Annotated in this window: 85 protein-coding genes, 5 tRNA genes, 1 other RNA gene and 1 other annotated feature; of the genes, 33 read left to right on the forward strand and 58 right to left on the reverse strand. The window is 39.1% G+C overall.

All coding sequences use genetic code 11. The annotated features are described in order from the left end of the window. Positions 1 to 392 (reverse strand): hypothetical protein (locus BUB87_RS14340; RefSeq protein WP_159432366.1); only part of this gene is annotated, 392 nt, incomplete at its 3' end. Between the two features lie 130 nt (positions 393 to 522). Beyond that, the gene (prfA, locus tag BUB87_RS04490) at positions 523 to 1,614 is read right to left on the reverse strand and encodes a peptide chain release factor 1 (RefSeq protein ID WP_073342131.1); all 1,092 of its coding nucleotides are present in this window, start codon (positions 1,612 to 1,614) and stop codon (positions 523 to 525) included. A gap of 263 nt (positions 1,615 to 1,877) precedes the next feature. Between prfA and BUB87_RS04495 the strand changes: the two genes are divergently transcribed. Then, positions 1,878 to 2,678: a sugar phosphate isomerase/epimerase family protein gene (locus BUB87_RS04495; protein WP_073342132.1), complete on the forward strand. Its 801-nt coding sequence runs from the start codon at positions 1,878 to 1,880 to the stop codon at positions 2,676 to 2,678. Positions 2,679 to 2,772: 94 nt separating this feature from the next. Here BUB87_RS04495 and BUB87_RS04500 read toward each other — a convergent pair whose 3' ends face one another. Beyond that, on the reverse strand, positions 2,773 to 3,534 hold the full coding sequence (locus tag BUB87_RS04500) for a TatD family hydrolase (protein ID WP_073342134.1): 762 nt from the start codon (positions 3,532 to 3,534) through the stop codon (positions 2,773 to 2,775). Then, positions 3,535 to 5,493, reverse strand: coding sequence for a methionine--tRNA ligase (metG, locus tag BUB87_RS04505; protein WP_073342135.1), 1,959 nt, complete (start codon positions 5,491 to 5,493; stop codon positions 3,535 to 3,537). 52 nt (positions 5,494 to 5,545) lie between these two features. Further along, positions 5,546 to 5,785 (reverse strand) — a binding site (T-box leader). Between the two features lie 395 nt (positions 5,786 to 6,180). Between metG and BUB87_RS04510 the strand changes: the two genes are divergently transcribed. Genes BUB87_RS04510 through rsmI form a run of 3 tightly spaced genes read left to right on the forward strand, consistent with a single transcriptional unit; the run spans position 6,181 to position 9,135 of the window. Further along, positions 6,181 to 7,545, forward strand: a complete 1,365-nt coding sequence (locus BUB87_RS04510; RefSeq protein ID WP_073342137.1) for a transporter permease — start codon at positions 6,181 to 6,183, stop codon at positions 7,543 to 7,545. Between the two features lie 16 nt (positions 7,546 to 7,561). Continuing rightward, positions 7,562 to 8,287, forward strand: coding sequence for a tRNA1(Val) (adenine(37)-N6)-methyltransferase (locus BUB87_RS04515; protein ID WP_073342138.1), 726 nt, complete (start codon positions 7,562 to 7,564; stop codon positions 8,285 to 8,287). A 17-nt stretch (positions 8,288 to 8,304) separates the two neighbouring features. Further along, the gene (gene rsmI, locus BUB87_RS04520; RefSeq protein WP_073342140.1) at positions 8,305 to 9,135 is read left to right on the forward strand and encodes a 16S rRNA (cytidine(1402)-2'-O)-methyltransferase; all 831 of its coding nucleotides are present in this window, start codon (positions 8,305 to 8,307) and stop codon (positions 9,133 to 9,135) included. Positions 9,136 to 9,137: 2 nt separating this feature from the next. Here rsmI and BUB87_RS04525 read toward each other — a convergent pair whose 3' ends face one another. Continuing rightward, positions 9,138 to 9,389, reverse strand: coding sequence for an AbrB/MazE/SpoVT family DNA-binding domain-containing protein (locus BUB87_RS04525; protein WP_073342141.1), 252 nt, complete (start codon positions 9,387 to 9,389; stop codon positions 9,138 to 9,140). A 217-nt stretch (positions 9,390 to 9,606) separates the two neighbouring features. Between BUB87_RS04525 and BUB87_RS04530 the strand changes: the two genes are divergently transcribed. The 4 genes from BUB87_RS04530 to argF all read left to right on the forward strand — a co-directional run bounded on the left by BUB87_RS04530 (position 9,607) and on the right by argF (position 12,413). Then, positions 9,607 to 10,131: a nucleoside recognition domain-containing protein gene (locus tag BUB87_RS04530; RefSeq protein WP_234945954.1), complete on the forward strand. Its 525-nt coding sequence runs from the start codon at positions 9,607 to 9,609 to the stop codon at positions 10,129 to 10,131. 3 nt (positions 10,132 to 10,134) lie between these two features. After that, entirely contained in the window at positions 10,135 to 10,665 is a 531-nt protein-coding gene (locus tag BUB87_RS04535) for a spore maturation protein (RefSeq protein WP_073342144.1), read from the forward strand. A gap of 59 nt (positions 10,666 to 10,724) precedes the next feature. Next, complete coding sequence (locus BUB87_RS04540; RefSeq protein ID WP_073342146.1) at positions 10,725 to 11,378, forward strand: MtnX-like HAD-IB family phosphatase; 654 nt, start codon at positions 10,725 to 10,727, stop codon at positions 11,376 to 11,378. Positions 11,379 to 11,471: 93 nt separating this feature from the next. Continuing rightward, entirely contained in the window at positions 11,472 to 12,413 is a 942-nt protein-coding gene (gene argF, locus BUB87_RS04545) for an ornithine carbamoyltransferase (RefSeq protein ID WP_456059093.1), read from the forward strand. A 24-nt stretch (positions 12,414 to 12,437) separates the two neighbouring features. Here the strand turns inward: argF and BUB87_RS04550 are convergent, their stop codons facing one another. The 7 genes from BUB87_RS04550 to BUB87_RS04580 form a co-directional block, all read right to left on the reverse strand. Continuing rightward, positions 12,438 to 13,307, reverse strand: a complete 870-nt coding sequence (locus tag BUB87_RS04550; protein ID WP_073342147.1) for a PSP1 domain-containing protein — start codon at positions 13,305 to 13,307, stop codon at positions 12,438 to 12,440. Between the two features lie 3 nt (positions 13,308 to 13,310). Beyond that, on the reverse strand, positions 13,311 to 14,225 hold the full coding sequence (locus tag BUB87_RS04555) for a DNA polymerase III subunit (RefSeq protein ID WP_073342149.1): 915 nt from the start codon (positions 14,223 to 14,225) through the stop codon (positions 13,311 to 13,313). An 11-nt stretch (positions 14,226 to 14,236) separates the two neighbouring features. Then, complete coding sequence (locus BUB87_RS04560; protein WP_073342150.1) at positions 14,237 to 14,674, reverse strand: YaaR family protein; 438 nt, start codon at positions 14,672 to 14,674, stop codon at positions 14,237 to 14,239. 2 nt (positions 14,675 to 14,676) lie between these two features. Further along, positions 14,677 to 15,006, reverse strand: a complete 330-nt coding sequence (locus BUB87_RS04565; protein WP_073342152.1) for a cyclic-di-AMP receptor — start codon at positions 15,004 to 15,006, stop codon at positions 14,677 to 14,679. Beyond that, on the reverse strand, positions 15,003 to 15,614 hold the full coding sequence (gene tmk, locus BUB87_RS04570) for a dTMP kinase (protein WP_073342153.1): 612 nt from the start codon (positions 15,612 to 15,614) through the stop codon (positions 15,003 to 15,005). The genes BUB87_RS04565 and tmk overlap by 4 nt, the downstream gene beginning before the upstream one ends. Before the next feature lie 125 nt (positions 15,615 to 15,739). Then, a complete protein-coding gene (locus BUB87_RS14950; RefSeq protein ID WP_073342155.1) occupies positions 15,740 to 16,780 on the reverse strand; it encodes an ABC transporter transmembrane domain-containing protein in 1,041 nt (346 codons plus the stop codon). 155 nt (positions 16,781 to 16,935) lie between these two features. Next, positions 16,936 to 17,406: a hypothetical protein gene (locus BUB87_RS04580; protein ID WP_073342156.1), complete on the reverse strand. Its 471-nt coding sequence runs from the start codon at positions 17,404 to 17,406 to the stop codon at positions 16,936 to 16,938. A 216-nt stretch (positions 17,407 to 17,622) separates the two neighbouring features. Between BUB87_RS04580 and thrC the strand changes: the two genes are divergently transcribed. Beyond that, positions 17,623 to 19,125 (forward strand): threonine synthase, encoded by a 1,503-nt coding sequence (gene thrC, locus BUB87_RS04585; RefSeq protein ID WP_073342158.1) that lies wholly within the window; start codon positions 17,623 to 17,625, stop codon positions 19,123 to 19,125. Between the two features lie 60 nt (positions 19,126 to 19,185). Here thrC and BUB87_RS04590 read toward each other — a convergent pair whose 3' ends face one another. From BUB87_RS04590 to BUB87_RS04610, 5 genes are all read right to left on the reverse strand, one after another. Further along, complete coding sequence (locus tag BUB87_RS04590) at positions 19,186 to 19,977, reverse strand: class I SAM-dependent methyltransferase (RefSeq protein WP_084110894.1); 792 nt, start codon at positions 19,975 to 19,977, stop codon at positions 19,186 to 19,188. Continuing rightward, the gene (locus BUB87_RS04595; RefSeq protein ID WP_073342159.1) at positions 19,922 to 21,397 is read right to left on the reverse strand and encodes an aminotransferase class I/II-fold pyridoxal phosphate-dependent enzyme; all 1,476 of its coding nucleotides are present in this window, start codon (positions 21,395 to 21,397) and stop codon (positions 19,922 to 19,924) included. Before BUB87_RS04595 ends, BUB87_RS04590 begins: the two co-directional genes overlap by 56 nt. Before the next feature lie 18 nt (positions 21,398 to 21,415). After that, positions 21,416 to 22,486 (reverse strand): undecaprenyldiphospho-muramoylpentapeptide beta-N-acetylglucosaminyltransferase, encoded by a 1,071-nt coding sequence (locus BUB87_RS04600; RefSeq protein WP_073342161.1) that lies wholly within the window; start codon positions 22,484 to 22,486, stop codon positions 21,416 to 21,418. 18 nt (positions 22,487 to 22,504) lie between these two features. After that, complete coding sequence (gene yicI, locus BUB87_RS04605; protein ID WP_073342162.1) at positions 22,505 to 24,826, reverse strand: alpha-xylosidase; 2,322 nt, start codon at positions 24,824 to 24,826, stop codon at positions 22,505 to 22,507. 164 nt (positions 24,827 to 24,990) lie between these two features. Further along, positions 24,991 to 25,191, reverse strand: a complete 201-nt coding sequence (locus tag BUB87_RS04610) for a sigma factor G inhibitor Gin (RefSeq protein ID WP_073342164.1) — start codon at positions 25,189 to 25,191, stop codon at positions 24,991 to 24,993. A gap of 118 nt (positions 25,192 to 25,309) precedes the next feature. Between BUB87_RS04610 and BUB87_RS04615 the strand changes: the two genes are divergently transcribed. Next, complete coding sequence (locus BUB87_RS04615; protein WP_073342166.1) at positions 25,310 to 26,473, forward strand: M20 family metallopeptidase; 1,164 nt, start codon at positions 25,310 to 25,312, stop codon at positions 26,471 to 26,473. 18 nt (positions 26,474 to 26,491) lie between these two features. On the opposite strand, the gene BUB87_RS04620 is transcribed toward BUB87_RS04615, so the two are convergent. The 8 genes from BUB87_RS04620 to BUB87_RS04655 form a co-directional block, all read right to left on the reverse strand. Further along, positions 26,492 to 26,848 (reverse strand): nucleoside triphosphate pyrophosphohydrolase family protein, encoded by a 357-nt coding sequence (locus BUB87_RS04620; RefSeq protein ID WP_073342168.1) that lies wholly within the window; start codon positions 26,846 to 26,848, stop codon positions 26,492 to 26,494. Beyond that, positions 26,845 to 27,423: a uracil-DNA glycosylase gene (locus BUB87_RS04625; RefSeq protein WP_073342170.1), complete on the reverse strand. Its 579-nt coding sequence runs from the start codon at positions 27,421 to 27,423 to the stop codon at positions 26,845 to 26,847. Before BUB87_RS04625 ends, BUB87_RS04620 begins: the two co-directional genes overlap by 4 nt. A gap of 10 nt (positions 27,424 to 27,433) precedes the next feature. Next, positions 27,434 to 28,612: an NAD(P)-dependent malic enzyme gene (locus tag BUB87_RS04630; protein WP_073342172.1), complete on the reverse strand. Its 1,179-nt coding sequence runs from the start codon at positions 28,610 to 28,612 to the stop codon at positions 27,434 to 27,436. An 88-nt stretch (positions 28,613 to 28,700) separates the two neighbouring features. After that, positions 28,701 to 29,234, reverse strand: coding sequence for a Fe-S-containing hydro-lyase (locus tag BUB87_RS04635; RefSeq protein WP_073342174.1), 534 nt, complete (start codon positions 29,232 to 29,234; stop codon positions 28,701 to 28,703). After that, a complete protein-coding gene (locus BUB87_RS04640; RefSeq protein ID WP_073342175.1) occupies positions 29,228 to 30,067 on the reverse strand; it encodes a fumarate hydratase in 840 nt (279 codons plus the stop codon). The genes BUB87_RS04635 and BUB87_RS04640 overlap by 7 nt, the downstream gene beginning before the upstream one ends. Positions 30,068 to 30,169: 102 nt before the next feature. Next, positions 30,170 to 30,928, reverse strand: a complete 759-nt coding sequence (gene nagB / locus BUB87_RS04645) for a glucosamine-6-phosphate deaminase (protein WP_073342177.1) — start codon at positions 30,926 to 30,928, stop codon at positions 30,170 to 30,172. Beyond that, complete coding sequence (locus tag BUB87_RS04650) at positions 30,925 to 32,121, reverse strand: ROK family transcriptional regulator (RefSeq protein ID WP_073342179.1); 1,197 nt, start codon at positions 32,119 to 32,121, stop codon at positions 30,925 to 30,927. Before BUB87_RS04650 ends, nagB begins: the two co-directional genes overlap by 4 nt. Before the next feature lie 212 nt (positions 32,122 to 32,333). After that, positions 32,334 to 33,188: a copper amine oxidase N-terminal domain-containing protein gene (locus BUB87_RS04655; protein WP_073342181.1), complete on the reverse strand. Its 855-nt coding sequence runs from the start codon at positions 33,186 to 33,188 to the stop codon at positions 32,334 to 32,336. A 278-nt stretch (positions 33,189 to 33,466) separates the two neighbouring features. Between BUB87_RS04655 and BUB87_RS04660 the strand changes: the two genes are divergently transcribed. The 7 genes from BUB87_RS04660 to BUB87_RS04685 all read left to right on the forward strand — a co-directional run bounded on the left by BUB87_RS04660 (position 33,467) and on the right by BUB87_RS04685 (position 41,322). After that, positions 33,467 to 34,393 (forward strand): phosphate ABC transporter substrate-binding protein, encoded by a 927-nt coding sequence (locus BUB87_RS04660; RefSeq protein WP_073342183.1) that lies wholly within the window; start codon positions 33,467 to 33,469, stop codon positions 34,391 to 34,393. A gap of 64 nt (positions 34,394 to 34,457) precedes the next feature. Then, positions 34,458 to 36,146, forward strand: a complete 1,689-nt coding sequence (locus BUB87_RS04665) for a methyl-accepting chemotaxis protein (RefSeq protein ID WP_073342185.1) — start codon at positions 34,458 to 34,460, stop codon at positions 36,144 to 36,146. A gap of 118 nt (positions 36,147 to 36,264) precedes the next feature. Further along, positions 36,265 to 36,441 carry a hypothetical protein gene (locus BUB87_RS14345; protein ID WP_159432367.1) on the forward strand — a complete coding sequence of 59 codons (177 nt, stop codon included), beginning with the start codon at positions 36,265 to 36,267 and terminating at the stop codon, positions 36,439 to 36,441. Positions 36,442 to 36,567: 126 nt separating this feature from the next. Beyond that, the gene (locus BUB87_RS04670; protein ID WP_234945955.1) at positions 36,568 to 38,034 is read left to right on the forward strand and encodes a rhamnulokinase; all 1,467 of its coding nucleotides are present in this window, start codon (positions 36,568 to 36,570) and stop codon (positions 38,032 to 38,034) included. Between the two features lie 51 nt (positions 38,035 to 38,085). Further along, positions 38,086 to 39,300, forward strand: coding sequence for an L-rhamnose isomerase (rhaI, locus tag BUB87_RS04675; RefSeq protein WP_073342189.1), 1,215 nt, complete (start codon positions 38,086 to 38,088; stop codon positions 39,298 to 39,300). Between the two features lie 128 nt (positions 39,301 to 39,428). Then, the gene (locus BUB87_RS04680; protein ID WP_073342191.1) at positions 39,429 to 40,157 is read left to right on the forward strand and encodes an ABC transporter ATP-binding protein; all 729 of its coding nucleotides are present in this window, start codon (positions 39,429 to 39,431) and stop codon (positions 40,155 to 40,157) included. Continuing rightward, positions 40,150 to 41,322 carry an ABC transporter permease gene (locus BUB87_RS04685; RefSeq protein WP_073342194.1) on the forward strand — a complete coding sequence of 391 codons (1,173 nt, stop codon included), beginning with the start codon at positions 40,150 to 40,152 and terminating at the stop codon, positions 41,320 to 41,322. The genes BUB87_RS04680 and BUB87_RS04685 overlap by 8 nt, the downstream gene beginning before the upstream one ends. 25 nt (positions 41,323 to 41,347) lie before the next feature. Here BUB87_RS04685 and BUB87_RS04690 read toward each other — a convergent pair whose 3' ends face one another. The 15 genes from BUB87_RS04690 to tadA form a co-directional block, all read right to left on the reverse strand. Beyond that, positions 41,348 to 41,620 (reverse strand): DUF1657 domain-containing protein, encoded by a 273-nt coding sequence (locus BUB87_RS04690; RefSeq protein WP_073342196.1) that lies wholly within the window; start codon positions 41,618 to 41,620, stop codon positions 41,348 to 41,350. 82 nt (positions 41,621 to 41,702) lie between these two features. After that, entirely contained in the window at positions 41,703 to 41,978 is a 276-nt protein-coding gene (locus BUB87_RS04695) for a pro-sigmaK processing inhibitor BofA family protein (protein WP_073342198.1), read from the reverse strand. Continuing rightward, the gene (locus BUB87_RS04700; RefSeq protein ID WP_084110896.1) at positions 41,975 to 42,283 is read right to left on the reverse strand and encodes a YaaL family protein; all 309 of its coding nucleotides are present in this window, start codon (positions 42,281 to 42,283) and stop codon (positions 41,975 to 41,977) included. The genes BUB87_RS04695 and BUB87_RS04700 overlap by 4 nt, the downstream gene beginning before the upstream one ends. Before the next feature lie 168 nt (positions 42,284 to 42,451). After that, positions 42,452 to 43,624, reverse strand: a complete 1,173-nt coding sequence (locus BUB87_RS04705; RefSeq protein WP_073342200.1) for an HD-GYP domain-containing protein — start codon at positions 43,622 to 43,624, stop codon at positions 42,452 to 42,454. 50 nt (positions 43,625 to 43,674) lie between these two features. Beyond that, a complete protein-coding gene (locus BUB87_RS04710; protein ID WP_159432368.1) occupies positions 43,675 to 45,708 on the reverse strand; it encodes a beta-galactosidase in 2,034 nt (677 codons plus the stop codon). After that, on the reverse strand, positions 45,698 to 47,653 hold the full coding sequence (locus BUB87_RS04715; protein ID WP_073342204.1) for a hypothetical protein: 1,956 nt from the start codon (positions 47,651 to 47,653) through the stop codon (positions 45,698 to 45,700). The genes BUB87_RS04710 and BUB87_RS04715 overlap by 11 nt, the downstream gene beginning before the upstream one ends. After that, positions 47,653 to 48,444, reverse strand: coding sequence for a PrsW family glutamic-type intramembrane protease (locus tag BUB87_RS04720; protein ID WP_073342206.1), 792 nt, complete (start codon positions 48,442 to 48,444; stop codon positions 47,653 to 47,655). The genes BUB87_RS04715 and BUB87_RS04720 overlap by 1 nt, the downstream gene beginning before the upstream one ends. An 840-nt stretch (positions 48,445 to 49,284) precedes the next feature. Then, the gene (gene recR, locus BUB87_RS04725; RefSeq protein WP_073342208.1) at positions 49,285 to 49,884 is read right to left on the reverse strand and encodes a recombination mediator RecR; all 600 of its coding nucleotides are present in this window, start codon (positions 49,882 to 49,884) and stop codon (positions 49,285 to 49,287) included. 6 nt (positions 49,885 to 49,890) lie between these two features. Beyond that, positions 49,891 to 50,226: a YbaB/EbfC family nucleoid-associated protein gene (locus BUB87_RS04730; RefSeq protein WP_073342210.1), complete on the reverse strand. Its 336-nt coding sequence runs from the start codon at positions 50,224 to 50,226 to the stop codon at positions 49,891 to 49,893. Between the two features lie 78 nt (positions 50,227 to 50,304). Beyond that, entirely contained in the window at positions 50,305 to 51,957 is a 1,653-nt protein-coding gene (dnaX, locus tag BUB87_RS04735; protein WP_084110899.1) for a DNA polymerase III subunit gamma/tau, read from the reverse strand. After that, entirely contained in the window at positions 51,947 to 53,104 is a 1,158-nt protein-coding gene (locus BUB87_RS04740; protein WP_073342212.1) for an NAD(P)/FAD-dependent oxidoreductase, read from the reverse strand. The genes dnaX and BUB87_RS04740 overlap by 11 nt, the downstream gene beginning before the upstream one ends. A gap of 194 nt (positions 53,105 to 53,298) precedes the next feature. Further along, an RNA gene (gene ffs / locus BUB87_RS04745) (signal recognition particle sRNA large type) lies at positions 53,299 to 53,563 on the reverse strand. Between the two features lie 8 nt (positions 53,564 to 53,571). After that, positions 53,572 to 53,665 (reverse strand) — tRNA-Ser (locus tag BUB87_RS04750). A 19-nt stretch (positions 53,666 to 53,684) separates the two neighbouring features. Then, positions 53,685 to 53,776 (reverse strand) — tRNA-Ser (locus BUB87_RS04755). 17 nt (positions 53,777 to 53,793) lie between these two features. Continuing rightward, positions 53,794 to 54,255 (reverse strand): tRNA adenosine(34) deaminase TadA, encoded by a 462-nt coding sequence (tadA, locus tag BUB87_RS04760; protein ID WP_268761583.1) that lies wholly within the window; start codon positions 54,253 to 54,255, stop codon positions 53,794 to 53,796. A 353-nt stretch (positions 54,256 to 54,608) separates the two neighbouring features. Here tadA and BUB87_RS04765 point away from each other — a divergent pair, with 353 nt between their 5' ends. Next, entirely contained in the window at positions 54,609 to 55,352 is a 744-nt protein-coding gene (locus BUB87_RS04765) for a stalk domain-containing protein (protein ID WP_084110902.1), read from the forward strand. A 40-nt stretch (positions 55,353 to 55,392) separates the two neighbouring features. On the opposite strand, the gene BUB87_RS04770 is transcribed toward BUB87_RS04765, so the two are convergent. Then, a tRNA-Arg gene (locus BUB87_RS04770) sits at positions 55,393 to 55,465 on the reverse strand. A 245-nt stretch (positions 55,466 to 55,710) separates the two neighbouring features. Between BUB87_RS04770 and BUB87_RS04775 the strand changes: the two genes are divergently transcribed. From BUB87_RS04775 to BUB87_RS04790, 4 genes are all read left to right on the forward strand, one after another. Continuing rightward, positions 55,711 to 56,544: an amino acid ABC transporter substrate-binding protein gene (locus tag BUB87_RS04775; RefSeq protein ID WP_073342214.1), complete on the forward strand. Its 834-nt coding sequence runs from the start codon at positions 55,711 to 55,713 to the stop codon at positions 56,542 to 56,544. Between the two features lie 59 nt (positions 56,545 to 56,603). Next, positions 56,604 to 57,254 (forward strand): amino acid ABC transporter permease, encoded by a 651-nt coding sequence (locus tag BUB87_RS04780; protein ID WP_234945956.1) that lies wholly within the window; start codon positions 56,604 to 56,606, stop codon positions 57,252 to 57,254. Positions 57,255 to 57,264: 10 nt separating this feature from the next. Beyond that, the gene (locus BUB87_RS04785; protein WP_073342271.1) at positions 57,265 to 57,993 is read left to right on the forward strand and encodes an amino acid ABC transporter ATP-binding protein; all 729 of its coding nucleotides are present in this window, start codon (positions 57,265 to 57,267) and stop codon (positions 57,991 to 57,993) included. A gap of 61 nt (positions 57,994 to 58,054) precedes the next feature. Next, positions 58,055 to 59,284, forward strand: a complete 1,230-nt coding sequence (locus tag BUB87_RS04790; RefSeq protein ID WP_143156612.1) for an NAD(P)/FAD-dependent oxidoreductase — start codon at positions 58,055 to 58,057, stop codon at positions 59,282 to 59,284. 36 nt (positions 59,285 to 59,320) lie between these two features. Here BUB87_RS04790 and BUB87_RS04795 read toward each other — a convergent pair whose 3' ends face one another. Next, positions 59,321 to 60,415, reverse strand: coding sequence for a DUF362 domain-containing protein (locus tag BUB87_RS04795; RefSeq protein WP_073342220.1), 1,095 nt, complete (start codon positions 60,413 to 60,415; stop codon positions 59,321 to 59,323). 176 nt (positions 60,416 to 60,591) lie between these two features. On the opposite strand from BUB87_RS04795, the gene BUB87_RS04800 reads away from it, so the two are divergent. Both BUB87_RS04800 and BUB87_RS04805 read left to right on the forward strand, forming a co-directional pair. After that, a complete protein-coding gene (locus BUB87_RS04800; protein ID WP_073342221.1) occupies positions 60,592 to 61,662 on the forward strand; it encodes a Gfo/Idh/MocA family protein in 1,071 nt (356 codons plus the stop codon). Positions 61,663 to 61,752: 90 nt separating this feature from the next. Beyond that, positions 61,753 to 62,562 (forward strand): sugar phosphate isomerase/epimerase family protein, encoded by an 810-nt coding sequence (locus BUB87_RS04805; protein WP_073342223.1) that lies wholly within the window; start codon positions 61,753 to 61,755, stop codon positions 62,560 to 62,562. A 59-nt stretch (positions 62,563 to 62,621) separates the two neighbouring features. Here the strand turns inward: BUB87_RS04805 and BUB87_RS04810 are convergent, their stop codons facing one another. From BUB87_RS04810 to BUB87_RS04865, 12 genes are all read right to left on the reverse strand, one after another. After that, on the reverse strand, positions 62,622 to 63,257 hold the full coding sequence (locus BUB87_RS04810; protein ID WP_407641823.1) for a VTT domain-containing protein: 636 nt from the start codon (positions 63,255 to 63,257) through the stop codon (positions 62,622 to 62,624). 156 nt (positions 63,258 to 63,413) lie between these two features. Beyond that, positions 63,414 to 63,593: a MarR family transcriptional regulator gene (locus tag BUB87_RS04815; protein ID WP_073342226.1), complete on the reverse strand. Its 180-nt coding sequence runs from the start codon at positions 63,591 to 63,593 to the stop codon at positions 63,414 to 63,416. A gap of 348 nt (positions 63,594 to 63,941) precedes the next feature. Then, the gene (rlmH, locus tag BUB87_RS04820) at positions 63,942 to 64,421 is read right to left on the reverse strand and encodes a 23S rRNA (pseudouridine(1915)-N(3))-methyltransferase RlmH (RefSeq protein WP_073342227.1); all 480 of its coding nucleotides are present in this window, start codon (positions 64,419 to 64,421) and stop codon (positions 63,942 to 63,944) included. A 45-nt stretch (positions 64,422 to 64,466) separates the two neighbouring features. Beyond that, a complete protein-coding gene (locus tag BUB87_RS04825) occupies positions 64,467 to 65,579 on the reverse strand; it encodes a S1C family serine protease (protein ID WP_234945957.1) in 1,113 nt (370 codons plus the stop codon). A 13-nt stretch (positions 65,580 to 65,592) separates the two neighbouring features. Continuing rightward, positions 65,593 to 66,378 (reverse strand): MBL fold metallo-hydrolase, encoded by a 786-nt coding sequence (locus BUB87_RS04830; RefSeq protein WP_268761584.1) that lies wholly within the window; start codon positions 66,376 to 66,378, stop codon positions 65,593 to 65,595. Beyond that, complete coding sequence (locus BUB87_RS04835) at positions 66,378 to 67,631, reverse strand: UDP-N-acetylglucosamine 1-carboxyvinyltransferase (RefSeq protein ID WP_073342229.1); 1,254 nt, start codon at positions 67,629 to 67,631, stop codon at positions 66,378 to 66,380. Before BUB87_RS04835 ends, BUB87_RS04830 begins: the two co-directional genes overlap by 1 nt. Before the next feature lie 70 nt (positions 67,632 to 67,701). Further along, a complete protein-coding gene (gene yycI, locus BUB87_RS04840) occupies positions 67,702 to 68,394 on the reverse strand; it encodes a two-component system regulatory protein YycI (RefSeq protein ID WP_073342231.1) in 693 nt (230 codons plus the stop codon). 2 nt (positions 68,395 to 68,396) lie between these two features. Then, complete coding sequence (gene yycH, locus BUB87_RS04845) at positions 68,397 to 69,689, reverse strand: two-component system activity regulator YycH (protein WP_073342233.1); 1,293 nt, start codon at positions 69,687 to 69,689, stop codon at positions 68,397 to 68,399. A gap of 10 nt (positions 69,690 to 69,699) precedes the next feature. After that, on the reverse strand, positions 69,700 to 70,101 hold the full coding sequence (locus BUB87_RS04850) for a hypothetical protein (protein ID WP_073342235.1): 402 nt from the start codon (positions 70,099 to 70,101) through the stop codon (positions 69,700 to 69,702). 84 nt (positions 70,102 to 70,185) lie between these two features. After that, positions 70,186 to 71,937 carry an ATP-binding protein gene (locus BUB87_RS04855; protein ID WP_159432369.1) on the reverse strand — a complete coding sequence of 584 codons (1,752 nt, stop codon included), beginning with the start codon at positions 71,935 to 71,937 and terminating at the stop codon, positions 70,186 to 70,188. Further along, the gene (yycF, locus tag BUB87_RS04860) at positions 71,921 to 72,616 is read right to left on the reverse strand and encodes a response regulator YycF (protein WP_073342237.1); all 696 of its coding nucleotides are present in this window, start codon (positions 72,614 to 72,616) and stop codon (positions 71,921 to 71,923) included. The genes BUB87_RS04855 and yycF overlap by 17 nt, the downstream gene beginning before the upstream one ends. An 11-nt stretch (positions 72,617 to 72,627) precedes the next feature. Further along, positions 72,628 to 73,455 carry a peptidase MA family metallohydrolase gene (locus tag BUB87_RS04865; RefSeq protein WP_073342239.1) on the reverse strand — a complete coding sequence of 276 codons (828 nt, stop codon included), beginning with the start codon at positions 73,453 to 73,455 and terminating at the stop codon, positions 72,628 to 72,630. A 204-nt stretch (positions 73,456 to 73,659) separates the two neighbouring features. On the opposite strand from BUB87_RS04865, the gene BUB87_RS04870 reads away from it, so the two are divergent. The 5 genes from BUB87_RS04870 (at position 73,660) to BUB87_RS04890 (ending at position 80,243) form a co-directional block, all read left to right on the forward strand. Further along, positions 73,660 to 75,357, forward strand: coding sequence for a sensor histidine kinase (locus BUB87_RS04870; protein WP_073342241.1), 1,698 nt, complete (start codon positions 73,660 to 73,662; stop codon positions 75,355 to 75,357). Positions 75,358 to 75,361: 4 nt separating this feature from the next. Next, positions 75,362 to 76,960, forward strand: coding sequence for a response regulator (locus BUB87_RS04875; RefSeq protein WP_073342243.1), 1,599 nt, complete (start codon positions 75,362 to 75,364; stop codon positions 76,958 to 76,960). Positions 76,961 to 77,081: 121 nt separating this feature from the next. After that, on the forward strand, positions 77,082 to 78,386 hold the full coding sequence (locus tag BUB87_RS04880) for an ABC transporter substrate-binding protein (RefSeq protein ID WP_073342245.1): 1,305 nt from the start codon (positions 77,082 to 77,084) through the stop codon (positions 78,384 to 78,386). A 64-nt stretch (positions 78,387 to 78,450) separates the two neighbouring features. Continuing rightward, positions 78,451 to 79,395, forward strand: coding sequence for a carbohydrate ABC transporter permease (locus BUB87_RS04885; RefSeq protein WP_073342247.1), 945 nt, complete (start codon positions 78,451 to 78,453; stop codon positions 79,393 to 79,395). Positions 79,396 to 79,409: 14 nt separating this feature from the next. After that, a complete protein-coding gene (locus BUB87_RS04890; protein WP_073342249.1) occupies positions 79,410 to 80,243 on the forward strand; it encodes a carbohydrate ABC transporter permease in 834 nt (277 codons plus the stop codon). A gap of 53 nt (positions 80,244 to 80,296) precedes the next feature. Here the strand turns inward: BUB87_RS04890 and BUB87_RS04895 are convergent, their stop codons facing one another. Continuing rightward, a complete protein-coding gene (locus tag BUB87_RS04895) occupies positions 80,297 to 81,613 on the reverse strand; it encodes a peptidoglycan DD-metalloendopeptidase family protein (RefSeq protein WP_073342251.1) in 1,317 nt (438 codons plus the stop codon). 187 nt (positions 81,614 to 81,800) lie between these two features. On the opposite strand from BUB87_RS04895, the gene BUB87_RS04900 reads away from it, so the two are divergent. Further along, on the forward strand, positions 81,801 to 82,814 hold the full coding sequence (locus tag BUB87_RS04900; RefSeq protein ID WP_073342253.1) for a DnaD domain protein: 1,014 nt from the start codon (positions 81,801 to 81,803) through the stop codon (positions 82,812 to 82,814). Further along, positions 82,811 to 83,794, forward strand: a complete 984-nt coding sequence (locus BUB87_RS04905; RefSeq protein WP_073342255.1) for an ATP-binding protein — start codon at positions 82,811 to 82,813, stop codon at positions 83,792 to 83,794. The genes BUB87_RS04900 and BUB87_RS04905 overlap by 4 nt, the downstream gene beginning before the upstream one ends. 7 nt (positions 83,795 to 83,801) lie before the next feature. Here BUB87_RS04905 and BUB87_RS04910 read toward each other — a convergent pair whose 3' ends face one another. Beyond that, a complete protein-coding gene (locus tag BUB87_RS04910; protein ID WP_234945958.1) occupies positions 83,802 to 85,247 on the reverse strand; it encodes a M1 family metallopeptidase in 1,446 nt (481 codons plus the stop codon). Positions 85,248 to 85,374: 127 nt separating this feature from the next. On the opposite strand from BUB87_RS04910, the gene BUB87_RS04915 reads away from it, so the two are divergent. Beyond that, positions 85,375 to 85,450: transfer RNA gene (locus BUB87_RS04915), tRNA-Lys, on the forward strand. A gap of 8 nt (positions 85,451 to 85,458) precedes the next feature. Then, positions 85,459 to 85,532: transfer RNA gene (locus BUB87_RS04920), tRNA-Asp, on the forward strand. Between the two features lie 95 nt (positions 85,533 to 85,627). On the opposite strand, the gene BUB87_RS04925 is transcribed toward BUB87_RS04920, so the two are convergent. Continuing rightward, positions 85,628 to 86,764 carry an aldo/keto reductase gene (locus tag BUB87_RS04925; protein WP_073342259.1) on the reverse strand — a complete coding sequence of 379 codons (1,137 nt, stop codon included), beginning with the start codon at positions 86,762 to 86,764 and terminating at the stop codon, positions 85,628 to 85,630. A 111-nt stretch (positions 86,765 to 86,875) separates the two neighbouring features. Then, complete coding sequence (locus tag BUB87_RS04930; protein WP_073342261.1) at positions 86,876 to 87,379, reverse strand: ECF transporter S component; 504 nt, start codon at positions 87,377 to 87,379, stop codon at positions 86,876 to 86,878. Positions 87,380 to 87,701: the final 322 nt, after the last annotated feature.

Below are 87,701 nucleotides of genomic sequence, written 5' to 3' on the forward strand. Positions count from 1 at the left end.
TCAAGTTCGCATATTGCCGCGTTTAACAGCGTTATTGATGATACAAAATTGAGTATATCGCCTTCATCAATATATAACCCATACATATAGTCCCTTATTCTGGTAAAATGATTGTATAACTCTTTAAATGCATGATCGAATGCATTTTGTCCTAATGCTGATCCAAGATAGTTTAATCCATTATTATTTCGCTGATTTTTCTCGAATTGACGCACTACACTATCTTTTTTATCATTAAGGAAGATTGATAAATACAAATTTCTGTTGTTCAACAGTAATTCGATATAAGTATTAATAAGTTGGGTATATAGTTTTTGAATTTTTAGAAGCTCGTCCAATTTAATTCTTGTAGGTTTTCCATACAAAAATACACTTCTTGTATGTTCGCTCACATGATCACCTCCTTCCTGCTTATATTTTAGCACATATTCCCTTTGCCCGCTGAATTCCGGCTTTCATCTCTCTAATGAATTGGAGAGGATTCCCGCCGGTTTCTCCTAAAAAGAGGCTTTAAAGCCTCTTTTAACTTCTATTTGTTTTTTTAGCATCTTCTTCTGCTGCGACCATCCTCTTCTGATCTTCGGCTATAAGGGCATCGATTATTTCATCCAGATCTCCATCCAGCACGCTTTGAAGCCGGTATAAAGTGAGGTTTATCCTGTGGTCTGTTACCCTCCCTTGCGGGAAATTATATGTTCGTATACGCTCGCTCCTGTCCCCGGTGCCCACCATAGACCGCCTCTCCGATGCCAGTTGCTCCTCTTTTTCCCTTCTGGCCATTTCATAAAGCCTTGCTCTTAGCACCTTTAGAGCCTTTTCTTTATTTTTTAGCTGAGATTTTTCATCCTGGCAGGTAACTACCATACCTGTAGGCAAATGAGTAATTCTTACTGCCGAGTCTGTAGTATTAACGCTCTGACCCCCATGTCCCGAGGATCTAAAGACATCAATCCTGATATCATTTGGATTTATCTCTACTTCAACTTCTTCAGCTTCAGGCAAAACCGCCACAGTAGCCGTGGATGTGTGTATTCTGCCTCCAGCCTCTGTAGTAGGCACCCTCTGTACCCTGTGCACACCGCTTTCATACTTCAACCTGGAATAGGCGCCTTTGCCTACAACCATAAACGAAATCTCTTTATATCCTCCGATATCTGTCTCATTAGAATTCATCACATCTATTTTCCAACCCTTGGATTCAGCGTACATGACATACATCCTGTAGAGATCTGCTGCAAACAAAGCAGCTTCTTCGCCACCAGCCCCAGCCCTTATCTCCACGATGACGTTTTTCTCATCATTAGGATCTTTTGGCAGCAACAAAAGCTTTAATTCGCTTTCTAACCGTTCTTTGTCGGATTCAAGCTGCTCTATTTCTGATTTTAGCATATTTTTGTAATCAATATCATCCGTCTCTTCCAGTAGCTCGTTAGCCGCATTTATATCGTCAACTACCTTTTTATATTCTTCATATTTTAAGGCAATACCTTCTAAATCTGAGCGCTCTTTTAGAAGCTTTTTATATTTATCCATATCCTGCATGATGTCAGGATCACTTATCATTTTTGTAAGCTCATCGTACCTTTTTTTAATCAATTCCAATCTATCTAACATAGCCTCTTTATACTCCTTATTTATTATATATTTGCACAGGTATTTATTATAACTTATATAATGTCAATATGCAATCCCATTGCCAAAACCGCAAATCACGATGATCTGAAGAAAATAATAAAAAACGTTTTAGTACATACTTGTGCTCAAAAGATACGAGTAGTATAATAACATGTGATATGGTTTTCCTGCTGTGATCTTTCTACATGACAGGTAGATTCACCGTAGGAACACATAATCTTTATCATTAAGGGAGGGGTATTATGCCTATGATACCGGTAGCTGTTCAACTATATTCAGTGAGAGATAAAACAGCCAATGATTTTTTGGGAACTCTTAAAAAAGTAGCAGAAATAGGTTACGCTGGTGTAGAGTTTGCAGGTTTTGGCGATATAAAAGCCGAGGAATTAAAGGCAGAGCTGGACAAACTGGGCTTAAAAGCCGTCAGCAGCCACGTAGCCATTGAAATGTTAGAAAAGGATTTAGATAGCATCATTCAATACCATAAGACCATCGGATGTTCTTACATAGTATGTCCTTTTTCTGCCCCAGATAGGCGAAACACAAAAGAAAAATGTGTAGAATTCGCAAAAAAGCTGGACGAAATAGGAGCAAAATTGAAAGAGCACGGAATATCATTTGGATATCATAACCACAACTTTGAATTTGAGAAATTTGACGATGAATACATCCTGGACATATTCTTTGCTAATAGTTCACCCGAAAACGTGCTCGTCGAACTAGACACCTTCTGGGTAACCGCCGCAGGAGTAGACCCTATAGCCTACATTAAAAAATATGGAAAGCGCTGTCGCCTTGTGCACTTAAAAGACATGGCCCCCAATGCCCATGAGATTTTCGAACAGTTCAAAAAAGGCGAAAAGCCCTCTAATAGCCCCTTTGCTGAAGTTGGCTATGGAACTATGGACATAAAAGCCATCATACAGGCCAGCGAAGAAGTTGGCGCTGATTGGTTCATAGTAGAACAAGATATGAGCAACAGGGATACTTTAGAGAGTATAACCATGAGCTATAATTATCTAAAAAGCATAGGTAAAGCATGATAATTGCTGCTTTCAAACAAAAAGGCTGTTGAGTGAAAAATCAACAGCCTTTTTTATAAGTTTATAGATCGTCTTTCTTAGATTGCAAAAAATCTTATCTTATCTTTGCAAAAACCCTCTTTACGTTTTCGTAGACAATTCGCATCACTTCGTCGTATTCCATTCCCTTTATATCTGCAATTTTCTGCACCACATATCTCGTGTAGACAGGTTCATTGCGAGTGCCCCTGAAGGGCTCTGGCGTCAGATAAGGACAGTCCGTCTCAGTAAGAACGCGCTCTAAAGGTATCTTTTCAATCACTTCCACCGTCTTTTTAGCGTTTTTAAAAGTCAGCACTCCTCCAATGGATATATACATACCCATATCGATGCATTGTTTTGCCATCTCATAACTTCCTGAAAAGCAATGCATGATACCTGTTACTTTCATATGGCTTTTCAATATATCCAGGGTGTCTTTATGGGCATCCCTATCGTGGATGACCACAGGCATTCCGTGCTTATTGGCCAGCTCCAGCTGATCTATGAAGGCCTTTTGCTGCAATTTTTTGTCCAGCTCTTCCATATGATAATCAAGGCCTATTTCTCCCACCCCAACAACCCTTGGATGTGAGAGCAATTGATCCATTCTTTCCAGCTCTTTCTCGTTCACCTGTGCAGCTTCATAAGGATGCACACCCAATGTGGCATATATAAAATCGTACTTTTCTGCCAGCTCCAGTGTGGTCGCGATAGAGGGAACATCTGATGCAGAATTAATCACGATCATGTCGTTTTCTCTTATCCTCTCTATCACCTGCTCCCTATCCTGATCATATGCTGAGTCATCAACATGGGCATGAATATCTACGAGCATTTACCTCACCCTGCTCCCCGTGGGAATATCGCCGTCTACCGTCACAAGCACCAGCCTGTCTTTGTCGTCAGTGGAAGCGGCTAATATCATGCCATAAGAATCAACGCCCTTCAATCTTACAGGTTTTAAATTGGCCACAAGTATCAGATTCTTTCCGATCAACTCTTCCGGCGTATAATATTGAGCAATACCAGATACCACCTGTCTTACCTCGTCGCCTACCTGCAGCTCCAGCTTGAGCAGTTTATCTGCTCCCTGTATGCGCTCAGCTTTTAACACCCTGGCAACCCTCAAATCTAACTTTGCAAAATCATCGATGGTTATATAATCGATCTTATCGGATTTTGCTTCTGCCTCATTTTTCTTTTCATCCTCAACTATCACCTTTTTACCCTCTTTACTTGACGCCTCCTGTTGTTTCTCTTCGGCCTTTTCTTCTATCCTAGGGAATAAGATTTCACCCCTGTGGACAACGGTGCCCTGTGGCAACGCTCCCCATGTCTTCAGGCTATCCCATGTAGTCAATTCAGGACTTACACCCAGCTGAGCATATATCTTGGGTGATGTATCAGGCATATACGGTGTCAACAACACGCCTATATATCTGATGGACTCAGCTAGATTATAAAGCACTGTAGCAAGCCTTCCCTTTTGAGCCGGATCTTTGGCGAGCACCCACGGCATAGTCTCATCGATGTACTTATTGCACCTGTCTACCAGCTTAAATATCTCTATAAGGGCATTGCTTATCTGCAGTGAATCCATGTACTTTTCTACCAGTGCAGGCAGGTTAACAGCCATCTCCTTTAGTTCATTATCGATATCTTCCTCCTGCGCCGGCGCCGGCACCCTGCCATCGAAATACTTCTCTATCATCGTAACCGTTCTGCTGACCAGATTGCCCAGATCGTTGGCCAGGTCAGAGTTTATTCTTTTTACCAAAGCCTCATTGGTGTAGGTTCCATCAGAGCCAAAAGGTATCTCTCTTAAAAGGTAATACCTTACTGCGTCCACACCGTATTTCTCTACCAGTACCCATGGATCTACCACATTACCTTTAGATTTGGACATCTTGCCACCTTCTAACACCAGCCATCCGTGGCCAAAAACCTTCTTAGGCAGTGGCTCTCCTAAAGCCATGAGCATGGCAGGCCATATAATAGTATGAAACCTCACGATCTCCTTTCCTACCAGATGCACATCGGCAGGCCAAAACTTCCTGTAAGCATCATCGTGATCCGTAGAGTAGCCTAATGCGGTAATATAATTGCTCAAAGCATCAATCCATACGTAAATCACATGCTTTGGATCAAAAGGCACAGGAATGCCCCAATCAAATGAAGTTCTAGAAACACATAGATCCTCAAGCCCCGACTTTATAAAACTCACCATCTCATTTAGCCTGGATTCTGGCTGTATAAAGTCAGGGTGCTCCCTGTAATACTCTAGCAGTTTATCACCGTATTTGGACAACCTGAAAAAGTAGCTTTCTTCTTTTACCAGCTCCACCTCTCTGCCGCAATCAGGACACTTGCCATCCACCAGCTGCCTCTCCGTCCAGAAAGATTCGCATGGGGTACAATACCAGCCGGTGTATTCGCTCTTGTATATATCCCCTTTTTCATACAGGCGCGTAAATATATTCTGGACAATGGAGATATGTTGAGGATCTGTCGTCCTTATAAACTGATCGTAGCTGACATTGAGCAGCTTCCACAGATCCTTTATCCATGTCACTATGCCGTCCACATATTCTTTTGGTGAAACGCCTTTTTCTCTGGCTATCCTCTGAATCTTCTGGCCGTGTTCGTCAGTTCCCGTTAAAAACCAGACATCATAACCTGTCAACCTCTTAAACCTGGCCAGCGCATCTGCTGCCACCGTCGTATAGGAATGTCCTATATGCAGCTTATCGCTGGGATAGTATATAGGCGTAGTGATGTAATACGTCTTTGCCATTTTTATACCTCCTATAGCAATAATTTGGTAAATAAAAAGGCCCCCACCCCATCACAGGGGCGAGAGCTCTCGCGGTACCACCCTATTTCGCCTTACGGCCTCATTACAGACGACATGATAATCGCCCTGCACTATAACGCGTGCTCGCGTCTGCGCCTAAATACCTCCATAATCGGTAATTCGGCACAGCAACTCAGGGACCATCTTCAGGTGTTATTATCCGCACCGGCTTTCACCCGCCCCGGCTCTCTTAAGCGGTTTTAGACCCTACTCTTCCCATCATCGCCACTTTATAAATATAATTTTCCACTGTATCATCAATAATATACTATAATATGGATTTTGTCAATAGAGGTATTCTTTTAATTGCAATTCGTAATTTGCAATATTTACAAATAGGTTGCTTCCAAAAAAATTCAATAGCATCGGCAAGTGACTTTAAGGGGATGAGCTACGTAAGTCTTTCACAAAGTCACTTGCCTTAGAGGCATTCCTTTAGAGTCAGTGAATTTTTTCTCCAGCAACCTATTTTGTATCTAAATAATTTTGTGACATTCAAATTACAAACTGCAGTCCCTTAAGTTGAAGTCAATATAAAATGGCATTTCTGTCATACCTCTGTGATTGGCTAATTTATGACTCTTTTACACATAATAAACACAAATGCGGTTAAAAGGAGATGTTATAATGATTCCACTTACACCGAGTCACTATATATTCATTTTAACAATAATAGCCATATTAATAGCCATGTTGTTCAGAAAAGACATATTGATCCCTTGCCTTATAGGCATTTTTCTCATAGGTCTTGCTGCTACCGGAAATGTGGTAAAGGCCGTGCAAACCATATACAGAAGCCTTATCATATCCGGCGAACAACTCTGGAGCATAATCCTCATCATAGCATTGGTCATATCCATGGCTGAAGCCATAAGGGATATAGGTGCTGACTACATCATGATAAAGCCTATACTGAAATACTTTAAAAAGCCCCTGGTTTCCTATTTGCTGCTTGGTCTCTTTACCATGGTCGTTTCACTATTTTTATGGGCATCTCCTGCCCTCGGTTTACTTTCAGCGATGGTCGTACCTGTAGCTCTAAAAACAGGTCTATCCAGAATGAGCACAGCTATGGCTATAAATATCTTTGGCTTTGGCATTGCCATGTCAGGAGACTTCTTCATCCAGGGAGCGCCTTCCATAACAGCCACTTCAGCAGGATTGCCAGTCACGACCTTTATAAAAAATAGTTTCTTGTTGTGGCTTACCATGTCTACTGTCACAGCTCTATCATCTTTTGTATACATCTGGATTCTGTGGAAAAAAGGTAAAACCCACGAAGCCCACGATGAAAGCCTGGATGAAAATGACGCCAGAATAGGAAAAGGAAGTCGATTTATAGCTATATTTACTCCTATAGCGTTTTTTATTGATATAGCACTTATGGTATTGCTAAATCTTAAAGGTCAGGCTTCTGAATTACTGATAGGCGGCACAACAGTTATAATTATGATTCTGGCTCTTATCATCAGGTACGAGTGGCAGGCCTTCTCAAAAATAACAGATTACATAAAAGAGGGGTTTACATCAAGTATAAAGATATTTGCACCTGTGATAGTCATAACGGGTTTTTTTCTGCTCGGCAATCAGGATACGTCCAGGGAAATACTGGGTAAAAATGCTCATGGTTTCCTGATGGATCTGAGCAAAAATCTCTCTTACATAATACCATTAAACAAATACACTGCTGCCCTGATACAAATCATCATAGGCGCCTTTACAGGATTGTCAGGTTCAGGTTTTGCCGGCCTTCCACTGGTAGGAGCCCTGGCCCGGACATTCCACGATATATCCCATGCCAATATCAGTATACTGGCTTTTATAGGCCAGCTGTCCTCTATATGGGTAGGTACCGGTACTTTGGTACCTTGGAGTGTTATTCCTGTTTCAGGGTTGTTAAAGGTAGATCCCTTTGAACTGGTAAAAAACAACCTGATACCTGTCCTGATCGGGTTTATAGCTACTTTTCTCGTGGCTTTACTGCTGGTATAATATTTAGGGTGATTATATGAGCGAATGTGAAATAATTGATGATATAGGTTATGGACTGAAAATAATACAGCGACAAAAAGGATTCAAATTTGGCATAGATGCTGTCCTGCTATCACATTTTACTACAGTAAAAAAGCAAGATAAAATCGTAGATTTAGGTACAGGATCGGGAATTATACCACTATTGTTGTACGGCATACACCATGGTGACATAACCATAACAGGGATAGAAATCCAGAAAGTTTATGCCGAGATGGCTCAAAGGAGTGTAAAACTCAATGGGCTGGAAGGACACATCAGGATTATAAACGCTGATTTAAAAGAAGCTCCCGATATGCTGGGCTGTGAAAACTTCGATGTGGTGGTCACAAATCCACCCTACAGAAAAGCCAGCGTAGGCAAAGTAAGCCCCTCAGATGAGCGTGCTATTGCAAGACACGAATTATTATGCTCCCTGGAGGATGTCATAAAAGCCTCAGCCAGACTTTTAAAATACAGTGGCAGATTTGCCATGGTCCACCTCCCGGAGCGGCTACCAGAAATAATATTCTTACTAAAAAAGTACAGGCTGGAACCCAAGCGGTTAAGGCTCGTCTATCCTTATAGCCAATCGCCCCCAAATCTTCTGCTCATAGAATGTGTAAAAGGCGGTAAACCCCAGTTGAATATATTGCCCCCATTGATAGTATATCGCGATGACGGCCATTATACCGATGAAATCTTGAATATATATAAAGAATAGAAAGAGGAGATGATACAATGTCAGATTATGGCATACTTTATCTTTGCCCAACGCCCATAGGAAACCTTGAGGATATAACAATAAGGGCGCTAAACATCCTGAAAAACGTCGACATAATTGCAGCAGAGGATACCAGGCACACCATCAAACTTCTCAATCACTACAACATATCAAAACCCCTTATAAGCTATCATGAGCACAATGAAAAGACTAGAACAGATGATATCATTCAAGCCCTCAAAAGTAAAAAATCTGTAGCCCTGGTATCAGATGCCGGTATGCCCCTGATATCAGATCCAGGTCAGGAATTGGTAAACCGTGCAATTAATGAAGGTATCAAAGTAGTTCCTCTTCCTGGCCCTTCAGCCGCTTTCACTGCTCTCATAGCCTCAGGAATGTCTACAGAACGCTTCTGCTTTGAAGGTTTTTTACCTGAAAATAAAAAAGAGCGCAGAAAAAAACTGGATGAAATAAAATCAGAAAAGCGTACGATAATACTATACGAATCCCCCCATCACCTCGTAAAAACCCTGCAGGACCTTTTAAACTCCCTTGGTAACAGAAAAATTACCATAGCCCGGGAACTGACTAAGGTCCACGAAGAGTTTTTCCGTTCTACATTAGAAGATGCCATACAGCACTTCAGCGGCGAGGTGAAAGGAGAATTCGTCTTGATTCTTGATGGAAATCATGAATCAGCTGAAGAAAAATGGAATAATTTATCCATCAAAGATCATATAAATTTCTATGTGTCATCCGGTATGTCTAAAATGGATGCGATAAAAAATGTCGCCAGAGACAGAAATATGCCCAAAAGTGAAGTCTACAGATACGCTATCGACAAATAATACTATTTCGTAAAGTTATTTTTTAACTCTTCGATGCAGTTAGGGCATATATTCTTCCCTTTATAATTTATAACGCCTTTGGCATCGCCACAAAAGATACAAGCTGGTTCGTATTTCTTTAAAATGATACTGTCGCCATCAACATAAATCTCAAGAGCATCTTTTTCATTTATATTCATCGTTCTCCTGAGCTCTATAGGCAATACCACCCTGCCCAGCTCGTCTACTCTTCTTACAACACCTGTCGATTTCATTTTCTCCTCTCCTTTCATTTTTGTATAATATAATACATTATTCGACATGCTTTCCAATATATAATACCAGAATTTACAATAAGCGTCAATACCTTTTTTGGATATTTTAATAAAAAGTTCATAAAAATTTTTTATAGGTCATATTTATTACCAGGTGATTGCAGTGATAAATATCATCTGGTTTTTAATTATATTTATAAGCTTAATTATTGGAGGAATGAACGGAAAAATCGACCAGGTCGTAAACGCGGCTATTACATCCTCTAAAGATGCTGTCGAAGTGGCTTTAGGGTTAATCGGCATCATGTCCTTATGGCTGGGAATTATGAAAATAGCTGAAAAAGAAGGGCTTATTCACGTTTTGTCCCGGCTTATAATGCCATTAATAAAGCGTCTTTTTTCGGATATACCACCAGGCCATCCTGCTATCGGCGCCATGGTCATGAATATATCCGCTAACATCCTGGGCCTTGGCAATGCCGCTACCCCCTTTGGCATCAAAGCCATGAAACTGCTTCAGGAATTAAATCCTCGCAAGGATACAGCTACCAACGCTATGTGCACATTCCTCATCATAAATACAGGCTGTATACAGCTTTTGCCTACCACTATCATAGCTATCAGGACTGCCGCCGGTTCAAAAAACCCCATGGAGATTATAAGTGGGGTCATCTTAACCTCCACACTCTCGCTTATAAGCGGCATCATCTTAGTAAAATTTTTTGAAAGAAATGGGGATTAAAATATGTATGTCTTTCAAATTCTATCCCGATGGGCCGTTCCGTTTATACTATCTATCATATTTTTTATCGGCTTTATAAAAAAAATGCCCCTTTACGAAATATTTATTGACGGCGCAAGAGAAGGTTTTGATACTGTAATAAAAATAATACCACCCTTGGTAGCCATGTTTGTAGCCATAGGGATGTTCAGGGCCTCAGGGGCTATGGACATGATTGTAAAGGCACTGTCACCTATTACCTCCATAATTGGTATGCCTGCAGAACTGCTCCCATTAGCCCTCATGAGGCCACTTTCAGGTGGGGCCTCACTGGGAATCGTGTCAGACTTACTAAAAAATTATGGTCCGGATACCATTATTGGCAAAATGGCGTCCATCATGTACGGCTCTACAGAAACCACCATCTATGTGCTTACGGTTTATTTTGGCTCAATAGGAATAAAAAATGTACGCCACGCTCTCATCGCAGGTCTACTTACAGATCTTTGCAGTATGGTTTTTGCTGTACTCATCACCCATTTGATATCTAATTGACATATTCATCTACTTTTTATATCATATTATTTAGAAATGCTTTAAAAAGGAGAGTAGCAATGAGAGCATATCTTTTGGATTTTGATGGCACAACGACTGTAGAAGACGTGGGCGATGGGATAATAAAAAATTTCGCCAAAGATGGATGGCAAGAGTATGTAGAACAATGGATACAGCGTAAAATAACCACAGAACAATGTGCCAGAGGCCAATGGGGATTGATAGATGGCCCATCTGATGAATTATATAAATATATTGATTCGCGGGAAATTGATCCTTATCTTATGGATTTTCTCCAATATTGTAAGCGAAATGGATATGTTGTACGTATAAACAGCGATGGTTATGACTTTTATATCGAGCGAATACTAAAAAGATACAATTTAGATTTAAAAGGCTATTATAATCACATATCCTGGGACGGTACTCAATGGCGTTTTAACTTTCCATATGCTGATGGCCAGTGTAAATTATGTGGCAACTGTAAAGCCAACAATGTAAAGAAATTTAAAGATGATGGTTATGAAGTAGTATATGTAGGCGACGGTTACTCAGACAGATGCGCCTCTGAATACGCTGATGTGGTCTATGCTAAGGACCATCTCTTAGAACATTGCATCAATAACAGCATCCCCCATATACCTTTTAAAAATTTTAAAGATATACTTGAAAATGAAATAAAACGAGATAATAGATTACATTCCGCCGAATAGGAGCGAAATAAATCGCTCTTTTTTTGTTAGATAATATTGCATATTCATAAATTTTATTGTATAATTATGCATAAGTATATGGGAGGAGATAACGTGAATCTTTTAAATCGTTCATTACTAACCCTTAAAGAATTCTCCAGCGACGAAATTGCATATCTTCTAGACCTGTCTGAGATGGTAAAAGCGGAAAAGCGAAAAAAAATCGTAAAGCAAAGATTTTTGGGCATGACCCTTGCCATGATATTTGAAAAGCGCTCTACCAGAACGCGATGTGCTTTTGAAACGGCATTTGGGGAAGAAGGAGGCCACCCTGTATTTTTATCCACAGACGATATACAGCTGGGTGCAAAAGAATCTATCGAAGACACGGCCAGGGTGCTGGGAAGAATGTTTGACGCCATTGAATTTAGAGGTTATAAACAAGAAACCGTTGAGATCCTGGCAAAATACGCAGGGGTACCTGTATACAACGGTTTAACAGATATGTATCATCCAACACAGGTACTGGCAGATCTCATGACCCTGAAAGAGGAGTTTGGTTATCTAAAAGGTCTGAAGCTAGTATATATGGGTGATGGCAGAAATAATATGGCCAATTCCCTCGCCATCGGATGTGCAAAAATGGGTATTGATTACGTGATTATAAGCCCTGAAGAACTATTTCCAGATGAACAATATATAAACGAAATCAAAGAGATAGCTAAAAAAAGCGGTTCGAGCATCACTGTAACATCTAAAATAGAAGACAATATCGTTGGCGCAGACGCCATTTATACTGACGTCTGGGCGTCAATGGGCGAAGAAGCAAAAGCCCTAGAGCGCATAAGGTTGCTTACACCATATCAAGTCAACCAAGACATAATGGATATGACCAAAAATAAAAAATGCATATTCATGCATTGCCTTCCCGCTGTAAAAGGCCAGGAAGTAAGCTTTGATGTAATAGAAGGACCTTCTTCAAGGGTCTGGGATGAAGCAGAAAATCGTAAGCATACGATAAAAGCCCTTATGCTGGCTACATTAGGAAAAGCCTGACGTTATCTGTCAGGCTTTAAAAGTCTAAAAATCCAGGGACTCCAAATCGCTAATATCTTCATGGCAAATTTCTTCTTCTCTATTAATTATAGCCAGTTCATCAGCGTCAAAATACTTATATATCTCCATACCATCTTCTTTTATAAGTCTTACCTTTACCTTGCGGCTTATAGCGTTTATTTCGCATACCGTACCTGTCTCATCCTCGGGCGTCATCACCACATCGTTAACGCGAGGTAGAGTCTCCAGTATTTGTTCATAACAAGGCTGCTCAAAATTGAGGCAGCACATAAGCCTTCCACATAATCCGGAAATCTTAGATGGATTGATAGTAAGCCCTTGATCTTTCGCCATTTTTATAGAAACAGGTTCAAACTCACCCAAAAACACCTTGCAGCACAAAGGTCTGCCACAGGGTCCCATGCCTCCTATTATCTTAGCTTCATCCCTGACACCTATTTGCCTTAGCTCTATTCGTGTCTTAAATATCGATGCCAGATCTTTCACCAGCTCTCTAAAGTCCACCCTGCCTTCTGCTGTAAAATAAAAAATTATCTTATTGTTATCAAAAGTGTATTCCACGTCCACAAGTTTCATTTGCATACCATGTTCTTTAATCTTTTTTAGACATATATTAAATGCATCTTTTTCTTTCTCTTTATTTTCGGCATAATGCATTTTATCCTCATCTGTAGCAATTCTTATGACCTTTTTCAGAGGCATTACAATGTCCTCATCGGGTATATCTGTCTCATCCATAATTACTTCTCCAAACTCAATACCCCTTATAGTCTCGACTATGACGCAATCCCCTTTTTTTATATTTAACTCATTGGGGTCGAAATAATAGGTTTTACCTGCTTTTTTAAACCTTACGCCTACAACTTTAGCCATATACTATCTCAACTCCTGTAAACCGATCACCATATCCTCAATGGCAGATAGAAAATTTATATATCTATTTACTCGCTCTCTTGTCGCTTCTATCAATTTTATAGACTTAACTAAAGAACTCATCTGCAGTTCCCGTGAAAGGCTTTTTATTCTATCTAATTCATCTACATGGCTTATTATATCATACATCTCCAACTTTGCATATATCAAATCCATATACCATAATTGCAACAACGTCAATATATCATCGATGAAATCCTGCTTATCCTGTAATTGTTCCACATCTTCTACGCTTTTTAAAAGCTCTTTATCCGCAATATGTGAAATTATTTTATTCACAATTTCTTTGATACTGTCAAATTCTTCTGATGTGGCTATCATCAGAGCCCTTGAAGCCGAGCCTCCTGATAAAGCGGCAGCATAGGCAGCTTTTGAAGGACTTATGCCATGACCTATTAATATGTCTTTTACGTCCTTTTTATTCAAGGAGCCAAAATGATATACAATACACCTGGAGCGAATGGTAGGCAAAAGAGAATTTATACTATTGCACGTAAGTATTATTACACCATAATAAGGAGGCTCCTCAAGGACCTTTAAAAAAGCATTTTGAGCATCTGCAGTCATTTTCTCCGCATCTCTTATAATATATACCTTGCGCTCAGATTGATAAGGCATTATGTTGATATCCATTCGAAGCTTCCTTATCTCTTCGACCTTTATAGTCTTATCATCGGTTTGAAACACCTTGATATCAGCGGCATAAGCAATAGCATTGGCCGTCGCCAATGCCACCATAAACTTACCCACACCTTCTGGACCTTCAAATATATATGAATTGCTAACCTTGTTGGATTCAATGGCCCTTGTCAAGGCTTTTATTACAACATTATGTCCTAATATTTTTTCAAACCCCATAAACACACCTCTTAAGTATACAGATCCACCAGCAATCCCCTTATATCATCTACCAGTTTAATCAATTCCAGATTATCCTTCTGATCGCGGAAAAATTGCTGCGCCATTAATTCTAACTTTTCTTCCACCTTTTTTACTATGCTATAAACCTTTCTACGTCCGCTATAATCCGTCGAGTACCTCTGTGATAGCTCAAAACCATTTAATACCTCCGCCAAAAATTCTCTTACCAGCCGCTTATATCGAACCAGTGTATTGATATCTGGATTTTCTTTTAATGTTTTAGACACGTCATCAATCCGCTGCAACAGCTCTCTTAGCTTTTCAGCGTGAATTTTTTGCCCGGCGTTATAAAATTCTATTTCAAAACCACCTGATGTATTAACTTTTGTTACTTCCGATCCCCCGGATGTACCAACTGTATTGACCGTCAGCGGATTTACCTTCATCGTCACACCTTCTTAAACTTATCCACATCTACTACAAATATAGTAGCCCCTCCAATGGTCACTTCCACAGGCTGGGAATAAAACATCCCTGTAGTGCCTCCTGTAGGCGGCACCGATGTGATATATTGATCCCTGGTCTTGCAAACCTTTTCAATTATATCTATAACAGTATCCACCTTATCCTCTTCAGTTCCAATCAGCAGCGTAGTATTGCCTGACCTCAAAAAACTTCCAGTAGTGGCAAGCTTGGTAAAGCTAAAACCCTCCTCTGTCAATTTATTCATCAATTTGTGAGAATCTTCGTCCTGCACAATAGCGATGATAAGTTTCATAACAATTCCCTCCCTATACTCTTTTTTATTATAGATAAAACATCTTCAAAAACCTCTTTGACGCCCCGTCCACCATCAACGACCTTGATTCTCTCCGGTTCTCTACGGGCTAAATAAAGGTATCCCTCCCTGACTTTGTTGTAAAAATCTAATTGTTCATTCTCCAGCCTATCCCGTCCCTTCAACCTTGACCTGGCCACAATCGGATCTATATCCAGAAGTACGGTTAAATCGGGCTTTAATTCACCCACTGCCATAGCGTTGAGCTCATATACCGCTTGCAGTCCAAGGCCTCTCCCTATCCCCTGGTATACAAGACTGGAATCTAAAAACCTATCGCATATGACAATATTGCCTTCCTTCAGGGCGGGTCTTATTACCTTTTTAACCAGCTCTGCACGGGACGCCGCATACAAGTATGCTTCCGCCTCTGGCGACATCACATTGTCTTTCTCTAATAAAAGTTGTCGTATCTTTTCAGAAATAGGTGTGCTACCGGGTTCCCTTACCAGAATTATACCATATTTTAAATTTTTTATAAAGTCTGAAATTAATCTTATTTGCGTAGTCTTGCCGCATCCATCTATACCCTCAAATGTGATAAACATCTATGCCAGCACCTCTCAATACTATATTATGCCAATGATCACAAATACGTTTGCAGTGAAGCAAATGTTTTAATAATAGGATAGCAGAAAACTTAACAATTTACCAGTACACTGTACCTTCTTTTTTAAACTGCTAAAACGGATTCGTAATCCTTTTTTATCTGAACAAAATCACCCTGGGCTACCACCCTGCCCTGGTTGAGTACCACGACCTGATCGCACCACTCCATGGCCGATGGGCGATGGGTAACCAAAATGATGGTCTTTTGTTGCCGATATTGCCTTAAAAACTCCATAAGCGCCCTTTCAGTGCCCATGTCCAGTGCAGATGTCGGCTCGTCCAAAAGCAAAATGGGAGCGTCCCTGAGCAGCGCCTGTGCAATGCAAACCCGTTGCCGCTCTCCTCCTGATAGCTGCTCACCCTGCTTACCTGCAAAAGACATATCCAGTGAAAAACCTGTCCGTGCAAGCGCTTTACATTTTTCAAAAAACGACATATGGGCCCAATCTTGTAAGTTCAACGTTTTAATGGCCAATATGCCAGCTAAACTTTGTTGTAGTTCCCCATTGGTTTCGCCCATTTCCTTCTGATACCATCTGTTGTATTTTTCTACCCGGTAAAATATTCTTTTATCGACGATTAAAAAAAGCGGTATCAACATAAGCGCCATGAATGTCAGCCTATAATCTACATAAAACATCCAGCTATACAGTAAAATCAAAGTAAATACCGAAATTATAAAATTGGTAACACCTTCAAAAATGCTATATCCCACCCGGTTGACATCGTCCATTAAACGGGAGAATATTTCTCCAGGCTTGTTCACTTCAAAGAAATGATTAGGCAAGCGAAGAATATGGGCAAAAAAACGCTGTCGAAGGCTTAACCTCTCTGCGTTTCCTGCTATGGAAAAAAGGTAAGCAGCCATCATATTAAGTAAAAATCCTGCAAATACCGAACTGATAAAGGTCAGCTGCACCGGCCAGAGCAATTTCCTGTTTCCACCCATCAGCACCTTATCCACCAATAGAGCAAATATAGACGTACCTACAATCCCCAGCACAGAAGAAACTGCCGAGCACAACATACCAGGTAATTGTAGCTCCCACTGTTTTTTCACACATGAGAACATGAATGAAATTATTTTCTTGTTTTCACTACTCATAGAGCATCTCTCCTACTCTTTTTTTGCTATACTTTAAAAGCTATAACTGCCCATATATTACCATCCAATATACTTAGATAGCACAAAACTCCTCTCCTTCATCTATTCCCGAACTTGTAAAGCAAAAAAGTTCTTGACAACGTGAAGCATTACAGTCAGTCTACATTAACAGAGAATGCGTAGCAAGCATCGCCTTCATTCCATGTTGCTTGAACTTCATAAACTACCAATCCTTTTTGCCGAGGCGCAATAATTATTCCATTATTAACTTGCTGAATAATTGGTTTATTACCTTCCCATATATTAACTTTATAATCATTAGGTTTAATTCTAAAGTCCAAGACTATCGAAGATTCTGGTTTTACATTCAGAGGCTCTTTCTGAAACTTTATCAATTTAGATGGTGGTCCTGAATCTGCATGAATATTCGTTCTGGTCCCATTTCCGCTATATATAACCCAATTATATGTCCCGCGAACAGCGGCAATACTTTTATTACCAGCTATTACAGTTAATTCTGGAGGTTCTTTGAGGAATATTCCGTTATTGGATACCGGTGGTTTGCTCTGCGCACATGCAACTAGGAAGATTGTCAATAATAGTAGCACACCAAATATTTTTCTCATTTTATCACCTCCCGTTCGTTCCCTAATATATTTAACTAAGTCCATTTTAATTGTAATTTATACCATACATCCTATCAAGCAAATTTTTTAAAACTTTTCCTTTTTGCATATATATCACCAATTAATTAATGATTCTCCAGGTAAAAATCAAGTTTTCGTTGTATAGCTATAACTTTTGATGATATAATAAAGTAAATTGTATACAGGAGGAATCTTATGCAGTACACGAGCACCCGAGACACAAAAAAGTCCTTTAAGTCAGCAGATGTGATAAAAGCAGGTATCTCGTCAGACGGGGGACTGTTTTTACCTGAATACATCCCGAAAATAGATTTTGATAAATTAACTGAAATGATAAATAAAAACTATATACAAAGAGCTATTGATATACTGGAATTATTTCTCACAGATTTCACGGTCGATGAAATAGAGCAGGTGGTATCATCGGCGTATAATCATGAAAAATTTGACGATGATCGCATTGCACCCCTTCACAAGTTAAATAAAAACACCCATATCCTGGAACTGTGGCACGGGCCCACCTATGCTTTTAAAGACATGGCGCTACAGATACTTCCCCATCTTCTCGTAAAATCAGCGCAAAAGACAGGTGACATGAGCAAATTTGCCATACTGGTGGCCACATCGGGGGATACGGGCAAAGCAGCACTGGAGGGATTTGCCGATGTAGAAGGAACTTATATAATCGTATTTTACCCTGAACAGGGCGTAAGCCACATGCAAAAGCTGCAGATGATCACCCAGGAAGGAAATAATGTCGCTGCAATAGGAGTTATCGGTAACTTTGACGATGCTCAGACGGGGGTTAAAGCGATATTTAACGATAGAGAGTTTAATGAAAAACTAAATGCCAGCAGCATAAAATTATCTTCAGCTAATTCTATTAACTGGGGAAGATTGCTGCCCCAAATCGTGTATTATATCTCCGCCTATGTGGATCTGGTAAAATCAGAGAATATTAAAATGGGCGATAAAGTAAATGTAGTGGTCCCAACGGGCAACTTTGGAAATATATTGGCAGCTTATTACGCCAGGGAGATGGGTATCCCTATCGGCAAACTCATATGCGCATCCAACGCCAACAAAGTGCTTACAGACTTTATAAGAACGGGAATATACGACAGAAGAAGGGAGCTCAAAAAGACCATTTCACCCTCTATGGATATCCTGGTATCCAGCAATCTTGAAAGGCTTTTATTCGAACTCTATGACAGAGACGACCACAAAATCAAGCAGATGATGGACCTTTTGATGAAAAAAGGCGTATACGAGATAGACGCCTATGTGCTTGAAAAGCTGCAGTCGACATTCTACGCCAGTTACGCCGATGACACAGAGACCATGAAAAGCATAAAAGCCGTTTACGATGAATACCATTATGTCGTTGACACCCATACAGCTGTGGGCTTAAAGGTCCTTGAAGACTACAGGAGAGAAACTGGTGATAATACCATGACAGTAGTGGCATCAACCGCCAGTCCATATAAATTCCCTGAAAGCGTGCTCTCAGCACTCAATGTGCCTATTGAGCCCGGTCAGGATGAGTTCTCACTTTTGGATGTCCTATCAGACATCAGTGGATTGGCCATACCTGAAAACCTGAAAAAGCTCAAAGGAACAGAAATCCGCCATAAAATGGTATGCAAAAAAGATGAGATGAAAAAAATGGTGGAGGATATATTAATTTATCGCAATTAAGCAAAGTTTAAATAAGACCGGCATCTGCCGGTCAATATTGATTTTTGGGCAAGTATTGGATTATATTACTGCTTCGGCAATAAGCACAAATGACTTATCGATATCAAAAGGCTGTTTGTCAAATCCACCGTAGAATATAATATTTTTGAAATCAGCTTGTGCTAACAACTGTTTTAATGTGTAACTTTTAAGTGGTAACAATTTAACTGTGTTTTGGAACTTCTGATCGTCAACAGATAATTGTGTTATAAAATCAATGCGTCCCTTTTCATCTATATGATATTTTCGCTCAAACACGAGATTTTTTTCTGTATTAATGACAGTAGGCAAGTTTTCGATGTTATAATTAAGGATTCTGTCAAAGTTGATGATCTGCAGAAGCAGTTTACCTTGATCCTTTAAAATCCTGTGAAATTCGCACAAAGCTTTTAAAACGGCATTCTCATCGCTTAAATGAACCAGCGAATTTCCCATACACATTACAGCATCAAAGCTTTTTGTATTTATAATTGAAAGATCTGTCATGTCTCCAACGTAAAAATCGATAGATAGATTTTGCTCAAGGGCTTTTTTTGAAGCAATATCTATCATGTCACGGCTTAAATCAATGCCAGTCATATTGTATCCTACTTTTGCCAGCTCAATGGTATAATTACCCGAACCGCAGGCCACATCCAGCACTTTGGAACCAGCATCAAAAATACTTTTAACCAGGTTTATCTGGCTTTCTTCCACCGGGAAAATATCGTCATAGTATTTGCTAATCTCTTCATAAAAACCCATATTGATCACCTTTCTAGTATTTATATAAAACTTTAATTTTCCCCTTATCCACGCCCTGTACCCTTTCATACCTCCCTATCAATTTAATGACCTCTTTTGTGATGATCTCTCCGGGGCAGAGCACAGGTATCCCCGGAGGATACGGTACTATAAAACCACCGCAGATCATGCCTTCCGCTTCATTTAATGGCACTTCTGCCTTTGGCGAATAATAGGCCTGCCGTGGAGTAAGCGCCATCGGCGGCAAAGAGATATCCACATCTTCCACAGATAAACGCCCTCTTTTATGGAGCTTTTTGGCCATATCCATAAGGGCCTTTTCAAGCACACCCACGGTGGATTGGTCATCAGCCAGCGTTATCATTGCCAGTCCGTTATAAGGGTCGGACATCTCCAGCTGAACCTTATATTCCTGCCTTAAAATCCTCTCAATATCATATCCACTGTATCCCCAATGGGACATGTTTATTATAAGCTTTGTGGCATCAAAGCCTGCTATTCCATATCGCCCTATCATCTCATCCCCAGGGCATACTACACCCGCATCCCTCAACTGCCGCCGCAGTTTTATGGACATATCAATAGCCCTTTCCAGCATACTCTTGCCCTGTCCCTCCATCAATGCCCTGGCATAATCCAATGATGCCATGAGCATATAAGAAGGGCTAGTGGACTGTACCAGCCTCAACGCCTCTCTTACCCGCTCTATGTTTACATTATCGGACTTCACATGGAGATAAGCTGTTTGCGTAAAAGCACACAACGTCTTATGGGCGCTCTGTACGACCATATCAGCACCCTGGGCAAGGGCATCAGCCGGTAATCTTTTACTGAAATGAAGATGGGCGCCATGAGCTTCATCCACCAGTAGCAATTTACCCCTCTTGTGTACTTCCTCGGCAATAGACTTGATATCAAGACAATAACCGTAATAATTTGGGCTTGTAATAACCACAGCCCTGGCTTCAGGGCACCTGTCCATAGCATATATCACATCCTGGGCAGTTACCCCCATGGCTACTCCATATTCCTTGCAATAGGACGGAAGCAAATAATAGGGTCTTATACCACCCAGTATCATGGCGTTATAAACCGACCTGTGGCTATTCCTCATAACAATAACCCTATCGTCGGGATCTAAAACGCCCAGCATCATGGCGTACACGCCGGCAGTAGAGCCATTTACTATAAAAAAAGTACGATCAGCTCCAAAGGCTTGAGCCGCCAATTCTTCCGCCTTTTTTATAGGGCCTTCAGGGTAATGAAGATTATCAAGGCCCGGAATTTCCGTAAGGTCCATTTCTATTATATGTTCAAAGCTACTGCTTCCGGGCCTTCCACCACCATTAACATCAAGTTTAATGAAACCTCTCCCCTGCTTATGACCTGGCATGTGCATGGGAACAACCCCTTCGGCTATATAGCCCTCCAGCGCTTCTAAAAGCGGCACTTGTATATTAAAATCGCGGAGCTCTTCTTGCTTTTTCATGTCACCTACCTCTTTTTCTTATTTCTTTTTAGCAGTGTGCTCAATCAAGTCCAGTATAAGCCTTGTGGCATCATTGAGCTGGCTTTTTTCCATGGCTTTAATGTACTGACTGCGCTTTTCATACAGCTGGTTTATCTTTTCCAATAGGATTTTTTCACTGGCCTCCTCTTCCTGGAGCACCATACTGTAACCCTGCTTTTCAAAAGAGCGGGCATTGAGTATCTGGTCACCCCTGCTGGCTTGCTTTGATAGAGGTATTAAAAGGGCAGGCTTTTTAAGCGCAAGTAGCTCAAATATAGCATTGGCTCCCGCTCTGGATATACATATATCTGCCGCTGCCATAATTGAAGGCAACTCATCGGATACGAATTCAAATTGCTTATATCCACTAAGTTTTTCAAGTCCAGGGTCTATATTGCCTTTACCGCATATATGTACAACTTGAAATCTGCGGAGCAACTCTGGAAGTATGGCTCTCACAAGGTTATTTATTTTTACAGAGCCCAGGCTTCCTCCCATGACAAGCAATACAGGCTTTCTGGACGTAAAATTGCAAAGGGCGAGCCCTTCTTCCCTGGACCCGGTAAACAATTGGCTTCGCACAGGATTCCCTGTCAAAACCCCTTTTCCTTCTGGCAGATGTTCCAGGGTCTCAGGAAATGTAGCGCAAATTTTTGTAGCAAACGGCAGTGAAATTTTATTGGCAAGACCTGGGGTCATATCTGATTCATGGAGTATAACAGGAATTCTATTGATCCAGGCACCTATAACCACAGGGACGGATACAAATCCCCCCTTAGAGAAGACAATATCCGGCTTTAACCTTCTCAAAAGCAATGTAGCCTGAAACAAACCCTGTATCACCAGCAGGGGGTCAGTCAAATTTTTCATAGAAAAATATCTACGCAATTTTCCTGTTGAAACTTTATAATATGGTATATTGGTCTTCTCCACCAATTCTCTTTCAATACCATTATAGCTGCCTATATATGCAATATCCCAATTCCGTCGCCTGAGTTCAGGCACCAGAGCCAGATTGGGCATCACATGGCCGGCACTGCCTCCCCCAGTTAAAACAATCTTCTTCACGGTTCAAGCCCCTTTCCATCACATTTTGATGCTCAACGAAGAAACATTGTTATTAGGTATTATCTTCACCCCCAACTCTTCAACCTTATATGACGCACCGTCCACTGATTTTATCTCTTTTATTCCCCTTAGCACCACACTCCACGGCTTTGTAGCCCCCTCAATTTTTACCTCAATAACATCCCTGATCCGTTTCGCAGTAAATTTAACTTCAGGTTTGCCGCTCAAATCATACACCGTAGTAGATGCACAGGCACCGTCTTCTAATCCAAAGATCTGGAACACTACACCATCTGCATAATCGTAGTCCGGTCTGGTGTCTTCACGTCCTGTAGCGATGACGCTATTAGGTCGCACCATAAGCGGTATACTCATGTAGCCATGTTTTTCTGTTCTCCAGCTGCCACCTTCCACCACTTCACCGGTAAAATAGTTGGTCCAGTGGCCTTTTGGAAGATAGTAAGTCGCGATTCCGTTCTCATTAAATATAGGAGCTACGAGTAGAGAATCACCCAGCATATACTGCTTATCTAAATAATAACAGGTAGGATCATCTGTAAACTCTAGCACCATCGCCCTCATCACAGGAATACCCTTATATGCTGCCTCACACGCTGCACTGAACAGATACGGCATAAGGCTGCACTTTAATTTTGTAAAGAAGCGTAAAACATCCACCGCTTCTTCATCGTACAGCCACGGCACCTTATACGCCTTACTGCCATGAAGCCGGCTGTGAGATGACAACAAACCAAAGGCTACCCATCTTTTGTATATATCAGGTGTAGCGGTGCTCTCAAAACCTCCTATATCATGGCTCCAGAATCCAAACCCCGACAGACACAGGGATAGCCCTCCCCGTAAGCTTTCAGCCATAGATTCATATGTGGCGTAACAATCTCCTCCCCAGTGCACAGGAAATTGTTGACTGCCAGCTGTAGCCGACCTGGCAAACAATACGGCATTTTCCTTGCTAAACTTTTCGCAGAGAACATTATAGACCACTTTATTATAGAGATATGTATAATAATTATGCATTTTTTCAGGATCTGAACCGTCGTAATATACCACGTCCGTGGGTATTCTCTCTCCAAAATCCGTCTTGAAACAGTCTACGCCCATATCCAGCAGTCTTCTCAATTTATCGGCGTACCATTGGCAGGCCTCAGGGTTAGTAAAGTCCACTATACCCATACCAGGCTGCCACAAATCCCACTGCCATACGTCTCCATTGGGCTTTTTCAACAGATACCCTTTTTCCATAGCCTCATCAAATAGCCTGGATTTCTGAGCGATATAGGGATTTATCCATACACATATCTTCAGGCCTTTTTCCTTCAGGCGTTTTAACATGTTTTCCGGCTCTGGAAAGCACCTTTCGTCCCATTCAAAATCGCACCACTGAAATTCCTTCATCCAGAAACAATCAAAATGAAAAACGTGGAGGGGTATATCTCTTTCTGCCATGCCATCGATAAAACGGGTAACGGTTTTTTCATCGTAATCCGTCAGGAAAGACGTGGTCAACCACAGGCCAAAAGACCATGCTGGCGGCAATGCCGGCCTGCCGGTAAGAGCTGTATAATTCTCTAACACTTCTTTCATGGAAGGACCATTGATTATATAGTATTCAAGGTATTCTCCTGGAACGCTGAATTGAACCTTGGACACCCTTTCAGATGCTATTTCATAAGATACACAACCAGGATCATTGACAAAAACGCCGTACCCTTTGTTGGTTATATAAAATGGTATGTTTTTGTACGCCTGTTCACTGCTGGTTCCCCCGTCTCTATTCCATATATCCACCACCTGACCGTTTTTAACAAACGGGGTAAAGCGCTCGCCCAGACCGTAGACGCACTCATCCACACCTAAATCCAGCTGTTCGCGCATAAATGTACTGCCATCTTCTGTGGTAATGTACGCCATACTCTTATAGCCACTGCCAGTTATGCGCCTATCGCCGCTATAAAAATCTATTGACCAGCCGCCAGTCTTTTTAATTTTCACGGTCAAAGTTCCGCTGGTAAGGCTGACGAAGCCATCTTCATCTTTGATGTCAACTTTTAAATTATCCTGTTTATTGATAGTAAACTCTGGCCCCTTTTTGCGTTTCCCTTTAAAATGAAATGCCTGTATGCATATAACATTTTCTCTCGGAGAAGAAAATCTGACGGTCAATAAAGGACCACTCAATGTATCTCCTCTATCCCTCAAATGAAAATATGGCGCGTATACTGTTACAGAGTTTTCATCAAATTCAACGCTATTAACCTCTGCTGCGCCATATATATTTACACCTTTTCTCACCAACCAATTGCCGTCTGTAAACTTCACAAAAACATCCCCTCTCTCTTTCTTCCTTATTACATTTTTTCTAAACTATCGCAAAAATCTTCACCTTATAGACGACTAAGCTTATATTTAATTTATTTTCATTATATCACGAATTATGCCATAACAAAAAATACAGGGGCTATTTTATTAACCATCCTGTATTTTCACACATTGACGTTATCCTCTTCTTTTATATGGTCATCCCATATGGCTTTCATGCATTCTTTATAATATTCGTATTTTTCATCTTCAGGGGATGTGTTTATTATGTCATACTGGCAATCAGTACATATGTATTTATCAAAAACATATATGCCATCAAGTTTTTCCTGACCGCACACAAAGCATATCTTATTTTCATCCATAATACACCAGCCCTTTCCCTTTTTATTACTATTATCACCTCACAATAAGCATTTTATTCAAAATTTTATTTATACAGCCAGTTTATGATATAATTAATATGAAAGGAAGGGATATTCATTGAAAGACCTTTTAATAAAAAAAATCGAAGAACTTCGAGGAACGGTGTTTGAGCTCAACGAATTTTTATATAGAAATCCTGAACCAGGAAACCAGGAGTTCGCCGCCTGCGAAAAAATATGTTCCATTTTAATCCAACATGGCTTTGACATTCAAAAAAATTATCTTGGCATCCCAACGGCATTTAGGGCTACATACGGAAATGGAAAGCCTTCTATAGCCTATCTCTGCGAATACGACGCATTGCCTGAAATAGGTCACGGCTGCGGGCACAATATGATAAGTGCCATGAGCATCGCAGCAGCTATCGCGTTAAGAGAAGCTGTAAACAGCATAGGTGGTCAAATTGTGGTACTGGGTTGTCCTGCCGAAGAAACCAATGGCGCCAAAGTAGCTATGGCAGAAAGAGGTACTTTTAATGATATAGACGTGGCATTGATGGTACACCCTTCTGACGTAACAAGAGAAAGCGGGACATCTCTGGCCATGGAAGCCCTCCAGTTCGAATACATAGGCAAATCAGCCCATGCTGCTGCTAACCCTGAGGACGGTATAAATGCCCTAGATGGCGTTATTCTTCTATTTAACTCCATAAACGCCTTGAGGCAACACGTAAAATCAGACGTAAGGATACACGGCATAATAAAAGAAGGTGGTGTAGCCGCTAACATCATACCCGATAGGGCCGTAGCACAATTTTACGTAAGGTCTGAGAGTTCGGCGTACCTGAAAGAAGTAGTAAAAAAAGTAAAGGATTGTGCCCATGGTGCAGCATTGGCCACAGGGTGCACTTTAAATATATCCAATTATGAACTATCTTACGATAATATGATCCCAAACAGCACTCTTCAACAGGCTTTCAGTAAAAACCTCAAAGACCTCGGAGTAGAGCACATAGAACCTCCCAAAAAAACATCGGGTTCATCGGACATAGGTAATGTCAGTCACGTTGTCCCGGCTATCCAGCCATATATAGGTATAACCCAAAAGCATATACCATCGCACACAAGGGAATTTGCTGATGCTACGCAAACAGAATATGCCAGAGAAATGCTCATTAAAGCTGCAACAGCATTGGCCCTTACGGGTTATGACATAATAACAGATGAGACCCTTTTGTACCGTATCAAAAAAGAGTTTCTGGATTCACAAAAGGCCGAATAGGCCTTCTGTTATTTTGCCTTATCTCTTTCCCTCTTGTGGAGTACCATACATGTACGGCCTCTTTTCGTTTTTATCCATTTTACCTTCTACAGCCTTTTGAGCATCAAACCTGTCCAGTATGGGAATATTCATAAGCCTTATAAATATGTCAGCCCATTCTTCTTGTTCTTCCTGGGCCCCTAATCCTTTTTTGACAGCATTTATGTACTCACCTATTTCCGACGTTATAAGGGCCATAAGGTAAAACTTCAAAACTTTCATTGCAAACTGTTCTCCCCAATCTCTGGAAAGAGATGTATATATCATGTCCCATTCCTTTTTAAAGCCTTTATCTATCAGCAATCTATCAATTCGCTCTTCCATTTCTTTTATCATACTGCTCTCTCCTCTCCTCTTAGCCTGTGGTATAGTTCAACTATCTTTTTAAAATCCTGCCTTGTAAGCTCTATCTTTGATGTATCTCTGAGAATGGCTGCCGGATGAAACGTCGGGATAAGGTAGACGCCCTTTCGCTCAATGATATTACCCCTTATCTGAGTTATCTTTGCTTTTCGGTCTATAATATATTTCATCGCCGTAGCACCAAGGCATACGATTATCTTTGGCGCTATAATCGCGACCTGATTTCTCAAATAAGGCAAACACGCTTCCGCTTCCTCATCCGTAGGCACCCTATTGCCCGGCGGTCTACATTTGACAATATTGGCGATATATACCTCTTCTCTTTTCAAGCCAACCTCAGCCATCAATTTGTCCAATAACTGACCTGCTCTACCCACAAAAGGTCTTCCTTGAAGATCTTCGTCTTTCCCCGGCCCTTCTCCCACAAACATGATATCCGCCCTTAGGTTACCTTCACCAAATACAACGCTGTTTCTGCCCTCATGAAGCGGGCACTTAGTACATTCCATGCACTCACTGTAAAGATCTCTTAAATTTTTCAGCGCCATCCAACATCACTCACCATCTTATTCTGGCTGCTCCAGTTTTGATCGCAGATGCACTTACTGCCTCTGCCACAGCCGCAACAACCCTCTCGTCGAATACCGATGGAATTATATAATCAGGCCTCAATTCGTTATCAGAAATCAGAGACGATATAGCATCAGCAGCAGCAAGTTTCATATCTTCATTTATGTCTTTTGCCCTGACCTTCAGTGCCCCCTTAAACACGCCGGGAAATGCCAGTACATTATTTATTTGATTTGGAAAATCAGACCTACCCGTGCCCACGATATATGCTCCAGCACTGTAAGCTTCATCAGGCATTATCTCTGGAATCGGATTGGCCATAGCAAAAACTATCGGGCGATCTGCCATGGATTTCACCATCTCTCCTTTTAAAACACCTCCCGCCGATACCCCTATAAACACATCGGCCCCGCGAATTGCATCGGCCAGATTGCCGCGTATCCTGAAGGGATTGGTTAAAACCGCCATTTCCCTGTGAACCCCTTCCAAAGTATCATCATCGCTGGAAAGTATCCCTTTTTTGTCACACATCACAATATTTTTCGCGCCCGCTTTCAATAACAGCTTCGCAATAGCAATACCTGCTGCACCAGCACCATTTATGACTATCTTTACCTCAGCTATAGTTTTGTCCACAAGTTTCAGAGCATTTTTTAGAGCCGCCAATACCACAATGGCAGTTCCGTGTTGGTCATCGTGGAAAACAGGGATGTCTAAAATTGCCTTCAACCTGCTTTCGATTTCAAAGCATTTGGGCGCTTTGATATCCTCTAGATTTATTCCGCCAAAAGAAGGCGCTATGTATCTCACCGCCTGTACTATTTCATTCACATCGGTGGTGTCAAGACATATAGGAACAGCATCAATACCTGCAAACTCCTTAAAAAGTATAGCTTTCCCCTCCATAACCGGAAGTGCCGCTCTAGGCCCTATGTCTCCTAACCCCAATACCGCTGTTCCATCGCTTACAACGGCTACCATATTACCCTTTGACGTATATCTATAAACACTATCCGGATCATCATGTATCCTCTTGCATGGCTCGGCCACACCAGGGGTATATGCCAGCGACAGATCCCTAGCATTTTTAACTTTCACTTTGCTTTTTATTTCTATCTTTCCCCTATTCTTTTCGTGCAGAGCCAGTGCTTCTTCAACCAGCGACATGTTATCAACTCCTCATAAGACGTAAATCATACTCTTATTTTATTATAAAACAGTATTATAGGCAATAAAAAAAGGACTTTGTCCAAATTTACTCAACAAAAGTCCTGAAAAGGCTATTCCCATGACAATCTATTGCTACAATAGCCGGAAAATCTTCCACATAAAGTTCATATATTGCTTCAGGCCCCAGCTCGGGATATGCTGCTACCTTTGCTGATTTCACCCGCTGTGAGAGCAGCGCACCTGCACCCCCCACCGCTGCAAAATAAACAGCGCCGTATCGTATCATGGCATCAACGACCTCGCGGGATCTTTCTCCTTTTCCTATCATCCCCTTGAGACCCATAGACAGCAATTGTGGTGTATAAACATCCACCCTTCCGCTGGTAGTCGGCCCGCAACTACCTATAACATGACCCGGTTTTGCTGGGCACGGCCCGACATAATAGAGCACCTGATCTTTTATGTTAATCGGTAATGGTTTGCCATCTTTAATTGCCTCAATCATCCTCTTATGGGCAGCATCCCTGGCCGTATAAATGGTACCTGTTATATACACCTTTTGACCTGCCCTCAGATCTTTAACCGTCTCAAGTGTTAAAGGGGTGGCTAACCTCACAATACCACCTCCCTATGCCTGGTGACATGACAGCTTATATTTACCGCTACAGGCAATTGAGCGATATGAGTCGGATACACCTCTATATTGACAGCCAATGCCGTCGTACTCCCTCCAAGGCCCTGAGGCCCAATCCCCAATTTGTTTATCTCTCTCAACAATTGTTCTTCAAGCCAGCCGTACACCGGATGCCTTATATCAATAGGCCGCGTCAGCGCCTTCTTGGCCAGGTATGGAGCGTATTCGAAATTTCCTCCTATACCGACGCCTACTATTATTGGTGGGCAGGGATTAGCTCCGGCCTTCTTCACCGTATCAAGCACAAACCTTTTTACCCCCTCTACGCCGTCAGCAGGCTTCAGCATGGCTAAAGAACTCATATTCTCGCTGCCAGCCCCCTTCGGACACACAACGATCCTTATCTTATCCCCTTCTACCACTTCTACGTGTATGATAGCAGGCGTATTGTCTCCGGTATTTACCCTGTCCATAAGTGGATCTGCAACCACTGATTTCCTCAGGTATCCCTCTTTATAACCTATTCTTACGCCTTCATTTATCGCGTCTTTGAGGTTACCTCCTATTATATGCACATCCTGCCCCAATTCCACAAAGACAACAGCAATGCCTGTATCCTGGCAAATAGGCAACTGGCTTTGTCTTGCTATTTCCTGATTTTCAATTATCATCTGCAATATTTCTTTAGCATGAGATATTTCTTCTGTGTCCAGAGCCTCATTTATTTTGTCGAGCACATCTTTATTTAAATTACAATTGGATGAAATGCAAAGATCCCTTACCGCAGCAGTTATATCTGCTGCCTTAATTTCCTTCAAAATCAACCCCGTCCTTTTCTATCCTTTTTATCTATCCGCTTAACTTCACTTTTATATTGTATCACAAACCAGCATATATATCTATGTGGGCAAAAAACAAGTTTATAGGCGAAGGCTATAGTTTCTTTCTTCTTCCTCAATGAGGCTCGCAGCTTTTCTATCAATTACAAGAGTAACATCGGGATGAAGGGCAAGGACTGTTGAAGGCACATTTGTAGTAAGGTATCCTTTTATGGTTTCCCGTATAGCCTTCGCCTTGTTTTCGCCGGATGCCAGCAGGATAATCTTTTTAGCCTTCATAATCGTGCCTATACCCATGGTTATAGCCCTTCTTGGCACCTCATCAGCACTGTGAAAAAATCTCTTATTAGCCTCTATTGTCTCTTTAGCCAGCTGTACCACATGGGTTTTCGTATCTATGTTGGTATCAGGTTCATTAAAACCTATATGGCCGTTTACTCCCAATCCTAATATCTGAAGGTCAATTCCCCCTGCTTCCCTTATAGCTTCTTCGTATTTTTCACATTCCTCCTCCAAATCCTCAGCGCATCCATCAGGTATGTGAATGTTTTCCGGCTTTATGTTTATGTGGTCAAAAAAATTTTTGTGCATATAATAATGATAGCTTTGCTCATGGTCCGCAGGTAAACCGATGTACTCATCAAGATTAAAAGATACCACATTAGAAAAATCGATAATACCTTTCTTATACATTTCAACAAGTTCACCATACATACCTAATGGTGTACTGCCTGTAGCCAGTCCCAGTACCAGATTGGGCTTGTTTTTTATCTCCCACGCCACCATTTCTGCTGCTTTTCTGCTCATATCCTTGTAATCTTCGGTTATAAATATCCTCATATCAATACCCCTTTCAATATATCAATAGATTCCAATACCCGTGCTACTCCGCCTATACACCCAGCATTGTTACCTAGCAAGGATTTTTCGATGGTCACATCAAAGGGTGCCAACCTATTCACAGACGCCCTGATCTTATCCATTGCTTTGTCTCCGGCATAGTATAGATCGCCGCCTAATATCACTTTTCTAGGATTTATAACAGCGATCAAATTTGCGATCCCCATAACCAGCAGTTCAATATATTCATCAATTACCCTTTGGCACAATTTATCGCCAAGTTCATATCCCGCGAAAACCATATGCGGTTTGATCGCCGAATCAGATTCTCTAATCGCTTTATGGAGATACGAATCACTATAGCTGTTCATCAACTTCAAGGCATTTCGCACCATGGCGTGATCGGCCGCCTGCAACTCAAAAGCGCCAAAATCATTAAGGGTAAAGCTCTCCTTGACCCTTTGTCCAAGTACCATATAGCCGATCTCTCCAGCCGTATAGCTGCTGCCTCTATATAGTTTTCCATCAATTATTATTCCACAACCTATGCCTCTGGCCACAGATAGGTATATGAAGTTATCAATCCCTACGCCAGCACCCTTCCACTTTTCTCCAAGTGCTGACAGTTTTACATCATTTTCAGGATAAACAGGTAGTCCTATTTTTCCCTCTAATTCTCTTGATATCTTTACATTTTGCCATTTTAAAGCTGGTGAATATACGACAGAGGCTTCTTCAATATTCACTATCCCTGGAATTCCTATCCCTACTCCTAGTACCTCCTTTTGATCTCTTAATTTATTTACGATGTCAACCACATCCCTTATGACATCTTCATCACTATTCAATCTGTATATAGTGCTATTTAAAATATTGCCACCTAAATCAGACAGCACCGCCCTTATGCTATAACCGCTGATATTTATACCTATAACCCTGGCTACATCAGGGTTAAAAACCAGATTTATTGGCTTTCTGCCACCATTAGATGAAGCCTCGCCTTTACCCTCTTCTTTTACATAGCCCATTTTAATAAGTTCATCTATAATTGATGAAACAGCAGATTTGCTCATGTTAAGTTCTTTAGCTATATCAGCCCTGGAAACAGGTCCTTTATGAACTATTAAGCTGATAACATTAGCCATGTTTATATTCTTCATCATCTGCGTAGATGCCTTTTTATAATCTCCCACTTTATTGCCTCCATAGTTCGTTCTCTTGACTAACTAATTTGATTCTACCATACATAGCTTAATTTTGCAATACTGGCTACTCATTTATACACCTATTGATGTTTTAGCACCGTTAATTATAATTTGTGAATATAAAAAGACCGTAAAGAGTTTCACTAATCCACATAAACCCTTTTACGGTCCCGTATCTCTACTATTTTATATGCAGCATATTATTTTACCTCAAAATTAATAATGTTATTTACATTTCCGTAAACATCTCCATAAACACTTCCATAAACGCTCTCTGACACAGTATCATTATTCTCCTCGTTATCATTTTCCTCTTCTATGTCTATGTCTCCAGTTTTTCCGTCATATTTTACCTTCGCACCAAAAATCTCACTTATCAACCTTAAAGGTACAAAAGTACGATCCTTAATTATCTGCATAGAAACATCGCTCTCGAGTTTTTTATCGTTTACATATACCTCATTATTGGCAAGATCTAATTTAATCGTTATATCACCCTTTGTTATTATCACCGTGGAAGTTGTAGAATCATATTCTACATCGGCTTTAAATCCATTTGCTATAGCTCGAATAGGAACTAATGTTCTTCCATCTTTTATAACCGGTGGAACATCAAAACTAATCACAACATTATTTACTCTTATAACACCTTTCTTTTTTTCCTCATACCTGTTTTCATTTCTTAATTCATTTCTGTTGCCCTCTTTATTATTCTCATCTTTATTTTTTTCAAGCCTATTTTCATACCTTAATTCCTCTCTATTGACTTTTTGGTTATCCTCAAGTTTGTTTTTTCCAGCACTTAGTTCATCTTTTGTAGCTTTTTTATCTTGTTCATCCTTGTTTTCGTCTCCATAAGACTCTTCATCTTTTTGCTCTCCATAAGACTCTTCATTCTTTTGTTCCCCGTAAGACTCTTCATTTTTTTGTTCAACTATTTGTTTGCCTGCCTTTAGTAATTTGCTTTCTCCAACCTTTACTTGATATGCGTAAACCGGCAACATAATACTCATCAAAAAAAACACTGTCAACAACACTGCAATCTTTTTACCCATAAAATTTTCCCTCCATATTAGATTTTACCTCAGGAATATTATAGCAATTCAATCTTCCCATTGTCAAATTAACCCCCTTGACATGATACAAAGTGTACCAATAAAAACAGCTAGTTTTAGACAGAATATAACCTTGGAATCTAATTATACTGACATTAATGATATATTTAACAAAAACTTAATATAAAATTTACCTTAATTTTATATTTACATAACATTGAGTAAACAATGGACATGTATCATCTAACTTGTAACAAAATTTTATGGAGGTGCTTTGCATGAAAGCAAGCAAAAAAATATTTGCTGTTATAGCTATCTTATTGATAGGACTCCTGGTACTTGCAGGATGTAGAAGCCAGAACAATTCGTCAGGTTCGTCCGGTAATAGCAACCAAAAGCAATCTCAAGAACAGTCTAATTCTAAATCAAACAGCAATGTTTCAGGTACTTTGACGATAGCAGGCTCTACGGCATTACAACCTTTGGTTGAGCAGGCCGCCAATCAGTTTATGAGCAAGAACCCCAGTGCCCAGATCACCGTACAGGGTGGTGGAAGCGGCAAAGGCCTTTCTATGGTAGCAGACGGTAGTGTTAATATTGGAGATTCTGATATTTTTGCAGAAGAAAAATTAGACGCAAATACAGCAAAGCAGCTGGTTGATCATAAAGTGGCTGTCGTCGGTTTTGCTACCGTAGTAAATCCCAAGATCACTGTTGACAACCTTACAAAACAACAGCTGATCGATATATTCACAGGTAAAATAAAGAACTGGAAAGAAGTTGGAGGACCCGATCAGAAAGTTGTTGTTATAAACAGACCTACCAGCTCGGGAACCAGAGCCACGTTTAAGAAATACGCATTAGACGGTAAAGAAGAAGCACAGGGCCTTGCTTTGACAGAGGATTCTTCAGGTGCAGTGAGAAAGGCTGTAGCAGATACTCCCGGTGCTATAAGTTATCTGGCACTTTCCTATGTAGATAATTCTGTAAAGGCCCTAAAACTCGATGGTGTTGAGCCTACTGTTGAAAATATAACATCAGGTAAATATCCAATCTGGTCATATGAGCACATGTATACAAAAGGCGAACCAACAGGTCTTGCAAAGGCATTTTTGGATTACATGATGAGCAGCGAGGTCACTCCGCTGGTAAAACAGATGGGGTACATTCCTATTTCTGATATGAAGGTATCAAGAGATAAATAATCCCAAAAGCCCTCGATAGAGGGCTTTTATTTATATAATGTAATGACGAAAAGGAGGAATCTCGGTGAGCATCTTTCGCTCTTTTAACAAAAGGGTAAATATACAGTGGAAGCTAGTAGTTATGTTTTCGGCACTTATAATAATTGTACTAACATTGACCAGTGGTATCTCATATTATATCAGCAGCAATACCATAAAAACCCTTATAAAGGGGCGGTTATTGAACTCGGAAAAAACTATAATCGAAAAAATTGCTCTTCTGGAAGCTACCAGTACCTCAAAAGACCTGCAACGCAAGTTGGATTATTCCCTTATAAGTGAAAAAGTCAGTTACAACCAACAGGGATTGCATCCTTACATATTTATCATGGATAGAAATGGCGATACCGTTAAGATGTTTTCAAGTAATAAGGATAATAATACTGATAATAATACTGTTCAAAATGAAATAAAAAAAAGACTTCAGGATATGTTTAAAAAGAAAGCAGGTATCACTAACATAGGCGAAGGCCGTCAAAAACTTACAGCAGCATTTGGATATATTGTCGAAAAGGATCAGCTGTATATAATAGCGCTAAAGGATAGCGAATATCTGGCGCCTGTAAATAAAATAAGGAATATTACACTTTTGCTCATATTCTTCTCTATAACACTGGTAATAGCAATTGCGTGGATTGGATCGCTGATAGGTGTAACCCGTCCTATAAATAAATTGTTGACTTTTTTATCCCGGATAGATAAAGATAACCTCAATGAGAGAATTGATTTAAGCGATGCAGGACCTGAGTTTGCTCTTTTAGGTAATGGTATAAATAAGATGATTGGGAATATAGAGAGTTTAATTGATGAAATAGGTAAAACATCCGATTTGTTGGTAAATGAAGGCAGAGAACTCCAGGTTATATCAAAAAGAGCCAGGCAAGAAGATGGAATGATAATTGATATTATAAAAGAATTAAGAGATCATTCAGAAAATCAAAATCATATTGTAAATGATACTGTATCAATGTCAAACAATATGATGTCATATATAATGGAAATAATCACTCAGATTCATTATACGGCTAAGATCAGTGCAGATCTTGTAGAACAGTCAAAAAATGGTTTGCATGCGCTAGGTAGCATGGAAAAGAATATAGGAGTAGTTTTCGACTTTGTAAATAGGGTGGTTAAGTTATCTAAGAACTTCGAACAGAGCATAAAAAGGATTAATGATATCGCAACAATTATAAGGAATATATCTAATCAGATACATATGATATCACTTAATGCATCTATACAAGCCGCCAAGGCCAGCAATTATGGTTATGGTTTTTCAGTGGTAGCCCAAGAAATAAGAGAATTATCTCAAAAGACCACCAGCAGCGTCGAGGATGTCAATAGCATCGTGAACAGCGTGATAGAAGATATGATGGCCTTGAATAAGTCGGCTTTAAAAGGAGCAGAGGCCGTTAAATTAAGTGATAAGACCATAGAGGATGTAAATAAAATATTTCAAAATATAAATAGCTATATTGAAAATACCGAAAATTATATTGCCAGCATGGAAAGCAGAGCCAAATTACTTATAGATTTATTAAAACAACTTGAAAATATGATGAAAAGTATCCAAATAAACACGGGCGATGCATTATCCAGGGTATCTGAAGTTGCTGTAACCCTTGAAACCCATGGCGAAATAACCAACAAATTGGAAAGTAAGGCATCTGCATTGTTGATAATGGCTCAGAAATTAAATCAGACCATGAATTAATCATAAATTTACAGATTATAAATAAATTTTTAATATATTTAAAGACAATATAATACACCTTTAACATAAATACGCTACAATTTTATCGTTAAGAAAAGATGAGAGAGGAGGGTTACGTTTGGGAGTTTTGTGGGATTTTAATGCACTGGCATATAAAAATGATGAAGAGCGCTCAAAGATAATATATAAATATATGACTCATGGGAAAAAACTCGCACTGCTCATAGAAAAACTCAATAAAAAAAGCATAGAGAACAAAAAAGGTGTACTCATTGAAAAGCTCTCATCCTTATAAGGATGGAGTTTTTTTATTATTGCATTAAAACGTATGAAATGGTATAATTTGATACACATAAAATAGGTGGCGTCAGCGATTAAGGTGTGAGAGAGAGGGGGAATTAAAATTAACGCTCATCTTAAATTGTTAGCTATAGATTTCGGCGCCAATAGCGGGCGCGGCATCCTGGGTAAATTTGACGGTCAAAAACTCGAAATGCAAGAAATACATCGATTCTCTAACGATCCTGTCCGCATCCCTGATGGACTTCATTGGGATATCCTGCGTCTATTCCACGAGATCAAGCAAAGCATTTTAAAATGCTCATCTACAGGTAATAGCGATATAAAAGGTATAGGTGTAGATACATGGGGGGTGGATTTCGGCCTTTTAGGCAAATCCGGTGAACTTCTCGGAAATCCATATCATTATCGCGATGATAGGACCCATGGGATGATAGATGAAGCGTGCAAGAGAATAAACAAGATGACGCTGTATTCCATCACAGGTAGTCAATTTCAGCCGTTTAACACCATTTATCAGCTTTTATCCATGGTAATAAATCGTTCTCCTATTCTGGAAAACGCAAAAACCATGTTACTTTTGCCAGACCTGTTTAACTACTTTATGACAGGAGAAAAAGCCAGCGAATTTACAATAGTATCTACCACACAATTATACGACGTACATACTGGCGACTGGGCCTGGAATATTATAGATGCCATGGGAATTCCACAACATATCTTTACAAAAATTGTCCCTGCAGGCTCTATAAGGGGTAAAATAATGCCATCATTGGCTTCAGAACTCTTTATAAATGAGATTCCGGTAATCTCAGTAGCTTCCCACGATACCGGTTCAGCTGTGGCAGCAGTACCTTTTGTAGAAAAAGATGCTGCTTTTCTCAGCAGCGGCACATGGTCTTTAATAGGAGTCGAGGTAGAAAAACCCGTCATAAACTCCAAAGCATTGGAATACAATCTCACCAATGAGGGCTGCGTGGGTGGTACATTCAGGTTGCTGAAAAATATAGCAGGATTATGGATTTTTCAAGAATGCAAACGCTTCTGGGATAAACAGGGAACCGAAGAAAATTATGACCAGCTGGAGGAAAAAGCAAAATCTGCACAACCTTTTAAAACGTTTATCGATCCCGACGATGACCTCTTTTACAGTCCTGGCAACATGCCTGGTAAAATCGTTGAATACTGCAGAAAAACAGGACAATACGTGCCTCAGAACAAAGGCGAAATCGTACGATGCGTATTGGAAAGCCTGGCCCTAAAATACAGGCTGGCTATAGAACAGCTGGAAGAGGTAACAGGCCAAAAGCTAAATACCATTCACATTGTAGGAGGCGGCACAAAAGACAAAATGTTGTGTCAGTTTACAGCTAACGCCACAAAACGCCGCGTCATCGCCGGACCAGTTGAAGCTACAGCTATAGGTAACTTGTTGGTTCAGATCATGGCTCTAGGAGAGATAAAGGATATAAAGCAGGCAAGGGATGTCGTAAAGCGTTCTTTTGCTACACAGGAATACCTGCCCCAGGATAGTCAGCAATGGGATGATGCATATAACAGGTATGTTCGATTGTTAAAGAGAGATTGAATTGAGTATATAAAGTAAATAAAACAAGATGTTTAAAAAGGGGTGTTGACAATGAGAGACGAGTACAGGATATGGGAACAGCGACAAATAGACCGTGGAATAGACGTCGAATGGGTCAAAGAGCGCATCAAAGAATTCAAGGTAGAGACTCCATCATGGGGATACGGAGATTCAGGTACCCGATTCAAAACGTTTAAGCAGGCAGGTGTCCCCAGAAACCTCTTTGAAAAGTTAGAAGACGCTGCACAGGTAAATAAATATACGGGGATATGCCCGACAGTAGCCATACACATACCCTGGGATAAAGAAGACGATTATTCTAAAGTAGTAGAATATGCTGCCCAGCTGGGCTTAAAGATAGGCGCTGTAAACCCCAATCTCTTTCAAGACGACGATTATAAATTCGGCAGTATCACCAATGTGCGCCCGGAAGTACGGCGAAAGGCTATCGACCATATGCTGGAGTGTATTGATATCGCAAAACAGGTGGGTTCAAAGATAATAAGCCTGTGGCTGGCCGACGGCACCAATTATCCTGGTCAAGGAGATTTTCGAGCCAGAAAGCATTGGATTGAAGAATCGTTGCAGGAAGTATATGCTGCACTTGAGGATGACATGCGTTTATTGATCGAATACAAATGTTTTGAACCTGGTTTTTACCACACGGATATAGCTGACTGGGGAATGTCATATACCTTCGCATCAAAATTGGGACCAAAAGCTCAGGTACTGGTGGACCTGGGACATCACCTGCAAGGAACCAATGTAGAACACATTGTGGCATTCCTTCTCGATGAGGGAAAGATCGGCGGTTTCCACTTCAATAACAGAAAATACGCCGACGACGACCTGATAGTAGGCTCTATAAATCCCTATGAACTCTTCCTCATTTTCAATGAGTTGGTAGCTGCAAGCCTTGATAGCAAAACGGCATCCACTGCCGCAAACATAGCCTATATGATTGACCAGAGCCATTGCATTGAGCCCAAGATCCCCGCTATGATACGATCGGTCCTTAACATACAGACAGCCTATGCTAAGGCCTTGCTGGTAAACCGTGAACAGTTAAAAGCGGCACAAGAAGCCAATGATGTCATGGCAGCAGAAGCAGCCGTTAGAGAAGCCTTTGAAACAGATGTAAGACCGCTTCTTGAAATGGTAAGAGAAGAAATGGGCCTAAATCCTGATCCATTGAAGGCATATCTCGAAAGTGGTTATGGCGAAAAAATTCTCTCAAGAGGCATTGGCGGCAAAGGCTGGGAATAGCTCTTCCAGCCCTTGAAATCGAAAGCCTTCCATGAATATAGACGGAAGGCTTTTCTTTTGACACAGTCTGTTGACATGTATATCCACTACTGGTAATATAAAATTAACAAACATAAAGGGGTGATTTTTTGATAAAAATAAGCAATCTCACCAAGCGGTTTGGCAACACCATCGCCGTAAATGATATATCCTTTGAAATCAACGACGGCGAAATTTTTGGCCTGCTAGGCGAAAATGGCGCAGGCAAGACCACCACCATGAGAATGCTTGCAACTATGCTTAAACCCACATCAGGCACCGCTACAATCAACGGCTACGACATCGTAGAACAACCCTCCGAAGTGAGAAAGCACGTTGGTATACTATTTGGTGGCGAAGCAGGACTTTATGACAGGCTGACAGCAAGAGAGAATATCGCTTATTTTGCTGAACTGAGCGGCATGGAAGCTGATAAAATCAATAAAAGAATAGATGAACTGGCAGAAATACTGGACATGAGGGATTTCATCGACAAAAGAGTGGGTAGATTCTCCAAAGGTATGAAGCAAAAGGTAACAATAGCCAGATCCATCGTGCACAATCCCGATGTCATGCTTTTAGATGAACCCAGTATCGGCCTTGATGTCACTACAACGCGGTTGCTCCACGATTTTATCAAAAGTTGCAAAGAGCAGGGAAAATCAGTATTGTATTCTAGCCACATAATGAGCGAAATTGAAAAGCTGTGCGACAGGTTGGCGATAATTCACAAAGGCGTATTAATTACCGTGTGTAGCATCGAAGATTTAAAAGCAAAATATCAGGATCAAAGCCTGGAAGAAATATTTATAAAACTTGTGGGGGGCTATCATGAATAAGGTGTTGACAGTTTTTAAAAAAGAAATAAAAGATGCTTTTAGGGACAGGCGTACATTAATATCAAGCATACTGATACCTGCACTGCTGATACCTGTACTCTTTTTGCTCATGGGTAACAGCATATCAGGAGTTCAAAAGTCAGTAAAACAGGAAGGCTTTAAGGTTTCTTTTCAGGGGAAAAATACGTACCTAGAGCAATTCCTTTCACGCCAACCATATATTAAAATTGTACAATCCGATAATCCACAGAAAATGCTTCAAGACGGCAAAATTCAGGCAATAATTGTTGTACCTGACGACTTTAACAGCGCTATCGAAGAAGGCAAGCAAGTCGATCTCTCCATTCTATACGATCAAAGCAGTTCCAAATCATCTATGGGATTAGCTTCTCTAACAGGCGCCATTGACGCTTTTTCTAAAAGTATAGCCAATGAGCGTTTAAAATCTAAAGGCATAGATCCTCAACTTATATACCCTGTTGTAACCAAAGTCACTGATATAGCTGCGAAAAAAAATGGTGAAGGGGCTTTTGTACTCTCATTTATCATACCATTATTTTTAATGATGTGGCCTGCTATCGGTGCTATGATATCGGCAGCTGACAGCGGCGCCGGTGAAAAAGAAAGAGGTACTCTGGAACCTCTGCTAGCCACTCAGGCAAGCAGAACCGCAATCGCTGTTGGTAAATGGCTGGCAATATCCATCGCATCATTGACAGGAGCTGTAGCATTTACCATTGGTCTAATTATAAGTTTGCAGATAAATCCCATGGCTTTTGGAGGCAAGATTTACATATCAATCCTGCCCATTACCATAATGACTATATTAGGTGTGCTTGTATCGTTGATGTATAGTGCTTTTATGCTAGCCCTTAGCATTTTTGCGCGCAATACCAAAGAAGCAAATACGTATATGAGCCCCATAAATATAATAGCAATGGTACCCGCATACCTGACATTTTATACTGATATAAAGTCAATACCTCTCTGGCAGTACGTTATTCCCTTTTATAATATCGTACTGGTATTAAAAGAATCTCTGTCTGGGACCGTCAATATAATTCATCTGGGTCTCGCAATATTAGGGGCATGTATTCTCATTTTGCTAGCATTGATAGTTGCTATCAAGATGTTTAACGATGAAAAGGTAATATTTAGAAATTAAAAGAGGTGGCAATAACCACCTCTCATCAGTCCTTTAACACATTGTTTTTTATCTGAGCCTTTGCCTGTTGTTGTTGCTGCTGTTGTTGAGCTGCCTGCATCTGATTTAATTCATTTTTTTGGTTCAGATAATTGAGCCTATTATTAAGCATATCAATATGCCTTTGCATATCCTGTTCCATCTGTTTAAACATCTGTTTAGCCATCTGATCCTCGGTCTTGTTACCAAAATCAGCATAGTTCGCCAAAGCCGATTGCGCAGCAATTTTTGCCTTTTCCAAATCACTTTTTACTGTCATGTGGCATACCTCCATTGTTCTTTTTGTTTACCACATTAATTATTGTGTACAATCAAACAATAAATAATCCTGTTAATACATTCTATAATAGTATGTGCTTTAACAATAACATCAGAATGATGCCAGGTATGCCAAGCAATCCTGCTACAATTGCTGTTACAGGGTTTAAAGCTATTCCTATACCTACAAAAGAGCCAAAGACATTTAATATGTAAAGCAATATTCCACCAATAATAGTATTAAATAGAAATTTTAAAAAAATTTTTATCGGAATAAATAAAATCCAGCCCAACAAAAATAAAAGCCCAAGAGCCATAATGTACGCAAAAACTACGCTATATTCTATGCCCAGGCTCACATAACCATCCCCTTATCCGTCTCATCCAGCACATCCTTTGATGAGAGATTGATCCCCTGCGATTGTGCACATTTCAAAAGATAAATATATTTCTTTCTAGCCGCCTCTAGTTGGAAAATGGCATGATCTACCAGATCCGGATCGGATACAGTCTCAAAATATCTCTCAGCTATCTGCATCTCCTCTCTGGCTTTTTCTATTATATCGATATACGCTTGTTTTTCGTCCACTATCTTATTTTGACTTTGGCTACCAATCATTGAAACAAATGCCGCTGCCACACTCCGAACAAACTTACTATACATAAATAAGGTCCTCCCTAAAATATATTATATGTCAATTATTAACCATGGGAGCCTTATTTATACTTATGCGAATATTTATACTTTTATACATTTCATATTTCTCTTATGTATTTACGAAATTTTTAATATCATCGCTATTAAGAAGTCACGATTTATGACAGTTACTCATCAGGCCAAATCAGCTATGAGGCTTAACACCTCCGAATCAATCTTTCCATCTTTTGCACTTTTACCCAGCATCTCGATAGCTTCCTTGTGGCTTAAACCTTTTCTATATGGTCTATCCTCCGTAAGAGCCGTATACATATCGCATATACCTATAAGTTGATCATAAAATGTCAACTGTTCTTTGCACAAGCGTTCAGGATAGCCACTGCAATCAAGTTTTTCGTGATGATTTCCCGCCCATTGAGCTATGTCCTCAAACCCTTCAATTTGTCTTAAGATCACTTTAGTATAATAAGGGTGTGACTTTATCACGTTAAATTCATAGTCGTCAAGTTTACCTTGTTTTTCCAGTATCTCGTTGGGTACCACCAGTTTGCCTAAGTCGTGAAGTAGTGCTGCTATGTAGATCTTACCGTTAGTTAAGTCATCATTATGGCATTTTCTGCAGACATTCAACGCCGTTTTAGCCAGCCTTTTTGAATGGTTATACGTAAACCGGCTTCTGATATCTATTATATCGGCAAATACCTCCGCAATGCCAATCAATTTATCAACATCTAAATATACTATATGATCAAAAACTACGTCAGGTCGCGCATATATTTCATCAAAATGAACCATGTCAAGCCAGAATTTATCTGCCTGCATAAGCTTTAAAAGAATCGCTACAATCTCCGGATCAAACATCTTGTTCCCGTTGTACTTAAGCCAATTCATCAGGTGCCCCTTTTGATCGTAATAATCTCTCGATTTGTCAAACCTTATATCAAATTGGTCTACAGCATAGATGATCCGCGAGCCCAAAGGTATATCTTCACCTTTTATCTTAAATCCGCCACTGCCATCCCAATTTTCGTGATGATACCTTATTATATCAGAAATCTTATCGCCAATAGGTAAATTCTTTACTATTTCACTGCCCTTTTTTGCATGCAGCATAGCAATATCAGAATTAAAATGTTCTTCAGCCATGGCACTGCTCATACCTATATCGTGAAGCAGGCCTGCATAATAAAGTTCCCTCATTGCCTCTTTGCCAAGGCCTAATTTTTCAGAAACCACAAGAGATAAAAAGGCAACTCTGCGGCCATGCCCATACGGCACGTTTTCCGCCAGGTCCAATGCCAGTGAAAGGGCAGAAAAAACACGGTCAAGAGCAATTGATGTAACCATAACAAACTCCTTTCAAAAATAAAATAAACTCCATTTTTAAATAAAAAAACTTAGAACCCCACTTTAGGAATTTCATGAGGTGGTTGATTATAGCCTTTTCGTCTGCCATCAGCCACTTCATAGAGAACCCTATTTGTTTCTATGACACCGTGAATAAATTCAGCATAAGGCTTATGGCAGATATCTACACAGCCAATCTGGAAATTTTCGCCATCAAATCTTCCCAAAACCGCTTGATCATTTAATGTAAAATAATGAGCTCCAACAAAATATTTACTGCTAACTCCATTTTCCATATAATATCGATAGGCCTTGCCTCGTTCTTCCTGCGTAGTTACTCCACGTAATCCTGTGGCCGGTAGTCCCCTATCCAGTGCCCCAAAATGAAATTCCCCTATCATCACTGGCATATTGGTTAACCGTCCTATACTCTCTACATCTTCAAATGGATTAATCTTATAGCAATTGATAGAGAAAACATCAAAGTTCTCGCAACCGGCTAAAAGATTCTCATTTGAGATAAAAGCATATCGCATGCCCAAATTCATGTGATATGGGTCTACCCTCTTGCAAGCTACACTAGGAATTTCTACATATGCCTTAATCATCATTCTAGAAAAATCCGTTAGATCCTTTTCAGCAGCCTTGGATAGCTTTGATGCCCGTCTAATTCCTTTCTTCAAGCATTCAAAACTTTGAAGTGAAACATTCCATGCTCTGTTGAACTCTTTAATATCACCGCCATATCTTTTTGATAGGAATTCTATCAGGATTTCTTTCGAAAATAAATCTTCTTCATTCTCCAGTAATTCTTCAGCTATGTTGAGATCCTGTATAAAAGCCCATTGAGGTTCATTTCTTAAAAAATAACCGATCATATAAGGATCATCTACAAAATCCTCAAGCTGTTTAGCAAATTCATTTGCTTTTTTTTGATATTCCGGGCTAAATACATCAGGAAAATCCCTGAACACCTTCTTAGTCGTATCGGGGAAATTGTTAAGCTGCCATACATAGGGTAATTTAGCATAACGTATGAATTCAAGTGATGACCAGTTGCCAATAGTATTAAAGCCCCATTCTATGAGTCTTCTTCGCGTAATCTTTGCCCATTCACTCCACCATTTTTCACCAAATACCCTGATCAAATTCGCTATACCAAAATCAAAAAACTCGAGCTTGCCTTCCTTTCGCCAAGCTTCTTTATATTCTCCATTCTCATCAGGTAGCCATTTGTAGAGTTTTTTTATGCCGTCTACCCTCCCCGAAACTCCAGGATTAACACAATCTAGACCAATGCTTTGAAAAGCATAACCTTCGGGATCAACCAGCCACCATCTTTCTCCATCATATTGAGTCCTAAAGTATCCTGTACTCTCAAACTTCTTTTCCTTCCATCCTCCGTAATGGCTTCGGTTGTCAGAGAATATCGCATCATCTGGCTTAGCTGATTCTTCCTTTAGATAAACCTTAAGCTCATTTATACTTTTCGTTTTTGATGGCCACTCCTTAATTGCATACTGGCCCATTTCATCTACCAGCTTAATATCAGGCAACGGGTAATCAGGTTCATTTTGTGAAAGATGAAAGTTGGAAATCTCCAATTTTTGTTCACTGAAGCATTTCATAACCCCTATAGCAAAGCGATCAATCTCATCTATTGCCACTTTATTTCCAAATAATACTGTTTTTAGTTTTCCAGGAGTTCTGTCCAGAAACATTTTCTGCGAATTCAATGCCTCAAGAGGGAAAGATAGTCTAGTTTTAACACCAGGTAGCAGCCCAAGTGTTACAGATATATTAGGCTCATCCCCTTTATTTCCTTTCCTCCAAAATTCCAATGTAACACCCATAACCCAATCTTCATGATTCACAGCATCAAAAACTATATATTTCGCATCTTTCCACTCTACCCCGCCTAATGTTCCAGGTTCCCCTGTAACTTCTAATTTTCCTCCTTCCTTACTACATAAAAGATAAATTTGGCCATTGTCCCCATACTCTACTTTGCAGTTGACAGGTAAAAACCTTTTCAAATCAAATTGTTTTATCACGTGACACATCTCCTTTACTTTAATAAACATTATAAGGCATCACAAAGTCAGTAAAATATTTTAAACTTTCCCTGTATTTCTCATAGCATTTTCTGTATTTATCTATATCTTCAATATCTGATCTATACAAATCAGCTCTTAGTTGTTCAAAATATGTTTTAAATCTAATTTTAATCGTGTCGTAAATATTTAAATAAAATTGTAAATATTCCCTACTTAAAGTATTGTTTTTGCCCTTTAACAAATCAATCATACGAGAGTATCTGTCACGTTGATATGGGTCGTAGCTATCATTAGTTAACAAATCTATATTAAAATTAATAAAAAGATCCTTTAAATCCAATACAATACCTTCTATTGCATAATTAATAAGATACCCTTGTTTCGCAACCACTCTATCCAACAAAGCATTTATCTTTTTACGTATATTTTTATCAGAAGATACCATATCTAGAAAGATAATATCCAATAAATCTCTAACAGTCAGTTCTTCTTTCTTTTCTATAGCCATAATAAAATCATTTGCTATCTTATTCTTTTCCTCTTTTGATAAATTATTTGATTTATCTTTTAAATATATTATAAACTCATAAGGGACATTTTGTAAATCTAAAATAGTATCTTTATCTTTTATCAATGCGTTTTCTGTTAAAAAATTATATGATATTTCAAAACCATTATAATGAAAGTTTTCTTTAATACCTGGCGTTAAATCTTCCAATATAGCCAACATTTCCTTGTTATGAGACAATAGGTAAAGCTCATTTTGGCCTGAAAAAATATTGCTTTCATTAAGCTGGTTTGTAGAATCTAAATTTCTTTTTAAACCTATAAAATACCTATAAAGCTCTTTGTCCAAATCTTCGACATTATTCCAGTTATATCCCTCATCATTTTTTATTTTCAAATACTCTAAATTTTTTTCCCTGGCTGTTTCAACCATTATAACCACTGTATTTATATATCGTTTATATTCTTCACTCTCATTATTAAATAATTTATAATTTGTTTTCTCATAAAAACTCAAATTTTTAAACCTATCCTTGGCTTCAATAAATTTTTTCTCTACAAATCCTACAAACTCTTTTATGGTTTCATAAGCTTCTTGTGTATCAGATATATAACCTATTTTGTCTATTAAGTCCAGGTAACGCTCGGTATACTCTTCTAAATTAACTATTTTCGATTCATTTTCATAAATTTTATCTATAAGCCAGTTTATCTTTCTATAAGAAAGATAAAAATCTTCAAACTTATTTAAATTCATATTATGTTCCATTTCAGCACTTAAAAGATATTTATAAAAATTTTTTGTCTGCTCGTATTTTGCGTTGTTGACTTTAATATGAACAACCGAAAATAGAAGAGCAAAAGTCAACAATACACTTATTATAGATGTTACATTATTTTCATCTTTAATGAGATTATCTACGTATTCAGTAGCTGCATCAGATTTGGTAATATTAAGAAATTTCTTGCAAAATTCAATAATGGAAGCAAATTCAAATGGTAGTTCTACACCATACTTTAACATTTCAAAGAATGTCTTGGGCACTTTTATTAGATCTACACCTACCACACATATAGCAATAACATTAAATAGGAAAGATAAACCTTGTAGTGTCATATCATATACCCTTTTATTTTTATTTCGCAGTTTCTGTCCCAATTCTGTCTTTGTAAATGCACTGAAAATAGGATCAATAAACATAGAAAATGTTGTAACCCCAATTACCGCTCCACCTAAATAGAAAGAAAGACCAATAACCATACAAAAAACAGCAATTCTAAGCCATGGGTAACTCTGCCATATATTAAAAAATTCTTTTATAAATTTTAAGAATCCAGCAAGTAAAAAACCCCCGTCAGCCTGATTAAATGATATAAATGATAGTAAAATATATAAAGTAAATAAGATAATGATACTACATATTATAAGTAAATGCTTATTTAAATTTTTATACTTGTTTTTCATCAGTCTGTACTCCTTTCTACTTCATTTATTACTTGTTTTTCGTATTTATATTTAGTCACCGTTTCAACTATAGCAATTATAATACTTGCAAAGAATAATATAATATGTGAATAACTGTTTTTCCCCAAAAGATTATGAATATACACAGCAATCTTATTATGAGGGTATTCTATTATACCCAAAAACGATTCGCTTAGTGTAGCATTATAAAATCCATGTTCAAATGCGAAATATGCAAAAGCAAAAAGAGTTAATAAAATAAAAGGTAGCTTTTTTAATATACCTCCTTTGACTTTTACGACAAGGCCCATGCAAAGAACAATAAGTCCCGTTGCTACAATATGTGAAAAATTAACCTTCATATCAATAAATTCAAATGAATTCAGAGAACCACAAAAAAAATTAAGTTGTTCCTTACCTCTTTTATAGAGCAAATCTTCAAAAAAGTTAAAGCTCGCACCAGATACTATACCTGCATATGCAAAATCAGATAGAGAAAGATTTCTCTTTCTTTTCTTGGACATTATATAAATTACAGGTATAACCTTTGTAAACTCCTCTAAAGGTGCAATGTATATAGGTCCATGCTCAATATTGTTTATTACATTAAAATATAAATAATACTGAACATAAATCGTATATGGAAGAACAACTATAACAGTAAGACTGATAATAGCAAAAATATCATTGATCTTTAAATTTTTAGTCCAGAATATAAAATAATAAATTACCAGTACATATAAGAATACAAATAGGTTTTGAATGTAAATATTCTGAATTGGTAGTTGCATTGCAATATCCTCCTTCTCCTAAATTTATAGTCTTTGTAAAACCCTAAAATCCTTCACTTTCAATGTTTTGTTTTCATATCAAGCAAGAAATTCCCTCCTCTTTTATCAACTTAAAGTTTTAATAAATTTATTTTAAGAATTTATTTCCAAAACCAAAATATAACTCTAATTACCGAATATCGAGACATTCAAAATGCATAATTTACCATATAATTTTCAAATGGGCAAATTTTTGTCTTTAATATTCTACATATTTCTTCATTTTCCTCCATCTTCACACACTATTTTTACTAGATTCTTAAAAAAGCTTAACAAAAATATTAGCTGCTAAACAGTACATTATTTCAACAAAAAAATACTCTAAAATTGCAAAATAAATTACCCTTGTTTGCTGAGTATAATTAATTAATTTTCTATTTCTCGCATAAAATTGGCAAATTTTCTACATAATAATAGATAAAAATAAAAAGGTAAGGCAACACATAAGTGTATCCTTACCAATCTATGATTATTATTCCCAGCCTTACACAATCTATAACAGAATATAAAGAAGATCTACCTTAAGAACGGCTTGAAACCTTTGAAGGGCAGATACAGCGCAACGTAACGCGACAGACGAAACAGCTGGAAGCCAGGTGAAGCACATCCAGTGGAAACAGGATAGCTAGAATAATAGCAGAAAAAGCTCAAAGAAATAACACAAATAAAGTCAGTTGGAAAAATTACTAGATATGGAATGATATCTATATTTTCAACAAACGGTTTATAAAAAGCGATGAGATAGAGTTATTAGAAAATTTAGCAGGGAAAAAGGATAAAAAAAGTGAAAGGATTGCTTATTTACAACATCTCCCTGCGGCCTTCTAGTGCTCTCATAAGTGTGACTTCATCTGCGTATTCCAGGTCCCCTCCAACAGGTATGCCATGGGCAATCCTGGTGACTTTTATCCCCAATGGCTTTATCAGTCTGGAAATATACATGGCTGTCGCCTCACCTTCTACATCTGGATTTGTAGCAATTATCACTTCCTTTACATCATCAGTACAACGGGATATAAGTTCCTTTATTTTCAGCTGATCTGGACCTATACCATCCATCGGGGATATGACACCGTGAAGGACATGATAAAGGCCTTTATAATTTTTAGTCTTCTCCATAGCCACTACATCCCTGGGATCTTCTACAACGCAAATGGTGCTCTTATCTCTCACTGGATCAGAACAAATACTGCAGACATCGCTATCCGTTATGTTCATACATACAGAGCAATACTTGAGTTTATTTTTAGCTTCAACCATAGCTCTGGCCAAAGACTCCACGTATTCCCTCGGCGAATTTAAAAGATAAAAAGCCAAACGTTGCGCTGTTTTTGGTCCTACACCTGGCAATTTGCCCAGTTCTTCTATTAATCTGGCAATAGGAGGAGCATAGTAATTCATTATATTTCACCCTATTCCTGGAAAACCAGGTATATTGAAGCCTGCTGTGATCTTACTCATTTCGTTAGACACTATTTCATCAGCTTTCCTCAAAGCTTCATTTACAGCAGCCAAAATCAAGTCCTGGAGCATCTCTATATCCTCAGCTGCGGATTCATCGATTTTAATATCTACCAGTTCTTTTTTACCATTCACTACCGCTGTAACAGCGCCGCCACCTGCTGAAGCCTCTACCGTGCGATTTTTTATTTCTTCCTGCAGTTTTTCTATCTCCTGTTGCATTTTTTGAACCTGTTTCAGCATATTGTTCATATTGCCCATACCCGGAAAACCTTTCGGCATAATCAAATCCTCCAATCAGTTTATTTTTATACTACTATATTATAATACATAAACATATAGTATCGCTACATCAACTGATTATTCTTTTATAATTTGCACTTTATCTTTTCCAAAAAACGAGATCAATTCATTCACCATCTCTTTCTCGGCTTTCTGACTCTCATCATCTTTTTTTAGTTCAGGGCGAAAGGCCATTTCAATACCAGTAATTTTTTTCAATAAGTTTTCTATAAAAGCAACATTTTCTGCTTTTTTAAGCGCATCCCTGAAAATGGACTTATCTACCTCGACGATCAATGCTCCATTTTCATATCGCGGAGTTGCATTTTTCATAAAAACATAAAGCGCCATTTTTTCTCTTTTAACCCCATCCAGAAGAGCAGACCATACATCGCGTATATCAGGAAGGCCCTTAACATCTGCAACTTTCTTGGTTCCTGCACCAGCATCTGACGCCTTTTCAACACTTCTGGTTTCCATGGCCTTTTTGCCATTTTCTAAGCCAGCTTTATCGCCGCTAACTGTTTGCGATATAGTAGCAACCTGACCCTCGCTTTGTCCTTTAGAAAAGGTGGCTTGCTTTTCTAATCTTTCTATTCTGTCCAGAAGTCCATTGATATCATTGTCGATATCAGGCTGGCATAACCTCACTACCGCCACTTCTAATATCACTTTAGGTAACACTGCCCATTTAATCTGATTAGCAGAGCTGTTTAATATCTCAATGCACCTTATCAGTCGATTTTCACTGTATCCCATAATCTGTCTTCTTATCTCATCTTCGAGATGTCCTGCGTATTCTTCCAGCCCTGTACCCACCATCCTGGCCATCAACAAATTCCTAAAATGCCTTATGACATCATCTAAAAATTGAGCTGCATCTCTTCCAGCTCCATAAACGTCTTCTACAATTTTTAAAGCTTCTGCTACATTATAATCTAAAACAGCCCTTGAAAATCGAAGAAGAATATCGTCATCTAGTGCACCTAATACCTCCAGAGCATCCTCATGAGTGATTGTGTCTCCACAATAGGATATGCATTTGTCTAACAAGCTCAAAGCATCCCTGACCGCGCCATCAGCCTTTGATACGATAAGATTCAAAGCCATATCATCTACTTTCACTCCAACCCTATCCGCTATAGACCTTAAATGCGCCATCATATCACCGTCGGAGATTCGCCTAAAATCAAAGCGCTGACATCGCGATAGAATAGTCGCAGGTATCTTCTGAGGATCTGTTGTGGCCAAAATGAATATGGCATGAGCGGGTGGTTCTTCCAATGTCTTTAAAAAAGCATTAAAAGCCGAAGTAGAGAGCATGTGAACCTCATCAATAATATAAACCTTATAGTTCCCCATCGCAGGTGGATATATTACATTGTCCCTTAAGTCCCTGATATTGTCAACGCTATTGTTGGATGCTGCATCAATTTCATATATGTCCATGAAAGTAGCGTCATCGATTGCCTTGCAGTTATCACAGATGCCGCAGGGGTCTCCCTTGGCATTATTGCTACAATTCACTGCTTTTGCAAAAATCCTGGCAATGCTGGTTTTACCGGTTCCCCTTGTACCGCAGAACAAATAAGCATGGGCTAGATTGCCCGTTATTACCTGATTTTTTAATGTCCTGACCACATGCTGCTGACCAACCACTTCTGAAAAGTTGCTCGGCCTGAACCTCCTGTACAGCGCAGTATACATAACATCATCTCCATCAAGCTTCAAAGCTTCTCTTAAGCTTTTTCACTTTATTGAACCCAACCGCATCGCGCATGATGTCAAAAGGCATACGACTATAGCTTTCTTTGCCGCGCACAAGATCGCCAAAGTAATTCATGACATTTGGATGCTTTTTAATAATGGTAAAAACCCGTTCATAATCTCTATAAAATACATTTGCTATAAGTGATGCCACTTTTATATCCTTTATAAATGCTTTTTTTATACTGTTATTGTAACTTTTAATCCCATCTTTACCACCACCTGAAAGGGCCCTGGCAATAGATCTGGCCGCCAGTATCCCGCTTTTTACTGCATAATATATGCCTTCACCTGTAAATGGATCCGTCAGCATCGCCGCATCCCCTGCAAACACAATCCTATCGACAGAAAATGCATCAAAGCTCCCGTCGTTTAAAGCAATGGGATGACCTTTTAGGGTAGCAATAGAACCTGGTGGTATATCTTCTTTCTCCATAAAATTATAAAGCAAATCTCTTAAATTATTATACTTTTTTACAAAAGTACCTATGCCTGACAAGCTGTCAGATTTCGGGAAAATCCAGGCATAACCTCCCCTTATTGCATTAAAATCCACTTTTACAGTCCCCTTATACCTTTCTAAAGCTTCCTTCCCAACAGGAATTTCCGCCTCCAATGCTATCCCATAACGCCTTTTTATCCCAAATTTTTTGCCAATAACGCTAAATATACCGTCAGCAGCCACCACATATTTCCCGCTATACTCACTTTTTTCAGTTATGATATGTACACCGTCTTCTTGTTGAATCACATCCACAACTTTTTCTCCCTGGTGAAACTCCACCCCGGCTTCACAGGCTTTTTGTACCAATCGCGCATCAAAAACATCCCTCTTTACCATGTAGATCCACGGTTCTGTCGATTCTAACACAACAGGTTCGCCTTTACCATAAGCAAATACCATCTTATATGTCATGTCTTCTACGACGTCAGATATGTCAAAATCAAAAAGATCATAGCACTTTTTAGTAAGGCCTCCTCCACATGCTTTATAGCGAGGCAACACCTCTTTTTCGATAAGCAGTACTTTGTAGCCTTGTGATGCCAGATCCCTGGCAGCTGTCGCTCCTGCCGGGCCTGCCCCCACAATTATTGTATCATATATAGACATAACTATATCCTCCCACTCGCATCGGCGAAATGTCCCATTTTTACTTGCCCGTTTCTATACCTGATGCCTTAATTACATCGACAATAAATTGACGACTATCCGCTCATGACAAACAAATAAGTATATTGCATATAATGTGCATATAATAAAAGAGCCCCTCACAGGGAACTCTCAACTGCATCGTTATGTATAGGCCATGCACCGGATTTCGACATAGCCCTCCGAGCGGAACTCTTGTAGTTAACTCAGACCAGGCTACCCTGCGGCACACGCAAGTGTCCACTTACCGTTGCTTCCTCCCGGACCTGGCGGGGTTCATGGAGTTGCGTTGCGCAGGACCCAATCCTCATCGCCACTTGCAAAAGTCAGACCTCACAGGGCTAAGCCTCAACTCCGGAATTCAATCCTGCTAAGGCGGATTGCAGGTACAGGGCACCGCCAACTCCCCATCTAGCATGGCCATGACTTGGCGGAGAGAGCGGGATTTGAACCCGCGGTACGCCTTTTTAGACGTACACTCGATTTCCAATCGAGCGCCTTCGACCACTCAGCCATCTCTCCATATATAATAGTTAGTATATGGCGGAGAGAGTGAGATTCGAACTCACGGGACACGTTAATGTGTCCACTCGCTTTCGAGGCGAGCGCTTTCGACCACTCAGCCATCTCTCCATGCTAATATGCTCTACTCATAACTTTTTTATTCTCTTTTTTCTAAAAAAGTCTTTCAACAAAGCACTACACTCTTCGGCTTTAATACCTTTTATAACCTCTACTCGATGATTTAAACGCTCATCCTGTACTATATTCATAAGGCTGCCACATGCGCCAGCCTTGGGATCCATAGCTCCTATAAATAGACGCTTTATACGTGCTAAAACTATTGCGCCAGCACACATCGGACAAGGTTCTAAAGTCACATACATATCACAATCATTCAAACGCCAACCGCCTAAGCGAATATTAGCATCCTGTATCGCTAAAATTTCCGCATGAGCCGTAGCATCTTTCTTCATCTCTCTCTGATTGTAGCCTCTGCCCACAATACAGCCGTCTTTTACAATTACAGCACCAACAGGCACCTCATCCATTTCCAAAGCCTTTCTGGCCTCCGCCAGTGCTTCATCCATATTACGCTCATGCTCAGTCACACACTATCACCAACAGCCTTTATTTTAACACAAGGTCGTCACTTTGTCAACACAAGCAGGTAGCTGCCTGTGATTTACAATTTAGATAAGTAAAACTTTTTAGATACGGTAAAACTTTATTCCGAATTCGACAAACAAGTGAACTACATCTCCGCAAGTGTAAAAGGTCTCCTGGTAATAGTGAAAGCTACATTGTAGAAAACTGTGAGATTATCAAAAATTACCAGAAAAATATATTTTAAAAAACCCCTTTTCTTTTAGAACATTGAGTGTTAAACTTATATTGTGAAAATTCTCTTTTTTGTTAAATGTTTAATTAATACTTAAACTTTACCAGATAGAGGAGGGTTTTTATGAAAAAATCAATTAAAAACTTCATTGCTGGTTTCTTAGTTGCAACCATTATTATGGCATTTTCTTCAGGAATAGCGGCAACTGCAATGCAAAAAATTGAGGTTAAACTAAATACTGTAAAAATTAAGGTAAACGGCAAACCAGTAGTAGCAGACAACATCTTATACAAAGGTACAACATATGTACCATTACGAGCAATCAGTACGATGCTCGATAAGGATGTCATATGGGATGGCAAAACAGGTACAGTACATATCAATGATAAAGGTTCAACTAATACCGGTGAAATAGGATATTCTATAAATAATCCTGCATCTATAAATACACCATTAATAATTGATTACGATTTTTTGTTAGATAAATATAAAGCAAAAGTTACTGTGACAGATATAATTAGAGGAGAAGAAGCTTGGAAGATGGTAGAAAACGCTAATATGTTTAATGAACCTCCCAAAGATGGCTATGAATATTTGTTAGCTAAAATAAAATTCGAACTCATTGATGCACAAAATGCTTATGACTTATCTCAAGCAAGTTTTAAGTTAGTATCTGAAAAAGGCAAAGTATATGATACACCTTTGATAGTTGCACCGGATCCATCAATAGATACTTCCTTATACAAAGGTGCATCGCACGAAGGATGGGTAGCTTTTCAAGTAGAAAAAACTGATCTCCATCCCGTAATAACTTTCGGAAGGAAATATGATGGCAGTGGCGGAATCTGGTTTAAAGCATACAAATAAAATTTAAAGCCCTTGTAATCTCTACAAGGGCTTTTTGCTGTGCGCCTGAAAGGAATCGAACCTCCGACACGTGGTTTAGGAAACCACTGCTCTATCCACTGAGCTACAGGCGCAACTTCTATTGACAGATGTATTATATAACATCCATATACATTTGTCAACATTTTCGAAGCTTTTTCTTTTAATTCGCAATTTACAATATTTACAAATAGATTGTTTCCGATTTTGTACTCAAACAATTTTGTAGCATTCAAATTACGAATCTAAGCAAAAAATTTTACTTATTTACAATTTTACCGCGATAAAGTATAATAAAACCTGATATTAAAATAAGAAATTGGTGAGAGGAGAAAAAGAAATGAACAAACGTATATTGCGCAAAATCGGTTTAATCATAACTGTGTTCCTTTTAATCTCGGCAGTATTGGTTGGATGCACATCCAATAGTTCTTCTAGCGCATCAAAATCCTCAGGCGTAAGTGACAATTCCCTTCAAAGAGTAAAACAAGCCGGCAAGCTCACAATAGGTATAGATGACGCATTTCCTCCTATGGAGTTTAGAGACGATAAAAATCAGCTGGTTGGGTACGATATCGACCTGGCAAGGGAAGCAGGTAAAAGGCTTGGTGTAAAGGTAGAATGGATTCCCACAGACTGGAATGGTGTAATATTGGCTCTTAAGTCGGGGAAATTCGATATCATCTGGTCTGGCATGAGTATAACAAAGGAGAGGGCGAAGGAAGTAGATTTTAGCCCTGCATATATAAATGAATCACAGGTGGTAGTTGTAAAAGCGGAAAATAACACCATAAAGACCCAAGACGATTTAAAGGGGAAAGTAGTTGGAACTCAGTTGGGAAGTACAGGTGAAGAAGCAGCTAAAAAGCTCAAAGGGTTAAAAGATTTAAAAAAATACTCTAAATATACCGAAGCATTTTTAGATCTTGATGCAGGAAGATTAGATGCTATTGTGGTCGATGAACTGGTAGGCAGATATTACATGACCAAAAGACCCAATCAATTTAAAGTGGTGCTCTCGCTGAATAAAGAGCCTTTTGGCATCGCTTACAGGAAACAGGACAAAGAACTTCAAAAGGCCCTCAATAAAGTCATGGCAGAAATGAAAAAAGACGGAACTATGGCCAGGATATCTAAAAAGTGGTTTGGCGAAGATATATCTACGTGGGAATAACTTTTTGCCCTTTGAAAACCTCAAAGGGCAAAAATTATTTATAAATAGGGGTGAAAAAATTGGACTTTAAATACTTTTTAAGTTTAATTCCTGTTCTAGGAATAGGAGCAATCATGACTATAGAGCTTACAATACTTTCGATAATCTTTGGTACCATTTTAGGATTGATATTAGCCTTAATGAAAATCTCCAGTAACTTTATTGTATCTAAAATTGCCGGATTCTATATATACATCATGAGAGGCACGCCTCTTTTGCTCCAGCTATTTACCATATACTACGGGCTTCCATCTCTGGGTATAAAGTTGAACCCTTTCCCCGCTGCGGTTATAGGTATGAGCTTAAACTCAGCTGCATACGTAGCTGAAATAATAAGGGGTGGCATACAATCCATCGATAAGGGTCAAATGGAAGCTGCAAAAGCACTGGGCATGACATACTTACAGGCCATGAAGCGAATAATTCTGCCCCAGGCATATAGAAGACTTATACCGCCTATGGGGAATGAGTTCATTGCGCTCCTTAAAGATTCATCTTTAGTATCAACTATAGCGATGGTTGATCTGATGCGTACGGCGCTGCAGATGTATTCCAATTCATTTAAACCTGTAGAAGTATTTACTTTAGCAGGACTTTATTACCTTCTGCTGACGTCTATATTTACACTAATCTTCGGGAAAATGGAAAGGAGATATTCTGTATATGAATAACAGTGCAGCGATGATTTCTATAAACAACTTGCGCAAATTTTTTGGTACAAATGAAATTTTAAAGGGCATCAACCTGGACGTAAAAAACGGAGAAGTCCTGGTTATCATAGGACCAAGCGGCTCAGGTAAGAGCACGCTTTTGCGGTGTATAAAGGGTCTCGAAAGACCAGATAGCGGCACTATTTATATAGAAGGTCAAAAGCTAGATGAAAGAAATAAGAATTACAGGGTACTCCAGCAAGAGATAGGGATGGTTTTTCAACACTTTAACCTGTTTCCTCACATGACAGCACTGCAAAATGTAATAGAAGGGCCTATAACAGTGAAAAAAATGCCCAGAGATAAGGCCATAGAGAAAGGATTAAATCTATTAAAAAAAGTAGGCCTTCTGGATAAAAAAGATGAGTATCCCTCAAGGCTTTCAGGAGGTCAAAAGCAAAGAGTAGCTATAGCCAGGGCTTTAGCTATGCAACCTAAAATAATGCTTTTTGACGAGCCCACATCGGCTCTGGATCCCGAACTGGTACAAGAAGTCTTAAACGTAATGAAAGAATTAGCTGGTGAAGGTATGACCATGATAGTCGTGACCCACGAGATGGGATTTGCAAAAGAAGTGGCAGATAAGGTCGTCTTTATGGACGATGGTATGATTTTAGAAGAAGGCTCTCCAAACGTTATATTTTCTGATCCAAAACACATTCGGACCAGGAACTTTTTGGGGAAAATAATTTTAACCTGATAAATATTATTGACATCCTTGCCATGCTGGTTTATACTGGTAAGTAAAGGAGATGAGGGATTTGGAGCATTTTGTTATCATAGGCAATGGCATAGCAGCCCTTTCTGCTGCCGAAGCCATCAGACGCATTGATGGTGAAACTCCCGTTACCATGGTAAGCGAAGAGCCTTATCACACCTATTATAGGACACAGCTATCTCATTTATTAGGCGAAGACCCAATCGCAGAAAATTTACTGGTACACAAACCCGAATGGTACATTGAAAAAAATATAAAAGTTCTCTTAAATCATCGCGTCACCGGTATTGATTTTGCACAACAAAATATAACACTAGACGATGGCATCGTTCTTGAATACTCAAAACTCCTTCTCGCAATGGGAAGCTATCCTTTTATACCATCGATTGTTGGTACCAACTTAAACGGGGTGTTCACCATAAGGACGTTAAATGATACCAAAAAAATCTACGATTATATTAAAGACAAAAAAACGGGAGCCATTATCGGTGGTGGGGTATTAGGTCTTGAAGCCGCCTGGGCATTGGCCAATAAAGGCAAAAAAATATATGTTATCGAAAATTCAGCTTATATAATGGTAAAACAATTAGACAAAAACGCTGCAGAAATCATACAGTCTATGGGTGAAAAAGCCGGTATCTCTTTTATAGTTTCTGCTCAACTCAAAAAAATCAACGGTGAGCAATCCGTTTCAAGCATTGATATAAATGGCTCTTCTGCCATACCGGTGGATTTTGTCATTTTCTCTACAGGTGTCAGATCCAATGTAGCATTATTAAAAGATAGCCCTATTAACGCAAACAGAGGCATAGTGGTAGATCAGCACATGAAGACCAACATAGAAAACGTATACGCCGCTGGAGATGTGGCAGAATATAACGGATATTCCTATGGAATATGGCCGGTAGCCAGAGAGCAGGGAAAAGTTGCGGGAACTAATATGGCTGGAGAAGAGATTCTCTATAGTGAAATCGTGCCATCAAATTACGTAAAGGTGTTCGGAGTCGACATCTTTTCGGCAGGAGACCTCTGCAATGACGGTTCATATCAATTTGCCGTTGAAGACACTGATAAATCAAAAAGCATATACAAAAAGGTATTCTTTAAAAATAATATGCCAGTAGGAGCTATTCTTGTAGGCGACACAAAAGAAGCCAACAATATATCAAAAGCAATTAAAGAAAAAATAACCATGGACGATGACTTCATAAAAAACCCCACTTTTGTATCTTTCATTGAAAGCATAAATAAAATACGAAAAGAGAGACCCTGACGGCCTCTCTTTTATTCTCCACTCTTCCTAATATTTTTACAGTACCTCTTCTATTTCATATTCCTGCGTCCCAAGATTTCGCTTTTCCAGTTCATTCAACTGTATAAATGGGTTTTTGCCATGAAGCCTCTCAAACAGGTGACCTGTCTCTCCCAATTCCATACCCATAGGAACTCCAGCTTCGATGAGATCTTCTACTTTTATGGAATCCAAGCTGGCGCGCTCAATAGCCACAATATCTTGAGATGCCATAATACCAATATCAGGTACCAGCGATGGCGTAGTAAGTCCCCAGCAATCACAAAGCGCTGTTATGTTTGTGAGGAAATTAATATAGAATACGTGACCTGGTTCAAAAGTTTTCAATACCTCTTCAGTGCAAATGGCCATTCCTGTCTGGAAATCCTCATACCTATGGGTATCCAACTTTATAGCGCCGGTGGGACATACCTTCACGCAGTGCTGGCATAATGTGCAATTATGATAATTTATTACATATCTTCCATTTTCGTCAAAACTATTGGCGTTGTGATTGCAGCTGCTTACACATTGTTCACAATGTATGCAAAGATCTTCATTCCACTCCAGGCCTCCTTCAAGACCGTGAATCTGCTGCCTCGTTCGGTCTGTCACACAGCCCATGGCAATATTTTTACATGCCCCGCCATATCCGCAGACGCCATGCCCTTTTACATGAGAAAAGTCTATCATAACTTCTGCGTCGTGTATGTATCCTCCGATATCTACGTCCTTAAATGTCTTGAAATCCACTTTTTTCTCATAATAATACTTATTTAAATAGCCACATACAGGCACTATAGGTACACCTAAAAATTCCTCAGTGTAACCCCTATTTCTCGCTCCATCAACAACCTGATCTGTTATATATACTTTTGCACCAAAAGCCTTTAGTTTGTCTACCAATGTTTTTACAAAAAGCGGATGAATAGTAGAATAACCTATTCCACGGCCTAAGTGCATCTTTATTGCCGTCCATTTGTCTTTTACCACCTCTGCCAGGCCCATATCTGCAGCCATTTTGTCAATCATTCTGCTGAATTTTGCCGGTAATGTCGCGTTCCCGTCGTATTTATCGTATCTAGCTGATGCAAATAACACTTTTGATGCCATAAAAATTTCTCCTCCCTCAAATAATGATAAAAATGCACAGTACACATATAATCATTATATCACAACAAATCTATAAATTGTACGTGAACTTATCAAACATCTTCGCAGGATTTTTAATCCTTTTGTCGAATATCATATATTATAATGTCATGACAATATATAAGGGGGTAAATTCAATGGCTGATAAGTTAAGGGTTGGCATTATAGGCGTTGGCGGTATTGCTAACGGTAAACACATGCCCAACTATGCCAAATTAGACAATGTGGAAATGGTAGCATTCTGCGATTTAATCGAAGAAAGAGCGGCAGAAGGTGCTAAAAGATATGGTACACCCGATGCAAAGGTTTTTACTGATTATCGCAGGCTTCTGGAGATGAAAGACGTCGACGCTGTAAGCGTATGTACCACCAATGATGCTCATGCTGAAATCTCCATAGCAGCGATGGAAGCCGGAAAACATGTGCTGTGCGAGAAACCCATGGCAAAAGATGCTGAAGGTGCAAGGAAAATGCTGGAGACCGCCCGGCGAACCGGTATGAAGCTGTCTATCGGCTATCAGAACAGATTTAGACCTGAAACCCAATACCTCAAGAAACTGATAGAAAATGGAGAGCTTGGTGAAATATATTACGCCAGGGCAATCGCTTTGCGTCGCCGCGGCGTTCCGACATGGGGACAATTCCTATCCATGGAAAAACAGGGCGGTGGACCACTTATCGATATCGCTACCCATGCACTGGATATGACGTTATGGCTTATGGACAATTATAAGCCTGTCAGCGTCACAGGCGCCGCTTTTCACAAGCTCGGCAAGATGAAAAATGCTGCTAATATCTGGGGACCGTGGGATCCTGACAAATTTGAGGTTGAGGATTCGGCTTTTGGCTTTGTTAAATTTGAAAACGGTGCAGTTGTGTCAGTAGAATCCAGCTGGGCATTGAACATGGTCACAAAAGGCGAATCAGACAATAGCTGCATCCTTTGCGGTACAAAAGCCGGTGCCGAAATATTAGAAGGCCTTACGTTAAACGGTGAAAAGTTCGGAGAACTATATACCTGGCAGCCAAGTCTTAAGAGACTTCCAGATAGAAGCTATCTTGAAATAAAAGAATGGGTTGACCACATCACAAATGATGGACCGCTGACTGTAAAACCTGAGCAGGCCTATGTAGTAAGCGTAATACTGGATGCTATATATCAATCATCAAGAACTGGAAAAGAAGTATACGTGAATGTCGATATATAAATTTCAAGATGGGGCATCCCCATCTTTTTAATTGCAATATTATTGTCAAAATTCAAAAGATTGACGACAATCTCAAAGGGGGAAACAATTATGAAGGTATCGTTTACCACTCTCTCATGCCCTGACTGGCCGTGGGAAAAAATCTTAGATGAAGCTGCGCGTTTAGGGTACGACGGTATAGAGATAAGAGGCATAGAGGGAGAGATGTATCTGCCAAAAGCAAAACCATTTTTGCCTGAAAACATTGATAAAACAAAGATGTTGTTGAAGCAGAAGAACCTGAAGATATGTTGCCTCGATACATCATGTTCATTCCACGATAAGGCCACTTATAATAATTATTTGCAGGAAGGTATAGATACTATCGATCTGGCCTTTAAAATGGAGGTGCCTTTTATAAGGGTGTTTGGAAACAGTATACCCAACCTGGAGGAAGAAGAGGATGTCATCAATATGATTTCCAACGCCATGAACGAACTGGGGCATTATGCAGAAAGCAAAGGCGTATGCGTTCTCATTGAAACTCATGGAGACTTCGCCAATACAATCAGACTACTTAAAGTCCTGGAAAAAGTGGACAGCAACTCTGTAGGAGTCCTCTGGGATATAAACCACCCCTATAAGGCATTTAGCGAACCTGTAGAGGAAACCTACGCCAGGCTAAAAAATTATATCAAACATACACACATTAAAGACTCTATCGGAGTCGGTAAAGAAGCTAAATTGTGTATGATCGGACAGGGAGATATGCCTATAGCCCAATGCATTGAAATACTGAAGCAAAATGGCTATAACGGCTGGTTGTCATTGGAGTGGGAAAAGAAGTGGCACCCCGAATTGGAAGAACCTGAAATAGCATTAGAAGTATATATCCGCTACATAAAAAACCTTATGAAATAGTAAAATTGCGTTACATCAAATATATAAAAAACATAAGGATGAGCACTTATTTCTCATCCTTATGTTTTTGCCTTGTGTTTTAAAACACTTATAATTGCAGGTAACAGCGATATTAAAATAATAGCTACAAGGACAAAGCTAAAATTTTCCTTAACAAACTTAAGATTTCCAAAATAATACCCTCCAAAGGCGAATAAAGCAGTCCAGCTTATGCCGCCAATCATATTGTAACTTAAAAACCTCAAATATCGCATTTCGCCAATGCCAGCCACAAAGGGGGCAAACGTCCTTATAATAGGTATAAATCTGGCCAGCACAATAGTCATAGCCCCATATTTCTCATAAAAATTGCGAGCCTCCAGCAGGTACTCTTTCTTAATGAATTTAACATTCTCCTGTTCATATATCATATACCCTATTTTTTTGCCGATATGATAGTTCACTGTATCCCCCAGGATAGCAGCTATGGCCAGCACTACATATAACACTGCAATATTCAGAGAGCCTATTGCAGCAAAAGTCCCTGCAGCAAATATAAGAGAATCCCCCGGCAAAAAAGGCGTCACAACTAAACCTGTTTCTAAAAATATCACTGTAAAAAGAATAAAATACGTGATCAAACCATACGTCTGAATTACAGCTCCCAGGTACTTATCAAGGTGCAAAATCAAATCGATAAAAGTCTTTAGTACCATCAATTACACTCCCTAAAAATAGCATCTATATATTTATACTCCTGTATACATACCATTATACACCCATTGGAAGCCTGTGAATATTAAAATACGATTAAAAAGTTTTATAAAAAATAGCATGTTTTTGACATGCTATTTTGGGCGCCATTTATTCTTTTATTGATTCACAGTATAATAACATCTCTTAGGAGAGGTTATTTTGCCCTCATCTTTTAATTCCTTTATCGCCTTTTGAACTTCTTTTTGTTCAATTCCCGCAAGATTTGCAATTTCTCCAGGCTTCAGTGGCTTACCGGCTTCGCTTAAAACTTTTAAAACAGTATCTTTCGCACTCATAAGTTGTCCTGGTCCAAAAAACTTAACCGTTTTTCATTTAACGGATTCTCCTGACCAGGTCTTTTCCTCCTTTCAATAAAATTACTCTTATTGATAACATCTCCATCTATTATTTTACCAGTTTCTTGTATTTAATCAAATAAGTTAATTATTTTTTATTGGCTGCTACAACCTCCTTTCTATCCCCCCCACACACACACTTTCTTCATCGCATTCATGATTCAATGCAATTATTTACTTGATGTTATGGGTCATTTAATATACAAAATCAGTGACATTGATTTATTGGCGGTTCTTTCTGCGGATATGGATATAAAAAACCTATTTCTCCCAGAAAAAATTTTAATCTCACTTATGATACGGTTCAGCGTGTATTATCTTGAAACACCTATATAGCTGTTCTAAAAGTATCAATCTGAAGAGTTGATGTGGAAAGGTCAATTTTGAAAAGGATAGCCGCATATCCGCATTTTTCACCAGCTCATCGCATAAGCCCAGTGAACCTCCTATAACAATCGTTATATCGTTCTTGCCTGACAATATAAGTTCATTTAATTTTGATGCCAATCGTTCCGACGACATCTGTTCACCGTTTATATCCGTAACAATGACAAAGCTACCCTTCTTTATCTTTGCCCTGATTCTCTCGCCTTCTAATTGCTTTACCTGCTCTTTTTGAGCGTCAGAGAGGTTTTCCGGCGCTTTTTCATCCGGCACCTCTACAATATTTAATTTGCAGTACCTCGAAAGGCGCTTTGCGTATTCGCTCACGCCCTCCTGTATGTATTTTTCTTTTATCTTACCTACCGCAATAATATCTATACCCATAAAAAATGCCCGGATATACCAGGCCTCCTCCTTTGCTGCAAAATCTTATTGCAACTTCACGCTAACCACCTTTTTATTTGTCGTAACCGTTATGGTATCACCGGGGTTCTTGCTAAAAAGTATTTCCTTCAGCTTAAGCATTGTATTCACAGGCTTTCCATCAATGCTCAATATCACTTCTCCTGGCCTCAGCCCCGCTCTATATGAAGGACCGCGCCTATCAATGTCAGCGATGTATACGCCCTTTGTAAGCTTTATATTTTCGTTAAAGTACCCGGCAATCTCCCTGTCATATGCCACTATACCCATGTATGCCGCCTTAAAACTCCCCGTCTTGAGTATCTTCTGAGCCACCGGCTTAACGATGTTTATAGGTATAGCAAAACCCAGTCCTTCTGCCGTACTGACTTTAGCTGAATTTATACCTACTACATTACCCTGGGCATCCAGCAGTGGGCCCCCGCTATTTCCCGGATTTATAGACGCATCAGTCTGAAGCAAATCTTCCAGTATAGAATTTCTACCATCTTCCTTGATCATAATACTTCTGTTGACAGCACTTATAATCCCAGCTGTAACCGACCTTTCGAACCTGAGGCCTAAAGGATTGCCTATAGCTATGGCCTGCTGCCCAACTACCACTTTATCAGAGTCCCCCAAATCCACTGCAGGCAAATTCGTAGCATTTATCTTTATTATGGAAAGATCCAGAGATGGATCCGCCCATAGTACTCTGGCAGGCAGAGTTCTTCCGTCAGCCAGGTAAACTGTCACTCTTCGGGAAGTTTTACTGGCCACATGGTTATTTGTAACAATGTAGCCATCAGAATCTATTATAAAGCCGGATCCCGTACCTTCAACCTGTCTCGTCCTGAAAAATAGGTCGGTTGTTATGTCTACAGTCACTATTCCCACCACAGCCGGCATAACCTTCTCAGCCACCGCTGTGGTTACAGTTTCTTTTACAGCCTGTGGAATAACCACTCTGGTATACGCCTTCCCTGGCACCTGCAGCGCAGGCGGATACGGAAGGATCTTGCCATATAAATATTGAGGAGCTATGTAAGCTGTAACAATACTCCCTATAAAAGCCCCTATAATCGCGATAGCAGCTATCAGCCACCATATGTTGTTCTTTTCTCCATGGTACCCGTTCAACAAACCACCCCTTTTATAGTTTTACCACTTCACTTACAAACTCTCTTGAAGCTACTTTTACATCTAATTTTACGCCATTCTCCATAAGTTTATTCATAACAGTGTTTAGCGCCAATTCAGGGGTGTTGTTGTTCTCACTCAAATGGCCCAAAAAAACCATTCCACACGCTCTTAGCCTGGATATCTTAACCAGAAATTCTGCTGCAGCATCATTAGAAAGGTGCCCATAATTGCTTAAAATCCTCTGCTTTAAAAAGTAAGGGTATCGCCCTTCTTTCAGCATTTTTACATCATGATTGGATTCCAATACCAGTACATCAGAGTCCATGACACAGCGTGCTACCCCCTTGCTAACATATCCCAGATCAGTTACCACTGATATCTTATATCCACCGTACCTGATGCTGTAAATTACAGGTTCCGCTGCATCATGCGACTTTTTATATGCAACAATATTCAAATCACCTATTGTAAACTCAGTATTGGATTCAAAAATGCGGATATTCTTATCGCAGATCTTACCTATCTGTCCTGACATAGCATCCCATGTGGGACGATTGGCGTATATGGGTATATCAAATCTTCTTGATAGCACTCCAGCGCCCCAGATATGGTCTCTGTGTTCATGGGTTATGAGAATAGCATCTATATCGCCGGCATAGACATCGATCTCCTTAAGAGTTTTCTCAATAGCTTTACCATTCATGCCCGCATCTATCAATATCTGGGTATCACCTGAACAAATATAGTAACAATTGCCGTTGCTGCCACTTCTCAGAGAACAAAATTTCAGAGCCATCAGTCTTTTACCCTCACGATGTCGCCGCCCAGCTGAATGAATTTATCCTCAATTCTCTCATAACCCCTATCTATATGCTCTAAGTTGTGCACTATACTCATACCTTTTGCCGTCAAAGCAGCAACCACCATAGCCGCTCCTGCTCTTAAATCAGTCGCTGAAACCTCTGCGCCTAAAAGTTCTTCTACGCCTTCTATTATAGCACTTCTGCCTTCCACTCTGGCGTTGAGACCCATCTTTTTGAGCTCTTCGATATATTTGAACCTGCTCTCCCACACATTCTCCGTTATTATGCTGGTACCTTTGGATATGCCGAGCAATACCGCCATGGGCTGCTGTAAATCTGTGGGAAAACCCGGATACGGCAACGTCTTTATGTCTACCGCCTTTGTCCTTCCATTTCCTATAACCCTTATGCTGCTCTCCCCTTCTTCAACGATTACTCCCATTTCTTTCAGCTTAGCCGTTAACGGCTCCATGTGGGTTGGAATCACATCATCTACAATTATATCACCTTGCGTCGACGCCGCCGCAATCATAAACGTACCCGCCTCTATCTGATCGGGTATTATAGAATACTCGCAGGGTCTTAATTCGCTAACACCTTTAATTCTAATCACATCCGTCCCTGCACCCTTTATAGATGCGCCCATGGCATTCAAAAAGTTCGCTACATCCACTACATGGGGCTCTTTGGCTGCATTTTCTATAACTGTCAATCCCTCTGCCATACACGCAGCAAGCATGATATTTATTGTGGCACCAACACTCACTACATCCAAGTATATATTGCTGCCGATCAATTTATCAGCCTTGGCGTGGATAATGCCGTGTTCAATGTATACTTCAGCCCCCAGGCTTCTAAACCCTTTTATATGCTGATCTATAGGCCTTACCCCGATATTACAGCCGCCAGGCATGGGAACATGAGCTTCTTTATACCTCCCTAAAAGAGCCCCCAAAAAATAATAAGAAGCCCTCAACCTATTGGCCAGGTCGACGGGAATCGACGTGCTCTTTATATTACTGGAATCTATATAAATCGTATTACCTTGAAAATCCACTTTAACACCTATGTATTCCATCATATCCAATAAATAAAATGTGTCATTTATCCTCGGTATATTAGATATCACACAACGAGAACATGATAAGATAGCTGCAGGTATTACTGCAACCGCTGAATTTTTTGCACCACTAATTTTAACGCGCCCTATAAGAGGCTTTCCACCACGTACTACAAACTTTTCCATTTTATCTTCCCTTCAGCTATTTAAAATAGTACAATTAAACTTTAATACAAAATCCATAAATTTTCAAGGACTATTTTGCTTCAACATTACCTGTATAAGCGTTGACATAATACATTTTATTGTCAACCATTAATTTCCATGCCGGTATCGCTTCTCCTGATGCGGCATTATCCCACATAAAGTAGTACCCAATCTCAGTAGCAGTAATCCTGGTTCCTTTTAATTTGCCTGTTTCTCCCAATACAGAATATATAGCCTGAATTCCATCGATTATCGCCTTTTCTTTGCCTACCATACCACGAACTGTTAAATAAGACCACTTAACCACAGCACGATCATTATATATATTTACATTAATATAGCTTGTGTCCACATAATAGCCGTTATATACCTCTCCAAACTGAACCAAAAAGCCATCTGGGGTTTTATAAACAGATTTTAGGACAGTATTTGTATCGCCTATGTTATATCTTTTAATAAGTTCTTGGGCTAACTTCGTCGCACTTCTTGAATCATTTACTTCTTTATTTATCCTGTATGTTTTTTCGCCTTTTTTAGTTTCGACCTTCAGCATTCTCATGAATCTTACGGTCTTTGGAATCTTTGTATCTATCACTATATCCTGTGCTCGTAAATTTTTTACAGCATCAAGATAAGTACTTTCATCATATCCAAAAGAATAGTTAATGTAAATAAATAAAAGATATATGTTTACTATAGCAAAAGATATCAATAAAATCCACTTGGCTCTCTGCCAATCCACCTTTATTCCCCCATCCACCGGGCATCCGTTGCATCGACTAAATAAGTTTTTCCACCGCTATCGATTTTCCACACCAGGTTGCACTTATTTGTTTCAGGATTTAGGTAATAAACAAGGTCTAAATTTGATATAAAATCCGCTGTATGTACGTGCTGATACACCGTATCAATAGCTTTAATGCCATTAACAACAGCCACTTTCTGTTTTATAACCTCAACCGATTTTAACCAGCGATTGTATTCCTGTATATTATCATAAGATATTTTTATGTCTATATAGTTTCCATTAGACATATATACAGGAATCCCTTCGATTTCATAGCCAAAAGCTATATTATACTCAATTTTCTGGTCTTTCTTAAGAGTCTTTATCGATTTAAAGTATATTCCTTCATCGATTCCCCCATGATCTTTGATGAATTGTATAGCCATTTTAACAGCAGTAACAATATCAACATTACGATATCCAAACGACGAATCATTAAACTCCAATTTATTGTAAGGATATATCCTTAATCCTTTTTTCCCATCTGTATAAATTATCGTCCCATCTTCTTGTTCAATTTCTCTTACAATAGAAAAATCTAAAAAAAAGCGTTTTTGAATGTCTCTCTCTGTTCTTCCATAAAACCTAACCAAATCATATTTAAAACCAGTAGTATCTACAGGTATGTACACATCACTGCGAATTTTATCGTTGAAGCCCAGTTCGTATGACGTGGAATAATTTATAGAATTCACTTTTTCAGCCGCTGCTATTAAAGTATTTATATTATTGGGAATATATCCCAAATCGATCTGATAATATGCAGAGGATGTGATATCTTTTATGTACATTATAGGGTTTTCTCCGCTGATTATAACAATATCCCCTATATATTTAGGGGGGGTATCCAGTTTGAAATCAAAAAGCTTACTAAACAGATCATATTCTATATCTGAAGCAAATACGTATCTGATAGATCTCCTTCTTATAATATTGTCCCATGTAATATTATTCACTATCTTAACGGGATTTTTGTTTTTAAGTGTGCCATATTCCTTTATGATATTGATAAATTCCATCCACGCTTTATCATAAATGTCCCCAACCATAAGGCTATGAAAAGGCCCTCCGTAATTGGCATAAATCTTTTCAGGCCTTATGACAGTTTCTATATCTTTAAAATTTATCGACACATTTGATGCATTTTCTACCGTGTAAGACCCCTCAAACCATATCTTATAACTTAAAATAATGCTCGTGATCACAAGGATAACGAGCATTAAAGTTTTAAAATCTACTTTTGATGCCATCACTATTACCTCATTTTAGTAGAGAATTGATCAAATCTTCCAGATCGATGGTTTCATTTCCATCTATTATATCTTTTAAGATATTTTTGAGCATAATTATTTTCCCTTTTACAATCTGGTATGCATCACCTTTACGAGCAACGATAATTACATAATTATTACCTTCGCTAAGCAAGACCTCTTTTGCAAATAAACCAGACGCACCAATATATAAGCCTACAGGCTTACCTTTATTTATTGATATAGCGATAAACGTACCTGGAACACCAGTACCCGATATAATGTACTTATCATCAAAGGTCTTAACATTGTCTATATCAGATTTTACATTTATGAGATTGGCAGCATATCCTACTGTGGTGCTAAATAACATAAATAGCGTAATCAAGGAAAAAACTACAAGCTTTCTCATCAAAGCACCTCCGCATCCATCTGACCTCAATTTAATTATAAATTGACTATATTACATCTTTGTTACAATAGTATTAAATTACATTTACGATAACGGGAGGTATATATATACGCTTGTTCCTTGATTTAACGCGCTTTCGATCTCAATTTTGCCATTATGGGCGTTTACAATCTCTTTAGATATAGAAAGCCCCAAACCAGTGCCTCCTAATTCTCGGGACCTGGCCTTGTCAACCCTATAAAAACGCTCAAATACTTTGTCAATGTCGTCTTCAGGTATTCCTATGCCATTATCAGAGACAGTAATTAATACCATATTCTTTACAACCGAAACCTCTATCTCTATCTTTCCATTATCTGGCGTATATTTTATGGCGTTATTAATTACATTTATAAATACCTGTTCTAATTTATCAGGATCTCCTTCAACAGTTATATCATCATCACAAAATTTAACATATATTTCTTGCGATTTTTCCCGCGCGAGCATCTTCATATTTGAAATTATATCAATTAATGCATTTTTGAGGTCTATTCGCTGCTTTTTTAACGCATATCTGTTGTTATCAAGATTTGACAAAAGCAACAAGTCCTTTACAAGTCGCACCATCCTATCCACTTCTTTGTCCACAACGTGCAAAAACTGCTTCCTGGCATCTTCTCCAATATCATCGCCCATCAATGTCTCGACATAACTTTTTATAGTTGTCAATGGGGTTCTTAATTCATGGGAAACATCTGCCACAAACTGCTTTCTCATATTGTCCAGCCGCTGCTGCTCGGTTATATCGTGAACAACCATGACAAAACCTTCTACCTCATCTTTGCCTCCTTTGAATTGAGCAAAATGCGCATTGAAGATCCCTTTAGAGGTCTTAAAAACCATTTTATTGTTTTCAATAAGGCTTTCAAACCCCACCTCTTCTCCTGTAAGCTTTTTCACTATATCAAATACATTGTCGCCTACAGAAATCTGATAATCTGAAAGCATAATTTTTGCCGCATCATTGACAACCTGAATTGTTCCATCTCTAGAAGCAGCTATAACGCCATCGCTCATGTTCATTAATATGCCTTCTGCCTTGCTTTTTTCACTAGCTATCTCACTTAGTGTCTGCCTTAATCTTGAAGTGAGGTAATTAAACATACCTGCCAGCTGACCTATTTCATCATCCGCTCTTACTTTTATAATTTGATCAAAATCCCCATTGGCAAGAGCCTCTGCCTTGTTTGTTATATCTTTTATAGGTTCAGTTATGGTCCTGGCTAAAATAAAACCGAGCACAATTGTGATTAAAACTGCAATTATAGTCGCACTAAAAAGAATAACTTTTACATCGTTAATCGTCTTCAAAATGTTATCCATAGACGCGCCAATATACACAATACCTTCTATCTGTCCTGTACTGGATTTTATAGGATAAGCGTACTCCATTATTCGCTTTTTACTGTCCGTAATGGGATGCACATTTTTGCTATCGGAAAGAGCCTGAAAGACAAGGGGCGATATGATCTTCCCACTCCTGTAGTCCGTTCCTTGAATGATGCGCCCTTCTCTGTCAAGCACATATATATATTTAAGCTGTGAATCAGGTGAAATATAGAGATACAATATTGTTTTAATATTGGCTTGTTCTTTAATATTATCCTTTAAAGTGAAGCTTAAGCTCTTAGCCTGATATTCCAGGTAATTTGACAGATTTTTTATCTGATAATCCTGGAAAGAGTTTATAAGGTATACTCCAACTATCTCCATCGCCAATAAAATTAGCATCAAATACATAACAACAAGTTTCCACTGTAAGCTCTTATATATAGCTTTATATCTCTTTTTCACTAAAATAGTATCCCACTCCTCTTTTGGTATATATATATCTGGGATTACTGGGATCATCTTCGATCTTTTCCCTCAAGCGCCTTATAGTCACATCTACAGTCCTTATATCACCATAATACTCATACCCCCATACTTTTTCCAATAATGTTTCCCGGGAGAAAATTTGATTTTTATTTGTCACCAGAAATTTAAGCAACTCAAACTCTCTCGAGGTAAGGTCTAAAACCCGTCCGTTTTTCACAACCTCATATTTGAGGAAATCGATTTTTAAATCTCCTGCCGTAATCACCTGTCCATCGGATACATCTCCGTTCATAATAGTACGGCGTAAATTCGCCTTTATCCTTGCCAATAGTTCCCTCATGCTAAAAGGCTTTGTAACATAGTCATCAGCTCCCAGCTCCAGACCCAGCACCTTATCGACTTCATCATCTTTTGCTGTAAGCATTATTATAGGGGTTTTCATCTTGCTTCTTATGCTCTTACATACCCCGAAACCATCCACGCCTGGAAGCATGACATCCAGCAATATCAAATCTGGCTTTTCATCAAAGGCTTTTTTAATAGCCTCATGCCCATCATAAGCCGTAATAACCGAATAGCCCTCCTTTTGCAGATTAAAGCATAATATGTCTACAATCGGCTTTTCATCATCTACAATGAGAATTTTCGCATTCAAGAACATTCCCCCTATCTGCTATCTATGTCAACAGCATCTATCGAAACACCCAATACATCTTTAAATGCACTGTCAAGTGTTCTTCCCGCACCCAGTTTCTTCAAAATCCCTACAATTTTACTATTACCGTATTTATTGCTTATATAATTGAGGATCTCAAAAGACCTTTTGTAAGCCAGCACCTCATCAAGCCTGTTAAAATCTGATGTCAACTCTTTTATAGAGTATGGTCCTTTCTTATAGGCATAACCTTCACCCCACTTATAGTTATTCAATCTGAACTCCTCATTTAAAGCAATGCCTTCCGTAAGCCATATAGGATAATTTCCCCTAGCGATATCATCAACCACAAAGTGGGTATATTCATGCAAAACAGGCCCATCCTTCCAGAATATCTCATCTATATGCTTTTTATCAGCAATCCACAAGCCCGGTGACAAGATTCCTATAACACCATTTAAATACACTCCCATAGCATCATCACCTTTAGGCAGTGAAAGGCTCTCCCTCATAACCGTTCTGGAGTGAAATACCACCATATTTATTTTTTTTGTCGGATAATATCCCATATCTCTACCTACCCTGTTATAGCTGTCCTCCGCAACCCTTTCTATCAACTCAATATATTTAGCATCCGCATCGGTATACTTTATGATAAAATGCTTTGTTTGAACCTCCTTGTACTCATTGTACTGATCTACTTTGCTGACGATTCTGCTCTGCTGTATCAGCTTATACACAGGATAAGCAGTAGCAACTACCTTACCAGAATATATGCCAGCATAGGCAATAGCACAAATCAACAGATAGACTAAAAAAATATCAAAGGCTTTTCTCACCTAAATGCCCCCTTAGATTATATTATAAAATAAATTCTGTTATTTTTCCAGAATCATAAATATCCAGCTTCAATTTGCGATTTACAATATTTACAAAAGTGAATTTTAATTTTATAGCATTCAAATTATGAATTGAAGAATATCCAGGATTTGCAGCTGTTTTATAGAAAGATTTTTATGGTAGAATAATATGGGTGATAAAAATTGTTGTTTAAAAAGCTTTTGTTATCATATATAGCAATAATACTGTTACCGCTTTCTATCGTCTCAATTTTTTCAAGCTATATTTATGCGCGTACGATCAATGAACAAATGTATACATCTGCAAAGCAAACTCTACAACAGGTCAACCGTAATATTTCAAACATATTAGATAATGCCACTGGCACATTGTTTTATATCTCTATGAACCGCGTGTTGCAGGACAATCTATCCAGACCCTCCAGTGCCACGCCTTTTGAAATAAACAGAGAAGTTACAGCAATTCGAGATGTACTTCTAAATCCTGGCATATTTAACAAAAGCTACTCTTCAATAGAGGTATACGCTCTTAATAAGCCTGACTATCCTTTTACCTTCATGCAAAATGATGTCATGTCCTACAAGATTGCTGAAAATAGGCCATGGTACTCGCAGGTCTTAAAATTAAATGGCAGGCTTTTTTGGCACATATCTACAGATTTTGGTGTGCCACAGATATCTGTAAAGCATCTTGTGGTGGACGTAAAAAATTTCAAAAATCCTATAGCTATAATATCTGTGGACATAAACACGTCTATATTAGATGACGTCATCAAAAATATACGTTTCGGAAAAACAGGAAGAGTGTATATCATAGATGTTAATGGAAATACCATAATCCCATTCGGGTTAAAATTTCCATATGCCAGCATGTTAAAATATCCTGAAGGATCGATCTCTATAAATTCCTCAAAAGATAAAAATGTTTTATTCTACAACACAATTGAAGAAACAAATTGGAAAATAGTGGGCATAATGTCGGAAAGAGAACTGACAGAAAAAGCGCAGTTGACAAATAGAATAATGTTTACTATCGCCATATTTTCTATCATAGCCGCTATTCTATTATCACTTTATCTATCCTACACCATATCGTCACCTATAAAGAAATTAGCCAAAACCATGGATAAGGTCAAAGGCGGCGATTTGAATGTAAATCTAACCGAAAAACCAGGAGGGGAAATAGGCACTCTTTATGAAAGCTACAACTCAATGATAAACAGGATAAATCAGCTCATAAATGACGTGTACATCGCCAATATGGAAAAAAAAGATGCCGAACTTAAAGCCCTACAGGCCCAGATCAATCCTCACTTTTTATACAATACCCTTGATTCCATGAACTGGCTGGCCATAAAATACAAGGCCTATGATATCAGTAAGATGATTACGTCACTGGCAACCCTGCTGCGATATAGCATCAATAAAGGTCAGGATAAAATAAAACTAAAAGATGAATTGAAGCAGGTCAAAAGCTATGTAACTATACAGCAGATAAGGTTTAAAGATAAATTTGACATAATCTATAATATAGATGAAGATATCCTGGATTGTACCGTAATAAAATTAATTTTACAGCCGCTGGTTGAAAACGCCATAACCCATGGGATAGAAAATTACCCTGATAAAGGATACATCGAAATTATCGGAAAAAAAGATGGAGAAAATATTGTTTTGGAAGTTCAAAACACAGGAAATCCTGTGGACCTCGAAAAAGTAAACAGGTTATTAACAGAAGATATTCATAGCGAGCATTACGGAATAAAAAATGTAAACGACCGTATAAAGTTTACCTTTGGAGAAGCATATGGATTAAGCTATAATTATATAAGCGGAAAGACCATTGCAAAATTAACAATACCATACATCAAGGGAGAATGATTTTATGGTGAAACTTATTATTGTAGACGATGAGGAAATCACAAGAGATAGTCTTTTAAATCTGATAAATTGGAATGAACTGGGTATAACGATTTCGGGCAGTGCGGCCAACGGCATAGAAGCACTCGATGTGTACGCAAAAAATGGTGCGGACATAGTTTTAACAGATATACGCATGCCTAAAATGAATGGAATAGAATTGATGAAAAAATTGAAAAAAATAGATCCTTCTATAATCATAATCGTATTGAGCGCATATGACGATTTCAGTTATGCTCAAGAATCATTGAAATCAGGTGCATTTGATTATATTTTAAAACCCATTGAAATAGAAAAGTTAATTGATGTAGTTAAAAGGGCTGTAAAGGCTAAAAATCAAGAATTCATGCGCAAAAAAAGAGAACAGATGATTCAAAAACAGCTAAAAGAAAGCCTGCCGCTGCTGAGAGAAAAATTTCTCTCGCAATTGTTAACCAGGCCCATGCCTAATTTGCGCGAAAAAATAAAATATTTAAACCTGGATATACAGGAAAATTTTTATTTTGTTATTCTACTTGAAATAGATGATTACGCCAAAATAATAGAAAACTATAGCGAGCAAGACATCCAGCTTACAGATTTTATGGTCATAAATATCGTAGACGAAACATTGGAGAACCATAAACACGCCATTTTGTCATCAGGTGAAGGATCTTTTTCCATAATCATGACAGCCAAAAGCAAAGACCATATAAAAAGCACCATACTGGAACACTGTGAGAGGATACGGAGCAATTTGAATAAATTTGCGTCTTTAAACATTACTCAGAGCGTCGGAAGGATAGTATCTGATTTAAATGATATCCATTACTCGCATAAAGACGCTCTACTGGCCATGGAATACAAGTTTTATTTAGGAAAAAATCAGATCATCTTTTACGACGAAGTAGAGCCTTTTGAAATGGAAAAAATTTATTATCCTATAAAGCTGGAAGAACAGCTGGTAATGTCGATAAAAAAAGCCGATATTGATTCGGCATTAAGAGTTCTGGATGAAATCTGGCAGAGCTTCACTGAAAAAAATCTGGCCGTAGATATCATAAAAAGATGGTGTATAGAGCTGATCGCCCTTATAACCCGAAGCCTGGTGGAATTAGGAGAAAATCCCGATATATTTTTTAAAAATACCGATCCGTGGTCAATTATAAAAAAGCTTGAAACCATCGACGACACCAGAGCGTGGATCCAAAACATAATAGAAGCTGTAACAGAATATATAGCTCTAAAACGAAAATCAAAGAACAAAAAAATTGTAGAAAAGGCTCTGGAAATCATAGAAAAGGAATATGCAAACAAAAATCTAACTTTAAACGACATAGCCACAAAGCTCTATATAACTCCTAATTACCTGAGTTACCTTTTTAAAAGCGAGACAGGCGAAAATTTTACGGAATATCTAACTAAAATCCGCATTGATAAAGCAAAAGAACTTTTAAAAAATTTAGAATTTAAGATATATGAGATAGCCGATGCAGTTGGCTACGCTGATCCCCATCATTTTAGCAGGGTATTTAAAAGGCAGGAAGGTATCACTCCTGCCGAATACAGGGATCAAATCATTTGAAGAGAACTCCATAGAACTTTGTAGAAATATGCACAAAATTGTAGAATCGCCTAATTTAATTGTATTTTCGCATCCGTTAAAATATAATCCGAAAACAACAAAAGGAGGTTCGATTTTTTATATGCTAAAAAAATATAAAAAGATTGTGGCATCGCTATTAGCTGCGTCTATGATAGCGGTTGTCGCCACAGGATGCGGAAGTACAGCAAACAAAAGCGATTCAAGCAATTCATCATCTGCTAAAAGCAGCGAGCCAGTAACCATAACTTACGCTGCTGGTAAAGATTCTACACCGGCAACCAAAGCCTTAATAGAGGCGTTTGAAAAGAAATATCCAAATATAAAAGTAAAATTCCAGGAAATGCCTCAATCCACAGATGATCAGCATAACGCTTATGTAACCGCTTTATCAGCAGGTGACTCCAGTATAGACGTAATAGCTATGGACATCATATGGGCACCAGAATTTGGAGCAGCTGGCTGGACGCTCCCTCTGGACAAATATGTAACAAAGGATATGGAGTCAAAATTTTTGCCCGGCCCTATGGAATCAGTTAAGTATAATGGCCATATATACGCTATCCCTAGATTCACTGATGCAGGAGTTTTATACTACAGAAAAGACATCATTAATACACCACCAAAAACCTGGGATGAATTGATTCAGATGGCAAAAGCCAACGCAGGCAAAAATGGCACAAAATATGGAATAGTATTTCAGGGAAATCAATATGAAGGCCTCGTGTGTGATGCTCTGGAATTCATATACAGCAATGGTGGCAGCGTAATAAATGGAAATAAAGTTACAATAAATTCATCACAATCAGTAGGCGGACTTCAGTACATGATAGACATGGTAAAAAATAAAGTTGCACCACCTGGTGTCACCACTTATATGGAAGAGGATGCCAGGAATATATTCCAGCAGGGCGAAGCAGTTTTCATGAGAAACTGGCCATATGCGTGGTCATTGCTAAACAGCAACGATTCCGCTGTTAAAGACAAAGTGGGAATAGCTCCTATGCCAAAGGGCAAAGATGGTAGTGTAGGTGTTCCGGTTTTAGGTGGCTGGAATCTCGGTATAAACAAGTATTCTAAGCATCCTGAAGAAGCATGGAAATTCATTCAGTTCGCTACCAGTGAAGAAGGTCAGAAAATTACAGCATTACAGGGCGGTAATTTGCCTACATTAAAATCTCTATATCAGGATAAAGACGTATTAGCCAAGAACCCGTATTGGGCAGATCTCTACAAAGTATTTATAACAGCAAAGCCAAGACCTGTATCGCCGTTCTATCCTAAGATGTCTGACTCTATGCAGATCAACTTCCATAAGGCTTTGACAGGTGAAATAAGCGCTCAGCAGGCCATTGCCAATGTAGAAAAAGATATAAATAAGATCATGAAAATCAATGGAATCAACTAAGACCGGAAGTCGGGATATATCCCGACTTCTTAATTAAAATCATGATAGAGAAAGAAGGGATAAAATGGTGCTAAAAGAGGAGTTATCTACTGTTAAAAGGGCTAAAAGCAAATCGCAAAAGAATCGCGCCTTTGAAATAAATGAATCCAAACTGGGTTATATACTGGTTGCACCCGCTCTGTTGTGCATCGTAGTTATAGCCCTGTACCCTGTACTGCAGACCTTCTGGTTGAGTCTGCATTCAATGCAACTTCAGTTTGCTAATATGACCAAGTTTATAGGACTTTCAAACTATTCTGCCCTGTTAAAAGATACTAGATTCTGGGCGGCAACAAAAAATACCTTTATCTTCACCGTTATATCAGTATTTCTGGAATTGATACTGGGACTTATTATGGCAATGCTGATGAACAAAGAATTCAAAGGCCGAGGTATTATAAGGGCTGCGGTTCTCATCCCCTGGGCGATACCTACCATCGTCTCTGCACTCATGTGGAAATTTATTTATAATGATCAGCTGGGGGTATTAAATGATATATTAATGAAACTAGGGTTAATACACAGCTACAAATCCTGGCTAGGTACTCCATCGTCGGCCATGGGAGCTGCCATATTCGCCGATGTCTGGAAAACAGCTCCTTTCATGGCATTACTGCTGTTAGCAGGCCTGCAAAATATACCCAAAGAGCTATATGAAGCCGGAAAAGTAGATGGCGCCAGCGCCATAAGACAGTTTTTTAGCATAACATTGCCTCTTTTAAGGCCCACAATAATGGTAGCCCTTATATTCAGAACACTGGATGCTTTTAGAGTTTTTGACCTGATATATGTAATGACAGGAGGCGGACCTGGCAACTCTACCGAAACGTTGTCTATATACGCCTATAAAACCATGTTCAGGAATTTAAACTTCGGCATGGGCTCGGCCATGGCAGTAATAATCTTCATATTTGTGTTCCTGTTTGCAATATTTTATATCAAATTGTTGGACAAGGAAACACTCAGTTAGGAGGTGCGTAACACATGAAAGTAAAAAAAGCTCTAGGCCAGATCATCTTCGCCGCATTCGTCGCATTGTTTCTGGCATTTATCATATTCCCTTTTTTCTGGCAGGTCATTACCTCTATAAAGCCTCCTGCAGAATTATGGGCTATACCGCCCAAATGGATACCCAGTAAACTTTATACCGGTTATTATATCTCAGTATTTGTTAAAAGGCCTTTCGGGACATACCTGAAAAACAGCATTATCGTTGCTTCAGCCACAACGCTGTTTAGCGTATTTGTATCTTCCTTCGCAGCATACGCTCTGGCAAGGCTAAAATTTAAGGGTAAAACTATAATCTTATCATTGGTCCTCGCTGTGTCTATGTTCCCGGGAATTGCTATAATAACACCTTTATTCTTGTTTTTAAAGAATATAGGTTTGCTCAATACGTACATGGGATTGATCCTGCCGTATACCACATTTACGGTTCCACTATCGCTGTGGATTCTCACCACATTTTTCAAAGAAATACCTTTCGACCTGGAGGAATCGGCAAAGGTAGACGGTGCCACTCCCTTGCAGGCATTTATCAAGATAATATTCCCTCTGGCAACACCAGGTATGTTCACAACCGCCATATTGACGTTCATAGCTGCATGGAATGAGTTCATATTTGCTCTGGTATTTAATACCCAGGATGCCATGAGGACCGTACCAGTGGGCATAGCCATGTTCCCTGGAGAGCACGATCTCCCATGGGGCGATATGGCCGCTGCATCAGTCATTGTAACTGTACCTCTCATTATCCTGGTGCTGATATTCCAGAGGCGTATAATATCAGGTCTAACCGCAGGGGCTGTAAAAGGGTGATAAAAGCAATAAAAAGAACGGGGAATGAAATCTCAATTTTCCCGTTCTTTTTATTAATTTATGTATTTTAATGGGTTCTGAGGTACCCCATTTTTTCTCACTTCAAAATGCAGATGTGGCCCTGTCACACGACCTGTGGTACCTACCTTTCCAATGACGTCCCCTTTAGCTACCTTTTGCCCCACCTTAACCAGTATGGAACTTAAGTGCCCGTAATAAGTCACAAAGCCATTCCCATGATCGATTTTTATAAGTTTGCCATAACCAGATTCCCAACCTGCAAATACTACTCTACCGCCATCTGAAGCCTCTACCGGAGAACCATAAGTAGCCGCTATATCAACACCTGTATGCATCCTCCCCCATCTCATGCCAAAGCGAGAGGATATACCGCCTCTGGAAGGGTACAAAAACGTGCCCGTAGCCACCATGCGATTGGTACCTTTCACAATAATTTTTGTCACAGGATTCTTTATTATCGTTTCATTAATAATTTTTTCGGCGACTTTTACGCCATTTTCCATTACTGCCACTACCTCGACTATTTTTTTGCCATTTTCCCCGTTCTGTTTGATCGCCACAGAACCATAAGGCGCGTTAGAATCATAAGTAACTTTTACATCATGGGGTATTTCCCTTTCCTCCTTTAAGGTCTGAGTCGTCACCACCGTAATATACTTTTTTTCCTGCCCCAATTTTAAAGTGTCTCCTGGCTTCAGGTTTTCGGTAATCCCCGGGTTATACTTCTTTATAGTATCCACATATGTATCAAAATTCCTGGCTATGGACCACAGCGAGTCTCCTTCTTTTACTGTGTACACCTCTACAGCCTCTTTAACACCGTTTTTCAGAAGATCCAATACCTCATCTTTGCTGACAATTTCAGATAGATCCACATACCTTGTCTTAAAAGATACCTTTTCCTTTATGTAGTAACCGCTGATCTTACCTTCTGATTTTTTTATAGCATAAGGCTTTAAGAGGTCTACAAATACATCTCTGGCAACCTGGGCGTTTTTAACAATACCTATGCTCTTGCCATCAACATATATTTCAACACCTTTAATCTTATAACCCAGAGATTTTAGCAAATTTTTCTTCAGCTCATTATAATCTGTAACTTTTCTGCTCAATAATCTCTTATAACCTATATCGCCCTCAAACGCCACATCAATGCCGTATTCTTTTTTTAACTGGTTTTTTACATCGTTAAATACCCTGTCAACCGTATTCTTGTCTTTAACCACCGCTATAAGCTTACCATTGGCATAAACACCGTAGGCAAACGATGTACTCATAAAGTATATGCCTGCAATCAAAGCTACCGCTAAACTCGTCAGAAAAAAATAAAACCTCTTTTGATAATCCATTCTGTCAGCTCCTTACATATTGACTTAGTACAGGATAAGCCTCAGAATACTACATTAATTATATCAATCAATTGTCGTAAGTGCAAGCACATCTGCTTTTTTGCGATTTATAATCATGATTCCCTGCGAGGTCAAAATATATGCCTTTTTACTTTTTTATGCTATAATATTGTGTGAGGTGTTATATATGCTGACGTTTAGATTTCAGGATCCTGATGGCTACGGCATAACTCCCGTTGATAATCTCTTCATTGATTATTATATGGTACACGCTCCCGGCGATTTCGTAAAAGTATACCTTTTAGCGTTAAAGTATTGCTACACCGGGCAAAACAAAATCTCCAACGCTATGCTGGCCAGCAAGTTAGATCTTCTAGAAAGCGATGTCGTTAAGGCCTGGGAATATTGGTCTGACAACGGCCTGGTCAATATCATAAAATTACCTTCTGACAAAGAAGATAACACTATAATAGAGTTTATCGACCCGAAATATGCAGTAAAGTTAAAGCCGGGAACAGATAAGCTCATCAGCGGGATGGATAAACCGGAAATTAAACAGGTCTTTGAGACCATCGAGAAAATTGTCGGCAGGCCTCTTTCACCAAAGGAAATGGAGATGTACCTGGACTGGATAGATGAATATTCTATGTCCCCTGAAGTAATTATTATGTTGGTACAATACTGCATATCTAAGAACGTGCATTCGCTAAAATATATGGAGGCAGTGGCCCAAAGCTGGCATGACAATGGCATCAGGACTCTTGATGATGTAGAAGCCTACCTTAAAAAAGAAGAGCAGACATACATAAATTACAAAAAGATATTGCGATTCTTAGGATTAGACGACAGTGAAATCATGGAAGTTCATAAAGAATACATGTCAAAATGGCTCAATGAAATGGGATTTGACCTGGATGTAATACTGGAAGCCTGCAAGGCATGTACGCTTAATATAAATAAGCCTAATTTCAGTTATATCGACAAGGTGTTAACCTCATGGGCACGAGAAGGCATTAAAACCATAGAAGACTACAAAAAGCGAGCACCGCAACTATTAAAACCGGATAAAAGCAATAATACCAGAAGTGCCGAATTTCAAGTTCCTAAGAATTATTTTAATAGCTACAAAGACCAGCGTAAGTACAATGTAGCCGAATTAGAAAAAAAATTGTTAGCCAGGAGCAGGAGTGAAGAGCCTTGAACAGAGAAATAGCCTTGCAGATAATGCGTGAATACGAAAAAAAGCAGGACGATATAGCCCGCGATATAAAGAGAAAAACTCAGGAGGTATATTCAAAAATCCCTTTGATCGAAAAAATTGATAGGGAACTTTCAAGGTCTTCGCTGTATTTTATAAAAAGCGCTTTCCATAACCCTGAGAGATCAAAAGAATACGTCATTGAGCTGAAAAAGAAAATAAACCAGCTCAAACAAAAAAAGATTCAGCTGCTTATAGCCAATGGATTCCCCGCTGACTATCTCCAACCTAAATATCAGTGCAGCGATTGTCGCGACACTGGCTTTATTCAAGGGAAAAAGTGCCATTGTTATAAGCGCCGATTGGTCGAAATTTGCTATGAAAAATCCAACTTAAAAGATGTCCTAAAAACCCATAATTTTGAAAACTTTAAGCTGGATTATTACTCAGATACTGTTGACCCAGAACATGGTATATCGCCGCGACAAAACATGGAAGATATATTACAAAAGGTTCACAGATACATAGAAAATTTCGACAAAAGTGATGACTACAACTTTCTCTTTTACGGCAAATCGGGACTTGGCAAGACATTTTTATCATACTGCATCGCAAAAGAACTTCTGGACAGAGGATACGTGGTGCTGTATCTGACAGCCACTGATTTATTTGACATTTTAAGGACATATAAAATAAACGACGATGACTATACTGATGAACGCATACAGTTGATATTTGACAGCGACCTTCTCATACTGGACGATCTGGGCACAGAGCCCTTTACAGGCTTCAACATGCAAGAACTATTTAACGTCATAAACAAAAGACAGCTCCAGGGCAAAAAGATGATCGTGTCTACAAATCTAACGCTGGACGAAATCGTGTCTTTTTACCCTGAAAGGATTTACTCAAGGCTTCTTGGAAACTTCAAACAATTTTATTTCTTTGGAGAGGACATAAGGCTGAAAAAAAGAGACATTTAAATCCCCTCTAATACAGCCATTCCTGAAAAAATCCACCCAGATCTTTTCCATATACCTTTGTAGCCACGTCAATAAGATCTTGTGTCGTGGCATTTTTATATCTATACTCACTATAATATTCTCTCAATATTTGATTAAAGATATTATCACCTACCAGTTTCCTCAAGCGGCTATACATTACAGCCCCTTTATTGTATGTAAGGTTGATGTAATCCTCCCACCTTTCGAATTGCGGCAGGGATCTTAAAGTGCACGTGTTTTTGGCAGACGCTATAAACTCCTCAAAAGGCCTCTCTATAGCTTTTGAAAATACGTTATCAGCGATGGATTTCCCATAATATCTTTCTAAATATAAAATGGTACTGTACTCAGTAAGGCCCTCATCAAGCCACGCCTCATTGACCTCATCATTCCCCACAATACCGTACCACCACTGATGAGCCGTTTCATGGGCGATTACGTATTCCATATCAAATATATTAGATCTGGTATACAAGTCACCATCAATCATGACCAGATTGGGGTACTCCATACCCCCTACATAAAAATCTGCCTGAACCACCGAATACTGCTTGTATGGATATGGCCCTATATACTCACTAAAAAACTTTAGCGCATCTCTGGCATATTTCAATGCCCTTCTGCCAAAATCATCTTGAGAAAAATAATAGCTCTTAACTGTGATGCCATCTACTTTTTCTGAAACCACCTTGAACTTATTGCTTATGATCATGGCAAAATCCCTCACGTTTTCTGCTACAATAGACCAGCTTTTTATATCCCCATCAATTGATATGCTCTTTATATCACCCGTAGAAGCTACAACATAACCAGCAGGAGCTCTAAGCAATACTCTGTAATTTGCTACATCGCTGTAAAAAGGATCTCCTAAAATGTAATAAGGGTCTTTATGCCACCCTTTATCATCGTAAACACAGGCTATGGGGTACCAGTTAGTAATATTATAGGTATACCTGCCGTATCCAAAGCGCCCTACCGATGGCGGAAGCTTTATTACATAAGAGATGTATATAGGTATGGATTTCCCACTTTTCAATGGCCTTAAAAGGCTTAATTTTAAAATCGTATTATCCTTGCCTTCCACTTTAAAAGGAACATTTTTACCGCTAATTCTTACCGATTTTATTTGTATCCATCCTGGGGCAAACCCCTCTGGATACGCCTTATAAAACTCATCAGGTAAAAAAGGTGCCGTTTTTTCACTGCTAAAAGCATTAGGATATATATGAAAAAATAACTCTCCAAAAGTAACATCTGATTTATTTACATAAAAAGTTTTTTGAACCGCTGTTATAGTCTTATTAACTGGATCAAAGATAGCCGTTATCTCGTATGTATTGTTGCGAGATATAGTGAAACTATGATAAACTAAAAACGATGAGGCGATGATCAAAATGACAGCTATAGCGATAAACTTTCGATTTTTCAACATCAAACCCACTCCCATAGCATGATCATTATTATAATTATTGCAGCAAACAGCAAAATAGAACAAAAAAATTTTTTATAAAATCCTTGACATACATGACCTAAATAAGTATAATATATAACTGTGAGCTGACCCATTAGCTCAGGAGGTAGAGCACTTGCCTTTTAAGCAAGGTGTCCCGCGTTCGAGTCGCGGATGGGTCACCATTTTTTATGGCCCGGTAGTTCAGCTGGTTAGAACGCTAGCCTGTCACGCTAGAGGTCGAGGGTTCAAGTCCCTTCCGGGTCGTCAGAAAAACATGCAGGAAAAGAGATATATAAATAAGGCCTCTCCCTACTGTGAGAGGCCTTATCTTATTTTATTCTTAACATATTACAAAATTATTATGCCTTCTCAAAATATGCAGCCACATCTTTTAAGAGTTCAATGATAGGTAAATGTTGCGGACATGTGCTCTCGCAATTGCCACACTCAACGCAACTGCTGGCTTTTGCTTCTCCCAACCAATTATACTCCCTCTTGCTATCTTCATAGGAGTTGTACATGTGAGCCTCATTGTATACCGAGAAGTTGCGTGGAATGTTGACGCCATTGGGACAGGGCATACAATAATTGCACCCTGTACACGCCACAGGTGAAAGCTCCTTGTACTTATTGCGCACCTTCTCTATGAGCTGTAATTCCTCTGCTGTAAGAGAGTTTACTCCAGAGCGGCTGGCACTCTCTATATTCTCTTTCACCTGTTCCATAGTGCTCATACCACTTAACACCACAGTCACCTCAGGCTGATTCCACAGCCACTGAAGCGCCCATTCAGCAGGACTCCTCTTGATCTTGGCCGTATTCCACAGCTCTTTTATAGGCTCAGGTGGATTGGTTGCAAGCCTGCCACCTCTTATAGGCTCCATTATAACCACAGGTATACCTTTAGACGCAGCATATTTGAGGCCCTTTTCGCCAGCCTGCACGTCTACATCCATGTAGTTGTACTGTATCTGACAAAAATCCCATTTGTCATAATCATCTATAATCTGTTTAAACACATCAAATTCATCGTGGAAAGAAAAACCTATATACTTTACCTTTCCCTCGGCTTTAACCTTATCTATCCATTCAAATACATTGAGGCTTTTGTATTTATTCCACTGATCTTTATTGAGGGCATGCAGCAGATAAAAATCAATATGATCTGTCTGCAATTTCTTCAGCTGCTCATTCAGATACTTGTCCATATCTTCAGGCTTATTAACAAGCCAGGACGGTAATTTTGTGGCCAATTTAACCTTTTCCCTATAACCATCTTTGAGAGCCTTGCCTACAACCAGCTCACTATTTCCACCATGATATGGCCATGCTGTGTCTATGTAATTTACGCCGTTATCAATAGCATACCTTATCATCTCGATAGCCTTAGGCTCATCTATTTTATTGTTATCGCCATCGATGACAGGAAGCCTTATGGCGCCAAAGCCCAATGCCGAAACTTTCCAACCTGTTTTGCCAAAATCTCTGTACTGCATACACAACCTCCTTCATAATTTATAAAAGAATTTAAATATAAATATACATAAATAATTATAGCATAACATTTATATTATGTAAATAATGTTAAAAAAACAACAGTGTTGTAGCTAGGACTGGGATTTTTTGAAATAAGCGTTTAAAATCGTTACTATTGTGATGCCGATTATACCTCCGACGACAGCCGTAAACAATTGCGGTAGTGTAAATGCCTGCACAATCTTCACAGGAACCTTGATACCAAACCACTGGAGTACGTATTTAACAGATGCTGACAGCCAGAGAAATTTGATAAGGCTTCCTGCAATAAATCCTATTATCTTGTTTTTAATACAGGAGTACAGCCAAACATAAAGGCCATTGCCCACCATTATAAAGGGAATAAGTACGGGAAAACCCATAATTCCCACTATGAACGCTATTATAGGCGTCAACAAACCTATGGATATGCCTGACCATACGCCTACAACCCCAGCTGATATTATCAGCATAGCGTTCACTGCTGAACCCGTTATCAGCTGTGGCATTTTCAAAAACTGCACAATTATCGTAAGGGCAAGCAACAACGCCGTCCTGGTAATAAACCGCACATCGACATTTACGCCTTTATTCATAAAATATCCCCCCTCGTATAATATGATTTGTAATCAACCAAAAAGGTCGACCTTTAACAAGATTAATAAAGATCTTTGATATTTAAATATTGTTTCTTTAAATTTCACCATGATTAAATCTATCAAGTGCCACTTGATACTTATGCATACATCGCATAGCTACTACCCATGTTTGGGAAGATGGGTTGTCAAGCCCGAACGCAGTGAGTTCATTTTAGGCTTGACTACTCATCGACCAAACATATAATCCTCTCTGCGATGTATGCTCGATTGCTGCATTTTGTATTGTAGTACACGTATTCCCTCTTTCTTCTTCAGGTTG

This window comes from Caldanaerobius fijiensis DSM 17918, from assembly GCF_900129075.1.
GTDB classification, from domain to species: domain Bacteria; phylum Bacillota; class Thermoanaerobacteria; order Thermoanaerobacterales; family Caldanaerobiaceae; genus Caldanaerobius; species Caldanaerobius fijiensis.

Bases quoted from the DNA above. Each gene is read 5' to 3' on its own strand.
- BUB87_RS04655 (WP_073342181.1), bottom strand. From the start codon at position 33,188: ATGGGTAAAAAGATTGCAGTGTTGTTGACAGTGTTTTTTTTGATGAGT.
- BUB87_RS04625 (WP_073342170.1), bottom strand. From the start codon at position 27,423: ATGGCGCTGAAAAATTTAAGAGATCTTTACAGTGAGTGCATGGAATGT.
- BUB87_RS04880 (WP_073342245.1), top strand. From the start codon at position 77,082: ATGCTAAAAAAATATAAAAAGATTGTGGCATCGCTATTAGCTGCGTCT.
- BUB87_RS04740 (WP_073342212.1), bottom strand. From the start codon at position 53,104: ATGTCTATATATGATACAATAATTGTGGGGGCAGGCCCGGCAGGAGCG.
- BUB87_RS04525 (WP_073342141.1), bottom strand. From the start codon at position 9,389: ATGAAATCGACAGGTGTTGTAAGAAGAGTAGACGAGCTGGGCAGGGTG.
- BUB87_RS04805 (WP_073342223.1), top strand. From the start codon at position 61,753: ATGAAGGTATCGTTTACCACTCTCTCATGCCCTGACTGGCCGTGGGAA.
- BUB87_RS04875 (WP_073342243.1), top strand. From the start codon at position 75,362: ATGGTGAAACTTATTATTGTAGACGATGAGGAAATCACAAGAGATAGT.
- yycH (WP_073342233.1), bottom strand. From the start codon at position 69,689: ATGGCATCAAAAGTAGATTTTAAAACTTTAATGCTCGTTATCCTTGTG.
- BUB87_RS04560 (WP_073342150.1), bottom strand. From the start codon at position 14,674: ATGAAGGTAAATCCGCTGACGGTCAATACAGTTGGTACATCCGGGGGA.
- thrC (WP_073342158.1), top strand. From the start codon at position 17,623: ATGCAGTACACGAGCACCCGAGACACAAAAAAGTCCTTTAAGTCAGCA.
- BUB87_RS04850 (WP_073342235.1), bottom strand. From the start codon at position 70,101: ATGAGAAAGCTTGTAGTTTTTTCCTTGATTACGCTATTTATGTTATTT.
- BUB87_RS04530 (WP_234945954.1), top strand. From the start codon at position 9,607: ATGAACGGAAAAATCGACCAGGTCGTAAACGCGGCTATTACATCCTCT.
- BUB87_RS04710 (WP_159432368.1), bottom strand. From the start codon at position 45,708: ATGTTTATTAAAGTAAAGGAGATGTGTCACGTGATAAAACAATTTGAT.
- prfA (WP_073342131.1), bottom strand. From the start codon at position 1,614: ATGTTAGATAGATTGGAATTGATTAAAAAAAGGTACGATGAGCTTACA.
- BUB87_RS04705 (WP_073342200.1), bottom strand. From the start codon at position 43,624: ATGGTTACATCAATTGCTCTTGACCGTGTTTTTTCTGCCCTTTCACTG.
- BUB87_RS04910 (WP_234945958.1), bottom strand. From the start codon at position 85,247: ATGTTGAAAAATCGAAAGTTTATCGCTATAGCTGTCATTTTGATCATC.
- tmk (WP_073342153.1), bottom strand. From the start codon at position 15,614: ATGTTTATCACATTTGAGGGTATAGATGGATGCGGCAAGACTACGCAA.
- BUB87_RS04795 (WP_073342220.1), bottom strand. From the start codon at position 60,415: ATGGCATCAAAAGTGTTATTTGCATCAGCTAGATACGATAAATACGAC.
- BUB87_RS04925 (WP_073342259.1), bottom strand. From the start codon at position 86,764: ATGCAGTACAGAGATTTTGGCAAAACAGGTTGGAAAGTTTCGGCATTG.
- BUB87_RS04810 (WP_407641823.1), bottom strand. From the start codon at position 63,257: ATGGTACTAAAGACTTTTATCGATTTGATTTTGCACCTTGATAAGTAC.
- recR (WP_073342208.1), bottom strand. From the start codon at position 49,884: ATGAATTACTATGCTCCTCCTATTGCCAGATTAATAGAAGAACTGGGC.
- BUB87_RS04660 (WP_073342183.1), top strand. From the start codon at position 33,467: ATGAAAGCAAGCAAAAAAATATTTGCTGTTATAGCTATCTTATTGATA.
- rhaI (WP_073342189.1), top strand. From the start codon at position 38,086: ATGAGAGACGAGTACAGGATATGGGAACAGCGACAAATAGACCGTGGA.
- BUB87_RS04690 (WP_073342196.1), bottom strand. From the start codon at position 41,620: ATGACAGTAAAAAGTGATTTGGAAAAGGCAAAAATTGCTGCGCAATCG.
- BUB87_RS04495 (WP_073342132.1), top strand. From the start codon at position 1,878: ATGCCTATGATACCGGTAGCTGTTCAACTATATTCAGTGAGAGATAAA.
- BUB87_RS04700 (WP_084110896.1), bottom strand. From the start codon at position 42,283: ATGTATAGTAAGTTTGTTCGGAGTGTGGCAGCGGCATTTGTTTCAATG.
- BUB87_RS04500 (WP_073342134.1), bottom strand. From the start codon at position 3,534: ATGCTCGTAGATATTCATGCCCATGTTGATGACTCAGCATATGATCAG.
- BUB87_RS04835 (WP_073342229.1), bottom strand. From the start codon at position 67,631: ATGGAAAAGTTTGTAGTACGTGGTGGAAAGCCTCTTATAGGGCGCGTT.
- BUB87_RS04540 (WP_073342146.1), top strand. From the start codon at position 10,725: ATGAGAGCATATCTTTTGGATTTTGATGGCACAACGACTGTAGAAGAC.
- BUB87_RS04610 (WP_073342164.1), bottom strand. From the start codon at position 25,191: ATGGATGAAAATAAGATATGCTTTGTGTGCGGTCAGGAAAAACTTGAT.
- BUB87_RS04815 (WP_073342226.1), bottom strand. From the start codon at position 63,593: ATGAGTGCGAAAGATACTGTTTTAAAAGTTTTAAGCGAAGCCGGTAAG.
- BUB87_RS04535 (WP_073342144.1), top strand. From the start codon at position 10,135: ATGTATGTCTTTCAAATTCTATCCCGATGGGCCGTTCCGTTTATACTA.
- BUB87_RS04775 (WP_073342214.1), top strand. From the start codon at position 55,711: ATGAACAAACGTATATTGCGCAAAATCGGTTTAATCATAACTGTGTTC.
- BUB87_RS04830 (WP_268761584.1), bottom strand. From the start codon at position 66,378: ATGGCTCTGAAATTTTGTTCTCTGAGAAGTGGCAGCAACGGCAATTGT.
- BUB87_RS04785 (WP_073342271.1), top strand. From the start codon at position 57,265: ATGATTTCTATAAACAACTTGCGCAAATTTTTTGGTACAAATGAAATT.
- BUB87_RS04800 (WP_073342221.1), top strand. From the start codon at position 60,592: ATGGCTGATAAGTTAAGGGTTGGCATTATAGGCGTTGGCGGTATTGCT.
- rlmH (WP_073342227.1), bottom strand. From the start codon at position 64,421: ATGGGTATAGATATTATTGCGGTAGGTAAGATAAAAGAAAAATACATA.
- BUB87_RS04555 (WP_073342149.1), bottom strand. From the start codon at position 14,225: ATGGGGTTTGAAAAAATATTAGGACATAATGTTGTAATAAAAGCCTTG.
- BUB87_RS04510 (WP_073342137.1), top strand. From the start codon at position 6,181: ATGATTCCACTTACACCGAGTCACTATATATTCATTTTAACAATAATA.
- BUB87_RS04590 (WP_084110894.1), bottom strand. From the start codon at position 19,977: ATGAAAGGGTACAGGGCGTGGATAAGGGGAAAATTAAAGTTTTATATA.
- BUB87_RS04900 (WP_073342253.1), top strand. From the start codon at position 81,801: ATGCTGACGTTTAGATTTCAGGATCCTGATGGCTACGGCATAACTCCC.
- BUB87_RS04630 (WP_073342172.1), bottom strand. From the start codon at position 28,612: ATGTCGCTGGTTGAAGAAGCACTGGCTCTGCACGAAAAGAATAGGGGA.
- BUB87_RS04550 (WP_073342147.1), bottom strand. From the start codon at position 13,307: ATGGCTAAAGTTGTAGGCGTAAGGTTTAAAAAAGCAGGTAAAACCTAT.
- BUB87_RS04715 (WP_073342204.1), bottom strand. From the start codon at position 47,653: ATGAAAAACAAGTATAAAAATTTAAATAAGCATTTACTTATAATATGT.
- BUB87_RS04885 (WP_073342247.1), top strand. From the start codon at position 78,451: ATGGTGCTAAAAGAGGAGTTATCTACTGTTAAAAGGGCTAAAAGCAAA.
- BUB87_RS04890 (WP_073342249.1), top strand. From the start codon at position 79,410: ATGAAAGTAAAAAAAGCTCTAGGCCAGATCATCTTCGCCGCATTCGTC.
- BUB87_RS04730 (WP_073342210.1), bottom strand. From the start codon at position 50,226: ATGCCGAAAGGTTTTCCGGGTATGGGCAATATGAACAATATGCTGAAA.
- BUB87_RS04565 (WP_073342152.1), bottom strand. From the start codon at position 15,006: ATGAAACTTATCATCGCTATTGTGCAGGACGAAGATTCTCACAAATTG.
- BUB87_RS04580 (WP_073342156.1), bottom strand. From the start codon at position 17,406: ATGAGAAAAATATTTGGTGTGCTACTATTATTGACAATCTTCCTAGTT.
- BUB87_RS04765 (WP_084110902.1), top strand. From the start codon at position 54,609: ATGAAAAAATCAATTAAAAACTTCATTGCTGGTTTCTTAGTTGCAACC.
- nagB (WP_073342177.1), bottom strand. From the start codon at position 30,928: ATGAGGATATTTATAACCGAAGATTACAAGGATATGAGCAGAAAAGCA.
- BUB87_RS04620 (WP_073342168.1), bottom strand. From the start codon at position 26,848: ATGATAAAAGAAATGGAAGAGCGAATTGATAGATTGCTGATAGATAAA.
- BUB87_RS04595 (WP_073342159.1), bottom strand. From the start codon at position 21,397: ATGAAAAAGCAAGAAGAGCTCCGCGATTTTAATATACAAGTGCCGCTT.
- rsmI (WP_073342140.1), top strand. From the start codon at position 8,305: ATGTCAGATTATGGCATACTTTATCTTTGCCCAACGCCCATAGGAAAC.
- BUB87_RS04895 (WP_073342251.1), bottom strand. From the start codon at position 81,613: ATGGATTATCAAAAGAGGTTTTATTTTTTTCTGACGAGTTTAGCGGTA.
- BUB87_RS04685 (WP_073342194.1), top strand. From the start codon at position 40,150: ATGAATAAGGTGTTGACAGTTTTTAAAAAAGAAATAAAAGATGCTTTT.
- BUB87_RS04515 (WP_073342138.1), top strand. From the start codon at position 7,562: ATGAGCGAATGTGAAATAATTGATGATATAGGTTATGGACTGAAAATA.
- BUB87_RS04930 (WP_073342261.1), bottom strand. From the start codon at position 87,379: ATGAATAAAGGCGTAAATGTCGATGTGCGGTTTATTACCAGGACGGCG.
- BUB87_RS14950 (WP_073342155.1), bottom strand. From the start codon at position 16,780: ATGAGTAGTGAAAACAAGAAAATAATTTCATTCATGTTCTCATGTGTG.
- metG (WP_073342135.1), bottom strand. From the start codon at position 5,493: ATGGCAAAGACGTATTACATCACTACGCCTATATACTATCCCAGCGAT.
- BUB87_RS04720 (WP_073342206.1), bottom strand. From the start codon at position 48,444: ATGCAACTACCAATTCAGAATATTTACATTCAAAACCTATTTGTATTC.